Raw genomic sequence first — 110977 nt, 5'->3', positions numbered from 1 at the left:
CCGCGACGGTCGCCGACAATGCGCTGCTGCTCGAAGTGCTCGCCGGCGACGACGGCTACGATCCTCGCATCAAGGCTCCGAAGGTCGAGGAATACACCAAGGCGCTCGGCCAGGGCGTCAAGGGCATGAAGATCGGCATCGTCAAGGAAGGATTCGAGCAGCCGGGCGCCGAGGCTGCGGTGAATGAAAGCGTGCGCGAGGCGGCAAAGCGCTTCAAGGATCTCGGGGCCAGCGTCGAGACGGTGTCGATCCCGATGCACCTCCTGGGCGGCGCGATCTGGACCCCGATCGGCACCGAAGGCCTGACCCAGACCATGATGTTCGGCGACGGCTACGGCCTCAGCCGCGGCGACCTCTATTCGACTTCGCTGATGGATTTCCATCGCGGCTGGCGCCGGCAGGCCGATTCGCTGTCGGAGACCACGAAGCTGTTCATGATGCTCGGCACCTACATCAACAACAATTTCGGTCCACGCTTCTACGGCAAGGCACTCAACATCTCGCGCCGCCTGACCGCGGCCTACGACAAGGCGTTTGGGGATTACGATCTCCTGCTGATGCCGACCACGCCGATGAAGGCGACCAAGCTGCCGGAGCCCAATGCCAGCCGCGAGGAGTACGTCGCCCGCGCGCTCGAGATGATCTCCAACACTGCGCCGTTCGACATCACGCATCATCCCGCGATGTCGCTGCCTTGCGGCATGGTCGATGGCCTGCCGGCCGGCCTGATGCTGGTCGGCCGCATGTTCGAGGAGACGACCATCTACCGCGCCGCCCATGCCTTCGAGCAGATCGGCGACTGGAAGAAGATGTGAACGAGGTGTTGATGCGGGTGGGCGGAACGCCAGGGCGTTTTCGCGCGAACTGGACCCCGGTTCGCGTCAGGAAAATGCGTCAAATCTGGATTCTAGAGGCCCGTTCCGATTTCATCGGAACGGGAAAGGCTCCGGCGCATGGCTAATGCGTTCGTCGCGACGTTCGAGATCCTGAGCTTCGGGGCGATCATCGTTCTGATCGTGCTGGGGCTCGGGATCATCGCCAGCATGATGGGCATCTTCAACTTCGCGCAAGGCGAGTTCGTCCTGCTCGGCGCCTACATCACTTATCTCGCCTATGCCAGGGGCCTGCCGATCTGGGCCGGCATGGTCGCGGCGCCCTTCGTCGTCGGCGCGCTCGGCTTCGTGCTGGAGGCGCTGATCATCCGCCGCTTCTACGCCGCTCCGATCGTCGCCATGCTCGGCACCTATGCGCTCGGCCTGATCATCCGCGAATCCGTGCGCGGCCTGATCGGCGGCTTCTATCTCACCGTGCCGGAGCCGATCGGCGGCTCGATCGACATCGGCTCCGTCCACATCTCGGCCTGGCGGTTCACCATCATCGTCATCACGCTGCTGGTGATGGCCGGCTGCTACCTGCTGCTCTCGCGCACCAGCTTCGGTTTGCGCATGCGCGCCACGCTGGAGAACCCCTCGCTGGCGCGCGCCTCCGGCATTTCCACGCCCTTGATGTACGGCGCCAGCTTCGCGTTCGGCTCCGCGCTCGCCGGGCTTGCCGGCGCGCTGATCGTGCCGGTGTTCAGCCTCTACGCCGATCTCGGGCTGCGCTTCCTGATCCAGGGCTTTGTCGCGGTCATGGTCGGCGGCGTCGGCTCCTTCATCGGTCCGGTCGCCGGCGCCGGCGTCATCGGCACCCTCAGCGCCGCCCTGCCCTGGGTGATGGCGCCCGTCGTCGCCGATGTCCTCGTCTTCGTGCTCGCCATTGTCTTCATCAAATTCCGCCCGCAGGGCCTCATCGCTGGAAAAGGGGTTTAATCACATGCTCGATCGTACTCAGCTCACGCGACGTCGTTTCCTCTCCAATTTCGCCTTTGCGTCCGGCGCGGTCGCAACCGGTGTCGGCAGCTGGGTGATCCCGGCGCCCTGGGCCAATGCGGCCGAGGGCCCGATCAAGGTCGGCATCGCCACCGACCTCACCGGCCCCATCGCCTATGCCGGCAACGCCGACGCCAACGTCGCGAAAATGGTGATCAAGGAGATCAACGCGGCCGGCGGCCTGCTCGGCCGTCCGCTCGAGCTCTACATCGAGGACACCGCGTCCAACGAATCCGTCGCCGTCGGCAACGTGCGAAAGCTGATCCAACGCGACAAGGTCGACATGGTGCTCGGCGGCATCACCTCCTCGATGCGCAATGCGATCAAGGATCCGATCGTCGCCCGCGGCAAGACGCTCTACATCTATCCGCAGCTCTACGAAGGCAAGGAGTGCACGCCCTACCTGTTCTGCACCGGCCCGACGCCGGCGCAGCAGTGCGACGAGTTCATCCCCTGGCTGATCAAGAACGGCGGCAAGAAGTTCGCGCTGCCCAGCGCCAACTATGTCTGGCCGCACACGCTCAACGTCTACGCCCGCAAGGTGATCGAATCGAACGGCGGCGAGGTCGTGTTCGAGGAATATTACCCGCTCGACCAGGTCGACTTCTCCTCGACCGTCAACCGCATCATCTCCAACAAGGTCGATGTCGTCTTCAACACCGTCATTCCGCCGGGCGTCGGCCCGTTCTTCAAGCAGCTCTATGAAGCGGGCTTCCTCAAAAGCGGCGGGCGGCTCGCCTGCGTCTACTATGACGAAAACACGCTCAACATCAACCAGGCCGCGGAGATCGAGGGCCTCGCAAGCTGCCTCGACTATTTCAAGGTGCTGACCAAGGAGAACCCGTTCGACGCCAAGATCCAGGCCGCGTACGAGAAGGATTTCCCCGGCAACTTCCTGTTCGCCGCCGGCAGTGCCGCCACCGGCACCTATCGCGGCCTCAAGCTGTGGGAAGCCGCCGTCAAGGAAGCCGGCAAGATCGATCGCGAGTCGGTCGCCGCCGCGCTCGACCACGCCAAGATCGCGGAAGGTCCGGGCGGGCCGGCCGAGATGGTTCCGGGCAAGCGGCACTGCAAGATGAAGATGTACACCGCGGTCGCCAAGGGCGGAAACTACGAGATCGTCGCCCGCAGCAACGGCCTCGTCGATCCCAAGGAATGCTGACGGCAAATGCGGGTCATCGTAAGTTTGGCTTGCATCTGCACCAGCCGAGAGGCTCTCTCTTCACCTCTCCCCGTTGGGGAGAGGTGACACACGACAAGGCGGACTGATCCCACGATGTCGAATGCGAAATGCTGAAGTCCATGGGTGCGGCTAAACAGGCTGTCCACGCCAACGTTGGCAGCGAAGCGGACGTTCCGGTGGCCAAGAGCACATCGTCAGGGCGAAAAATCCTGCCGATCGTGGAGGGCGTCGTGCTGGTCGCAGCGCTGCTCGCGCCGCTGGTGCTGCAGGACTATCTCACGGTGTTCGCGACGCGGGTGATCATTCTGGCGCTGTTCGCGCTGTCGTTCGACCTGGTCTGGGGCTATGCCGGCATCATGAGCTTCGGCCAGGCCTTGTTCTTCGGCTCGGCCGGCTACGGCGTCGCGCTGCTCGCGCGCGACCTCGACATCACCAACATCCTCCTGGTGCTGCCGGCGGGGACCATCATCGGACTTACCTCCGCGCTCCTGCTCGGCGGCTTCCTGCTGCTGGGACGGCATCCCTCGAGCGTGATCTTCGTGTCGCTGGGCACGCTCACCGGCTCCTATGCCGCCGATCGCCTCGCACGCGGCTGGTACTATCTCGGCGGCCAGAACGGCATCCCCTCGATCGCGCCGATGTCGCTCGGCGGCTACGAGTTCACGGAAGGTCCGGCCTTCTACTATCTCGTGCTCGGCATCCTCGTCGCGGTCTACCTGCTCTGCCGCTTCCTGGTGCGTTCGCAGTTCGGCCTGGCGCTTGCGGGCCTGCGCGAAAACGAGCAGCGCATCGCCTTCTTCGGCTACAAGGCGCAGCACCTGAAAGCCATCATCTTCACCATCGGCGGCGCCATTGCGGGCCTGGCCGGCAGCCTCTACGCCTTCCACGAGGGCTTCGTCTGGCCCAACATGGTCGGCGTCGTGGTCTCGACCCAGGTCGTGCTCTACGTGCTGTTCGGCGGCTCGGGGACGCTGATCGGCGCCGTCATCGGCACCGTCATCGTCGAGGGCGTCAGCTTCTGGCTGTCGGACAATTACCGCGACGTCTGGCCGATCATCCTGGGCCTCCTGCTGCTGCTCGTGATCCTGTTCCGGCCGCTCGGCCTGATCAGCTTCGTGCTCGGCGAGCGCGAGCGGGTCGGCAGCTTCGGTGCGAAACCAAAGGAGAAGCGCAATGCCGCTCCTTGAGGCCGCCGACATCAAGAAGGTCTTCGGCAAGCTCACGGCGCTCGACGGCGCAGCGCTCACCGTCGGCGAGAACGAATTCCACGGCCTGATCGGCCCGAACGGCTCCGGCAAGAGCACGCTGATGAAGTGCATCGCCGGCGCCGAGGTGCCGACGGAGGGCAAGGTGAGCTTCGTCAACACCGACATCACCGCGTTCACGCCGACCGAGCGGGCGCGGGCCGGCATGAGCCTGAAATTCCAGATCACCAGCGTGCTGCCGACGCTGACGCTCTACGACAACATCCTGCTCGCGCTGCAGGCGCAGTGCTCGCTGCTCGACCTCGTGTTCTCGCGCACGCGCGGTCTCCTGCACGACCAGGTCATGACCATGCTGACGCAGTTCCGCCTCGCCGAGCGCGCCTTCGATGCGGCCGCGGCGCTGTCGCACGGCCAGCAGCAATGGCTGGAGATTGCGATGGCGCTCGCCGGCAAGCCGAAGCTGCTGCTGCTCGACGAGCCCACCGGCGGCATGAGCCTGGAGGAGCGCCGCGTCACCGGCGAATTGCTGCAGCCGATCAAGCAGCATTGCTCGCTCGTCATCGTCGAGCACGACCTCGATTTCATCCGTGACATCTGCGACCGCCTCACCGTGCTCGACCAGGGCAAGGTGCTGGCGTCGGGCACGGTGTCCGAGATCCAGGCCAACAAGGCCGTCCAGGAGATCTATCTGCGCCGTGCCTGAATTTTTGGACATCAAGAATCTCGACGCCGGCTATGGCCGCAGCCAGGTCCTGTTCGACGTCAGCCTCGGCATTCCCTGGCGCGGCGGCGTCGCCGTGCTCGGCCGCAACGGCGCCGGCAAGACCACGCTGATGAAGACCATCGTCGGCGAGCTGCCGGCGTGGAGGGGCGAGATCGGCTTCGACGGCCGCGACATCAGCCGCCGCGCCACCCAGGAGCGCGTCCGCGCCGGCATCGGCTACGTGCCGCAGGAGCATTCGGTGTTCGCGCGCCTGTCGGTGCGCGACAATCTCGCGGTCGGCTCGCTCGCGAGCAAGAAGGCCGACGCGGTCGATCACGTGCTGACCATCTTCCCAAAACTCGGCCAGCGCCTCGACCAGCCCGCCGGCACCCTCTCCGGCGGCGAGCGCAAGATGCTCGCGATCGGCCGCGCCATGCTGGGCGATCCGAAGCTGCTGCTGCTGGACGAGCCGACCGAGGGCGTCTGGATCGGGGTGATCGAGGAGATTACCGAACGCCTGATCGAGCTTGCGAAGGAGATCGCCGTCATCATCGTCGAGCAGCATCTCGACCTGGCGCTACGCGTAGCCGACTACGCCTACGTCCTCGACCGTGGCAGGGTCGCACTGCAAGGCGAGGCGGGCGAGGTCAGGGACAATCCGGAGCTGGTGCGGTATCTGGCGCCGTAGGATCACGCTGCTCGCCTGTGGATGAGGCGCGACACCGTCACCTGCGATTAACTGCCATTCTCGCCTTCGCAGGGAATGACAGTGTCAGGCTGGGATAGGGTGGAGAACGCCGCCCCTACTTCACCGCCCCAAAGCGGCTGTCGAACGAATTCGACTGCACCACTGGTGCGGCGCCCATGATCTGCGTCGCTTCGCCCGCGCCATCCGAGAGCGAGGGCTTCAGCGCCGGACGCGTCGCGGCAAGGCGCGTGTCCGGCTTCGCCGGTTCGGCGGGCTTGGCAGCGACGGCAGAAGGCTTCGGCGCATCCTTGGCCGTGTCCTTGGACTTGTCATGCCCCGGCACGAAGCGGGTCACTGCGGCCTTGAGCCTCGATGCTGCCGTGGGCGGCGTCACGGAGGTCTGGGCCGGCGCCACCGACGCCGTGGCCTGCGGCGGAGGCGTGGTCGCCGTGGTATCGGCGGTGCCGAGGCCCATCTTGCGGCCGAGGTTCGAGAAGAAGCCGCCGCCTTGTGTTTTCTCGGCTTGCGATTTCTCAGCCTGGGGCTTCTCCGCCGGCGCAACTGCGGCGACGCGCGTGGTTGCGGGCGCGCTGACGGCCGTGACCGGCTCTTCCTGCGGCGCAGGCGCGGACGCGACCGCGTCGAGATTCGGCTTGGGCGGATTGACGTGGCCGGGGATCGTGCCCGGCGCCTTCGCCATCGCCAGCATCTGCAGCGTGGTGCCTTCGGCGCCCTCAGAGAGGCCGGTCGAGCCTTCCGGAATCTTGGCGGCGAACACCTTGTTCATGCCGCCGTCGATGCCGGTGTTCATGCGCGCCACCGGCGTGCCCTTGGCGACGAGCCTGGCATATTCCGTTTCGTCCCTGGCCTGCTTCCCGCGCACGGCCTCGGCGATCTCCTCGGGGATCACATAGGCCGGGCATTTCGCCGAGGCGTCGAACACCGGATCGCGCTTGGCGTCCGCCGGCTTCGCTGCGTCGAACACGTATTTCTTCTCGCAGAAATCGACCTTCGGCTCCTGCCGCGTCACCTCGAAATGATCATAGCCTTCCTTGATCATCTTCCAGAACGGCATGTTCGGATTGTTCCGGTGCCTCGCCATGTTCACCGGCGTCATCTTGAACGGATAGGCCTGCAGCTGGAACGCCTTCTGGCCGCCGAAGAAGGATTCGCGCCCGAGCGAATAGATCTCCGCGATCTGCTCGTCCGTCATCGCGTAGCAACCGCGCGATGAGCAATCGCCATGCACCATCAGCTGCGAGCCGGTGCGCCCCAAAGCCTTGTCGAACGCGTTCGGATAGCCCGTGTTGAAGGACAGGTAATAGGCCGATTGCGGATTCATCTGGCTCGGGTTGATCGAGTAGAATCCCTCCGGCGCCTGGCGGTCGCCTTCGCGCACCTTGGGGCCGAGGTCGCCGGACCAGCGGCAGATCGGATAGGTCTTGAGCAGCGCGAACTTGCCTGACCGGGTCTGCTTCCAGACCTCGAGCTCGGCCTCCTGCTTGAACAGGCGGACCAGGATCGGCGATTGCAGGTCCATGTCCTTCTCGGCCATCGCAGCGATCAGCTTCGGCGGCACCGGCTGGTTGGCCTTGGCGTTGGTCGCGAGCGAGATCTGGTCGCTGTTGCAGCCAGACAGCAGGACGCCGGCCGTCATCAGCGCAACCGAAGCCAAGAGCGCGCGAGCAAACGAACGAGAAATCAAGATGGACCCCACACCGTGCCGGGCTTTGAAGCGCGAACCCCAATTCTTCTGGAGCATGATCCGACCGGCGAACCGGACCCGTCATGACGGGCTTTTTCAGCTCACGCCCCAGCGCTTGTGCCCTGAAGCCATTGATTAAAATTCTAACCTCTGGGTCATGTGGTCGCAACCCGAGCGGGGATCACGAGGGCGTTGGCCCAAAGCTGTGGTCAACAGAGACTTAAACTGGGCCGGAACTTGGACCGCGCGGCCACACCGCCACTGAGATCGCCGATTTGGGCAAAAAAAGGGTTAATGCGGGGTTACCGTCTCGCTCTTCACCTCCCCCGCTTGCGGGGGAGGCCGGGAGGGGGCTCGCGCCGCATTGGGAATGTCGCGAGAGGAGACACCCTCTCCCCAACCCTCCCCCGCAGGCGGGGGGAGGGAGCGCACCGCCGTTGCGGCGCTAAAACGGGCGAATCAGCCCAGTTTCCGGCCGATCTCGAGGAATTTCTGCCGCCGCTGCTTGCGGATGGCGTCGGCGTCGAGGTCCCGGAGCTCGTCGAAGGCCTTGGCGATGGCTTCGCCCGTGGTGGCGATCATGGCCGCGGGGTCGCGATGGGCGCCGCCGACCGGCTCCTTCAGGATCTGGTCGATCACGCCGAAGCGGAGCATGTCCTGGGCGGTGATCTTCATGTTGTTGGCGGCTTCCTGCGCCTTGGTGCCGTCGCGCCAGAGGATGGAGGACGCCGCCTCCGGCGAGATCACGCTGTAGATCGCGTGCTCCAGCATCAGGACCTTGTTGGCGGTGGTGATGGCGATGGCGCCGCCCGACATGCCCTCGCCGGTGATGATGGCGACGTTCGGCACGGTCAGCGCCAGGCAGGCGTCGGTCGAGCGTGCGATCGCCTCGGCCTGGCCGCGCTCCTCGGCGCCGATGCCGGGATAGGCGCCCGCGGAATCGGCGAGCGACAGCACGGGCAGGCCGAAGCGCTCGGCCATCTCCATCAGCCGCACGCATTTGCGATAGCCTTCGGGCCGCGCCATGCCGAAATTGTGCCTGATACGGCTGTCGGTGGAATCGCCCTTCTCCTGGCCCATCACGCAGATCGGCTCGCCGCGGAAGCGGCCGAAGCCGGCGACCAGCGCCTCGTCCTCGCCGAACTTGCGGTCGCCGGCGAGCGGGGTGAATTCGGTGATCAGGCCCTTGATGAAGTCGTTGAAATGCGGCCGCTGCGGATGCCGCGCGACCAGCGTCTTCTGCCACGGCGTCAGGTTCTGATAGAGGTCGGCCAGCGCCTGCGCCGCCTTGTCCTCGATCCGCCCGATCTCGTCGCTGATGTCGGTGCCGGACGCCGCGAGCGCCCGCAATTCATCGACCTTGGAGTCGAGCTCGGCGACGGGCTTTTCGAAGTCGAGATAGCTGCGCATCTGGTCTTGCATCAACTCAATATAGGGGGACGGGGCCTTGGAGCGAAGCGAGCTTAGGGTTGCGAAAGGAAGTGTAGCGTCTTCAATGGTTTGGCTTGTGCGCTCGTGTGGCGCCAGCCAAATCAATCGGTGAGGCCCCGGCTCTTTCTGCGGAGATGCGGCCGAAGTCAAGGCGGTTCATGGGGTCGCCGTAGCCCGGATGAGCGAAGCGATATCCGGGGCAGGTCGTGCCTTGGGCACAATCCCGGATGTCGCTTCGCTCATCCGGGCTACGACAGCCCCGTCCGGGGCACGAGACCCGTCTACTTCTCCGCCAGCGGGTGCAGGTCGCGCACCAGGCTCTTCAGCCGTTCCTCGACCACATGGGTGTAGATCTGCGTGGTGGAGATGTCGGTATGGCCGAGCAGCGTCTGCACGATGCGCAGATCGGCGCCGTTGTGCAGGAGGTGGCTGGCAAAGGCGTGGCGCAGCACGTGCGGGGAGACCAGCCGGGCCTGCAGGCCGGAGGCGACCGCGAGCTCCTTCAGATCGCGGGCGAAATGCTGCCGCGTCAGATGTCCGCTCTCGCCGAAGGAAGGAAACAGCCATTTCGAGGCGGCGAGGCTGTCTTTCTTCTTCTCGGTCTTCGCGGCCTCCGTCGCGGCAAGGTAATCCGCCATCGCCTGCCGCGAGGCCTCGTTGAGCGGCACCAGGCGCTCCTTGTTGCCCTTGCCGCGCACCACGATCATGCGGGCGTCGCGCTTGGCCGCCGAGCGCGGCAGCGCCACCAGTTCGGAGACGCGCAGGCCCGTGGCGTAGAGCACCTCGAGCAGGCAATAGAGCCTGAGAGCGCGCAGCCGTTTCGCCGGCGAGGCCTCTTCCGCCTCGCTCAACTCCTTGGCGCGGCGGAGCATGCGGTCGACATCCGCGATCGACAGCACCTTGGGCAGGCCGCGGCCGCGCTTGGGGCCGGACAGGATCGCGGCCGGATCATCACCGCGGATGCGCTCGTTGAGGAGGAAGCGGTAGAGATGCCGCATCGCCGACAGGCGGCGGGCGACGCTGGTGGATTTGAAGCCGCGGATGTCGAGATCGGCGAGATAGTCGCGCAGCGTCTGCGTTTCCGCGTCCACAAAATTGTGGCCGACGCGGCCTAGGAAATCCGAGAAATCGGTGAGGTCGCGGCGATAGGCATCGAGCGTATTGGGCCCCGCGCCCTGTTCCGCCGCGAGCATGTCGAGGAACAGGCCGATGAGCTTGGCGTCTGAGGGCTTGGTGGGCATGCCTCTGAGGCTAGCGCCTATTTCTTGAGAAATTTATCCGGCGGGATCGTCACCGTCATTTCCCGTGGCTTGGGATTGACGAAGTTCGCCAGCGCGAACACCACGCCATAGACGATGCCGGCGATCACGGCGACGACCGTCAGGAAGCGGAACAGGCTGGGCATCGTTCTGGGGTCTCGGGCAGAGGACTTGGATAGGGGTCTTGAGTAGGGCTCTTGGTAGGTCTTGGCAGCCAAATTAACCAATGGAATCATCCAACATGTTCGCCGTTTCGTGGCAAGAGTCCTCTGGCGAGGGCCCCCATGGGATCGTATAGGTGGCCAAAGCCTGCCGCCCCCGGCGGCAGTTCGAGCGAGATCCAATCGAGCGAGACAATGTCCGACGCCGCGGTGCCAGCACAAGCGACCCCTGAGGCCGACATCCTGTCGGCCCTCGGCGCGCGCTCGATCGTGCTGGTCGGCATGATGGGGGTGGGCAAGTCCACCATCGGCCGGCGGTTGGCGGCGCGGCTTGGCCTGCGATTTCTCGATGCCGATGTCGAAATAGAGGTGGCCCACGCGGGCATGACCATCCCGGAAATCTTTGCGACCCATGGCGAGCCCTATTTTCGCGACGGCGAGGCCCGCGTGATCGCGCGCCTGCTCGAGGGCGGGCCGATCGTGCTGGCGACCGGTGGCGGCGCTTTCATGCGCGAGGAGACGCGCGCGCGCATCGCGGCGAAGGCCATCTCGATCTGGCTGAAGGCGGACCATGACGTCATCATGCGCCGCGTGCGGCGCCGTGCCGACCGTCCGCTGCTTCAGACCGCCGATCCCGAAGGAACCGTGACGCGCCTTCTCGCCCAGCGCGAGCCGGTCTATGCCAATGCCGACCTCACCATCGCCTCGCGCGACGTGCCGCACGACCGGATCGTCGAGGAGTGCATCGAGGCGCTGCACGCCCATCTCTGCGGCGGACAGGCCGCCCAACCACCTGCCGACGTTGCGAGTGCCGTACGATGACTGCGCCGTTGAAACATTCCGATCCAGTCAAGGTCGACGTCGCGCTCGGCGACCGCGCCTATGACATCGTCATCGGCCGCGGCGTGCTGTCTTCGCTTGGGGAACGGGTCGCAGCCTTGCGGCCGGGCGTGCGCACGGCCATCGTGACCGACCGCACCGTCGCGAAATACTGGTTCGAGGCGGCCGAAGCATCGCTTGCCGCAAGCAACATTCTGACCTCGCGGATCGTCGTCGAGGAAGGCGAAATCTCCAAGACCTATGCGGGCCTCGAAAAGGTCAGCGAAGCCCTGATCGCCGCCAGAATCGAGCGCAACGATCTCGTCATCGCACTCGGCGGCGGCGTCGTCGGCGATCTCGCCGGCTTTGCCGCGGCGATCCTGCGCCGCGGCGTCGATTTCGTGCAGGTGCCGACCTCGCTTCTCGCGCAGGTCGATTCATCCGTCGGCGGCAAGACCGGCATCAACTCGCCGCAGGGCAAGAACCTGTTAGGGGCCTTCCACCAGCCGGTGCTGGTCATCGCCGACACCGCCGTGCTCGACACGCTGTCGCCGCGCCAGTTCCGCGCCGGCTATGCCGAGGTCGCCAAATATGGCGTGCTCGGCGACGAGGCCTTCTTCACCTGGCTGGAAAAGAACCATTCCGACATCTTCAAGGGCGGCTCCGCGCGCGAGCACGCGATCGCGACCTCGTGCCGCGCCAAGGCGGGCGTCGTCTCCCGCGACGAGCGCGAGACCGGCGAGCGCGCGCTGCTCAATCTCGGCCACACCTTCGGTCATGCGCTGGAAGCGGCGACCGGCTTCTCCGACCGTCTGTTCCACGGCGAGGGCGTCGCGATCGGCATGACGCTGGCGGCGCAGTTCTCGGCCAGGCTCGGCATGATCGGCGAGGCCGATGCGATGCGCGTCGAACGGCACCTGATCGAGGCCGGCCTGCCGACGCGCCTGCAGGACATCGCCGGTTTCGCGCAGGAAGGACTTGCCGATGCCGATGCGCTGATGGCGCTGATGGCGCAGGACAAGAAGGTCAAGCGCGGCAAGCTCACGTTCATCCTGCTGGAGGCCGTGGGACGCGCGGTGATCGCCAAGGACGTCGAGCCGACCTTGGTGCGCGATTTCCTGCAGTCGAAACTGTCGCAGTGATGGCGGGACCGTTCAGGCCGGCCGTCCGCGAAACGGCCGGGAATGCCGAGGCGGTCGCGAGGCAAACATGAGTTCGATCTCGATCAATCTGCTGCTGGCGGTCCTCCTGCTCGCCGCCAATGCGTTTTACGTGGCTGCGGAATTCGCGCTGGTGAAGAGCCGCGGCTTTCGCGTCAAGGCCATGGTCGAGCAGAATCGCTTCGGCGCCCGCCTGCTGCAGACGATGATGGGAAACATCGAATCCTATCTCGCCTGCTGCCAGCTCGGCATCACCATGGCCTCGCTCGGTCTCGGCTGGATCGGTGAGCCGACCGTGTCGGCGCTGCTGAGTCCGATCCTCCAGCCGCTCGGTCTGTCGGAGGCCACGCTGCACTTCGTCTCGTTCGTGGCGGGTTTTCTGGTTTTCTCCTCGCTGCACATCATCATCGGCGAGCAGGTGCCGAAAACGCTTGCGATCAGGGAGCCGATGCCGGTGTCGCAGTGGATCGCCTATCCGCTGCATGTCTCCTACCTGGTGTTCTATCCGTTGAGCTGGTGTCTCAACGCGGCTTCGAGCGGGATCCTGCGTCTGATCGGGGTCCAGGAGTTTTCGCAGCACGAGATCCTGACGGATTCCGAGATCGAGGGCCTGGTCGAGGAATCGGCCGTGCACGGCAAGATCGAGAGCGGCGAGGCCGAATACATTCACAACGTCTTCCGCCTTGGCGAGCTGACCGTGTCTGACGTGATGGTTCATCGCACCGCTATGGTGATGATCAATGCCGATCTGCCGCCGGACGAGCTGGTGCGCGAGGTGCTGGCCACCGAATACACCCGCATTCCGCTGTGGCGCGACAAGTCGGAGAACATCATCGGCATCCTGCACGCCAAGGATCTGTTGCGGGCCATCCGCGCGTCGGAGGGCGATACCTCGCGCATCGACGTCACCACCATCATGCTGCCGCCCTGGTTCGTGCCGGAAATGCGGCCGATATCCCAGCAGCTCAAAGCGTTCCGCCGTCGCAAGACCCATTTCGCTCTCGTCGTCGACGAGTATGGCGAGGTCGAAGGCCTCGTGACGCTGGAAGACATTCTGGAGGAGATCGTCGGCGATATCTCCGACGAGCACGACGTGGTGGTCGCCGGCGTCCGCCGTCAGCCCGACGGCTCCGTCGTGGTCGACGGCTCCGTGCCGATCCGCGATCTCAACCGCGCGCTGGACTGGCACCTGCCCGATGAAGAGGCAACGACGGTCGCCGGCCTCGTCATTCACGAAGCACGCTCGATCCCCGACCGCGGCCAGAGTTTTACCTTCCACGGCTTCCGCTTCCGCGTCCTCCGCCGCGAGCGCAACCGCATCACCGCGCTCCGTATTTCGCCGGTGGCACGCGAGGGTGAGCTGGAGGAGACCAAGCCGAGACGGGCCGGAACGTCGTTTTAGTTTTGCTCACGTTGCACCAGCATCGTCATTCCGGGGCGATGCGGAGCATCGAACCCGGAATCTCGAGATTCCGGGTTCGGCTCTTTGAGCCGCCCCGGAATGACGGAGCTAGCCTTCCCCCGGCGCCTGCGCCTGGATCGCGAGCGCGTGCACGCCGCCGGAGAGTTCCGCGGCGAGCGCCGAATTTATCATGCGATGGCGGTCGACCCGGCTCTTCCCTTTGAAGGCGGCAGACACGATATACACCCGAAAGTGCGTCTCGCCGCCCGGCTGATGGCCGGCGTGGCCCTCATGCAAGTGTGACTCGTCGACGACCCGCAGGCTTTCCGGCGTGAAAGCTTCCTGCAACTTGTTGCTGATAGTGTCTTTCATGACCATGAGTGCCATTAAGGGACGCGACCGCGACCCGTCAACTCCCGGGCCTCACGCTAATTGCAATGTCAAGACTTGAAGGTTTTTGCATTGCGTAGTCAAAGTCAGCCATGCCGATCGATTCATCAAAGTTCTTCGACTCCATCCGCGTCAAGCCGCGCGGCAAGCAGGCGGAAGCGAAGCCGCGCGACAGCGTGGTCGCCTGCGAATGGACCGGCTGCCAGAACAAGGGCAGCCACCGCGCGCCGAAGGGCCGTGAGAACCAGCGCGAATACTGGCACTTCTGCCTCGACCACGTGCGCGAGTACAACCAGAACTACAATTTCTTTTCCGGCATGAACGCCGACGCCGTCGCGCGCTACCAGAAGGATGCGCTGACCGGTCACCGGCCGACCTGGAAGATGGGCGCCAATGGCGGCAAGAAGGGTGCGGAAGCCGAGATCGACATGGCGTCTGACCCGTTCAGCATGTTCAGCGAGATCAACGGCCGCGCGAGCTGGCGGAAGGGCCCGGACGCCCAGCCGAAGGCCGAGACGCGCAAGGTGATGAACGCCGAGCGCAAGGCGCTCCAGGTCATGGGCCTCGGCCCCAGCGCGACGCTCGCCGACGTCAAGACCAAGTACAAGGCGCTGGTCAAGCAGCACCACCCCGATGCCAATGGCGGCGACCGCTCCACCGAAGATCGCCTGATCGAGATCATCAAGGCGTATAATTATCTGAAGACGGTCGTGCGGGAGGCGTAGGGCCTCCGCGCCTGGTTTGGATGCCGCCCGCCCGGAAGCGGACGGCACCTTCGTCGTTACCTTGTCCGACAGACACGGACGCGCTTGACGACGCGGCGTCCATGATAGCCGCGCGTGACCACGGTGCGTACGGTGCAGACCCTTCTCGGAACGTAATGATAGCGTGCGTTCACGACGTCCCCCGGCACTGAAGCGTTTGGGATGGGATGCGCCGGCAGCGCATGGGCTGGCACCGCGAGTGACGACAGAGCGAACAGCGTTCCGGCAGCGAGGGCGTAGGAGAGCTTCTTCATTACCATTCCTTTTCGTGACTGCCCCTGAAGACATTCGTAGGGGCGAGCATGAATGCGCGGCCAGCGTCTTTGTTCCCGCTGGCCGCTGAGTCCTTCCGTCGCGTGCTCGAAAAGGCCCGGAGAAAATCAACTCTGACGAGCCCGGATATCGTGCTTGCGTCTAATCTGCAGGCATCGCCCCCACGTAGGACGAACTCGGCCGGATCAACCGTCCCGTCCGCTGCTGCTCGCGCGCGTGTGCGGTCCACCCCGCGGCGCGTGCCACCGCGAAGATCGGCGTGAAGGCCTGCCTTGGAATCGCGAGCGCGTCGAGCAGGATCGCAGTGAAGAACTCCACATTCGTCTCCAGCGGTCGCTCCGGATTCTTCCTGCGGAGCGCGCTGCGGATATAGGCCTCGACCTCGCCGGCGAAGGGCAGGTCGGCGCCGTTGGACGCCAGCGCCTCGATCGCGGTCTTCAGGACGTCGGCGCGCGGGTCGCGCACGCGATAGACGCCGGTGACCGAAGCCCATCATCCGCTCGCCGCGCGAAAGCGCCGCGTCGACCCACGGCTTGATCCGTTCACGCGAGCCGATCGCATCCAGCATTTCCAGCACCGGCTCCGGTGCGCCGCCATGCAGGGGACCGGTGAGCGCGCAATAGCCCGCGGTCACGGCGGCGAACAGATCGGCTTGCGTCGAGGCCACCACGCGCGTCGTGAAGGTCGAGGCATTCATGCCGTGGTCGCAAACGGTGACGAGATACGCATCGAGCGCGGTGACCTCGCGCGTTGCGGGCGCGCGCCCGTGCAGCATGCGCAACGTGTCGGCAGCGTGGCTCACGCCGGGATCGGGCGCGACCGGCTCGAGCCCCTTGGCGCGGCGGACCAGCGCGCCCGCGATCACCGGGAACGCGCCGACGATGGTCGCTTCATGTTCGAGCCCGTGCTCGGCGCGAAGCGCGGCGACGGCTGCGCGAAACCCGTCGACTGTGCCCATGCCGCGCGTCGCCGGCAAAAGGTCGGGCAGCCGCGCGAAGGCGCGCTCGCGCGCAGTGCCGAGGCTTGCCCGCACATTGGCTTCGCTGAGCGTGGTCTTGCTGGCGCCGTTCCAGAGCCGGGCGGTGACGCCTTCGAAACTCGATTTGGCGGCGAGGCTGCCGACATGCTCGCCGGCGATGATCAGCTCGCCGCGCTCGCCATCGACATGGCTCAGCACGGTTTCGGCCGCGGGGACGCCGTCCAGCCCGATCTGGCTCTTGGTCAGATGAATGTTCATGGCCTGTCTCCTTTCATTTCACGCCGGCAAGGTCGGGCCACTCGACAGATTGATCAATCTTGATTACGTAAATCAATATGAAAAATTCCGATGGGCTGTACCTCTCCGCCCGGGAAGCCGCCGCCGAGCTCGCGATCTCTCCGGCCACCCTCTACGCGTATGTCAGCCGTGGCCTGATCCGATCCGAGCCGACGCCGGATTCGCGCAAGAACCGCTACCGCGCCGAGGATGTCCGGGCGCTGAAGGAGCGCCGCGTACCGTCGCCGGAGCCGCGCGGGCTGCGCAGCTTCGATGCCGACCTGCCGGTGATGGACACGGAGATCTCGACCATCACCGAGGAGGGCGCGATCTATCGCGGCGTCAATTGCGTCGATCTTTCCGAGAGCGACACGCTGGAGCACACGGCGACGCTGCTCTGGGATGTCTCCGGCGTCGATCCGTTCGATCCGGACAATCAGCCGGAGATATCCGAGGAGATGCGCGCGATCGCGGCGGCCGCGCGTCGGGCGGCGCCGATCGACCGCGCCATCGCCGTGCTGGCGCTGGCCGCGAGCGCCGATCCCCGCGCCTTCACCCGCGCGCCCGATGGCCGCGCCATGGTCGGCGCGCGCATCGTCCGCCTGCTGGTCGGGACCATGCTCAACGCCGAGCCGTCGGCCGAGCCGTTGCACCAGCAGATCGCCAAGGCCTGGGCGGCGGACAACAAGCATGCGCCGGATCTGATCCGCCGCGCGCTGGTTCTGCTCGCCGATCACGAGCTGAACGCCTCGACCTTCACCGCGCGTTGCGCTGCCTCGACCGGTCTCAATCTCTACGATTCCGTCATCGCCGGGCTCGCGGCGCTGAAAGGGCCGAAGCATGGCGGGGCCGGCGTGCTGGCCTCGCAGCTTGTGAAAGCGCTGGTCGACCGCGACGTCGAGCCGATGGTGCGCGAGCGCGTCGCGCTCGGCGAGCGTTTTGCCGGCTTCGGCCACGGCGTCTACAAGCGCGGCGATCCCCGCGCGCAATCGCTGCTGAACGCATTGTCGCGCGCCGGCGCGCCGCGCAAATTCACCCGCGAGGTGCCGGAGCGCATCGCGGAAGCCACCGGCGAGTTCGTCAACATCGACTATGCGCTCGCAGTCCTCGTGCACGCGCTGCGCCTGCCCGCCGGCAGCGAGCTCGCTCTGTTCGCCATGGCCCGCAGCGTCGGCTGGATCGCGCACGCGAGCGAGCAGTTGCAGTTCGGCAAGCTGATCAGGCCGCGGGCTAGGTATGTCGGGCCTGCGCCGGGACGGAGGGCGGGGAGTTCGTGATCGCTTCCATTTGCGATCCGGTTCACGGCGGCAGCAGAAGCGCTTAATTGCTTTCCGTCCCGTCCACCTCCGGGCACGCTTGCAGCACCTTCGATCTTCTCGGGAGCCATTTGTGTTGCAAGCCGCCGCCCTAACTCGCCGCCCCCTTCGCACCTCGGCCGAACTGAGTTCGGCGATCGCAATGGCATACGAGCGCATCGAACGCGACCGACACCGCAATTGCTGGATCCATGTGAAGCCCATGGAAGAGGCGCTGGCGGAGGTCGAGGCTCTCGCACGGCGCGGCGCGCAGGGCGAATTGCTGCCTCTGCTCGGTGTGCCTTTCGGCGTGAAGGACAACATCGACGTCGAGGGCATGCCGACCTCGGCGGCCTGTCCGCCCTTCGCCTATGTTGCGGAGCGATCGGCCCGGTGCGTCGAGCGCCTCGCCGCGGCCGGCGCAATCTGTCTCGGCAAGACCAATCTGGATCAATTCGCAACCGGGCTGTCTGGCGCCCGGTCACCTCACGGCGTCTGCCCAAGCGCCGCCGATGATCGCTATATCTCGGGCGGATCGAGCTCGGGCTCGGCCGTCGCCGTGGCGGCCGGACACGTTGCCTTTTCACTTGGCACCGACACCGGCGGCTCAGGCCGGGTGCCGGCAGGTTTCAACGGCATCGTCGGAATCAAACCGACGATCGGGCTTGTCTCATCCCGCGGGCTCGTTCCGAACTGCCCCACGCTCGATTGTCCGTCGATCTTCTGCAATTCCGTAACCGAGGGCAAATTGCTGCTGGAGCTCATCGAGGGCTTCGACGAAGAGGATCCCTACAGCCGCGAAGCGCGCGGCCCGTCATCCGCCATCCCGAACGAATTCCGCTTCGGACGCATTTCCGCCCCGCAGCTCAATTCATTCGGGCTGCCCGAATGCGACGCGCTCTACGAACAGGCTTGCGGGAGACTGGCGGGACTGGGAGGCGAGGCCCTCGAGATAGACTTCACACCTTTCGCCGAGGCCGGCGAAATGCTCTTCTCGGGACCGTGGATCGCCGAACGATACGCGGCGGTCAGCAGGCTTTTTGACGTCGATCATGGAGATTTGCTGGAGGTGACGCGCAAAGTCCTGCATTCTGCGGCGCAATTTTCGGCGGCTGACGCATTTGCGGCGCAACATCGTCTCGCGAAGTTGCGGCGGCAGGTCCAGCTTCTGTTCAAGCAGATCGACGTCCTGGTCGTGCCGACTGCACCGCGACCTTTCACCATTGCGGAAATGCTGACAGACCCCATCGCGCTCAATACGCGTCTTGGTCACTACTCCTATTCCGCCAATCTGCTGGATCTGTGTGCGGTGGCGCTTCCCAATGCGACGCTCACCAGCGGCATGCCGATGGGCGTCACCCTGCTGGCACCCGCATGGCACGACCACGCCCTCCTGGACTTCGCCTCGCGATGGCAGCGGGGCGATGGCGACGCCCTGTTCGGGCTGAACGTCTATTCGCGCACCGCCGGTTAGAGCGCGATGAAATGAGGATTGATCGCTGCGACGACGGAGGTGCGCTCCCTCTCCCGCTTGCGGGAGAGGGTTGGGGAGAGGGTGCTTCGGCAATAGGACAATCCCCAAGAGGAGAAAGCCCTCACCCGGCGCTTCGCGCCGACCTCTCCCGCAAGCGGGAGAGGTGACATCGCGCCTTAGACGATTTCGAGGTCGAGCGCGCGCAAATTCAGAATGACGATCAGGCCCCTGTCGTAGCGGATGATGCCTCTCGCCTGCATGCGAGAGAGCTGCACCGTCACCCATTGTCGTGTCGCTCCGATCAGGTTGGCGAGATCGCCATGGGTGAAAGGAATGCCGAGCACGATCTCGCGACCGTGCTGCGAGCCGTAGATATTCGAGAGAAAGATCAAGAGACGCTGCAACCGCTCGGTCACCGATCGTGTGCCGAGCATTTGCGCCATGGCCGAGTAGCACCTTGCCTTGAAGGCCAGCGCATCCAGCAGCGCCACCGCGATGGTCGCCGACTGAAGCGCAAGCCCGCGCAGCGCGGGGCCAGGCAGAAACAGGAGCCGGCTGCGCTCGATGGCAACCGAAGACCACATATGCGCTCCGGTGCCGAAGAGGTCGGGGCCGCCGACGAAATTGCCGGCGAACCAGTAGGCGAGCGTCACCTCACGCCCCGAAGGTGCTGCGTAATAGCTGCGGATCCGGCCGGACTCGATCAGGTATATGCCGTTCTGCGTGTCTCCCTGGCGCCAGATGTGCTTGCCGGTGTCCAGGACCTCGTGGCGACCGATTGCCAGCACACGGTGCCGGTCGGCCTCGCTCAGAGGGTCGAGCAAGCCTGGCAGCGATCTGACCAGAGCATCCGACTCCGCCAGCATGATCCCGGCTGTCGTCTTGAGAGTTGCCGCTGACATCTGTCCGCTCCCTCGTGGCTGGAGCAGATCCATTCAAGAGCTATGCCAGCCTTCGCTGCGGCTAAAAGCGCGATGAATTTTGGTTGAGCCGACACGCGCCCAGAGCTCGAATCACCTCTCCCCGCTGAGGCAAGGTAATCGCATATCAGCCTTCACCAGAGGTCGTCATGGCCGGGACAAGCCCGGCCATGACGATGTGGAGACTATCGTGCCCAAAAATGTACTGCTCATATGCAATAGCCCCGCCGCCGGGGAGAGGTGACCCGCGGACGGCCAGCCGAACCTAGTCTCATCGCACGTTAAGTCACCGCTTCCATTTGCTCGAACGCCTTGCGGCCTTCGGTCCGGATCAGGTCGAGGCAATCCCGCTTGAGCGCGAGATAGGCGGGGTCGGTCAGAATAGCGCTGGAACGCGGGCGCGGCAGGCCCACGGAAAGATCCCGCAGGATGCGGCCCGGCCCGGCGCTCATGATCAGCACGCGATCCGACAGGAGGATGGCCTCGTCAATGTCATGCGTGACGAAAACGATCGTGGCGTTGATCCGGTCGCGCAGTTCGAGCAGGTTATCCTGCATCACGGCCCGGGTCTGCGCGTCCAAAGCACCGAAGGGTTCGTCCATGAGCAGCACACGCGGCTGGTTCGCGAGGGCGCGAGCAATCGCCACCCGCTGCTGCATGCCGCCTGAAAGCGTATGCGGATAGGCGTTCGCGAATTTTGTCAGCCCGATCATGTCGATCAGGTCGTCGGCGATCCGAAGCGCCTCCGTTTTCGACTTGCCGAGCGCGCGCGGTCCGTGAGCGATGTTACGGCGCACCGATTTCCAGGGGAACAGATGCGGTTGCTGGAAGACCATCCCGATATCCGGGCGAGGTGACAGCATCGGCTTGCCGGCCACCATGACCTCGCCTTCGAACGGCCGTTCGAGGCCCGCCATCGCATTCAAGAGTGTAGACTTGCCGCAGCCCGACGGGCCAACCAGCGAGACGAATTCACCCGGCATCACGGCCAGCGACACCCGGTCCACCGCAATGACCTCGCCGCGCGGCACATCGAAGACGATGCTCAAATCCTCGACCCGGATGATCGCTTCCGGCGCTGTCGATGAAGGCTCCGGCGCAGCATCCACGAGCCGGAGCGGCGGTGTCGGTCGAAGCGGGTTGTACATCATCGCCACCATACGGCACGCTCGGCAATGGCCGCGAAGGAACGATCGGCGACGAAGGAGAGCAGTCCGAGCGCCGCCAAGCCTCCCATGACCTGTCCGGTTTGCATGTTCTGTTGCGCAATCTCGATCCGGTAGACGATGCCGGCGAACGCGCCCGCCAGCTCGGCGGCCACGAGCGTGTAAAAGGAGATGCTGACGGCGGTGCGCAGGCCGACAACGATGTAGGGAAGCGCCCCCAGCAGGATGATCTCCGAGAGCATCTGCCGACGTGGCGTGCCGAGCATCAGCGCGGCGCGAACGAGGCCGCGGTCGACCTTCTGAACGCCGATATGGGTCGCGAGCCATACCGTGAAGAACACCCCCCAGACGACCAGAAAGAGTTTGCCGGCCTCCGACAAGCCAAACCAGAGGATCACGATGGGCACGAAGGCGATCGGGGGGATCGGGCGAAGGATATGAAACAACGGCGAGAGCAGGCTCGAGACCAGCCGGAACCGGCCCGTCAGCACGCCGAGCATGATCCCGCCCGCCGTCCCGATCAGGAAACCCACGGTGACGCGGAATAGGCTCGCCGAAAGGTCGCCGAAAAACTGGCCGCTGTGGATCCAGTCGAGCACGGCGACAGCGACCGTCGACGGCGGCGGGAAGAGCACCGCGTTGACGATCCGCGAGCGCGCGATCAATTCCCATACGCCGACGAAAGCCGGCACGGAGAGCGCGCCGACAAGCACGCTCAGGCGTCCGGCCGTCGTCGCACGGTTGTGCCCGCCGGTGCTCATGGATTGGCCGACAGTGTCACACGTGCGGGATCAAGCGCTTTCAGCGGCGCCGCCGCAATGACCTTCGAGAAATCCGGCATTCCCGCTCCCGGCGGGTGATTGCCGGTCGCGAGCCGCCAAGCCGCGTGCGTCTTCAGCGTCTCGAGTAGCTTGTCGTCGAGGCGAACGTGATAGACGTAATCCGACCAGATCGGCGCCAGCTCGTCGCGCTTCATGCCGGTTGCGGCAGCGACGATGTCGATCGCTTCGTTCGGATGAGCCTTGACCCAGCCTTCCGCTTCGATGAGAGCAGCCAGGAATTTGCTGACGATTGCCGGGTTTGCCTCGAGATAGGGCCGCGTCACGACGATGTTGAAGGTCTCCGAGTAGAGACCCTTGGTATCGAGCAGGACGGCCCCCTCGCCGAGCGCCTTCTTTGCATTGGCCACGTGCGGCTCCCAGGTGTCGAACGCGTCGATGCTTCCCGCCGCCAGTGCGGGAAGCATCTCCTGGGGGCGAAGGTTGACGAGCGTGACGTCCTTGGCGGTCAATCCCGCCGCCTTCAGCAGAACCGAGGTGTAGACCTCGCTCCCCGTGCCGGCTGTGAAGCCGATGCGTTTGCCGCGCAGATCCGCTTTGGTCCTGATTGCGGCGGACGCGGCCGTCATCGTCTTCAGATCCGAGTACTCCATGCCGGCGACGAACGCGATCGGCTGCTGGGCCATCGCGGCCGCCGTTACCGGAGCTTCGGCGGTCGTCGCGATATCCGCTCCTCCTCCCATTACCGTGTCGAGGCACTGCTTTCCGCTGGTGAAATTCGAGACCGAGATATCGAGTCCCTGCTTGCCGAAGAGGCCGTTCGCCTTGGCGACAATCGCAAGGCCCGAGATCGGTGCGAGGTTCTGCGCAAGCCGTGCCTTCAGGACCTCTTCGGCTTTGGCCTGGGAAGCCGGATTCAAGATGCCCGCACAGGCCGAGATCGCAAACGAGACCATGCGAAGAGCTATTTTCGAGCGCATGCAACCACCTCCGGTCATGTCGGCGGCCACAACGGCCAGCCCGTGATGGGAGGAGGGTCATCCGAAGGCAATGCGTCGTGAAGCAATTAATCGACAACGTGTCCCGCTGACGAGCATTTGCGCATCGCGGATCCGCAGCGGATCGCAATTTGGGCAACGGAGAGCCCTGTTTGCCCGCCTCTTGTGCGCCGTGCGGTCCAAAGCCTGGAATACTTTGCCGGTCGTGCTAGCTCAGGCTTCCGGCGAACCGTTCGGCGAGCCTGTTTTTCTTGAATGCGTCGGCAACCCAGTCCACGAAGGCTCTCGTCTTCGCGGGCACAAGCTTGCGCGATGCGTGGTAAATCGAGATTGCGCCTGCGTCACAGTACCAGCGTGGCACCAGGCGCAGCAGCGACCCGTTTTCGAGCGCGGGAAGAATGTCGGCGGTGGCAAGCATGGCAACGCCCAGGCCCAACAGTGCCGCCTCGCGCATCGCAGCGGGATCGTTGACCACGATCGACTCGGATAGTGGGGCTTGAACCTCCCGCCCCGAAACATCGCGCATCGACCAGTGCCGGATGCGTCCCGTCTGCAGCGAGCGCATGACGATGCCATCCAGTGCGGCCAGTTCGTCCGGCTTGGTCGGTGATGTTCGCTCGGACATGTAGACCGGAGACGCCACGGCGATGATGTGTGCTGGCGCAAGGGTGCGACTGACAAGACCGGGCAACAATTCAAACCCACCTCCGATCGCCGCGTCATAGCCTTCACCGACCAGATCGACCTGACGGTTCTCGAAGTGCCACTCAGGGCGGACCTGCGGGTAACGGGCCAGGAAGCCCGGAAGCAACGGCAGGATATGGGCTGTGCCGAATGTCGGCGGCAGGCTTATCTTGAGAACGCCCGCCGGCTCCTCGCGTCCGGTCGATGCTCCGGCGATTGCGGCCTGCAATCCCTCAAGATGACCGGCGATGGCTGTGCGAAACGTCTCCCCGGCCTCGGTGAGCGTCAATCTCCGTGTTGAACGATGAAATAATCGCACGCCGAGATTGCGCTCCAGCATGGCGACGTTGCGGCTGACGGCTGCCGGAGTCAGCGAAAGACGTCGGCCAGCCTCCGAGAAGCTGCCGCACTCAGCGCTGCGAATGAATGATTCCAGGTTGGCCAGCGTTTCCATGGGCTCATTTGCAAGTGATCGTTGAAAATCTTACGAGCAATACCGTCCTAATCAAAGGGCAATGTTTGGATCATCTCTGGGCCACCGATCAGCTCGCCTGATCCTAAACAGCTCGGAGCATCTCAATGTCCACCATCGGCATCATCGGCGCAGGCAATATTGGCCGCGCAATTGCCCAGGCGCTGGCGCGCAACGGCATCGCCGTGACCCTGTCCAACAGCCGCGGCCCGGACAGTCTTAGGACGACCGTGGCCGAGATCGGTCCGCTCGTGATCGCCGGCACCCGCGAGGAAGCCGCCGCTAAGGATATCGTGTTCGTCGCGGTCAATTGGTCGAAGCTGCCTGATGCCCTTGCCGGCCTGCCGCCATTCGCCGGGCGCATCGTCGTCGACGCCAACAACCCGATCGAGGCGCCGCTGTTCAAGCCGGCAGAGCTCCGTGGTCGCGCCTCGTCCGAAGTTTTCGCCGATCTGGTGCCCGGCGCGCGGGTGGTGAAGGCGTTCAATCATCTCTTGGCGCAGCTTCTCGCAACAGACCCGGCGAGCGACGGCGGCAAGCGCGTGCTGTTCTACTCAGGCGACGACGCTGATGCGAAGGCAAGTGTCGGCGCGCTGATCGACCGGCTCGGATTCTTTGGCATCGATCTCGGTTCGCTCGCGGTCGGAGCCAGGCTGACCCAGTTTCCGGGCGGTCCGCTTCCGGCGCTGAACCTGGTCAAGTTCGGCTGATGGTTCGACGAGGATATTCTCCAACGAGATGAGGAAGGCTGCGAGATGACCACCAATGATATCGATTTCGACCAACTTCTACGGGCCAATTTGGAGCGCGTGAGCGGGACGAGGACAAGCGGCGGACCGCCATTGCCGAGTTGTTCGTTGAAGAGCCCGTGATGTACGAGCCGACGAAGATCGTTCGGGGACGCCTAGAGATATCGCGCGTCGCCGGAGAGCTTCTGGAGCAGTTCGGGCCAACATTCAGGTTCGTACCCGATGGGGTCGCGGTCGGGCATCATGGCTTGGCGCGTTTGGCCTGGCACGCAGGACCCGAGCAGGGGCCCGTCGCCGTGACCGGAGCCGACATTGCCGAAGTCCAAGACGGTAAAATCTCGCGGCTGTGGGTGTTGCTCAATCCGCAGTGAGAGAAGTGGCGCTGCCGAACTAGGCCTGCGGCTTCGACCGTTCGACATTGCCGCCCTTCCGCCTGCGATGGATCCATACCGCCAAGCCCAGCACGATCGCGACGCCAACCACGGTCAAGATCCAGATGTGCTTGCCGACATGTTCATGATGATGCAGCCCGGCATATTCGTGCAGGGCCGACACCGCCAGCACGCCGGGCAGCACATGCGCAGGTGCCCAGGCCAGGATCGCCGGGATGTTCACCGCGTAGAATTTGGCCGGCGCCATGCCAAGCGCACCGGCGGTCACGGGGACGAAGGCCCGGACCGGCGGCACGAAGCGGGCGAAGAACACGGCCCAGGTACCGAAGCGGTTGAAGAAGCTCTCGCTCTCGGCGACCACGCGGGGGTAGTTGGTCAGCGGCCAGGTGCTGAGGATCTCGCGCTGGCGCCGGTGCCCGATCCAGTAGGCCGAACCGTCTCCGAGCACGGCGCCGAGTGCGGCCGCCAGCAACACCCATTGCAGCTTGAGTTCGCCGCCCGGGACCAGGGCGCTCAGCGCCAGAATGATGGTCGAGCCGGGAATCACCGATCCCACCACCGGCACGGCTTCGAGCAGCGCCGCCAGGAACAGGATCAGATAGCCCAGCCATGCATGGGCCGAGACGAAGGAGATGAGGGGATCGAGGAAGGACGTCACTTCGTCTCTGTGGCGGGCTGGAGCATTTGGAGTTCGGACCCTACCTAAGTAAGCACGTGCGGCAAAAGTGCCATTTGGGCAGGCAGAGGCGTTACCCCGCCCGAAATTCGAGCGTGATTCGCAAGGCAGCCCTCCAAAAACTGCGTTCCTTGCCTATCTAAATGAAAAGACGACGGAACTTTGATTGGAGGGCGGGCTTCTGCCGGCCCCGTGTCTCTGATAGGTTGCTTTTCAGCACCCAGCCGCAGCCAACGTGCGAATAACCGGTTTCGGGACCGCCCGGGACCTCGGAGGATTGATGACGACCGCCGCCCTGTCCAAAGTTGAGGAAGTTTCCGGTCTGCCCGACATGAAAGTGTCGGTTCGCCAGGTGTTCGGGATCGATAGCGATCTCGAAGTCCCGGCCTATTCCGAAGTCGATCCTCACGTGCCCGAAGTCGACGCCGATTACCGCTTCGACCGTGCCACCACGCTCGCCATTCTCGCGGGCTTTGCGCGCAACCGCCGCGTCATGGTGACCGGCTATCACGGCACCGGCAAATCCACCCATATCGAGCAGGTCGCCGCCCGCCTGAACTGGCCCTGCGTGCGCGTCAACCTCGACAGCCACATCAGCCGCATCGATCTCGTCGGCAAGGACTCGATCGTGGTCCGCGACGGCAAGCAGGTCACCGAATTCCGCGACGGCATCCTGCCCTGGGCGCTGCAGCACAACGTGGCGCTGGTGTTCGACGAATACGACGCCGGCCGTCCGGACGTGATGTTCGTGATCCAGCGCGTGCTGGAGGTCTCGGGACGCCTGACGCTGCTCGACCAGAACAAGGTGATCAAGCCGCACCCGGCGTTCCGGCTTTTCGCCACGGCGAATACGGTGGGCCTCGGCGACACCTCGGGCCTCTATCACGGCACCCAGCAGATCAACCAGGGCCAGATGGACCGCTGGTCGATCGTCACCACGCTGAACTATCTCAGCCACGACGAGGAAGTGGAGATCGTGCTGGCCAAGGCCAAGCACTATCGCACCCAGGAAGGCCGCGACATCGTCAACAAGATGGTCCGCCTCGCCGACCTGACCCGCAACGCCTTCGCCAACGGCGACCTGTCGACGGTGATGAGCCCGCGCACGGTGATCACCTGGGCGGAAAACGCCGACATCTTCGGCGATATCGGCTTTGCCTTCCGCGTCACCTTCCTCAACAAGTGTGACGAGCTCGAGCGCCCCCTGGTCGCCGAGTTCTATCAGCGCTGCTTCAACGCGGAGCTGCCGGAATCGGCGGTGAACGTGGCGCTGAGCTGAAGTTCTCTCGGTGTGTCGTCCCGGACAAGCGAAGCGCAGATCCGGGACCCATACCCACAGGGAGTGGTTTTGCGAAGACTCGGAGTTACCAGCTTCGCCCACAACCTCTCCCCGTGGCTATGGGTCCCCGCGTTCGCGGGGACGACGGATCAAGCTGAGCCCGGGACGACGGTGAGATCGAGATGAGCACCACCTCCAACTCCAAATTCCGCAGCAACAAGGAAGCGCCGACCGAGCCGTTCAAGCGCTCGGTCGCCTCCTGCCTCAAGGCGATCGCCAAGACGCCGGAGCTCGACGTCAGCTTCGCGGCCGAGCGGCCTGGCCTTGCGCCGGGCAAGGCGCGGCTGCCCGAGCCCGCGCGGAAGATGACCAGGCGCGATGCCGCGATCGTGCGCGGCCATGCCGATTCCATCGCGCTCAAGCTCGCCTGTCACGATCCCAAGGTTCATCGCAAGCTGATGCCCGGCAATCCGCAGGCGCGCGGCGTGTTCGAGGCGGTCGAGCAGGCCCGCGTCGAGGCGATCGGCGCGCGCCGCATGGCCGGCGTTGCCAAGAACCTCACCGCGATGCTCGACGATCATTTTCATCGCGGCAAGTTCGACGAGATCACCGACCGCGCCGATGCGCCGCTCGCCGATGCGCTGGCGATGCTGGTGCGCGAGCGCCTGACCGGCCTCGCGCCGCCGGCGGCGGCGAAGAAGATGGTCGACCTCTGGCGGCCCATCCTCGAAGACAAGATCGGCAAGCGGCTCGACCGGCTCGACGGCGTGGTCGAGGACCAGACCAGGTTCGGCGACGCCGTGCATGATCTGCTGTCGGCGCTCGAGCTCGGCGACGAGCGCAACGCCGACAGCGAAGACAATGACGAGAACGACGAGAACCGGGACGGCGACAACGACCAGTCCGGCGCCGAAGGCTCGCCCGATTCCGACGCCGCGCAGGAGATGAGCGCCGACCAGGCGCAGGCGAGCTCGGAGGAGATGAGCGAGAGCGCGATGGAGAGCGCGCAGGCCTCGACCTCGGATACGTTCGACGACGGCGAGCTCGGCGACGACGAGACGCCCGGCGAGGCGACGCGCCCGAACGCGCACGGCAAGAACGAGCCGCGCGGGCCGGAATATCACGCCTTCGCGCCCAAGTTCGACGAGGTGATCGCGGCCGAGGACCTCTGCGACCATGACGAGCTGGAGCGGCTGCGCGCCTATCTCGACAAGCAGCTCGCGCATCTGCAGGGCATCGTCGCCCGCCTCGCCAACCGGCTGCAGCGCAAGCTGATGGCGCAGCAGAACCGCGCCTGGGAGTTCGATCTCGAAGAGGGCATCCTCGATCCCGCGCGGCTGTCGCGCGTCGTCACCGATCCCTATCACCCGCTGTCCTTCATGCACGAGAAGGAGGCGACGTTCCGCGACACCGTGGTGACGCTGCTGCTCGACAATTCCGGCTCGATGCGCGGCCGCCCGATCACGGTCGCTGCGACCTGCGCCGACATTCTCGCGCGCACGCTGGAGCGTTGCGGCGTCAAGGTCGAGATTCTGGGATTTACCACGCGTGCCTGGAAAGGTGGCCAGTCCCGCGAGGCGTGGCTTGCTGCCGGCAAGCCGGCCAATCCCGGCCGCCTCAACGATCTCCGCCACATCATCTACAAGTCGGCGGATGCCCCCTGGCGCCGTGCACGAAAAAATCTCGGCCTGATGATGCGCGAGGGCCTCCTCAAGGAGAATATCGACGGCGAGGCGCTGGACTGGGCGCACAAGCGCCTGCTCGGCCGGCCCGAGCAGCGCAAGATCCTGATGATGATCTCGGACGGCGCGCCGGTCGACGATTCCACGCTGTCGGTCAATCCCGGCAACTATCTCGAGCGGCACCTGCGCCACATCATCGAGGAGATCGAGACCCGCTCGCCGGTCGAGCTGATCGCGATCGGCATCGGCCATGACGTGACGCGCTACTATCGCCGCGCGGTGACGATCGTGGACGCCGAGGAGCTCGGCGGCGCCATCACCGAGAAACTCGCCGAACTCTTCAGCGAGACCGCCGCGGCGCCCACGCAGGCACCCGGTCGCCCGCGACGCAAATTGCATTCGTGAGCACGCGTTCATCCCGCCGCAGCTTTCTTGGCCACGCGGCGGCGGGATTTTCCACTCTCGCAGTCTCCCGCCTCGCGCAGGCGCAAGCAACGGCCGAGCCGCCTCCGCGCGCGCTCCAGGTCGAGCATGCCGTCGCGGAGCCCGTCAGCGTCGAAGTCAACGCGCGCAGCATTCCCAATTTCGAGCCGCGCGACCGCTCGCGCACGCGCTTCGGCTCGCTGGACTATCGCAGCGGCCTGGTGCTGACCTCGCCCTATCGCGGCTTCGGCGGCCTGTCCGGTCTCCGCTTCCTCGACGGCAAGGGCGAGCGCTTCCTCGCGATCTCCGACCAGGGCGGCTGGTTCACCGGCGCCATCCGCTATGCCGGCCGCGAGATGACGGGCCTTGCGGACGTCGAGGCCGCGCCGGTGCTGGGCGCCGACGGCCGGCCGATCACCGAGAAGAAGCTTTGGTACGACACCGAGTCGCTCGCGCGCGACGGCAACCTCGTCTATGTCGGGCTCGAGCGCGTCAACCAGATCCTGCGCTACGATTTTGCCAAGGGCGGCACGCGCGCCCGCGGTGAGGTGATCAGCGTGCCGCCGGCCCTGCGCAAGCTGCCCTACAACAAGGGGCTGGAGGCGATGGTCGTCGTGCCCAAGGGCCAGGGGCAGCCGCTCGCGGGCAGCCTGATCGCCTTCTCCGAGCGTGGGCTCGACGCCGACGGCAACCTCGTCGCCTTCCTGATCGGCGGCCCCACGCCCGGCCAGTTCAGCGTGCGGCGGACCGAGAAATACGACATCAGCGATGCCGTGCTGCTGCCCTCCGGCGAGCTGCTCATCCTCGAACGCAAATTCTCCTGGTTCACCGGCGTCAACATTCGCATGCGCTCGATCCCCCTGAAGTCGATCGTACCAGGTGCGCTGGTCGATGGCCCCGCGCTGTTCGCCGCCGATCTCGGCCACGAGATCGACAACATGGAAGCCATCGACGCCCACGTCACGAGCGAAGGCGAGACGGTGCTGACGCTGATCTCCGACGACAATTTCTCGATGCTGCAGCGGACCTTGCTGCTGCAGTTCACGCTGGCGGAATAGGACGGGCGTCGTTCGGCAGACTCCGTTGTGCGTCTCGAGTCTCACCTGTCGCCCCGGATCTGCGCTGACGCTTGTCCGGGATGACAGCGGAATGTGTGGCGTCATCTCGCGCCGGACCGCGATTGCGGAAATGCACGCCGGGGCTACCCGCCATTCCCCCGCGCGCCTAGCAATCCGCGCGTCCCCCATTACACTCCCCCCTGCATTGCCCCTCCCACCTTCCGGAACTCCCCGCATGAGCGTCCTGTTTTCCCCGATCAAGCTGCGCGGCCTGACGTTGAAGAACCGCATCGTGGTGTCGCCGATGTGCCAGTATTCGGCCGATGACGGCGTCGCCACCGACTGGCACTTCACCCACATCAACAATCTCAGCCTGTCGGGCGCGGCGATGTTCTGCATCGAGGCGACGCATGTGGAGGCGATCGGCCGCATCACGCCGGGCTGCCTCGGGCTCTACAGCGATGCCTGCGAGGCCGCGCTGAAGCCGATCCTCAATTCGGTGCGCAGATATTCCTCTACGGCGATCGCGATGCAGCTCGCCCATGCCGGCCGCAAGGCCTCGAGCGCGCGGCCCTGGGATGGCGGCCAGCTGATTCCGGTCAGCGACGGCGGCTGGCAGACGGTCGGCCCGAGCGCGGTGCCGCACAAGGAGGGCGAGGCCGCCCCGCTGGCGCTGGATGCTTCGGGCCTGAAGCGCATCCGCGAGGCCTTCGTCGACAGCGCAAAGCGCGCCGCGCGGCTCGGCATCGACGCCATCGAGGTGCACGGCGCGCACGGCTATCTCCTGCATCAATTCCTGTCGCCGATCTCCAACAGGCGCACCGACGAATATGGCGGCAGCCTCGAGAACCGCATGCGCTATCCGCTAGAGGTGTTCGACGCCGTCCGTGCCGCATTTCCCGCCGACAGGCCGGTCGGCATGCGGGTGTCGTCGACCGACTGGGTCGAGGGCGGCTGGGACCTGGCGCAGACCATCGAATTTGCGCGAGCGCTGAAGGCGCGCGGTGTCGACTGGATCGATGCCTCCTCCGGCGGCGTCTCGCCGCTGCAGAAGATCGCGCTCGGCCCCGGCTATCAGGTGCAGTTCGCGGACGCCATCAAGCGCGAGACCGGCCTGCCCACCATCGCGGTCGGCCTGATCACGGAGGCAAGGCAGGCCGAGGAGATCGTCGCATCCGGCAAGGCCGACATGGTCGCGCTCGCCCGCGGCATGCTCTACGATCCGCGCTGGGCCTGGCACGCCGCCGCCGAGCTCGGCGGCGAGGTCGAAGCGCCCCCGCAATATTGGCGCTCGCAGCCCTCGACGCAGAAATTGCTGTTCGGCAAGACCACGTTCGGCGCCAGGTGAGGGGCGAATGGTGCGATGACGGCGCGATAATCTCCGCTGTCGTCCCGGATCGGCGTGTGCTTTTAGGCGCGCTTGTCCGGGACGACAGCGGGGTGTTGGAGGCGCCGTCCTACCTCACCTCCGTAACTGTCCCCACCTTCCACGCCCCCCGAAACTGGCCTAACCTTCCGCGCAGGCGAGGCAATGGAGGGCTGTCCATGCGTTATCCTGTCCGCAAAGCGGCTCATATCTTCGAGCGCGTCGGCCTTGCGATGGCCGGTGCATCGTGCGGGCTGTTCGTCGGCGCCTATGTCGGATCGGCGATTCCCGTGCTCACCACGCAGGGCTTCCTGCTGCTGATGATGGTGCTCGGCGGCATCGGCTTCTATCTCGGCATCGACACGCCGCAGCTGCCGTTCGACGATGCGCACAGCCAGATCGACGCCGCCGAATTCATGAGCTCCGCCGGCACGCTGCTTGCCACGCTCACCGCCTTCATCTCCGTCTTCGTCATCGTGCTGCGGATCGACCCGCACATGCTCTGGACCTGGCTGGTCCTCGCCGGCTGGCTCGCCGGCGTCGTCATGCAGATCGTCGCGGGCGCCAAGGCGAGGATGCGGAAGTAACTTTCTGACCCTCCCCTCCAGGGCAGGCTATCGCATTTGAGAAACTTTCCCTGCGGCCATCCTTCGAGACGCCCGCCTTTGGCGGGCCCTCAGGATGAGGACCGAGTGCCTGACAGCAGTTTCCGCAAGCAAAGATGCCGCTCAGCCTCATCCTAAGGAGACCGCAAAGCGGTCGTCTCGAAGGACGAGGCGCTCGCTCAGGCGTCGCCAGGAACTCACATGCGATGGCCCTGCCCTCCCGTGGAGAGTCAGCAGCAGCACGGCTCAGAACACCACGCCCACGCGCGTGCCGCGCTTCCAGGCGATGCGGCAGCGCTTCTTGGTGTTGACGTGCAGCAGCTCGAAGCGATCGGGGATCGTCACCTGGCCGCCGAGATCGACGCAGGCCCCGCCGGGCGAATAGTCGATCAGCGTGCAGGGGATCACCGGCGCGCGCGGGTCGGTGATGATCTTGGCCTGGCGCGACACCAGCCCTGCGGGCTTGACGCGGACATGGCGGCGCGGATGCATTGGCACTCTCCTCCAATTCCGCATCTAGCGGCGGGTTCGGGTGACGATAATGCCGGGGAGTTGATGCGAAGCAGCTAAGGCCGGCAGGAGAATTTTAACGAAAAGTGCCGGCGAAGGCTGCAAGCGGCATGCGGATTCTACCCCTGCGTCTGCTTCTTGCCGAAACGGTTCTTCAGACAATTGGCCGACGAACAATACTTTCGGTGCTTTGCGAAAGCCGATCCGTCCATAGCGCAACTGCCGGAGGGACATTGTCCGTTGTCAGTGCTCATCTTGGCTGTCACGGCATGCGTCGAGAACCACCAGCCGCAACTTTGTCGCGGGCTCGATGGCGATCAGCACCCGATCCAGCGACAATGCTTCGTCATAGATGTCGGTGTCGCGTTCGAGAGCGGCATCGATCGGAACGAGATAGTTGACCCCATCGACCTCGATGCCATGACTCGCATAGTAGACGACCGCAACCTCGGCATCGCGGGACCGTTCGATGAAATCGCGCAGCGCCCACCGCGCCCGCCCGCAGAGCGAAGCTCGCCCGTGGGGCGCGTGTGTGGGGCGGGTGATGTCCCGGCAGGGGCCGTGCTCAACGCAAGGGACCGTCATCCCATCCCGTCATACGGGCCCCTCTGACACCTGGCGCCTATGATCCGTCGCGGCATGCGCTCGCGATGTAGATGCCCAGCTCGTTGGTCTTGATGAGCGCGTACGGATCGGCCACTCCTTCTTCCCGCAGCCATTCAATCTGCAATTCGTAGGCCTGGCGTTCGTAGGCAGCAATACAGGGAAGGACGATGTTGTTTGCCCTCTGCACGTGGTGCACCACTTCGTGCAGCAGAGTGCTTTTCTGTCGCAGATCATCGGGTCGCCAGCCCTGAGGCAGGTAGATCGCCCCCTCGTCGCGATTGTAGAGCGCGTGCAACTCCAGCCCGCGGTCCTCCGGCGAGCCATGTCGCATTGCCATGTCCGCCGCTGTCACGAAATGGATCCGCGGATGATCAGGAGCCGACAAGCCGGTCTTGGCAACGATCCATGCGATGTAGATTGCGATCAGATTTTCCAAGGAAACGGCTTCCTGCAGTAAGATGCGCAGCGCGGCCTGCTGGTGACGAGGATTTTCGAGTTTCCTATTCTGCTAGGTTGGCCCCGCGGCGGATTGCCTGGGATGCGCGATCAGATGTGCGTACTGACGCAGGATCCGATCAGCCTGAAGGCGTCGCGAGCTTCGCAGCGCCGACGCGATGGAAGCAAGGAAGCGCCGCCCTTCATTCGCGATTGGAAACGACGCAGAAGTCGGCAGTGCGGACGAAGGCTGCGAAGTGTTTTTCATGATCAGGACGCCAGGGTCGGTTGATGACGTGGAGCGCTGTCAGCGCGATATCTGGAACCGTTGGCATCGACGGCTGGCCGCGCGACGGCGGCGGTTGCAGGGGCGCAATCCAGCATCGCCGGGCGCTTCAGCGTGATCGGTTGCCAGAAAAAGCGACGCGCCTCGGCATGCGCTTCGAACGCGTCGACGCCGATATCGCGTAGAAACTCGGATCTGTCCCTGATATCCGCGCGCAGCTCTGACCGGAAGCAGGCGCGCTCCCACCATGTGAAAGGCAGTCGCGCAAGCGGATGGTCGGCGTGGCCGCGTTCAATCATGTAGATCTGCAGGAAAACCTCCCGAGGCAGTGTGGTCCGCGATGACGTTTCTGAAAGGAAAGCGCGTGGAAATTCACCGCTCGATGCTCGCTTTTGCAGCGGAGCGGCGCATGACGGGATGGTGAAAGAGCCGGGAAGCCATTCGGTTCTCGGTTCGCTCTCCGGCGGGCCTCCCAATGTCATTACGGTGGGAGGACCCGCTTCCCGACAACCGTGCCGACTATCGCGCCGATTGATGGGTCTGAGAACTACCTGGAAAGGTGGTTCGTTGTGCTTTATGGATACACGCGCGGTCGGCGGCCTGCACACGCTTCGGGAATGACATGCATCTCTCCACGGGTCCTGTCGATCCGCAAAACCAAGAAATCTATGCACTCTGGGATCAGCTGGCCGACTTCTCGGTCTCCGACGGTGACGCCGCGCTGACGCACCTGCTGTCCGCACTGCGGACCATGTTGTCGGCACGCAATGTTCTGTGGGGGGCGGTCGTGCGATTGCCGTCACGCAAGCGGACCGATCCCCTGCTTGGCTGGCGTCCGCGCCTTGTCCGGGTGCTGGACCCGATACCCGCCGTGGCGGCATCCGTGCAGAAGCAGTACGATACGCTCTGGTCCGCCAACGTCGACCTGTCTCAGATTCTGTCCATGTCGGGAGATGAGCCGTTCCGCGTCCGCCTGTTGTTCGAAACGCTGCCGCCGGAATGGTTCGAGGGCGAGCATTATCGCCGGCACTATCTGGATGTCGGATTCGCCGACAGCATTTCAGTGCGCATTGCGCTCAATGAGGACGTGAGAATCCGCCTGTTCGTATTTCGCGATGCGCAGGCACCCCGCTTCTCGGCGCAGGACGGCCAGCTTCTGGGCTTCACGATGCGGGGGTTGAGATGGTTTCACCGCCAACAGCTGCTCAGTCACGGTCTGCTCATCGCCAACGCGGCCCTGACAGCCGCCGAGCGCAGGGTCTTGCTCTCGCTGCTCGACGGTCACGCGGAAAAGGAGATTGCGCAGAAGCTTGGCCAAAGTCCGAACACCACGCACTTCCACGTCAAGTCGATCTACGCCAAGTTCGGCGTGCGCAACCGCGCGGCGCTCGCCGCGCTCTGGCTCGGCAAGCTGCGATGATGCGTTGAGCCCGAGCGTCAGCCATACGTCAATCTCGGCGCAAGGCGCACGCCAGGGACTCTGCGCAGGGCGCACGCCAAGGACAAGCTGTCCCCTCCGGAACTGACGCTCGCTCGCAGCCGCCGGGTGGCAGCGTCACGCCCGAGGTGCAGGACCTCCACCGTGCCCCGGCAAGCTGACGTTGATGTTTCCGCGCCCTAGTCCGTCGTCGGCACTCCGGGCGCCGGCGAAGCCGCGCCCTCCGTCCCTCCGGCCGTCTCCGCCCGTCCCGGCTCCGCCGGCATCGGCACCGTCACGTAGTCCTTCGGCATGTTCACCGGCCGGTAGTCGGGCTCCACCGCCATCCGCTTCAGCACGCTCTCGTGCACATGCGCGCCTCCGGGGATGACGCGCGGCTCGCAATCGGGAATGTAGAAGCCGAAATAGACCTTCCGCGCCGGCCATTCCTTGTACCTGGCGTTCTTCGGCAAATACTCCAGCACGCGCCAGGCCGGCGTCATCGAATCGTGCAATTGGCCCGTCTTGCCGGTGTAGGCCGGCGCGACATAGTGGAACGGCGAGTTCTTGCGCTGGACGCCCCAGGCGAGCTGGTTCACCGTGCGCGGGTTGAAGTTCAGCCCGGCCTTCGCGGCTTCCTCGATCATCCAGATCAGCGGGTATTTCGACTCCCCGCTCTCGACTTCCGGATAACCGCCGCCGACGTCGCAATGCACGCCGGCGAACCACACCTGCAGAATGTCCTGCGGCACCTTCTTCTCGTCGGGCACATAGCGGTTGCTCCAGAAGTCCTGCGGCTCCTCGTATCTGTTCAGCCGGAACATGCGCCGCCGCTCGTCGATCGCGATCGCCTGCCGGAAGATCCTGACGCTGGGATCGCGCCGCGTGAAGGCGAGCTCCTCCAGGCTCGGCCAGAACAGCCGGTCGGGGCGCGGCACGATCACGCTCGCCACCGTGTCCCACACGCCGACGAAGTGGATCGTCGGCCAGCGCGTCGAGGTGATGCGCGCGAACTGCGCGGCGAGGTCGAATTCGTCCTTCGGCAGCGGCCCGCTCTCGTCGGTCGCGATGCCCTCGACGTCTTCGATCGCGTTGCCGCGCCCGGTGCCGGAATATTGCTTGTAGGCGATGAGGCCCGAGCCCGCGAGGTTCGCCTGCTCCGGCGAGATCAGGCCAATCTTGTGAATGAGCCCCGCCAGCACCCGCACGGTATAGGCCCCGCGCGAGAAGCCGAACAAATAGATCCTGTCGCCCGGCGCGTAATGCTGAACCAGGAAGCAATAGGCCGACAGCACGTTGTCATCGAGCCCGTAGCCGGTGGCGAGCCCCAGCACCAGGTTGATGTTGGTCTTCCAGCGGTGCCAGGTCGAAGGCTCCGTGACCGTGCCGACCCCGGGATCATAGTACACCATCTGCCGCGGCGACGTCCTGTCCGTCTTGCGCAGGCAGCGATAGAGCTTCAGGACGTTGGAGATGTTCTCCGAGATCTCGTTGCCGGTCCCGTCACAGCAGATGACGAGGTGTTTGGGCTCGGGCTTGCGATCGGGAGTTGCTGCCTGATCCACGGGATGCGCCTCCGGGTGATGCTACCGGGGCGAGTATAGCGGGAAATTGCCCAGGAAGCGTGACGATCGACGGGCTGCGAGATGATTCCTTGCGACCGGCACGTCAGGCGGCCCTGTCGAGTTCTTTCTCGTAGCTCTTCAAGCCAGCCCTCAGGGTCTCTTCGAGCCTCGGCGTACGCGATCGGATCGCCTCGTTGGCCGCTCTCACCGCGGCGGCGGCCATCGCTTCGTCGCGGCTGAGCTTGTCGTGATGAAACAGCCATATTGCTACCGCCGCCCAATCCCAGAGCGGGCTGTCGGACGTCACGCGGGCGACTGGCGGCGGAAAATCCCTGGCTCGCTGTCCCTTCGAATATTGCGTCATCGCCGCGCGCGTCAGTCCGGTTCGCGCGGCGATGTCGGAGAGGCTGACGAGCGGGTCGGGTTCGATGCGATCGACGCGGGCGCCGGCCGTCTGCACGTCGCGCACTGCGGTGACGATGGCCTCACTGACGGACTTCGCCTCCCGCGTGAAGTCGACGATGATGTGGCCCTTCTGGAACGCGATCGCCGCGTCGTTGCAGCCGGCATCATAGAAGCGCTGCTCGAAATCCTCCGCCTCCGGGTCCAGGCCCGATGCGATGATGCTGAATTCGAACTTCTTCACGCGCCGTCCTCCGTTCCGTGCGGGCAGCGCGCTATCGCGCGCATCACCTGCCGGGCGTGGTCTTCCGGGTTCTTCGGCGTCCCGTTCACGCCAACCTGGCAGCCGTCCCGTCCGGCATGCGGGCAGAACAGCCGCCCCCAATGCCCCATCTTGCGCCAGCGCCAACCCTTCCGCTCAGCGTCGGCGACAACGGCCTCGATCTCCTTGTGCGGATGCCGCGGGCGATCAGCCATGCCGTTACCAGATGATAGCGTGAGTGTTAACAAATGTCAACAAATTGGAGCGCGATGTAGCGTCCGTCTGGCGCAGGCAGCGATGGAGCTTCAGGATGTTGGAGATGTTTTCAGAGATTTCGTTGCCTGCGCCGTCACAGCAGATGACGAGGTGTTTGGGCTCGGGCTTGCGGTCGGGAGTGGCTGCCTGATCCATGGGATACGCCTCGGGGTGATGCTACCGGCCGAGTATAGTTAGACCGTATAAAGAACGCCAATAATCTCGCGAGCGCAAATAAATCGAGGTGCGTCGCTCTCCTCATCCGATTCAACCAACGACACGATCACTGACGAGCCAAGACCCCCCACACTTTCAAATTGCCACAGCCGGCCACCCGTGCCTGGCACGGGTTTGCCTATCCGCTTGAAAACATTATTTCCGTCATCGAGCCCCAACGCGATCAGCGTGCCTTCCAAACCACTCAGTTCGTCTTTCAATACGGCGCGACCGCCTAGAACGATCTGGCCCGGAAGCGCCAATGGAATACCGCTTTCTTCTCGGACGCGATAAGCAGCTCTAATCTGCGCTAGACTGGCTGCCTCCGAAAGCAGCGTTGCTTCGCCGCCCCCTATCGGGGGCACAGGCTGTTCGGTCAGCATTCCGACGATTCGATGTAATGTGATGCTCCCGACATCGAAAAAAAGAGTTGGTTTGGATCCTCTGGGATCGGGGGCTTCAGCAGCCAGCGCAAGCTGATCTATTCTAGTCGGACGAAAAAGACGCCGCGCGAGCAAATGTCCGCGTTGACGTGCAATAACCAAATTATGGTCTCTGCCTGCATACGGAGAGCTCTCAGCAATTGCTATGCAGCCCTCCGGTATAGAAAATCCGAGATTGTTTGTCCGGACGAGAAACAGCGATTTGTCATCAAACCACGAATGGTCAAGCTCCTCTGCCTCAGCCTGACTAGATACGGAAGCAGAACTTGCAGTGAACGCCGCTAAGTCTGGATAGGTAGGAACTCGGAAAGGCCGAACAGTAGAGGGATTGAAGGGGACAACATTCGTTGGAACCGATTGAGCCTGTATCGGCTCGTGCCAGCGCCAATGACGAAATTCGCTGTGCATCCTCTCAGCCAGTTTACGAACAGCGATAAGATCATTGACGACGGAAAATACGTCGCCCGCGCTCAAAGATGCGCGATCGTGATGGGATGTATTCAATATTCTAAGGCAATCTGCTCCTTGGCTTAGCGCGCGGCAAGCAGCAAACTCTTTAGTGGCAGGTGCCTTGAATAGAGCGTTCGGAGGAGTGCTGACGAGTCCGCGGAGGCGACCCAGATAGTCCGAGAATGTCGGAGAATTCGATGGAAATCCGTAAGCAGGATAAGCAGGGTCGTCGAATAGGTCGGCTAGACGTGCTTCAAGAAATACCCGGACCTCGTTTGCGTAATCTTGCGCGAGAGACGCATTGTCTTTGTCTTGTTCGTAAGAGATCCGCTTCCGATCGAGCTCTTCGACGGCTTGGGCGGTCTCTAGGCGCCTCCGTGATGGATTCACAGGATGGACGCTACGATGTTCAACATCAGCGTGCTCTCGGGCTGCTGCCACAGCAGCGCGCGCAAAGTGTCGGTCGTAGGTCGCAACAAACAGTTGCCCGCCTTGCTGCACCAATTCCGGCAATAAACGAGCCAGCTTTTGCTTGTTGTCGTGATCGAGAAGTTCCTGAGGGTCGTCGAAAACAAGAAGAGATAAGCCGCCGCGGGTATTGAGGACGTGCTCCCAAAAAGCCAAGTAGAAGCCCATCAGGCTCGCTCGTAGTGCAGACGCGTTTGAAATATGCTCTGCGGGCGCAGTCGCCTTTTCGAACCCAACACTAATGTCGAGCACGCCCTTCACGTCCATGGAGGTGGTGCGCAGCTGGTGGCCAGCCATCGGGAATGAGTTGTGGTAGCAGCGATCACGCCAATAGATTGCGCGAGTATGTAAGAGTTTGCGGAGCGCTTCGACTTGCTTTTGAGCGAGTTCGCCAAGCTCTACGATGCTTTCGAGCGCAGTCGCCGTTCGCTTATAGAGATCTATACGCTGCTCCTTCGCGCGGCGCGCTGCGAGATGGGTTGACATGCGTTCGCGTAGTTTAAGGGCCGAGTTGATTGGGGCAACGCCCTTTACTATCGATGATAGCTCATCAAGTTTGCGACCAATCGGCGTGAGTTCGTTGATCGGTGAGTTTGGGGCGTTATCTTGTTGCAGTATCGCCTTTGTTATCGCCGCGACTTCCGACTTGTAAGTTTCTCGCCATTGCGCAAATGCGCGTGCGCGTGCGAGCCGTTTAAGGCTCACGAGTAGTGGGGACGTTGCGTTGGTCAGTGCCGGGGGAAACGACGGAATGAACCGCCCCGGGTTTGCCGGAGGCCATTTGGTTTAAGTTATGCCGCCATGGCCGGTTGTTCCAGCATGGCGTAGTAGCGTTGCTCGGCTTCGGCCGGCGGGATGTTGCCGATGGGCTCCAGGAGCCGCCGGTTGTTGAACCAGTCCACCCATTCCAGCGTCGCGAACTCGACGGCCTCGAAGCTGCGCCATGGTCCGCGCCGATGGATCACCTCGGCCTTGTAGAGACCGTTGATGGTTTCGGCGAGAGCGTTGTCATAGGAATCTCCGACGCTGCCGACAGAAGGCTCGACGCCAGCTTCAGCCAGGCGTTCGGTGTATTTGATAGAGACGTATTGGCTGCCCCTATCGCTATGATGCACGAGCCCGCCGCGATGGACCGGTCGGCGATCGTGCAGGGCCTGCTCCAGCGCATCGAGCACGAAGCCTGCGTGCGCCGTGCGGGAGGCCCGCCAGCCCACGATCCTGCGGGCATAGGCGTCGATCACAAAGGCGACGTAGACGAAGCCGGTCCAGGTCGCGACATAGGTGAAGTCGGAGAGCCAGAGGACGTTCGGCCTTGGTGCCTTGAACTGGCGATTGACGTGATCCATCGGGCATGGCGCGGCCTTGTCGCTGATCGTGGTCTTGACGGATTTGCCGCGGATGACCCCTTGCAAACCCATGTCCCGCATCAGTCGCGACACCGTGCAACGGGCAACATCGAAGCCTTCGCGCTTGAGCTGCCGCCAGACCTTGCGCACGCCGTAGACGGAGAAGTTTTGATCGAAGACGCGCCGAACCTCGATCTTCAGCGCGGCGTCCAGCCTGGCGCGCGCCGACCGCGTGGCCGGATCGCGCCGCTTCGCGACATGGGCGTGGTAGGTCGAGGGGGCAATCGGCAACACCTTGCAGATCGGCTCGACCCCATGCGCCCCACGATGATCGTCAATGAAGGCGATCATGGCTTGGACCGGCGGTCGAGCTCCGCCATCGCAAAATAGGCGCTTGCCTTGCGCAGGATCTCGTTGGCCTGCCGAAGCTCGCGGTTCTCCCGTTCGAGCGCCTTCAGCTTCTCGGCCGTATCGGTCGGAACGCCGGTCCGCTGCCCGCTATCGACCTCGGCCTTCTTGACCCAGTCATGCAGCGTCTGCGGCGTGCAGCCGATCTTGGCCGCGATTGACGTCACTGCCGCCCAGCGCGACGGGTGCTCGCCGGCGTGATCCAGAACCATCCGAACCGCTCGGGTCCGGACCTCGGGTGAAAACTTGTTCGTTGTCTTGCTCGTCATGGCTCCATCCTCTCAGGAGTTGGAGCCTCCGGCAAACCCGGGGCGGTTCAGAATTTCCGGCTCTGCAAAGGCGGGAAGTTCGGGGAGCCGCTGGTTACACAATTCGCTCAGGCCACTCTTGAGCGGTGCAAGTGCTGACGAAAACGCGTCCGTCTCGAAGAGGTCCTGAACCAAGGCTGTACGAATAAGCTCATACGGATGTGCGGGTAAATCACGCTGCAGTTCTGGCTGAAGCGCCGTCGGGCAGTTCGCGGCGAGTCGACCGACCCAGCCGTCTACCCAGGCCTTTTGAGTTAGGGACAGAAGCTGCTGATCTGCTTCGTTCATCTCTAGTATGTGGTCGGAAACGGGACGGTTTGTTGCCGGATCGAGGATGCCGCTAAGTGTCTGTCCGGGAACATCTTGAATCATCGGAATCATTTGTGATTCAAGGGTGGCGGTCCGATTCGAAGGGGCGCCCATGTGGACGAAGGAGAACCGCGGTCGTTACGACCGAAGCCGGCTACGCTATCCAAGCGATTTGACTGATGAGGAATGGGCGTTGGTGGAGCCGCTGATTGCGCCAGCCAAGCGAGGCGGCAACAAGCGCACGGTCGATGTGCGCGAGGTGATCAATGGCCTGATGTATGTGCTGAGCACCGGTTGCCAATGGCGAGCGATCCCGAAGGACCTGCCGCCACGCAGCACGGTGCACGACTATTTTGACTTGTGGGCTTGGAACGGCACGCTCGATCGCATCCATCACGCGCTCTATGTACAATGTCGAGAATTGGCCAACCGAGAACCCAGCCCGAGCGCCGCCATCATCGACAGTCAAAGCGTCAAGAGCGCGGAAAAAGGGGGGCGTGGATCGACCCGCATGGCTACGATGCGGGCAAGAAGATCAAGGGCAAGAAGCGCCACATCCTAGTCGATACTCAAGGCTTGCTGCTCCACGCCCTCGTGCATTCGGCGGACATCCAGGATCGTGACGGTGGGGTGCTGGTGATGGCCACGCTGTTTGGCCTGCATCCATTCCTGCTGAAGCTTTATGCTGACGGCGGCTATCAGGGGCCGATCTTTCAGTCCGCCGTTCGCAAAATCCTCCGGCAAATCGACGTCGAGATCGTCAAGCGCTCCGATACAGCAAAGAGTTTTGCGATCTTGCCCAAGCGATGGATCGTCGAACGCACCATCGCCTGGCTCAACCGCTGCCGCCGTTTGGCCAAGGATTGGGAGTGCCTCAACCGAAAGGCATTGGCGTTCTTGCGCCTCGCCTCAATCCGCCTCATGCTGCGAAAGCTCTGCCAAAAAACAGCATGATCCCGGACAGACTCTAAGCGGGCGGCTACATATTGCGCACGAAGAACTGTCGTGGTCACTATACTCGTGCAGCCAACTTGCTACGCGAGCATATAGCTGTCGGCGCTTTCCTAGGTCAGGAGTTGCAGATAGTTCAGCGAGTACGGTAGCTTCATTCCGAATTTTGGCACTTAAGTCGTCGATGAGCTTCCAATCAGCTTCGCTTAGTGCGGACAGTTCACGTGAACGCCTGACACTTGGAAGTTGTTGCATAGACTTCAGCTGTCCTAGGGCCGGTCCAATGCTTGCCTCAAGGTTGTTTCGCGCGTCTTCTTCATTGGGATCAAAGTTCATTCCCAAGGTCGATTGAGCGGCGGTGAGCGCGTTTGCCTTTAGCGTGTTGAAATGAGCTTCGAGCCTTGAGAGTTTCATCTCCAAAGCACGATCATTCGATGGACCGGGCAAGTCATCCAACGGCTTCATTGCGGGATACGCGTCAATTTGCTTTTGAAGATCGTTTCTCGCTTCAACGAATTGCCTGTCGACTTCATCAATCTCCTGCTCGCGCTTCTTTTGCAATTCACTTGAGAGGCGCTCGCGGGCCTTAGCAGCGTGCTTTGCAAGGCTGGAGACCTCAGAAAGGCCTGTCAGCCGCGCTGCGGCGAGCCCAAGATCAGACGTGGCACCAATTCTTAGAAATTGCAGCATGGCGGGCATTATTGTCCCGATTCTCAGGGAAATCGGATCAATGTTGAGCGCATCGATGCCGGAAGTTACCTCAGATATTTTGCCCTTGGATGTACGCATCTGCGTTCGCCGGACAGCCAATTCATTGCCATCCTGATCCCTGAAGGTGATCTCGACCCAACTATCTAACGGTACGGGTTGATTGATCGGTGGCACGTAGGTTGCGGGATCGGGAAGAGGAGTAACTGGAGTGAGGGCATGCAGAGTAACTTCATCGTCCCCGTTCTCCGATGACCTGCTAAATGACCCGCTAAACTCCAGTTGCCCGGCCTCTGGTTGGCGTTGGGGCCGCAGGACCTGTCCCGTCAAACACCAGATGATAGTATTTAGAAGCGAGGTTTTGCCCGCACCGTTCCATCCTTCGAACAGGGTAATCGGTGCCCGGGGCTCAAAAACGAAGTCGGATGGGGGCTCGTCAGCAGTCCCATATGCATGAACACCGGCGAAGCGGTGAGCCACGATCTTTACTATAGCTAGTCGTCTGCGCGCTTGTTGCGCATTCACCGCCGGGATCGGCAGTTGTGGAGGCGAGGTTGCCATGGCCGATACCATGGCTTCCACATCCGCCGCCATGACGTTTCCCGCCCATTTTGGTTGGTTCAAGCGGTACCAATTGAGAAGAGAGCGGCTGTCCGGATTGTTGAACCGGAACTCGTTCTCGTTTTCACCGACTAGGACACCAGAGCCGCCGATCAATTCGGCAAAGAGGCTTTCCACGGTCTGCAGATGTAAGGGGCGAGAACTAATCGGTGAATTGGTCATGCCTGGCTCCGAAACTATGCAATCGCAAGTTATCCGAGTCGCAAACGCAAGTTGCGTAGGGCGATACCGATTCAGTTCTATTTGCAGTAGAAGTTAGTCTGAGGTCTCTGCGTCGCGCCGATCCGCCAAAAACAAAAACGGCCGGATCTTCCGATCCGGCCGCAACGCAAACTCTTACTGGCTAAGCCTACGCCACGCGACGCAACCTAGCCCCCGCCCAATTTCCGAAAACTCAGCTCGCCTGCTTGGCCGGCTGCGCGTCGCCGACCTTCTTCTGGATGGCGCGCTTCAGCTCGAGGGCGCGCGGCGACAGGTTGTCGGCGTTGGCCTTGAGCAGGAAGGGGTCGAGGCCGCCATTGTGGTCGACGCTCTTGACCGCGTTGGTGGAGACGCGCAGGCGCACGTTGCGGCCCAGCGCTTCCGAGATGAACGTCACGTTGACGAGGTTCGGCAGGAAGCGGCGCTTGGTCTTGATGTTGGAGTGGCTGACCTTGTGGCCGACGAGGGGGCCCTTGGCCGTCAGTTCGCAGCGGCGAGACATGGCAAAAATCCTTATCCTGAACCCCCAACGATCTGCGGCCGCCATTCGGGGCGCCACGGGGGCAAATTCTTTTGTCCTTGCAGGGAGCGGGCGGACGTATAGGGGGGAAGGGGCGGGACGTCAAGTTTTTGGGCGGCTTTTTAGGCCGCTCGGGAGGTGCGCTCCCTCTCCCGCTTGCGGGAGAGGGGTGGGGAGAGGGCTCTCTCCTCTTGGGGGCCCGGACGTCATTGCGGATGGTGCCCCCAAGAGGAGAAAACCCTCACCCGCGCTTCGCGCGACCTCTCCCGCAAGCGGGAGAGGTGTCGGAGCCCGCGGTTACCGCCCGATCACCAAAACGGCAATGATTATCGCGCCTTACCATCACATAAAGGGCGTATTCGCCGCCGAAATATCAGGGGGAGTTCCGGGGCGGATACGTCCGGACACATTGTTTGCCGCGGTTTTTGGTTTAAGTAACAGCGCATCGCGCCCCGATTGGATAGCTTCGTGCTTGCAACGTCCCATTTTGCGCAGGATTTGCGCTCAGCCCGGCCGCGCCTGGCCGGCTGGCTGATGGCGCTTTGCGCGCTGGCCCTGGCGTGGGGCGCGGTGCCGGCCGCGGCGCAAGGCAAGCTCGAGGCGCAGTATGAGGCCTCGCTGGCGGGCATTCCCGTCGGCAAGGGCGCCTGGAACATCGACATCCAGGACGACGTGTTCTCGGCGGCGGCCGCCGGCGGCACCACGGGGCTGCTGAAGTCCTTCACGGGCGGCTCCGGCACCGGCGCCAGCCAGGGGCGCGTCGTCAACGGCGCGCTGGTGGCGACCGGCTACCAGGCCTCCACCACCACCCAGAAGAAGACCGAAGAGATCCGCATCACCCTCGACAAGGGCAATGTGAAGGATTTTGCGATCCTCCCGGAGCCGCCGGTCGACCCTGATCGTATCGTCGTCACCGAGGCGCATCGCCGCGGCGTCTGGGACCCCATGACGGCCTCGCTGCTGCGCGTGCCCGGCACCGGCGATCCCGTTTCGCCGGACGCCTGCCATAACGGCGCGCCGGTGTTCGACGGCCGCATGCGCTACGACCTCAAGCTCGATTTCAAGCGCATGGAGACCGTGAAGGCGGAGAAGGGCTACAAGGGCCCGGTCGTCGTGTGCTCGCTCTATTTCGTGCCGGTCGCCGGCTACATCCCCGATCGTCCCGTGATCAAATACCTCGCCGCCCAGCGCAACATCGAGATCGCCTTCGCCCCGGTCGCCGGCACGCGCATCCTGGTCCCGTTCTGGCTGAAGGTGCCGACGCCGCTCGGGCCCGCCATGCTGGAAGCCACCAGCTTCATCACCTCGGCCCAGCCGCCGCGCGTCGCCAAGACGCAGTAGGCGAGGACGGAGTCCCTTCTCTCTCCGCCGTCATTCCGGAGCGCGCCGTAGGCGCGAGTCCGGAATCCATCGCGAGACAGTCGCTGCGGCCCGATGGATTCCGGGCTCGCGCCAAGGGGCGCGCCCCGGAATGACGAAAGAATTCGGGTCCAAAAACAGACCTCAATTATTTCAATCACTTACCTACTGTGCATGGGGTTGTTTTCGCGAAAAAGGGCGTCCGCCCCCAGCACCAGCGTCATGGCCGGGCTTGTCCCGGCCATCCACGTCCTTGCTGCGCGGGGTCGAGAACGTGGATGCCCGGGACGAGCCCGGGCATGACAGCAGAGCGAGACAACGGGAATCCATTTGACTCCTCTCCGATTCTGATTCGACACCGCGCCGTCCCCAGCTTTAACCGATACGGTCGCTTGTGCGACCGCGCAAAACTCCATCTAGTGCACAACCAACGCGAGTCCCGCGACATGTTGCGAGAACGGAACGGGACTCAACGGGGAGTCAGCGATTCGGCCGCGATTCGTTCTAGAGTCGTTCCGAAGCTTAAGGCGAACGGGAAAAGCGTCGCAAAGTGAAACAGTTGCGGAGGATTCGGCGAGGGCGTTCCCGCACCCACGGTGTCATCGCCCGGCTTGACCGGGCGATCCAGTACGCCGAGGCGGTTGTGGTCGAGCGGAGAGGCCGCGCCGTACTGGATGCCCCGGTCGAGCCGGGGCATGACAGTGGAGCGTGGTTGCCGCGCAGCGTTCGGAGACATGGCGGACACCCAGCCCCCCGCCCGCCTCATCCACCACTGACATTCGCCCCAATCGCCACTACCTAATCCCCAGACATGGCTTTTTCCTCCTCCCCCTTCGCCTCCGAGCGCGCACCGTCCGATCGCGTGCCTGGCGCCGGCGTCACTGCGGTGCTCGGACCGACCAACACCGGCAAGACCCATCTCGCCATCGAGCGGATGCTCGCGCATCCCTCCGGCATGATCGGCCTGCCGCTGCGCCTGCTCGCGCGCGAGGTCTACAACAAGATCGCCGCCAGGGCCGGCGAGGCCAGCGTCGCGCTCGTCACCGGCGAGGAGAAGATCAAGCCGAAGAACCCGCGCTATTGGGTCTCCACCGTCGAGGCGATGCCGCGCGACCTCGACGTCTCCTTCCTCGCCGTCGACGAGGTCCAGATCGCCGCCGATCTCGAGCGCGGCCACGTCTTCACCGATCGCATCCTCAACCGCCGCGGCCGCGACGAGACGCTGCTGCTCGGGGCTGCGACGATGCGCCCGATCATCGAGCGCCTGTTGCCGGGCGTGTCCATGATCACGCGTCCCAGGCTGTCGCAGCTCGAATTCGCCGGCGACCGCAAGATCACGCGCCAGCCGCGCCGCACCGCCATCGTCGCGTTCTCCGCCGATGAAGTCTACGCCATCGCCGAGCTGATCCGCCGCCAGCACGGCGGCGCCGCCGTGGTGCTGGGATCGCTGTCGCCCCGCACCAGAAACGCGCAGGTGGCGATGTTCCAGAACGGCGATGTCGACTATCTCGTCGCCACCGACGCCGTCGGCATGGGCCTCAATCTCGACGTCGACCATGTCGCCTTCGCCTCCGACCGCAAGTTCGACGGCTACCAGTTCCGCCGCCTGACGCCGGCCGAGTTCGCGCAAGTCGCCGGCCGTGCCGGCCGCGCCACCCGCAACGGCACCTTCGGCACCACGGGCCGCTGCGCGCCGTTCGAGCCCGAGCTCGTCAACGCGCTGCAGAACCACACCTTCGATCCGGTGAAGGTGCTGCAATGGCGCAATTCGAAGCTGGATTTCTCCTCGCTCGGCGCGCTCCAGGTGTCGCTGAACCTCGCCCCCGGCCACGAGGCGCTGACGCGCGCGCCCATCGCCGAGGACATGCGCGTGCTCGACCACGCCGCCCGCGACGGCGAGGTGCGCGATATCGCGCATGGCAAGGCCGCCGTGGAACGGCTCTGGGAAACCTGCCAGGTCCCGGACTACAGAAAGCTGTCGCCGGCCGCCCATGCCGAGCTGGTGACGACGCTGTACGGCTTCCTGATGCGGAAGGGCTGCATTCCCGATTCCTGGTTCGAGTCCCAGGTCACCCAGGCCGACCGCATCGACGGCGATATCGACACGCTGTCGGCCCGAATCGCGCAAATCCGCACCTGGACCTTCGTCGCCAACCGCCCGGACTGGCTGAGAGACCCCGAACGCTGGCAGGGGATCGCGCGGGAGGTCGAAAATAAATTATCGGATGCGCTCCATGAACGCTTGACTGAGCGTTTCGTTGATCGCCGGACCAGTGTATTGATGCGCCGCCTGCGGGAGAACACGAGCTTGAATACTGAAATCGGCAAGACCGGCGAAGTCATCGTCGAAGGCCATGTCATCGGCCGCCTCGACGGCTTCACCTTTGCACCGGATGCTGCGGAAGCGGGCTCCGATGCGAAAGCCTTGCAGGCCGCAGCGCAAGCGGTGCTCGCCGGCGAGATCAACGCGCGCGCCGAGAAGCTCGGCAACGCGCCGGACGAGCAGTTCGTGCTGACCTCCGAAGGCATCATCCGCTGGACCGGCGATGCCGTGGCGCGGCTGTCTGCCGCAGACGACGCGCTGCATCCGCGCATCCGCATCATCTCCGACGAGCGCCTGACCGGCGGTCCCCGCGACAAGGTGCAGGCGCGGCTCGAGCTCTGGGTCAAGACGCATATCGAGAAGCTGCTCGGGCCGATGTTCGAGCTGTCGAAGGCCGAGGACGTCACCGGCATTGCCCGCGGCATCGCCTATCAGCTGGTCGAGGCGCTCGGCGTGCTTGAGCGCCCGAAGATCGCCAGCGAGCTGAAGGATCTCGACCAGTCCTCGCGCGCGACCTTGCGGAAATACGGCGTCCGCTTCGGCGCCTACCACATCTATTTCCCCGGCCTGCTCAAGCCCGCCGCGCGTGCACTCGCCGCGCTGCTCTGGGCGCTGAAGCAGGACAATGTCGATCTCTCCGCGCTCTCGGGCGCGCAGCATCTGGCGTCGTCGGGCCGCACCTCGTTCCCGGTCGACAAGCAGCTGCCGCGCGATGCCTATCGCGTGCTCGGCTACAAGCAGGCCGGCGAACGCGCCGTGCGCGTCGACATCCTGGAACGCCTCGCCGACCTGATCCGCCCGGCGCTGGCCTGGCGCGAGAATTCGCCCGGCGAAAAGCCCGCCGGCGCATTCGACGGCCGCAGCTTCGTGGTCACGCAGGCGATGACCTCGCTGACGGGATCGGCCGGCGAAGACTTTGCCTCCGTGCTGCGCGCGCTCGGCTATCGCATGGAGAAGCGTCCGCCGCTGCCGCCAAAGCCGGTCGTCGTCGAAACGGTTGCGGCCGAAACGGTCGCGGCCGAAACGCCGCCCGCCGAGGGCAGCGCAGAGACCTCGACCGAGACTTCGACCGAGACCGCGGCGGAGGCCGTTGCCGGCCTGCCGGCGGAGACGACCGCCTCCACCGAAGCCGCTGACCAGGCCGTCACGGTCGAAGACGCGCCCGGCATGGAGCCGCACGACGAGCCCGCTCATGAGGAGCCGGCGCTCGAAGCATCTCCCGAGATCCCCGTCACGCCCGAAGATGCTCCCGGCATTGCGCCGCCGGCAGAAGAGGCTGTGACGTCCCCCGATGCTGCGACGTCCCCCGAGGCTGAGGGGCTCGAAGCCACTCCGGCCGAGACCGCCGCCATCGAAGCCGCTGCCTCGCCCGATGCTGCTGCGCCGGTCGAGGCCGCGGCGACAGCCGCCGAGCTCGTGCTTGTCGAGGTCTGGCGCCCGGCCGGCCGTCACGAGGATCGCAAGCCGCGCCACGAGCGCCATCGCCACCAGCGTCACCACAATCAGCGTTCGCGGCCCGGCGCTGAGGCTGGCGCTGCGCCCGATGCAGCGAGCGCCGCGCCCGGCGAAGCAGCCGACGGCGCGAAGCCGGGCCATCGTCACGGCGGCGGTCGCCGCGATGGCGGCAGGGACTTCCGCAAGGCGCGCGAAGGCGCAGCGGACGGCACGCCGCGTCCCGAGGGCCGCGACGACAGGAATCGTCGTTTCGAGGGCAAGGGCGGCGACAAGGATCGCAACCGCGACAAGGGCAAGTTCGGTGGAGACCGCGACAAGGGCCGCGACAACCGTGGCCGTGACCGCGACAAGGGCCGCGACCGCCAGGGTGGACCGTCGCTCCGTCCCTACGCCTCGAGCGCAGGCCCCCGCGAGCGCGACCGCCCGGCCGATCCGAACTCGCCCTTCGCCAAGCTTGCCGCGCTGAAGGAGCAGCTGTCCGGCCGGAAGGAGTAACGTCGCGTTTTCAGGCGAAGTGCGGAGCTGTTCGCGTGAAGACAATGCGTCGGAAGGAGCAAGGAGTAGAGTCACGACGACCGAGCGGCAGCGCCTCGACAAATGGCTGTGGCATGCGCGGGTGGTGAAGGCGCGCACCTCCGCCGCCGAGCTCGTCGTCACCGGCCATGTCCGCATCAACGGCGCGCGCGAGACCTCGCCGGGGCATGCCGTCAAGATCGGCGACGTGCTCACCGTCGCGCTCGATCGCACGGTGCGCGTCCTGAAGGTGACGGGCTTCAACGAACGCCGCGGCGATGCTGCCTCGGCACGGGTGCTCTATGAGGAGCTCGGGACGCGCAATTAATTGCGCTATGTATTCATTTCTTGGTCGATCAAACGGCGCAAAGCCGTCATGATCGGCCTTCCCGATCTTGCAGCGCCGGGCCATCCGCGCTACGCAAGCCACGACTTTTAAAAGAGCTTTTCGGAGCGTTGGATGACTTACGTCGTCACTGAAAACTGCATCAAGTGCAAGTACACCGACTGCGTCGAGGTCTGCCCGGTCGACTGCTTCTACGAAGGCGACAACATGCTGGTCATCCACCCCGACGAGTGCATCGATTGCGGCGTGTGCGAGCCGGAATGCCCCGCCGACGCCATTAAGCCGGACACGGAACCGGGCCTGGAAAAGTGGCTCCAGGTCAACGCCGACTACGCCAAGAGCTGGCCCAACATCACCCAGAAGAAAGAATCGCCCGCCGACGCCAAGGAATTCGACGGCTTGGAAGGCAAGTTCGAGAAATATTTTTCTCCGAACCCGGGCTCGGGGGACTAATTCGCGCCCAAACTTAACCCTAATAGCGCCGCTGCCGCCGAAAACCAGCCCTCAAGACCCCTAAATCATTGATTTTTGCGGGAAATGTGCTATATTGAGCACATTAAGCCGAACCCCGTCAGCCCGTTTGGCCCCTCAGGGTTCCCGTGAAACCAAATGTCGAACAGGGGCGTGGCAGTTTCCGCGCGCAGGCTGTGTCACAGAAAACGCGTAAAAAGAGTACTTCAGCGAGGGCTTCCCATAAGGAGGCCAAAAAAGTCGCCGCGGCCAGCCGTAGCGCATCCAAGGGTCGGACCGCGACGAAGGCGCCGGCTGCAAAGTCCTCGAAGAACAAAAGAAGCGCAATGCCTAACAAGACTGCCAAACCGGCCGCGAAAGCGACCGCTGCCAAGCCTTCTGCCGCCAAGCCTGTGACTGCAAAGCCGGTAACTGCCAAGGCTCCCGCTGCCGCTGCCAAGCCCGTGACGAAGGCTCCTGTTGCTGCTGCGCCTGCCAAGGCTCCCGCCGTCACAAAGCCGGCTGCCAAGCCCGCTGCTGCGCCGAAGGTCGAGGAAAAGAAGGTCGTGACCCAGCGTCAGGGCTTCAAGGCCAACGAGTTCGTCGTCTATCCCGCTCACGGCGTCGGCCAGATCCTGGCCATCGAGGAGCAGGAGATCGCCGGTGCGAAGCTCGAGCTGTTCGTCATCAACTTCATCAAGGACAAGATGACGCTGCGCGTGCCCACCGCCAAGGTCGCCAATGTCGGGATGCGCAAGCTGTCCGATCCGGCGCTGGTCAAGAAGGCGCTGGAGACGCTCAAGGGCCGCGCCCGCGTCAAGCGCACCATGTGGTCGCGCCGCGCCCAGGAATACGAAGCGAAGATCAATTCGGGCGACATCGTCGCGATCGCGGAAGTCGTGCGCGACCTCTATCGCTCGGAGTCGCAGCCGGAGCAGTCCTACAGCGAACGTCAGCTCTATGAAGCGGCGCTCGACCGTCTCTCCCGCGAGATCGCGGTGGTGCAGCACTCGACCGAGACCGAAGCGGTCAAGGAGATCGAAGCCCAGCTCGCCAAGAGCCCGCGCCGCAACGCCAAGGCGGAAGCCGCCGAGGGCGAAGCCGACGCGGATGCCGAGGGTGAGACGGACGATACCGATGGCGACGACACCACCGTCGCCGACGAGGCGGCGTAAGCCCCGCGTCGAACGCAAGAGATCAGAAGCCCGGCCGTTCGGCCGGGCTTTTTGTTTGGGGACCGTCATCTGGAACGACCGGAGCTTTGCGCAAAGGCATCTCAACAAATTCGATGTCGTCCCGGCGAACGCCGGAACCCATAACCCCAGGGAGAAATTTGACGAAGATTAGTCGTTCGGTACGCCTACCGATCGCAACGATAGATTCCGCGGTATGGGTCCCGGCGTTCGCCGGGACGACGAGAGGAGAGAGTCTTCGTCAAACGACGCGCGACGCTTTCATCACTTCACCGGCCGCTTCTCGAGCTTCCTTGCCAGCGTCCGCCGGTGCATGCCCAGCCGTCGTGCCGCTTCCGAGATGTTGAACTCGGTCTCGATCAGGGTCTGGTGGATGCGCTCCCATTCCAGCGTCTTGATCGAGGTCGGCCGTGCGTCGAGTGCGACCTCGGCGTTCCCTTCGGCCTTGGTGAAGGCGGCTTCGATGTCATCGGTGTTCGACGGCTTTGCCAGATAGTGGCATGCGCCCAGCTTGATCGCTTCGACGGCGGTGGAGATGCTGGCAAAGCCGGTCAGCACCACGATCAGCATGTCCGGATCATGCGTGTGCAAGAGCTCGACGCAGGCAAGGCCCGAGGCGCCGCCGAGCTTGAGGTCGACCACGGCGTGGCCGAATGAGCGTTGCTCCAGCACCTGGCGCACCTCCTCGATCGTGGCGGCGAGAACGACCTCGTAGCCGCGGCGCTCGAACGAGCGCTTCAGCGTGCGCGCGAAGCCGGCGTCGTCCTCGACGACGATGAGCGAGCGGTCAGGCGTCAAAATTCCCTCCGATCGCGAGCGTTGCGAGCGGCAACGTCAGACGCACCGTGGCGCCGCGCTTCCTGTGGTTCTCGGCAGTCACGGTGCCCCCCAATTTGCGTACGACGTTCACCACCAGGAACAGGCCGAGCCCGCCGCCGGCGCGCCCCTTGCTCGAGTGGTAGGGCTTGCCGAGCTGCGCCAGCATCTCCGGCGCAAAACCCGGGCCACGGTCACTGATCGACAGCACCAGATTGTCGCCTTCGCGCTCGGCCACGAGCTCGACCCAGTCGCGCGAGACCTCATAGGCATTGTCGAGCACGTTGAAGATCACCTGCTTCAACGCGACGTCGGAGACGATCGCTACGTCCTCGCCGAACGTATTGACGAAGTAGAGCGTGCGGGCCGAGCGCGCGTTGCGCCACTCTTCGACCAGTGCCGTGACGAAGGCCGTCACCGTCGTCGGCGAGGAGCCTTCGCCGCGCGCTTCGCCCGCCGACACCAGGATCCCCGTGACGATCGATTTGCAGCGTTGCAGCGAGGTTTCCATCTCCGCGAGGTCCTCGGCGAGCTCCTGATCGGCGGCGAGATCCGGCATGCGACGCCAGTCGCTGAGGATCACCGAGAGCGAGGCCAGCGGCGTGCCGAGCTCATGTGCCGCGCCGGAGGCGAGCAGGCCCATGCGCACGATGTGGTCCTGCTCGGCGGCATTCTGACGCAGCGCCGCCAGGTGCGCATCGCGCTCACGCAGATTCCTGTTGATGCGGGTGACGAACACCACCAGCAGCACGGCGTTGAGCACGAAGCCGAGCAGCATGCCTGTTACGGTGAGGGTATAGGTCTCGCTCAGCGGATTGGGCGGCAGGTCGAGCGGCCGGTGGGCCAATGTCAGCCAGACGAAGCTCGCGCAGCTCAGTGCGACCAGCGACCAGGTCGAGCGGGCATCGAGCAGCACCGCGCCCAGCGTCACCTGGAGCAGGAACAGCGAGGTGAAGGGATTGGTGGCGCCGCCTGAGAGATAGAGCTGCGCGGTCAGCGCGGCGACGTCCAGCATCAGGGCGACCAGGAGCTCGTTATTGGTGATCGCGGCGCGATGGCGCACCCAGACCAGGCTGGACACGTTGAGCAGCACCAGCGCGCCGATGACCGCACCCATCCGCTCCAATGGCAGGGGGATGCCGAGACCAAAATGCACGGCGCCGATGGTCACGATCTGGCCGACCACCGCGGTCCAGCGCAGCTGGATCAACAGCGCCATGTTCTTGCGGTTGGTCTCGTCGTCGGTCGGAGCGGTGCCGATCAGCTCGCTGCGCGCATCGGCCTGCGACTGCAGCGTGACGGCGAGCCCGTCACGCGCAAGCGTCTGGGAAAGCGTTTTCCCGTCGTCAGGTCGGCTCGACGATCGTTCCAGCATCTGATCCCGTCCTGCGGGCGACGGCGTCCGAGCCGCCGGCCCTTTCGTGGACGAAGCGCTTGCGGCGGAACAGCCCGCCGCCGAACGTGACGAAGAGTTTACCGGCCAGCATGAAAGCCAGGGCAAACCACGTCAGCGCGTAGATCAGGTGGTTATTGGGAAAGCGGATCACGGTCAATCCGCCGATCGGACCGCCGGCGATTTGTGATCCGGCGTCGGCATCGACGAAGAAGGGCGCGACGTCGTGAAGGCCGCGTGCCGCCGCAATCGCGGCGACGTCGCGTGAGTACCAGCGGTTGTGCTGGGGTGCGTTGTCCCGGAGAAATCCGCCCTCCGGCTCCGTCATGCGGATCAGGCCGGTGATCTCGACCTGGCCGTCGGGATTGCCGTCCCTGCGCGTCGATGCGTCGCGCCGCTCGGACGGCACGAAGCCGCGATTGATCAGCACCAGCGTGCCGTCGCTGCGCTTCAGCGGCGTCAGCACCCAATAGCCCGGACCTTCCTCGGTGACAGCCTGAACCAGAGTCTCGCGGTCATGCAGGAAGCGGCCGCTGACGCGGACGTGCCTGTATTCGTCGTTCGCGGCGCTGATGGTGGGCCATGACGCGGGCGAGGGAACCGGCTGCGCCGGGGCATGAACGCGCTGCTCGACGCGGTCGATCAGCGCAAGCTTCCAGGCCCGGCGTTCGATCTGCCAAACTCCGAGCGCGACGAGAATTGCAAAGGCGATGAGCAAGAGGGCCGTGAGCCACAAGGAGGGGGCGCGCACAGCCTCGCTGCGCTCTCCCCCTGGCTTGCTCGTCACGGTCCCGGTCTTGCTCACCTCGGAGCCTCGCTCAGTTCATTCCCGGCATCTGGTGCACCGGCATCATGTTGCTGTTGAGGTGGCTCATCACCCACAGCGAACCGGACAGCGCGATCACCACCATCACGATGGTGAAGATCAGCGCCATCATGCTCCAGCCGTTCTCGGAGGTCGTGTTCATGTGCAGGAAGTAGATCATGTGCACGACGATCTGAACGACCGCGAAGGCCATGATGACCAGCGCGGTGATCTGCTTGCTCGGAAGCGCCCCGCTCATCACCAGCCAGAACGGGATCGCGGTGAGCACCACCGAGAGCACGAAGCCGAGCAGATAGGTCGAGAACGTGCCGTGGGCGTGGCCGTCGCCATGGTGATGATGGTCCGCGTGGGCGGCGTGGGTATCGGTGTTCATCGCAGAACTCCCAGGAGATAGACGAAGGTGAAGACGCCGATCCAGACCACGTCGAGGAAGTGCCAGAACATCGACAGGCACATCAGGCGGCGGCGGTTGGCCTCGATCAGGCCGAACTTCTGGACCTGCACCATCAGCGTCACGAGCCAGATCAGGCCGCACGAAACGTGCAGGCCGTGGGTGCCGACCAAGGTGAAGAAGGCCGACAGGAAGGCACTGCGCTGCGGCGTGGCACCCTCGTGGATCATGTGGGCGAACTCGAAGAGCTCGATGCCGATGAAGGCGAGGCCGAACAGGCCGGTGATCGCCAGCCAGACTTGCGTCTGCGCGACCTTGTTCTGCTGCATCGTCAGCATCGCAAAGCCGTAGGTGATCGACGACAGCAGCAGCATCGAGGTGTTCACCGCGACCAGGTTCAGGTCGAACAGGTCCTTCGGGGCGGGGCCGGCGGCATAATTGCCGCCGAGCACGCCGTAGGTGGCGAACAGGATCGCGAAGATGAGACAGTCGCTCATCAGGTAGATCCAGAAGCCGAGCGCGGTGCTCCAGCCTTCCGGATGCGGATGTTCGTCGGCGAGATAGAAGAGCGGCTCGCCGGTTTGCGAGGGATTGACAGCGACAGTCATTTACTTGGCTCCGGCGAGCAGTTTGGTGCGCGAATCCTCCGTCCGGATGATGTCTTCAGCCGGAATGTCGAAGTCGCGGTGATAGTTGAAGGTATGGCCGATCCCGACGGCGAGCATCGCGATGAAGCTCGCGGCCGCCAGCCACCACATGTACCAGATCAGGCCGAAACCCATCGCAGTGGCAAGGCCGGCGAGGATGATGCCGGTGCCGGTGCTGCTGGGCATGTGGATCGGCTTGAACCCGGTGAGCGGACGCTGATAACCGCGCTTCTTCATGTCCCACCACGCGTCATTGTCGTGAACGACCGGGGTGAAGGCGAAGTTGTAGTCCGGCGGGGGCGAGGAGGTCGCCCATTCCAGCGTACGCGCGTCCCAGGGATCGCCGGTGACGTCCTTGAGCTGCTCGCGCTTGAGCAGACTGACCGCGAACTGCATCAGCATGGAGAGGATGCCGATGAAGATGAAGAGGGCACCGATCGCGGCGATGACGAACCAGATCTGAAGCGAGGGATCTTCGAACACGCGCAGGCGGCGGGTCACGCCCATCAGTCCGAGCACGTAGAGCGGCATGAAGGCGAGATAGAAGCCGGTGACCCAGAACCAGAACGACATCTTGCCCCAGAACGGATCGAGCTTGAAGCCGAACGCCTTCGGGAACCAGTAGTTGATACCGGCGAACGCGCCGAACACCACGCCGCCGATGATCACGTTGTGGAAGTGCGCGATCAGGAACAGGCTGTTGTGCAGGACGAAGTCGGCCGGCGGCACCGCGAGCAGAACGCCGGTCATGCCGCCGATCACGAAGGTCAGCATGAAGGCGATCGTCCACATCATCGGCAGTTCGTAGCGGATGCGGCCGCGATACATCGTGAACAGCCAGTTGAACATCTTCGCGCCCGTCGGGATCGAGATGATCATCGTGGTGATGCCGAAGAACGAATTGACGCTGGCGCCCGAACCCATCGTGAAGAAATGGTGCAGCCACACCAGGTACGACAGGATGGTGATGACGACCGTGGCGTAGACCATCGAGGTGTAGCCGAACAGCCGCTTGCCCGAGAAGGTCGAGGTGACCTCGGAGAAGATGCCGAACGCCGGGAGAACCAGGATGTAGACCTCGGGGTGGCCCCAGATCCAGATCAGGTTCACGTACATCATCGGGCTGCCGCCGAAATCGTTCGTGAAGAAGTTGGTGCCGACGTAGCGGTCGAGCGAGAGCAGCGCGAGCACGACGGTCAGGACCGGGAAGGAGGCGACGATCAGGACGTTGGTGCAGAGCGAGGTCCAGGTGAACACCGGCATCTTCATCATCGTCATGCCGGGGCACCGCAGCTTGACGATGGTACAGATCAGGTTGATGCCGGATAGCGTCGTTCCGACGCCGGCGACCTGCAGCGCCCAGATGTAATAGTCGACGCCGACATCGGGACTGTAGCCGATGTTCGAGAGCGGCGGATACGCCAGCCAGCCGGTGCGGGCGAATTCGCCGATGAACAGCGAGGCCATCACCAGCACCGCGCCGCCGACCGTCATCCAGAAGCTGAAATTGTTCAGGAACGGGAACGACACGTCGCGTGCGCCGATCTGGAGCGGCACGACATAGTTCATCAGGCCCGTGACCAGCGGCATCGCCACGAAGAAGATCATGATCACGCCGTGGGCGGTGAAGACCTGGTCGTAGTGATGGGCGTTGAGATAGCCTTCGGAGCCGCCAAAGGCGAGCATCTGCTGGCCGCGCATCATCAGCGCGTCGGCAAAGCCGCGCAGCAGCATCACGATGCCGAGGATCATGTACATGATGCCGATGCGCTTGTGGTCCACCGTGGTGAACCACTCGCGCCAGAGATAGCCCCAGAGACGGAAATAGGTGAGGCCGCCGAGCAGCGCGGCGCCGCCGAGCGCGACCACCACGAAAGTGCCGACGACGATCGGCTCGTGCAGCGGCAGTGACTCGAAGGTGAGCCGGCCGAAGATGAGCCGGCCGAAGATGAGCTTGAGAAAATCAGGAGACATGCTGGATCTCTGCTAGGAGTCTGACTTCGGACGCTGTCCGAGGAAGAAGGACGAGGACTTGAGCGGCGTGAACGACGGCCGCTTCAGGCCGGCGCCGATGAGCGGCATGGTGTCGGTCGGGGCCGCGATCGAGGCGGTGGTCTTGCCCTGCGGCGCATCCGGCGTGCAGGTGCCGGCGACGAAGCTCGGCTCCGGCCCAAACGCGGTGCCGCGGCGGGCGTATTTGTCGTAGGCCAGGGGCAGCGTGTTGTTCAGGCCCTGATGGCCGGCGCCGCCCTTGGCGTCGATCGCCATCATCTCGCTCTGGCACATCTTGCCGGTCTCGACGCACATATTGAGGATCAGGCGGTAGAGATCGGCATCGACGGTGCCCCAGCGCCGCACCGGCTCGTTCTGACTGGGCTTTTCGAGCTGGAGATATTCGGCGCGTCCGAGCGAGCCGCCGGCCGACTTGGCGCTGGCGATCCAGGCGTCAAAGCCCTTGTCGTCGAGGCCCTGGAAGTTGAAGTGCATGCCGGAGAAGCCGGCGCCGCTGTAATTCGCCGAGAACCCCTTGTAGGTGCCGGGGTGGTTGACGACGGCGTGGAGCTTGGTCTCCATGCCCGGCATTGCGTAGATCTGGCCGGCGAGCGCGGGGATGTAGAACGAGTTCATCACCGAGGAGGCGGTGATGCGGAAGTTGATCCGACGATCGACGGGCGCGGCCAACTCGTTGACGGTCGCAATGCCGTAGCCCGGATAGATGAAGAGCCACTTCCAGTCGAGCGCGACGACATCGACCTCGAGCGGGGCCTTGGACTGGTCCACGGCGCGGTCGGCATGAATGCGGCCGAGCGTGCGGTACGGATCGAGCAGATGCGTGCCCATCCAGGTCAGCGCGCCCAGGCAGACGATGATCAGCAGCGGCGCCGACCAGATCACCAGCTCAAGCTTGGTCGAGTGGTCCCATTCCGGCTCGTAGCGAGCGGCCGTGTTGGACTGGCGGTAGCGCCAGGCGAACAGCGCCGTCAGCGCCATCACGGGGAGGACGATCAGGAGCATCAGGACGGTGGAGATGATGACGAGGTCGCGCTGCTGGGCAGCGATGTCGCCGGCTGGCGCCAGCACGACGTAGTTGCAGCCGCTGAGTGCAACTGCCAGGGGTAGTAGCGCCAGGATCTTGAGACGAGACACGGGCCGAGCCTTTGAGAATGAGTTTCCTTTGCGGGGGCAACGGGTAGCTGCGATGCAACAATCCGGACATTGGACAATTTGTCCAATGTTGCAGTGCGGAATGTTGGGACAGACAGAACCGGATTGCCTGGCCTTCAGCCGGGCGGTCGGCTTTGGTTTTCAGGACGTTAAGGGCGCACGAATGGCGACGGCACAGACCCCCGCAATGGCAGACCTCCACACGGGCGAGCATGGCCACGACCAGGCCAGTCCAGGCGAGATCGCTATCGGCGTCATCATCGGCCGCACCTCGGAATTCTTCGACTTCTTCGTCTTCGCGATCGCCTCGGTGATCGTGTTCCCGCGCCTGGTGTTTCCGTTCGCGAGCGAACTGACCGGCACGCTTTATTCGTTCATGATCTTCGCGCTGGCCTTCATGGCCCGGCCGATCGGCACCGTCATTTTCATGACGATCGACCGGGAATACGGCAAGACGGCCAAGCTGATCTCGGCGCTGTTCCTGCTCGGCACCGCCACCGTCGCGCTCGCGTTCCTGCCCGGCTATCACGAGATCGGCGTTGCCGCGATCTGGCTGCTGGCGCTGGCGCGCATCGCGCAGGGTCTGGCCTGGGGCGGCGCCTGGGACGGCATGGCTTCGCTGCTGGCGCTGAATGCACCGGCTTCCCAGCGCGGCTGGTACGCGATGGTGCCGCAGCTCGGCGCACCGCTGGGCCTGATCGTGGCGAGCGCGCTGTTCGCCTATTTCGCCGGCCTCCTCTCGGCCGATGATTTCTTCGACTGGGGCTGGCGCTACCCGTTCTTCGTCGCCTTCGCCATCAACGTCGTGGCGCTGTTCGCGCGCCTGCGCATGGTGACGACGGAAGAATACGCCTCGCTGTTCGAGAGCCGCGAATTGCAGCCCTCGCGCATCTCCGAGACGGTCGCGCGCGAAGGCCAGAACATCATGCTCGGGGCCTTCGCGCCGCTGGCGAGCTTTGCGCTGTTCCACATGGTCACGGTGTTTCCGCTGTCCTGGGTGTTCCTGTTCACCCGCGAGAGCCCGGTGCGCTTCCTGATCATCGAGATCGTCGCCGCCATGTTCGGTGTCGCCGCGATCGTGATCTCCGGGATCATCGCCGACCGCGTCGGCCGCAAATCGCTGCTGATGGGATCGGCGATCGCGATCGCTATCTATAGCGGCTTTGCCCCGCAGCTGCTTGATGCCGGCGCGTTCGGAGAGACCATCTACATGGTGATCGGCTTCATCCTGCTCGGCCTCTCCTTTGGCCAGTCCTCCGGTGCAATCGCCTCGAACTTCCGGCAGACGTACCGCTACACGGCTTCGGCATTGACCTCCGACATGGCCTGGCTGTTCGGCGCCGGCTTTGCCCCGCTGGTGGCGCTGCTGCTCGCCACCAATCTCGGCGTCATCGCTTCGGGTGCGTATCTGCTCTCGGGCGCGTTCTGGACCCTGCTCGCGCTCTGGCTCAGCGGCCAGCGTGAGGCCGGCGACATGGACGCGGGGCGCTGATTGGCGCGCAGACGGCTTCCTCCTACTCAAGTCGTCGTCCCGGACAAGCGCAGCTCCAGACAACGCGCAGCGTTGTCTGGAGCGGAGCGCCGATCCGGGACCCATAATCCCGGCGAGGGGTTATGGAGCTGGTTGAGCACTCCGAAGTCTTCGCCAAATCAAATCCCGTGGCCATGGGTCCCGGATCTGCGCTGACGCTTGTCCGGGACGACAGCGGAATGTGTTGCTCCAGATCCCGGGTTCGCGCCAAGCGCGCCCCGGGATGACGTGCGCTTAGCGCACGTCAATCCGCCACGATCTTCACGCGATCGCGCACCTTCACCTGGGCGGTGCGATCGAGGCCGTTCAGCACGCGGAAGCGCTCGGCGGGATGATCGACGCCGGCCATGCGGTGGGAGAGCGATTCCACGGTATCGCCGGGCTGCACGGTGATGACCTTGATGCGCAGCGGGCGCGCAGCCTGGATCTCTTCGAGTGTCAGGCGACGGAACGAGTTGACAGTCTCGCGCGCGTTGCGATCGCTCTCGGTCGACCTCTGCCGTGTCGCGAAGATGAAGCGGTAGACGTCGCTGCCGAAGCGCAGCGCATAGACCTTGAACTGCCACTGATCGCCCTTGGCGGTCGCGGACGCTGCCGGAAACCCGTTGATCGTGATATCCTCGGTCGACGCCTTCTCGACGCCTTCCATCCAGCCCGAATTCAGGTAATCGCCGAGCGACTGTTCGGCCGGCACGCGCACCACGTCGAAGCGCATCGCCTGCGCGCCGCCCTCGCGCACGCCGATCACGGCCTGCGCGGTATTGTCGAGCGTGAAATTGTCCGGCGCCTGGAAGGTGAAGCCGAGCTTCGGATGCAGGAAACGCCGGCCGCGGACGAAACCTTCGCTGGGATCTTCGCCATAGACGAGGTTGTCGATCGCGGCGAGATAGCTTTCGCGGTCGCGCTCGGCGCCCTCCGGCGCCGTGTATTGCCGCGCGATATTCTGCGCGTTCTGCACGCGCTCCGGGGTTGCCGGGTGCGACGAGGTGAAATCCTGCGCGCGCGGATCGAGCGAGCTCTTGCCGGCCTTCAGCTCGGCATTGCGCTCCATCGCCGAGAGGAAGCGCGCCGCGCCATAGGGATCGAAATGGGCCTTGGCGGAAATGCCGACCCCGATGCCGTCGGCCTCGATCTCCTGCTTGCGCGAGAAGCTCGCCATGGTGAGCTTGGTCTTGGCCAGCGCCAGCGCGGTAAGATCCGGATCGTTGCTCATGTCGGTGACGACGCGGGTGACGATCGCGGCCTGGCGGGCCTGGTCCTCGCGCATCGCCGCGTGCTTGGACAGCACATGCGCCATCTCGTGGCTGAGCACGGAAGACAATTCGGAGGTGTCGCTGGCGAGCGCGAGCAGGCCGCGCGTGACATAGAGCTGGCCGTTCGGCAGTGCGAACGCGTTCACCGCGCCGGAATTGAGGATGGTGACCTTGTAGCCCTGGTCGGGGCGGTCGGAAGCCGCGACCAGCCGGTCGACGGTCTTGCTGACCAGCGCCTCGAGCTTGGGATCGTCATAGGTGCCGCCATAGCTCGCCAGGATGCGCTCGTGCTCCTTCTCGGTGGCGGGGGTTTGAGCCACGGCGGGCTTCGGCTTCGGCAGCACGACGGTCGCCGGGGCCGCTGCGGTCTGGAACCGGCCCATATCGCCACAACCGGCGAGAGCAGCCGTGCCCAGAACAAGGCACAGCGCGGCCGGCGCCGCCCGCAGGCGGCGGCGTTCAACCCGTACGTGCCGTTCTAGCACCCCATCCACGTCGCTTAACCCGTGCCTGGCCTGACCTTAAGGCCTTACCCCTGTCGGCTCGTTTGCGCCCAGCAACTCGACCTGCCCCACGAGGCGCACATCGATGCGCGGCCCCGTACTCCCCTCAACCCAGCCCCGAACTCGAATACGCCTATTCTCCAGGGACTTAAGGCTGATACCGGCACCTTCGAACGCCGGCAGCGTGCGCTTTGAAATAGTCACGGCAAAGCCACGTGTCCAGTTCCGTCCGAAGTTGAGGTAGGTCGTTGCCCCAGCTTGCCGGACCGACAGGACCTTGCCCTCGACCACCGTAAAACGCCCGATCTCCGCCAAAATATCGTCCGGACTTTCCGCGTTTTTTATGGCCGACGGGTCAGCCCAGCTGCCAATTTTTTGGCGCCGTGCCGCGGCTTCTGACGCCATCAGGGAGGCCGCGCAGTCCTTCTCCGCGATCTCGGCCGAGACCATGGCGTCGCCCCGGGCGAGCAGCGTCGCCTGCACCGGGGTGTCGCTTCCGCCGACGAAGACCAGCACGCCCTGGCGGCCATAGCGATCGGGCGTGTCGTCAGCGCTTCGCAGCGTCACGTCGCGGCCGGAGAGCAGCGAGGCCAGCGCCTGCTTCGTCGCCGCTGTCGGCTCGATCCCGCTAAGGCGAATTTCGCGGCCGTCGTCGAGACGCACGCTGCGCGCATCGACGATCGCGGCAACGCGGCCTTCGTCCTGGGATTCGAACTGGCACGGATTGGCGAGCGCGGTGCTTCTCGCGACGAGAAGACATGTGACGATGAGATGAAGCAGTCGCGTCACGTGACCCGGAGAGGTTGCGTTGCAGGCAGATCATAACTCAAGCGCCGTGGGCCGCGAAGAGTCTTCCTCGCAGTGACGGCGCGGAGGCTCCGCATCTCACCATTCCGCTTTGCGGAAAACGCGCGCGGCAATCGTGTGCTCTCAACACCCGCATGCGTGCTGCGCTGTTGCGCATGCGGCAGGATTGCGGCAATAGCGAGAGCGAACAGCTATAGCCATGAGCTATAGCCAAGAGCAATAACCAAGCCGCCATCAGAGTACGGCGCGATAAAGGGAGATCGTTTTCGATGAAGAGACTTTTGCCCAGCATTTTTGCCGCCGCTTTTGCATTGAGTGCAAGCGCGGCGCAGGCTCAGGACAAGCCGCCGCTGAAGATCGGCGGCATCCTCGACATGTCGAGCCTGTATGCCGACATCACCGGTCCCGGCAGCGAGACTGCGGCCAAAATGGCCGTCGAGGATTTTGGAGGCGAGGTGCTGGGGCGCAAGATCCAGGTGCTGGCGGCCGACCATCTCAACAAGGCGGATCTCTCCGCCAACATCGCCCGCGACATGCTCGACAACCAGGGCGTCGAGATGATCTACGACGTCGCGGCCTCCGCGACCGCGCTTGCCGCCGGCGAGATCGCGAAAGCGCGCAACAAGATCATCATGTTCAACGGCCCGGGCTCGATCCGCCTCACCAACGAGGCCTGCGGTCCCTACACCGTGCACTACGTGTTCGACACCTACGGCCAGGCCAACGTGACCGGCCTTGCGGCTGTGAAGTCGGGTCTCGACACCTGGTTCTTCCTCACCGCCGACTACGCCTTCGGCCAGGACCTGGAGAAGGACACCGGCAGCGTCGTGACCAAGACCGGCGGCAAGGTGCTCGGCAGCGTGCGCCATCCGCTCAACACGTCGGATTTCTCCTCGTTCCTGCTGCAGGCCCAGGCTTCCAAAGCCAAAGTCATCGGGCTTGCCAATGCCGGCGGCGACACCGTCAACGCGATCAAGCAGGCGGCCGAGTTCGGCATCACCAAGGGCGGTCAGAAGGTCTCGCCGCTGCTCGCCTTCGTCTCCGATATCGATTCGATCGGGCTCGAGACCGCGCAGGGCCTGTTGCTGGCCGAGGCGTTCTACTGGGACCTCAACGACGACACGCGCGCCTTCTCGAAGCGCTTCATGGAGCGCACCAAGCGGGTGCCGACCTCGGCGCAGGCCGGTGTCTATTCCTCCGTCACACACTACCTGAAGGCCGTGAAGGCGGCCGGCACGACTGACGCTGCGGCGGTGATGAAGGTGATGAAGGAAACGCCGATCAACGACTTCTTCGCCAAGAATGGCAAGATCCGCGAGGACGGCCGCATGATCCACGACATGTATCTGTTCGAGGTGAAGAAGCCGTCAGAGTCCAAGGGCCGCTGGGACGACTACAAGCTGCTCGCCACCGTCCCCGGCAACGAGGCGTTCCAGTCACTGGAGCAGTCGCGCTGCCCGCTGGTGAAGAAGTGACGGCGTGACGTAAGTCACGACGTCATCCCGGGGCTCGCGTAGCGAGAACCCGGGATCCATCGGGCGGCATCGACGGTTGAGAAATGGATTCCGGGTTCGCGACTTCGTCGCGCCCCGGAATGACGGAGCCGAATAACAACAAGGGAGACGCCGCATGAGCAACGACATGGTCCTGCAGAAGCTCGAAGGTGGGCTGCTCACCATCACGATGAACCGCCCGGAGCGGAAGAACGCGCTCAACCCCGAGATGGTCGCCGGGCTGGTCGAAGCGGCGCGGCGCGCGGCTGATGATCCGGAGGTGCGGGCGGTGCTGTTCAAGGGCGCGGGCGGCTCCTTCTGCGTCGGCGGCGACGTCAAGTCGATGGCAGCAGGGCGCGCGCCGCTGCCGTTCGAGCAGAAGCTCGCAAACCTCCGCCGCGGCATGGAGGTCTCGCGCATCCTGCACCAGATGCCCAAGCCCGTGGTGGCGCAGCTCGATGGCGCCGCGGCCGGCGCGGGCCTGTCGATGGCGCTGTCCTGCGACCTGCGCATCGCCTCCGAATCCTGCAAGATCACGACGGCTTTCGCCAAGGTCGGATTCTCCGGTGACTACGGCGGCACCTATTTTCTCACCCAGCTGCTCGGCAGCGCGCGGGCACGCGAGCTCTATCTGATGTCGCCGGTGCTCACCGCGAAGGAGGCACATGCGATCGGTATGGTGACCAGGGTCGTGCCCGACGCCGAGATCGACGCGGCCGCGCACGAGCTCGCGCTGTCGCTGGCGCAGGGCCCGTCAATCGCGCTCGGCTTCATCAAGCGCAACATCAACAATGCCGAGCATCTGGCGCTGGAGGATTGCTTCGACGGCGAGGCGATCCATCACACCCGTTGCGGCGACACCGAGGACCATAAGGAGGCCGCCAAGGCCTTTGTCGAGAAGCGCAAGCCGACCTTCAAGGGCGCATGACGATGGCGCCCTATGTCCGGCTGCGCCAGATCTGCCTGGTCGCGCCGCAGCTCGAGCCCGTCATCACGGATATCGGTCGGATCATGGGCCTCGCCGTCTGCTATCGGGACGGAAATGTCGCGAAATACGGCCTGGAGAACGCGCTGCTCCCGGTCGATACGATTCTGCTGGAGGTGGTTGCGCCGTTCAAGGAGGGCACTACGGCCGGCCGCTTCATCGAGAAGACCGGCGGCCGCGGCGGCTACATGGCGATCTTCTGCTGCAACGATCCGGACGAGCGCGGCCGCAACGCCAACGCGCTCGGCGTGCGCACCGCCAACGTCATCGACCATGCGCCCTATCACGGCGTGCAGCTTCACCCCCGCGACTGCCGCGCCGCCTTCATCGAGTTCAACCACACCGAAGGCAGCGACGACATTCTTGGCGCCTACCCGCCGGCGGGACCCGACTGGCAAAAATTCATCCGCAAGGATGTGACGCAGGCGCTGACGGCGGTGGAGATGCAGAGCCCGGACCCGCAAGGGCTGGCGGAGCATTGGGGCAAGATCATCGGGATTGCGCCGAATGATGAGGCTGAATTGAAGCTGCCCAACGCGACCTTCCGCTTCGTGAAGGGCGCCAGCGAGATCATGAGCGCGCTGGAATTTCGTGTGACCGACGTGGCGCAGGTGCTGCATACCGCCAAGGCAAAGGGGCTCGCGGTCGGGGGCAACGAGTTTCTGCTCAGCGGGGTGACGTTTCGGCTTGGGGCTTGAGCGGTTGCCACACACACCGGTGTCGTCCCGGACAAGCGAAGCGCAGATCCGGGACCCATAGCCACGGGGAGAGGTTATGACGGAATGAAAATTCCGGGTCTTCGCCAAACTCCTCCCTGTGGTTATGGGTCCCTGCTTTCGCAGGGACGACAGGGGAGGTTGTGGCGATGTCAAAGTGATACGGCGAACGCCGCCGCAATCACCGCCCTTTGAAATTCGCGACCCGCCGCTCTTCCGTCGCCTTCACGCCTTCCTTGAAGTCTTCCGTCGCCCGCAACCTGGTCTGTTCGGCGAGCTCGTGATTGGTCGCGGCCATGACGCGGTCGGCGAGGCCGGCGCGCATCGTGGCGCGGGTGGAGAGCAGGCCGAGCGGGGAGCATTCGGCGATCTCGCCGGCGAGCTTCATCGCGGCCGGTTTCACCTGGTCCTGCGGCACCAGCTCATTGGCGAGGCCCCATTTGTAGGCTTCCTCGCCGGTGACGCGGCGGCTGGTGTAGAACATCAGTTCGGCGTTGTTCTTGCCGATCAGCTCCGGCAGCGTCACGGTCAGGCCGAAGCCGGGATGGAAGCCGAGCTTGGTGAAGTTCGCGGAGAAGCGCGCCTCGGGGCAGGTGACGCGGAAATCGGCGGAGACCGCGAGCCCGAGTCCGCCGCCGATGGCCGCGCCCTGAACGGCGGCAACGATCGGCTTCTTGGCGCGGAAGATGCGCACCGCCTGGATGTAGAGATGGTTGATCGGGCCGAGGCTGTCGGCGGGGTCGCCTTTCTTGTTAGCCTCGCGCGCCTCCTGTTCCTGCCGGGCCGGATCGCCGAAATTCGCGCCGGCGCAGAACGCCTTGCCCTGCGCGGAAAGAACGGAAGCACGGATCTCGATGTCGCGGTCGAACTCCTCGAGCGCATCCGCGATCTGGTTGATCAGCGAGATGTCGAAGAAGTTGAGCGGCGGCCGGCGGATCTCGATGTTGCCGACATGCCCGACCTTCTCGACGCCGATATCTTTATAGGTGCTCATGATGATCCTCGATTGAATTAGCGCAAGCCAGATCCGCGCGATTAGCGCAAGCCAAGGCCGCGGGCGATGATGCCGCGCAGCACCTCGGTGGTGCCGCCCTGGATGGTGAGTTTCGGCGCGGTCTTGATCGCGAAGTCGAGCTGCCGCTCCAGCGTCTCGCGGTTGCTCGCGGTCTCCTCGACGAAGGCGGCGAGGTCGCGCACGCGGTGAGGAAGCTGCTGCTCCCAGACCGTGCCGATGTCCTTGACGATGGACGCTTCGACCACCGGCTCCTTGCCGGCCTCCAGCATGCCGGCAACCGAGACCGACATGCGCCGCATGGTGTGGAGTTGCGCCACCAGCCGGCCGATGCCCTCGGCGCTGCGCGTGTCCGGATTGGGACCGACTGCGCGGACGAGCTCGGTCAGTACGTAATAGGTTTCGAGGAAGCGCTCGGGGCCTGAGCGCTCGTAGGCGAGCTCCGAGGTCGCCTGCTTCCAGGCTCCGTCGACCTCGCCGAGCACGTGATCATCAGGGATGAAATGGTCGGTGAAGACGACCTCGTTGAACTCGTACTGGCCGGTGATCTGGCCGATCGGGTTCACCTTGATGCCGGGCTGCTTCATCTTGACCAGGAACTGCGTCAGGCCGTGGCGGCGGTTTTCCTTGGTCGGCGGCGAGGTCCGGAAGATCGCGATCATGTAGTCTGCGATGTGTGCCGATGAGGTCCAGATCTTGGTGCCGTTGATGAGATAGCCGCCGTCGGTCCTGGTCGCGCGCGTCTTCGCCGCAAACAGGTCGGAGCCGGAGTTCGGCTCGCTCATGCCGATGGCAAAGCAGACCTCGCCGCGGCAGATGCGCGGCAGGATCTCCATCTTGATGTTTTCAGGGGCGTATTTCAGCAGCACCGGCCCGCTCTGGCGGTCGGCGACGAAAAAGCGCCGCGTCGGCGCATTGGCGACGCGCATCTCCTCGGTCACCACGTAGCGCTCGAGGAAGGAGCGTTCCTGGCCGCCATACTTTTTCGGCCAGGTCATGCCGAGCCAGCCCTTGGCGCCGACCCGGCGGGAAAATTCCGGCGCGTCGGCATCCTCGCGGTTGGGCTTGTGCGGATCGAAGGTGCCGGCGGCGATTTCCTCGGCGAGGAAGGCGCGCACTTCCTTTCGCAGCTGTTCGCACTTCTCCGGCAGGCGGATCGGATCGAAACGGAGGGCAGCGGTCATTGTGTCTCGTCTCCTGATCAGCGCGACGCCACGAGCGGCCACAATTCGTCGGCGCCGCGGTTTGCGACCAGCCTGCCGAGCTCGACGGCCCAGTAGCTTTCCGAGCCGAAATCGTCGCGCCAGGCCAGCGCCCGCAGCGAATAGCGGTGCAGGATATGCTCCATGGTGAAGCCGATCGCGCCGTGGACCTGATGCGCGATGCCGCCGCCTTTCTCGGCTGCTTCCGCGCAGCGGATCTTGGCGGAGGCGGCTTCGAGATAGACCTCGTCGTTGAAGGATCTTGCGTTGGCGATCGCGTCGGCGGCCGACGTTGCCGCTGCAAGCGCCGCGGCGGACTCGCCGGCAAGGCGCGCGAGATTGTGTTGCACGGCCTGGAATTTCGAGATCTTCTTCTCGAAGGCGACGCGCTCGTTGGAATAGCGCACGGAGATATCGAGCATCGATTCCAATGCACCGGCGATCTGAAGGCTGCGTGCGACGCCGCCCATCAGCATCAGCGTGCTCTGGTCGCAGCCCTTCGGCGCGGGTTTGATGATGATGGGCTGGACCTTGTCGAGCGTCACGGTATCGCTGTGGTCGTAGCCGACATTGAGCCCGGCCTCGATCCGCGTCCTGGCCGCATCGACCAGCGCGATGGAAACACCGTCCTTGCCGTGCGCCAGCACCGCGAAGTGCCTCGCTGTCTTCGCGAACGGCACGCCGCGGGCACGTCCGGAGAGCGCGCCATCGGCATCGAGGCTGATGCGGTCCTTCGGCGAAGCCGGCAGCACCGTCATCTCGCCTTCGGGCGATGAGATCCTGGCCTGCGCCAGCAGCCACCCCGCCAGCATGGTCTCGGCCAGAGGCACCGCGACCGCGAAGCGGCCGGCGGCGTTCAGCAGCGCAAAGCCATCGGCGAGGCTCGCGCCGGAGCCGCCGAGATCATCGGGCACCCAGGACAATGGAAGGCCCGCCTCGCCCAGCGCCCGCCACAGCGGCGCCTGCCACGAATCCTTCTTGTCGTTGTTGATGGTTTGCGGATCGGCGAGATCGGCGAAGATTTTCTCCGCAGTCTCGACGACGATATTGTCACTCTCCGCCACAGCGTTCCCCGTGTCTTGCCATTGGCGCATCCCGTTCCGTAGGCGGGTGCGCGGTCTCTTCTTGCGCCCGATGATCGGAAAAAGCCATGGCCCTGACAAGCGTTGACCGCAGGTCAACCTGCGGCGCGGGCATGGGCGCAAGGGCCAACAGGAGGCTAATTCCGCTTAGCGGAGTTTGCTCGATTTGCAGGGCGCGGCAAACTCGCTAAAGAAGACGCCAACGTCAGAACAGGGGAAGGAATTCGGGATGGCAGAGGACAGTCTGTGCGCAATCGTGACAGGATCGGCATCCGGCCTCGGCGCGGCGACCGCGGAGATTTTCGCGCGGAGCGGGGCGCGGCTCGTCATCAACTATTCGTCGAGCCAGAAGGACGCCGAGGCCACGGCCGAACTCTGCCGCAAGGCCGGCGCGGCGGAGGTCCTTGTCGTGCAGGGCGACGTCTCAAAGGATGATGATTGCCGCAGGATCGTAGCTGCCGCTGCGCCCTGGGGCCGGCTCGACGTGCTCGTCAACAATGCCGGTACCACCAAGCATGTCGCTCACGCCGATCTCGACGGATTGTCGGCGGAGGATTTCCAGCGGGTCTACGGCGTCAACACCATCGGCCCGTTCCAGATGGTGCGCGCGGCGCGCAGCCTGCTCGAGGCGGGCGCGAAGGCTTCGGGGCGTCCGTCCGCGGTGGTCAACGTGTCCTCGGTCGCCGGCATCAGCGGTGTCGGCTCGTCGATCGCGTACGCCGCGAGCAAGGGCGCACTCAACACCATGACGTTGTCGCTGTCGCGTGCGCTGGCGCCGCTGATCCGCGTCAACACGGTATGCCCCGGCTATATCGACACGCCCTGGTTCACCAAGGGTCGCGGCGAGGCAGGGGCCAAGCAGGTGCGCGATAGCGTTGTCGCAAAGGTGCCGCTGAAGGTCGCCTCGCGCGCAGAAGACATCGCGCAACTCGTCTGTTTCCTGGCGATGCCGGCCTCCAGCAACATGACCGGCGAGGTCGTGCGCATGGATGCGGGGATGCACTTGATCGCGTGATTGGGTGTCTTGTCGCTGTGACGCTCCAATGGTGCGGCCAACACGGGTGTCATCCCCGCGAACGCGGGGATCCATAACCACGGGGAGGAGTTGCTGCGCGACTCTGATCACTCCGAGTCTTCGCCAAACTGCTCCCTGTGGCTATGGGTCCCGGATCGGCGCGCGCTTAGGGCGCGCTTGTCCGGGACGACACCGAGTGTGATCACCCCTTGATCACGCCGCTCGCCACCAGCCGGTGCCAGATGAACAGCACCACCACCGCGCCGATCGTGGCCATGATGAAGCCGGCGCCCTGGTCGGGGCTGTAATGGCCGATGGCCTGGCCGATGAAAGTCGCCAGAAATGCGCCCGCGATGCCGAGGATGGTTGTGAGGATGAAGCCGCTCGGGTTGTTCGGTCCCGGCGCCAGCCAGCGCGCGATGAGACCGGCGACGAAGCCGACGACGATGATCCACAACAGGCCGCCCATGCTCATGAGTGTGCTCCCCTTCCCGAGAACGCTTCGAGCATGATCCGGAGAAGTGTGTCGCGGTTCTCCGAATAGATCATGCTCAGACCAAGAAGTTCAGATTCGGCCCGAGATTTCGTTCTCGGTCGGCAGCCGTCCGTCCGGCGTCAGATGGTCGATCACCTGCGGCAGATATTGGCTGAGGCCGGAGAGCAGTTCCTCGCGTGACAGGCCGCTCTGGGCGGATAGGCTGTCGATCTGGTCGGCGCCGAGCGCGCTGGCGAGATCGCCCGGTGCGATCGGCTTGTTCTCGCCCCTGCCGACCCAGGAATTCGCGGCTTCGCCCTGGCCGCCCTGCTGGAGCTGGTTGAGGAGATCGCCGAGCCCACCGCTGAGCACGGTGCCGGCCGCGCCGCCCGCGAGCAGGCCGCCGAGGCCACCTTTGAGCAAATCGCCGAGACCGCCGCCGGGGCCGCCCGCATTTGCCTGCGTCGGAGGCGGTAGCGGCGACCGCGGTTGCGGGGCAGGCGCCGCACCGGGCTGCTGGCCTGCCGTCAAATGCTTGAATGCCTTCCAGGCGAGCAGGCCGAGCAGCGCCATGGTCATCGGCGACATGCCGCCGGAGGATTTCTCGGAGCTCGGTGTGCTCGGGCCGCGCGGGCCGTTCTGCATGCCATTGAGGACGTCGAGTAGACCCATGGTGCTCTCCTTTGGCCTCTGGTTCGGCGAGCGCTCGCCGCTGACTGCCCCCGGAGCGAAAACATATGGGGCACGCATGACCGTTACAAGTCGGATGCACCGCGATTGGTTGCCGGCCTGGCCTCTGCTATCGAAGGCGGGCCGTTCAGGTTGAGCAAGGCGAGTTATGACAAATCGACCGATCGTAGTCGCCGGCGCGGGCGCCATCGGCTGTTTCGTCGGCGGCATGCTGGCGGCCGCCGACCGCCGCGTCGCGCTGCTGGTGCGGCCGCGGGTGAAGACCGAGATCGAACGGTTCGGCCTGCTTCTGACCGATTTCGACGGCTCCGAGAAGAGGCTCGGTGCGGGGCAACTGGCGCTGTCGGAGGATCCCTCGATCTTCCACAGCGCCGGCATCGTGCTGGTGACGGTGAAGAGCGCCGACACCGCCGCTGTCGCCGAGCAGATCGCGCAGCATGCGCCTGAGGATGCCGTCATCGTCTCGCTTCAGAACGGCGTCGGCAATGTCGCTGTGCTGCGCGAGCGGCTCGGCGGCCGCCGCGTGCTGGCCGGCATGGTGCCGTTCAACGTGATCGCGATGGGCGGGGGCCGCTTCCACCGCTCGACCTCCGGCGACATTCATATTGGGGAGGATGCGGAGAACACGGCCGGAAAGCTCTCGGTCGCCGGCCTCACGATGCGCGCGAGCGGCGACATCACCGGGGTGCAATGGGGCAAGCTGATCATCAATTTGAACAATGCGCTCAGCGCGTTGTCGGACTTGCCGCTCGCCGCGCAACTGGCGAACCGCGACTGGCGCAGATTGTTCGCCGACCAGATGGCCGAGGGGCTCGCCGCGCTGAAGGCGGCCGGCATCGCGCCGGTCTCGGCGACGCCGATCCCGATGAGCTGGTCTCCGGCCTTGCTGCGGCTGCCCGATGCGATCTTCAATGCGATCCTGGGACGCACGATGAAGATCGATCCCGAGGCGCGCTCCTCGATGTGGCAGGATCTGAAGCAGGGCCGCAGGACCGAGATCGACTATCTCCAGGGCGCGGTCATCGCGCTCGCCGAGCGGAACAATGTCAGCGTGCCGCTGATGCGCCGCATTGTTGCGCTGATCAAGGAAGCTGAGGCGGCCGGCAACGGCCCGCTGCGGCTGACGCCGCAGCAGATTCGCGGGTCGGCGTGAGTGCGAAGGAGGAATGCAATGAAGCGTGGCTTGATGATCGGGCTTGCACTGGCCGCGCTTTGCGCCGCATCGACGTTCGCCTACGCCAGGCCGCCGACGGTCATGAACTCGCCCGGCTATGACAGGCGGTTGCAGGAGAGCAGGTCGCAGTTGGGTGGTTCGCCGACGGTAACGGAGCCTGCGAGTACGCCGGTGGCCAAACCGAAGCAGGGCAAGAAGAAGCGCACGAACTGACGCTGCATTCTCCGCTGTCGTCCCGGATCTGCGCTTACGCTTGTCCGGGACGACAGCGGAGTGTTTGGCCCCAGTTCAGCCCTTCTTCGCGGGCTTGCTCGGGGTCGGGTTGAACAGCTTCTTCAGATCGTTCAAGCTTTCCGATAGCCGCGGCCATTCGCAGGAGAACGAGCCCTTGGTGCAGGGCGCGCCCTTCGGCCTCGGGCCTGCTGCCTGCTGGACCTTCGGCCGCTCGACCGGAATAGGCACGCGCTCGACTTCGGTTCGCAGTGCAACCTGCTGAAGCTGCTGCACCAATTGCTCTTGCTGCTCGCGCTGCTGGCGAGCGGTGGCCTGGGCCGCTTCATTGCTGCGGCGCTGGCTGGCGAGATAGGCGGTGTAGGCTTCGTCGATCTTCTTCTGTTCCTCCGGCGTCGGATTGGGGCCGGCGATGTCGAAGGTGCGATCCTGAAGGAAGTCGTAATAGGAATAGCCGCCGCCCGGCTTGCGGCGGCCGGCAAACTTGGCGTTGCAATCGGCAAGCGCGGCAGTCTTCTCGGATTTGGTTGCGGCCTTCTCGGCGGCGTCGGCGCATTCCTCGAAATCGACCGGCGCGCGTTTCCACCATTGCGCCTCGGCGTGCGCATGCGTCAGCAGGAGAGACCCTGCTGCGGTCACAAGAAACAGCGCCGCACGACGCGATGTAGCCACGGCCGACATTCTACGAGAGCATTCCTTGCAAGACTCAACCCGAACTGAGTCGAGACGGATTTTTGCCCCTTTATCGCCGCCTTGTCACCCATGGAACTCGGAAATTTCATGGCTGCAATGCTGACATTTTGTGCTTGACGTGGCGCCGGAGTCACCGCGCCCTGCCGGCAGACTGTTACACTCATGCCGTGAGCGCCTCACTCCCGAGGCGTCGCCAAGAAGACGAAGTGGAAACGCCTGATGCTGCTGCCCCTGTCCGACGTGCCGCGCTGGTACGCTGAACGCAAACCGCATGGCACGATCGCCATCCGTCACGGGCAGGACACGCTGACCTGGGACGAGCTCGAGCGTGGCGCCAACCGGCGCGCCCGGGCGTTCGCGGCCAGGGGCGTCAAGCCCGGCGATTTCGTGGCGATCGGCTTGCCGAACGGCAACACGTTCTTCGAGACCTCCTTTGCGGTATGGAAGTGCGGGGCGACGCCGACTTCGCTGTCATGGCGGCTGCCGCGCGGCGAAGCCGCCGCGGTGCTCGATATTCTGAAGCCGACGCTTGTGGTCGGCGGCGAGGCCGACTGGAATGCGCCGAACCGGCTGGCTGCGGACTTCGTGCCGGAAGGTTTCTCGGACGAGCCGCTCAATGCGCCGGTGGCGCGCTACTGGAAAGCGATGACCTCAGGCGGCTCGACCGGCCGTCCCAAGGTGATCCTCGACCATCAGCCGGCGGTGACCGACACGGTCGCCGCGCCGCCGCTCAACATCCCCTTCGGGGTTTCGCTGCTCAATCCCGGCCCGCTCTACCACAATGCACCGTTCATCGTGTCGCATTACGCCCTGTTCGTCGGCGGCAAGCTCACCGGCCTTACCAAGTTCGATGCCGAGGAGACGCTGCGCCAGATCGAACGCGAGCGCGTGCAATGGGTCAATTTCGTGCCGACCATGATGCACCGGATCTGGGCGCTGCCGGATAACGTGCGCAACGCCTACGATGTGTCGAGCCTGCAGACGGTCTTCCACATGGCCGCGCCGATGCCGCCCTGGCTGAAGGAGAACTGGATCGCCTGGCTCGGGCCCGAGCGGATCTGGGAGCTCTATGGCGGCACCGAGCGCCAGGGCGCCTGCATCATCTCCGGCACGGAATGGCTGACGCACAAGGGCTCGGTCGGCAAGATCGGCGACATGGCGAAGCTTCGCATCATCGGCGAGGACGGCAACGATGTTGCGCCCGGGGAAACCGGCGAGATCTACTTCCTCAACAATGACGGCAAGGACGCCACCTATCACTATCTCGGTGCCGAGCCGAAACGTCGTGCCGACGGCTGGGAGTCGCTCGGCGATATCGGCCGGCTGGATGCGGAAGGCTATCTCTATCTCGGCGACCGCCTCGCCGACATGGTCTTGCGCGGCGGCGCCAACATCTATCCGGCCGAGGTCGAGGCCGCGGTCTCTGCCTGCCCCGGCGTGCGCTCCTGCGTCGTGGTGGGCTTGCCCGATCCGGAATTGGGCCAGCGTGTCCACGCCATCATCGAGCCGGAGCCCGATGCCGACGGCCAGGCCATCGCCGACGGCATGGCCGGCTTCCTGAAGGACAGGCTGAGCCGCTACAAGCATCCGGAAAGTTTCGAGTTCGTCGGCGCTCCGCCGCGCGATGATTCCGGTAAAGTCCGCCGCACGCTGTTGCGCGATGAGCGCGCGGCGTGGATGAAGGAGGGGCGCACCTTCCGGATCTTGCCTTCGAAGGCGCGGGCGCAGGTCGAGTAAGACAAACACGGAAGGACTGACATGACGATCACCATTGCGGCGAGCAGCGTGCCGAAGCCGCCGGCCGATATCATCGAAGGTTTCAGGGGCGCGTCGACGTCGGTGATCTCGGACAATCTCGCCCGGCTGCCGGGCGCGGTGGGCGTGAAGCCCTATCACCGCGGCGGCAAGCTGGTGGGGACCGCCTTCACCGTGCGCACGCGCCCCGGCGACAATCTCGCCATCCACCGCGCGCTCGACCTGGTCGGCCCGGGTGACGTCATCGTGGTCGACGGCGGCGGCGACGAGACGCGGGCGCTGGTCGGCGAGATCATGAAGAACATCGCGCAGTGGCGCAAAGCCGAAGGCTATGTGATCGACGGCGCGATCCGCGACGTCGCGGCTTTCGCGGCCGACGACTTTCCCTGCTTTGCGCGCGCGGTGATCCATCGCGGTCCCTACAAGAACGGCCCCGGCGAGATCAACGTGCCTGTCACCATCGGCGGCAGCGTGATTTCGCCCGGCGACATCGTCGTCGGCGACGAGGACGGCGTGGTCTCGTTTCCCGCCGCCGGTGCCGCCGCGCTGCTGGACGCGGTGCGCGCCCAGGTCGCCCGCGAGGAGGAGACGCTGAAGGCGATCCGCGAGGGCCGCTACCAGGGTTCTTATGGCAAAGCCTGATCAGACACGCGTGAAGGGGAGGGTGGTGTGAGCCAGAAGGACGAATTCCACAACGTCGACGATGCCAGCGATGGGCTGTTCCGCGAGCTCGCAAGCGGAGTGACCACGCGCATCTTCTCCGGCGAGCAGGCGATGCTCTCGGTGGTGACGCTGGCGCCGCATGCGCAGGGCACGCTGCATCACCATCCCGAGGAGCAATGGGGCGTGCTGCTCGACGGCTCGGCCATCCGCGTCCAGGGCGACGAGGAGATCCCGGTGAAGAAGGGCGATTTCTGGCGCACGCCGGGCAACGTGCCGCACACCATGCGCGCCGGCCCCGACGGCGCCCGGGTGCTGGACATCTTCAGTCCGCCTCGGCCAGAATACAGAAAACCAGGGTCGGGTTTCGGAACGACCTGAAGCGCCAAAGAGCAAAAGCCGGGCGCGGAGACACAAGGGAGGGGACGATGACGATCACAAGACGGGCGCTGCTGACAGCGCCCGCTATTCTCGCAATCGCGCCAGCGGCGGCGCAGGCCGGCAAGATTACACTGGTGGTGCCGTTCCCGCCGGGCGGCTCGACCGACGCGATGGCGCGGCTGCTGCAGAGCAATCTGCAAACCAAGCTCAACCGCATCGTCGTGGTCGAGAATAAATCGGGCGCAGCCGGCGCGCTCGGCGCGGCGCAGGTCGCCAAGAGCCCGGCGGACGGCTCGACCTTCCTGGTCACGTTCGATTCCCATGCGGTGATCCCGGCCATCCTCGACAAGCCGCCGGTCGATGTCGAGCGCGAGCTGATGCCGGTGCTGCTGATCGGCACCGCGCCTTACGTGATTGCCGCGGGCGCCGGCCGTCCCTACAAGAGTTTTGCCGACGTGGTCGCGGCCTGCAAGGCGACGCCGGGCGCGGTGAAATATGCCTCGGTCGGCATCGGCACGCTCGGCCATCTCGCCATGACCGTGCTCGGCAGCAAGGCCGGGGTCGAGATCATGCACGTGCCCTATCGCGGCGGTGGCCCTGCGATGAACGACGTGCTCGGCGGCCATGTCGACCTGATCGCGGGATCGGCCGCGCTGGTCGCCGCCCAGCTCGGCACCAACATGCTGCGTCCGATCCTGCAGCTCGGCCGCGAGCGGCTGCCGGCGCTGCCTGATACTCAGACCGCGATCGAGGCCGGCTTTCCCGACTTCGAGACGCTCGCCTGGTGGGGCATCTTCGCCCCCACGGGCACGCCGCCGGATGTCGTCGCGGCCTTCGCGGCAGCGTCCAAGGAGGTCCTGAGCGAGCCCGCGACCGCTGCCCAGCTCAAGGACACCCAGCACATGACGCTGCTGCTCCAGGACGGCGCGGCCTTCAAGACCTTCTTCGACAAACAGGTCGCCACTTGGAGCAAGGTGGTGAAGGACAACAATATCAGAGCATGAGATGCCGCTGCCCGGGATTGCCATCCCGGGTCCGATGTCAGGTCCGGTGCGCTCGCGCGGGCCTGAGCCTCAGAGCATCCTGCCAACGATCTTTGTCATATCCGCTGCCGAAAACGCGCGCAGCGTTTCGGTGCGGACGTTGCCGAGTGCGCTGATACTAAGGCTGAGCGACATCGCGGCAGCCTCATCTGGAGCCTCGAGAACGGTCACAACGTCATATCGTCCCTGCGTCCAGACGATCTCTTTCACAGTCACGCCGAACGTTTTGGCCATCTCCTTGAAGGCGTCGGCCCGCTTCGGCGAGTCCTTGACGTTGCGGGCTCCCTGATCCGTGAAGTTTCCCAGCACAACATAGGTTACCATGGTCGTCCTCCCTGGTTAGAGCATGAGGAAACCGCGCGGAGCTTGCCACGGCGGCTGAGACAGCGCTAGCTGCGCGTTGGAACGTCAGCAGATGCGACTTATTCGGTCAGGACAACGGCCGTGCGAAACTGAGCTCATGGCCGTCGGGGTCGGTGAGATGGAAGTAGCGCTCACCCCATTCGGCATCACGGGGCGTGGTCGACGGCTGCCATCCCGCAGCGCGCGCCTGCTGATAGGTCGCGTCCACGTCGGCGACATGGAAGATGACGCGGCCCCACCAGGACCAGCGCTTGTCGTCCGGCTGCGCCGTCAGGTTGAGATAGCCGCTGCCGGCGCGAAAGCTCGTGAATGCCGCGGCCTCGCCGCCATAGAGAAGCTCGAACCCGAGCGAGCGGTAGAAGTGCACGGCGCACGCCATGTCATGGGTGCCGAGCGTGATGGCGCTGATGCTCTCGATCATGTGGGCTGCTCCGCCGAGAGGGACCTGGAGGCGATTGTATAGCCGCCCTGTTCAGGTTGACGATGGCTTGGCCCGCCTGACGGCTGGCGAACCGCATTTTGCTCTGCTATGAGGGGGCCGAACCCGCTCCTCCGGGTTCCGCGGTCCCGTAGCTCAGCCGGATAGAGCGACGGTTTCCTAAACCGTAGGTCGGAAGTTCGAGTCTTCCCGGGATCGCCATTCTCATTTTTCCCTCGTATCGCGTATCAGGCCGGGATCCGCGCAAAGCGCTTGCGATACTCGGCGGGCGTCACGCCGACATGGCGGGCGAACGCGCGGCGCAGCGTGTCCGCGTCGGCAAAGCCGCAATGCAGGGCCACTTGCTTGGGCGCTTCGTTTCCGAGCTCCAGCAGGCGTCTCGCGGCGTTGACGCGGGCCTCCTCGACCCAGGTTGCGGGGGTGATTCCGACTTCGGCACGGAATAGCCGCGCAAAGTGACGCGGGCTGATGTCCATGCGCGCCGCGAGGCTCGCGACGCTGTGGTCCAGTCCAGGATTGGCGGCAACCCAGCGCTGTAGTTCCTGCAGTGCGGCACGGCCAGCGGGGACGGTCTCGCCCTTGCGGCTGAACTGCATCTGTCCGCCCGGGCGCTTGAAGAACATGACCAGCTGGCTCGCAACCTTCATCGCCGTCTCGCGCCCGAGATCCTCCTCGACGAGAGCGAGCGCGAGATCGAGCCCCGCAGTGACGCCGGCAGCCGTGCGAAGCTTGCCGTCGGTGACGTAGATCGCGTCCCTGTCCACGGTGACTGACGGGTATTTTTCGGCAAGTCGGTCGGCGACTGCCCAGTGTGTCGTGACTCGTCTGCCGTCGAGGAGGCCCGCCGCTGCAAGGAAGAAGGCGCCGCTGCAAACCGATCCGAAGCGCCGGGTCCTGGTCGCCCGCCGGCGGAGCCAATCGGTCATCACGCCGCCTGCCGGCACGTCGGCGGCGTGCGGGCATCCCGCGATCAGCAACGTGTCGATGCTCTCCTGGAAACCGCGATCGATGATCCGGTCCGGCATCAGTCGCACGCCTGAAGAGCTGTGGATCGGGCCGGGCGCCGCCCCCGCCACCAAAAGCACATAGGCCTGATGGCCGGCCTGCACGTTGGCCTCGGCGAAAACGTCGAGCGGCCCCGCCACGTCGAGAAGCTGCACCCCGGGCAACGCTACGATCACAACTGTCCTCGGTTTCGGCTTCCCGCTCATGTCCGCCTCGGTCGGTATTTGTCCGCTTTAGACGTATTACGTCAATTGAAGACAGAATAGCGCGGATTTAGCTTGCGGGCGACCAGAGATTTTCAGGAGACCCTCATGCCGCAGATTGCCAAAGCCGCCGCCATTCCCGACAGCAAGCTCGCGCGCGCCATCACCGACTACATCCGTGACACCGAGACGGACCTGCTCTTCAATCATTCCAGCCGCGTCTATCATTTCGGCGCGCTGGCCGGCATTCGCCGCGGGCTGAAATTCGACCGCGAGCTGCTCTACGCAGGTGCGATGTTCCACGACATCGGCCTGATGCCGGGCCATGGCAGCAAGCACGAACGGTTCGAAGTGGACGGCGCGCACGCCGCTCGTGACTTCCTGCGCAGCCATGGCATCTCCGAAGCCGACGCCTACACGGTCTGGACCGCGATCGCGTTGCACACGACGCCGGGCGTGCCGCAGTATATGCATCCCGTCGTCGCTCTGGTGACCGCCGGCGTCGAGATGGACGTTCTCGGCCTCAGCTACGAGGATTATTCCAACGACGAACGCGAGGCGGTGGTGAAGGCGTTTCCGCGAACGCCGCACTTCAAGGAGGACATCATCCAGGCGTTCTACGACGGCATCAAGCACAGGCCGGAAACCACCTTCGGCAACGTCAAGGCCGACGTCATCGCCGACAAGGAGCCGCATTTCCATCGCGGCAATTTCTGCAGCGTCATCCGCGGCTCGCATTGGCACGGTTGAGCCGGCGCTCGGCGCTGCCGCGCGGCCCCACCGCCTCTTTCTCCAAATCACCGATCGGGAATCATCACATGAGCGACAAGCCACCCCATCTCACGCACGCGACCGGCGCTCCCGTCAGCGACAACCTGAACATCATGACCGCGGGCCGTCGTGGCCCCGCTCTTCTCCAGGACATCTGGCTGATCGAGAAGCTGGCTCATTTCGACCGCGAAGTGATCCCCGAGCGGCGGATGCATGCCAAGGGATCGGGTGCCTTCGGCAGCTTCACCGTAACCCATGACATCACCCGCTACACCAAGGCGAAGATCTTCTCGAAAGTCGGCAAGCAGACGCCGATGTTCGCGCGGTTCTCGACCGTCGCCGGCGAGCGCGGCGCGGCCGACGCCGAGCGCGACATCCGTGGCTTTGCGTTGAAATTCTACACCGAGGAAGGCAACTGGGACATGGTGGGCAACAACACCCCCGTATTCTTCTTCCGCGATCCCTTGCGCTTCCCCGATCTCAATCACGCAATCAAGCGCGACCCGCGGACGGGGATGCGCAGCGCCGACAACAACTGGGATTTCTGGACGTTGCTGCCGGAGGCGCTGCATCAAGTCACCATCGTCATGAGCGAGCGCGGCATTCCCAAGAGCTATCGTCACATGCACGGGTTCGGCAGCCATACCTACAGTTTCCTCAACGCTGCCAATGAGCGGACCTGGGTGAAGTTTCATTTCCGCACGCAGCAGGGCATCGAGAACCTGACGGACGCCGAGGCCGAGGCGCTCGTCGGCAAAGACCGCGAGTCTCATCAACGCGACCTGTTCGGGAGCATAGAACGTGGCGATTTTCCGCGCTGGACTATGTTCGTGCAGGTCATGACCGATGACCAAGCCAAAGCGCTTCCGTTCAACCCGTTCGATCTGACCAAGGTCTGGCCCAAGCCGGACTTTCCGCTGATCGAGGTCGGATATTTCGAGTTGAACCGGAATCCGGAAAACGTCTTCGCCGAGGTCGAGCAGGCGTCCTTCTCGCCGGCCCATGTCGTTCCCGGCATCGGCTTCTCGCCCGACAAGATGCTGCAGGCTCGTCTGTTCTCCTATGGAGACGCGGCGCGCTATCGCCTCGGCGTCAACCATCACCTTATTCCGGTCAATGCCCCAAATTGTCCGTATCACAGCTACCATCGCGACGGCGCAATGCGGACGGACGGCAATCTGGGGAGAACGCCGACCTATTTCCCCAACAGTCACGGCGAGTGGACCGATCAGCCCGATCTCAACGAGCCTCCGCTGGAGATCGACGGCGCCACCGCCCACTGGGATCATCGGGTCGACGACGACCACTATCAGCAGCCCGGAGACCTGTTCCGCAAGATGAACGCGGCGCAGCGGCAGGTCCTGTTCGACAACACGGCACGCGCCGTCGGCAGTGCAGCCGTCCACATCCAGGAGCGCCACATCGCGAACTGCACGAAAGCCGATCCGGCATATGGCGCCGGCGTCCGCAACGCGCTGATGCGTCTTGCCACAGTTCGCTCTGAATAGGTGCATCGACAGCATCCCCGGGGCTGCTGATTTGTCATGGGTCTCGTCTCGATTTGCCAAGGGACTTCGGCGCAAAAATTGCTAGAGGTGTGGGGATTCCTTCCTCTCGGCTGACCAGTCGGCCGTCCCTTAGCTACATCCGGAGACCACGATGCCTTTCGACTTGATCCTGCGCGGGGGGCGGGTGATCGACCCGTCCCAGAAGCTCGATGCCGTGACCGACGTCGCCTTTGCCGGCGGCAAGGTCGCTGCGATCGGCAGTGGGCTCGAGGCGGATCCGGGCACCGAGGTGCGCGACGTCTCACAGTTCATCGTGACGCCGGGGCTGATCGATCTGCACACCCATGTCTATTGGGGCGGCACCTCGCTCGGCATCGATGCCGAGGAGTTCTGCCGTCTCTCCGGCGTCACCACGGCGGTCGATACCGGCAGCGCCGGTCCGGGCAATTTCGCCGGCTTCCGCAAGCACGTGATCGAGCCGAGCCAGGTTCGCATCCTCGCTTATCTGCACGTATCGCATGCCGGCATCTTCGGCTTCTCGCACCGGATCATGGTCGGCGAGAGCGAGGAGCTGCGGCTGATGAATCCGATCGAGGCGGCCAGGGTCGCCGATGCCAACCGCGATCGCATCGTCGGCATCAAGGTGCGCGTCGGCCTGCACTCATCGGGCACGTCGGGGGCTGTGCCGCTCGATATCGCGCTGGAGGTTGCGAACGAGGTCGGCATGCCGCTGATGGCGCATATCGATCATCCGCCGCCGAGCTACGAGGAGGTGCTGGCCCGCCTGCGGCCCGGCGACGTGCTGACCCACGCGTTCCGCCCTTTCCCGAACACGCCCGCGACGGCCCAGGGCACGGTGAAGAAGGCGGTGCTGGAAGCGCGCGAGCGCGGCGTGCTGTTCGACATCGGCCACGGCAAGGGCTCGTTCGCGTTCAAGACCGCGCGCGCGATGCTCGCCAACGGCTTCTATCCCGACACCATCTCCTCCGACATCCACCAGCTCTGCATCGACGGCCCGGCCTACGACCAGGTCACGACCATGTCGAAGTTCCTGTGCATGGGCATGGAGCTGTCCGACGTGATCGCGGCCTCGACCGTGAACGCGGCGATGGCGCTGCGCCGCCCGGGGCTCGGCAGCCTCAAGCCGGGCAGCGTCGGCGACGCCACGCTGATCTCAGTCAGGCAGGGCCAGTTCGACTATGAGGACGTCGTCGGCGAGCACCTGGTCGGCGATCGCAAGATCGTCTCCGAGGGCGTCGTCATCGGCGGCCGCTGGTGGCATCCGAATTGAGCGCCCAGGGATCGAGAGGTGCATCAGGGCGCGCTGTCAGTCGCGTCCCGCCTCCATGATCGCCTTGGCGAGCCGTGCCGGATCGGAGAAGCACAGCTCATGGCTTCCCGGCACCTGCACCAGGCGGAACAGGCCGAGCTTTTCCGACAGCCGCGGATGCCAGGGATGGCTGTGCAGCATCGCGACGTCCTCGGTGCAGTTGATGTAGGATTTGGCCAGCGGCATCTCCGCCGGATTGGCCTTGAGCGCGATCTTGTCGGTGAACGTCGCGAGCGGATGCGGGTTGAGGACGTCGTAGGCGCGCTGTGCCGTCTCCAGATCGGCATCGTTGATGAACGCCTCGCGCCAGATCGGGAACGGCAAGACCACCGAGCCGTCGCCGCGCTCGGCCGCGATCGCGTCGAACAGCCCGATATAGTGCGGTGGCACCATGTCGTTGAGGCATTCGCCATTGTTGGGCACGAAGGCATTCCAGTAGACCAGACGGCGGATGCGCTCCGGCGCGATATCGGCGACGCCGGTGATGATCATGCCGCCATAGGAATGGCCGAGCAGGATGACGTCCTTGAGATTGTTCTCGGCGAGATAGTCGGCGATCGACTGGATCGCCTCCTTCAGCCCGGTCGTCTTGGCATCGCCCGGGCGGTTGCCCTTGATCGTCGGCGTATAGACCTGATGGCCGGCCGCACGGATCGGTGCGGCGACGGGCTCGAACTCGGCACCGGTGTGCCAGGCGCCATGGACGAGAACATAGGTCGACATGTTGTGACTCCTCCCGAGGGTGTGATTAGATCGGCGCATAATGGCCTTGGCTGGGCAGCGTGGCCGCGCGGCAAATCTGGACCGGTCACGAATTCGTTGCTTGGCTGGGAGTGAACCGGATTGGTCTCGGAGTGAACCGATGCAGCAGATCGAGCGCGCCATTCCGTCACGCCAATCCGCCTGGAATACTGCGGGTGTGCGGCCGACCGAGCAATTCGCGTATTATCGCGAGGCGATCTGCCAGGCCTTCATGAATCTGACGCCGGAGCCGGCGGCCGCAGCCGGCTTTCCGGCCAGCGTCGAGCACGTCCGCCTCGGCGATGCCGCGATCAACCGCGTCAGCTTTCCCGAGCACGTGGTGCGGCGCTCTGCGGCCGACATCGCGGCATCCGACCGCAGCTGCTTCTATCTCAACCTGAAGCTGGGGGGCCGCTGTCGCATCCAGCAAGATGATCGCGAGATCAGCCTTTCGTCGGGACAGGTTGGCATCTTCGACAGCGATCGGCAGTTCGCGCTTCTGCACGACCGCGGACCACAATTGCGCGTTGCCTCGTTCTGGGTGCCGGCAGAAGCCTTGCGCGAGCGCCTGCCGGCCTCCTTCGACGTCGGAGCAGCGCGCGTCTCCGACGATCCCTTCGTCGGCCATCTCATCGTCGAGACCGCGCGCACGCTCAGCGAGGGGGCGCTGCGCATGAGCGAAGACGAGGGCGTGCGGCTGTTCCGGGTTCTGATTGAGCTGGTCGCCGTGAGCCTGTCGCGGCGCAGCCGGGCAGGCGCTGCGGAGTCCGAGAGTCTTGCCGATGCAACCACGCTGGCGCTGAAGCGCGCCATCCACCGGCGGCTCCGCGAGCCCGGCCTTGCGGTTGCCGATGTCGCCGAGGCCGTCGGCATCAGCGAACGCTACGTCCACAAGCTGCTGGCGCGATCAGGCTCCAGCTTCACCGACTACGTCATTGACCACCGGCTCGACGGCGCGGCCAGGGATCTCGGGGATCCCGCGATGGCGGATCGTGCGATCGGCGCCATCGCGTTCGACTGGGGCTTCTCGGACCTCTCCCACTTCACCCGCCGCTTCAAGCAGCGCTTCGGCTGCCGGCCGCGCGACTGGCGCGCGCGGTGAGGAAGTTCGCGTGCGGGCCGCTCATGGCAACGCCGCAGCCCCGATCTCCGCTCGTCGTCCCGGATCGGCGCTCCGCTTCGCTTGTCCGGGACGACGCGTTGGGATTGCCGTGCAAGCGTGCGTGCCTCTCCCCGACAGCAATCTGATTACAGCGATCTCGCGATCAAGAGCTTCATGATCTCGTTGGTGCCGCCATAGATCTTCTGGATGCGGGAATCGATGAAGATGCGCGAGATCGGGTATTCCTGCATGTAGCCGTAGCCGCCGAACAGCTGCAGGCATTCGTCGGCGGTCTCGACCTGCTTCTCCGAGCACCAGTATTTCGCCATCGACGCCGTCACCGTGTCGAGATCCCCGGCGACCAGCCGCTCGATGCACCAGTCGACGAAGACGCGCGCGATCATCGCTTCGGTCTTGCGCTCGGCCAGCGTGAAGGCGGTGTTCTGGAAGTCCATCAGCGGTTTGCCGAACGCCTTCCGCTCTTTGGTGTACTCCGTCGTGAGCTTGACTGCCCGCTCCATCGAGGCGACGGCGCCGACCGCGAGCGCGAGCCGTTCCTGCGGCAATTGCTGCATCAGCTGGACGAAGCCCTGACCTTCCTCCTTGCCGAGCAGGTTGTCCGGCGGAACGGTCACGTTGTCGAAAAACAGCTCCGACGTATCGGACGCATGCAGGCCGATCTTGTCGAGGTTGCGCCCGCGCTTGTAGCCGTCCGCGCCCGCGGTCTCGACCACGATCAGCGAGATGCCCTTGGCACCGGCGTCGCCGGTGCGCGCGACCACGATGACGAGGTCGGCGGCCTGGCCGTTGGTGATGAACGTCTTCTGGCCGTTGATGACGTAGGAATTGCCCTGCTTCTTCGCCGTGGTCTTCACGGCCTGCAGGTCCGAGCCGGTACCGGGCTCGGTCATGGCGATGGCGCCGACCATCTCGCCGGAGGCCATCTTCGGCAGCCAGCGCGTCTTCTGCTCCTCCGAGCCGTAGTTGAGGATGTAATGCGCGACGATGGCGCTGTGCACGGAGACGCCGGTGGTCAGTTCCGGCACCGTGCTTTCGAGATCGTCCAGTACGGCCGCGTCATAGGCGAAGGTGGCACCCAGGCCGCCATATTCCTCCGGCACGCTCGCCAGCAGCGCGCCCATCTCACCGAGCCCGCGCCAGGCGAAGCGGTCGACCATCTTCTGCTCGCGCCATTTCTCGGCGTGCGGCGCCAGGTCCTTGGCGAGATATTTCCGGAACTGGTCGCGGAACGTGTCCAGCTCTTCGGTCATCCACGACGATCGGTATTGCATCGGCGCCTCGCTCTCAGACAATCAGGCCGCCGCCGGCGACGACCACCTGGCCGCTGATATAATTGGATTCCGGGCTGCAGAACAGATAGACGGCGTCGGCCGCCTCTTCCGGCGTGCCGCCGCGGCCGAGCGGGATCATGCGCGACATGGCCTCCAGCATGTGCGGCTGCACGCCCACCTTGATGTCGCGGCCCGCGACGTCGATGGTCTTCTGCTGTGCCTCGATCGGCTGGGTCAGGCGGGTATTGATCAGGCCGAAGGCGACGCAATTGACGTTGACCTTGTAGCGGCCCCACTCCTTGCACATGGTTCGGGTCAATCCGATCAGCGAGGCCTTGGCCGAGGAATAGCTGGCCTGACCGGCATTGCCGTAGAGGCCTGCGATCGAGGAGATGTTCACGACCTTGCGGAATACCTCGCGTCCTTCCTCGGCTTCCTTTCTGGCAAAAACGCGGATCGGCTCGGCGGCCGCACGCAGGATCCGAAACGGGGCGACCAGATGGACGTCGAGCATGGCTTGAAACTGCTCGTCCGTCATCTTCTGGATGGTGGAGTCCCAAGTGTAGCCGGCATTGTTGACGACGATGTCGAGCCCGCCGAACTTGTCCAGCGCGGCGCCGACGAAGCGGTCGGCGAAACCCGCTTCCGCGACGCTGCCGTTCACGGCAACGGCGTCGCCGCCGAGCGCCTTGATCTCCGCCACAACGGCGTCGCCCGGTTCGGCATCGAGGTCGTTGACGACGACCCTGGCGCCTTCGCGCGCGAGCTTGAGTGCGATCGCACGTCCGATACCGCGGCCCGAGCCGGTGACGAGCGCGACCTTTCCTTGTAGCTTTGCCATGTGGTCTCCCTGGATTCTGTTACAGCGCGATGACGGCGCTGCCGTCGAGCTTGACCTCGCCGCGTTCGTCCCTGGTGGTGAGCGCGAGCCTTGCGCGCCGCTCGCCGGCTTCGGCGAAGAGCTCGGTCACGGTGCCTTCGCAAGTCAGCCTGGCGCCGAGCTGAGTTATCGAGACGAAGCGGGTCGCAAAGCTGCGGAGCTTCGGCGGCGGGACCGCATCCGTGAGCGCCTGTCCGAGATAGGCCATGACCAGCATGCCGTGGGCGAACACGTCAGGAAATCCGGCCGCCTTGGCAAAGTCGATATCGACGTGGATCGGGTTGTGATCGCCCGATGCGCCGCAATAGAGCGCGAGCGTGTGGCGGGTGATCGGCGGAAAGACCTTGTGGACGATGCGGTCGCCTTCCTTGATGTCTCCGGATGCCGTCATGACGCCACCTCGTTGCGGACGACGATGGTGCGCGCGGTATCGGCGACGTGCACGCCGTCCTGGTTGGTCACCTCGCATCGGATGCCGATCAGCGTCATCGCACCGCCCTTCTTCTCCGTCACGCTGGTCACGCGTGGCCGAAACGTCAGGGTATCGCCGACCAGAACCGGCGCGTGATAGACGAAGCTCTGCTCGCCATGCAGCACGCGGGCGAGATCGATGCCGAGCGCGCTGAACATTTCGAAGGGGTGGTCGACGTCCATCATCTCCAGGCAGAACAAATAGGTCGGCGGCACCGGCATGCCGGTGAACCCGGCCGACCGGGCAGCATTCGCATCGCGGTAGACCGGATTCTTTTCACCCAGCGTGTTGAGGAAGTAGCGAAGACGGCCAGGCTCCACGCGCGCGGTGACGGGCGTGAAGCTGCGCCCTACGGCGGACTGATCGACCATGCGGATATCAATGCCGCTTGTAGAGCGTGACGACGCAGGCGCCGCCAAGGCCCAGATTGTGCTGAAGCGCGACCTTGGCACCCTCGACCTGCGTGGCGCCGGCCGTGCCACGCAGCTGCCGCGTCAGCTCGTAGCACTGCGCAAGCCCGGTGGCGCCGAGCGGATGTCCCTTCGACAGCAATCCGCCGGACGGATTGGTCACGATCCGGCCGCCATAGGTGTTGTCGCCGTCATTGATGAACTTGCCGGCCTCGCCCTCGCCGCAGAGGCCGAGCGCCTCGTAGGTGATGAGCTCGTTGTGGGCAAAGCAGTCGTGCAGCTCGACGACATCGAGATCGTCCGGCCCGATGCCGGCGCTTTCATAAACCCGGCCTGCCGCTTCTTTCGCCATGTCGTAGCCGACCAGCTGCATCATGTCGCCGGCCTTGAAGGTCGAGGGCGTGTCGGTGGTCATGGCCTGCGCCGCGATGCGCACCTCCTTCCCGATGTCGTGCTTGTCCGCGAACCGCTCCGACACCAGCACGGCCGCGGCGCCGCCGCAGGTCGGCGGGCATGCCATCAGGCGCGTCATCACGCCCGGCCAGATCACCTGGTCGCTCATCACGTCGTCGGCGGTGACTTCCTTGCGGAAGAGTGCGAGCGGATTGTTCCTGGCATGGCGGCTCGCCTTGGCGCGCACCTTGGCGAAGGCGTCGAGCGGCGTGCCGTATTTCTTCATGTGGCTGAGGCCGGCGCCGCCAAAATAGCGCAGCGCCAGCGGAATACCGGGAGCATCGATCAGCTGGTCCGCAGCCGCGTCGAATTCCTCGAACGCGCTCGGGCGATCGGTATAGACGCTGCCGAGCGCGCCGGGCTTCATCTGCTCGAAGCCGACCGCCAGCACGCAGTCGAGTGCGCCGCTCGCGATCGTCTGCCGCGCCATGAACAGCGCGGTCGAGCCGGTCGAGCAGTTGTTGTTGACGTTGATGATGGGGATGCCGGTCATCCCGACAGGATAGAGCGCGCGCTGCCCGCAGGTGGAATCGCCGTAGACGTAGCCGGCATAGGCCTGCTGCACCTTGTCGTAGCCGAGGCCGGCATCGGCGAGCGCCAGCTTGACCGCTTCCGTCCCCATCTCGTGATAGGGCGCGCTGGCGCCCGGCTTGGCGAAGGGGATCATGCCGACCCCTGCGACGATCACGTCAGACATGGCTTCCTCCAGAAAATTACCCATTGGACTTTTTCTTACCCGTGGGTAACATATCGGTCGATGCCCACGAGAGTCAACCGACCGAGCATGGATTCAGCGCCGCCCGCTCCGCCCTCATCGCCGCCGCCGTCGCCCTGGCTGCCGTTCGAGAGCCGCCGCCGCGCCCGGGACGAGAAGCGCGAGGCGGTGCTGCGCGCCGCCGTGCAGCTGTTCCTGGAGCAGGGCTATCATCGCGTGACGCTGAACGAGGTCGCTGAGCGGCTGAACATCACCAAGCCCGCGCTCTATAATTATTTCCGGGGCAAGGACGAGATCCTGTTCGAATGCTGGTCGATGGGCGCCGAGCTCGTCGACAGCGTCATCACGGAGATCAACGCCGGCGGTGGTTCGGGCCTCGCCAAGCTGCGCAAGCTGGTGCACGCCTATGCCGGGCTGATGGCGACCGATTTCGGCGCGAGCTTGGTGCGTTTCGATCTGCGCGACCTGACCGAGCGGAACGCCGGTGTCGCGCGCGCCGCCAAGAAGCGCATCGACGCCACGTTCCGGAAGTATATCTCCGGAGGCATCGACGACGGCTCGATCAGGCCTTGCGACCCCAAGCTTGCAGCGTTCGCGATCGCGGGCGCGCTCAACTGGATCGGCCATTGGTATCGCCGTGACGGCGGGCTGTCGCCGAACGAAATCGCCGACGAATTCACGGTTCGGCTGACGGAAGGCCTGGCGACCGAGGGCCGGCAGCAGATGACAAAGAAGACGCCGAGAGCGCCGCAACAGCGCAACTCAACGCGCGGGACGATAGGGAAGAAGCGTACAGGAGGAGGAACGCGATGAACATCACGCACGGGCTGCGGCGCGCGCTGCAGATCAACCCGCACGGGCTAGCCACCGTCTATGGCCCGCGGCGCCGCAGCTGGGGCGAGCTCGGCGAGCGCGTCGCGAAGCTGGCCGGCGGCCTGCGCTCGCGCGGCGTCCGCGATGGCGATCGCGTCGCCGTACTGTCCTTCAACTCGGACCGCTATCTCGAGCTCTATCTGGCGACGGGCTGGGCCGGCGGCGTGATCGTGCCGCTCAACATCCGCTGGAGCGCCCTTGAAAACGAAGATGCACTGCGCGACTGCCGCGCCTCCGTGCTGCTGGTCGACAAGGCCTTCGCGCAGGTCGGCGCGCAACTCGCCGGCGCCATTCCGGGGCTGCAGCTGGTCTATGCCGACGACGGCGAGGTGCCGGCCGGAATGGAAAGCTATGAGGATCTGGTCGCGGGCAACGCTCCGGTCGCCGATGCTATGCGCAAGGGCGAGGATCTCGCCGGCATCTTCTACACCGGCGGCACCACCGGGCGTTCCAAGGGCGTGATGCTCAGCCACCAGAACCTGATGGCCAACGCGCTCAATGCTCTCGGCGAAGGACTGTTTCCGGCGAGCACGACCTATCTGCATGCTGCGCCGATGTTTCACCTCGCCAACGGTGCGGCGATGTATTCGCTGCTGCTCTCCGGCGGCTCAAACGTGATCGTTCAGGGCTTCACCCCTGAAGGGGTGATGGCCGCGATGCAAAACGAGCGCGTGACCGACGTGCTGCTGGTGCCCACGATGATCCAGATGTTCGTCGATCACCCCGCGATCGGCAACTACGATCTGTCTTCGCTCAAGCACATCATCTACGGGGCCTCGCCGATCAGCGAGGCGGTGCTCGACCGTGCCGCGCGCGCACTGCCGCATGTGCGTTTCACCCAGGCTTATGGCATGACCGAATTGTCGCCGATCGCGACGCTGCTGCACGCCGGTGAGCATGTCGGGGAGGGGCGCCGAAAGGGACGTCATCGCGGTGCCGGCCGTGCCACGCTCGGTTGCGAGGTCCGGATCGTCGACGAGAACGACCGGCCGGTGCCGGCAGGGGCCGTCGGCGAGATCGTGGTGCGCGGCGACACCGTGATGATGGGCTATTGGGAGCGGCCGGAGGAGACCGCGCGTGCCGTCGTCGATGGCTGGATGCACACGGGCGATGGCGGCTACATGGACGAGGACGGGTTCATCTATGTCGTCGACCGCGTGAAGGACATGATCATCTCGGGCGGCGAGAATGTGTACTCGGTCGAGGTCGAGAACGCGCTGGCGCAGCATCCGTCGGTGCTGCAATGCGCCGTCATCGGGATTCCCAATGAGCAATGGGGAGAGCAGGTCCATGCCGTCGTGGTCAGACGCAGCGGCGTGGAAGTTTCGGCCGGCGAGCTCATCGAGTTCTCGAAGACGTTGATTGCCGGCTACAAATGTCCCCGCAGTATCGAGATCACGGAGACACCGCTGCCGCTGTCGGGCGCGGGCAAGGTGCTGAAGCGCGAGCTGCGCCGGCCGTTCTGGGAGGGGAGGGAACGGCGGGTCAGCTGACGGCTTCCGCGCGTTACGGCATGCGCGTCGAGGACGCGTGAAGATTGATGTTTCCAGATCGCGGTCGCGCGAGTATCTCTTGCAGGACTCATCGGGAACGTCCAATCTTGATCCAGAGGCGAGAGCTCAAGCTCGACATCGAGCGCATCGGTACGGTCTCGGCGATCCTGACTCAGCCGGGCCGTGCCCGCGCCTGTTACGTGCTGGCGCACGGTGCGGGCGCCGATATGCGGCACTCCTTCATGGAGAAGGTCGCAGAAGGCCTCGCGAGCCGCGGCATCGCGACCTTCCGCTTCAATTTCCCGTACATGGAAAAGAAGCAGGGGCGCCCGGACCAGCCCGCGGTCGCACACGCCGCCATCCGCGCCGCGGTCGAGGAGGCGACGCGGCGCTGTCCTGGATTGAAGCTCGTTGCCGGCGGCAAGTCGTTCGGCGGGCGCATGACCTCGCAGGCGCAGTCGAAGGCACCGCTGCCCGGTGTCAAAGGGCTCGCCTTCCTCGGCTTTCCCCTGCATGCCGACAAGAAGCCGTCCAGCGAGCGCGCAGAGCACCTCGCCGGCATCGCAATCCCCATGCTGTTCCTGCAAGGTACGCGCGACGGGCTTGCCGATCTCGGCCATCTCAGGCCCGTGATCAAGACGCTCGGCGCGAGGGCGACGCTGCATGAAGTCGAAGGCGGCGATCACTCCTTCGCGGTCCTGAGAAAGTCGGGCCGCAGCAACGACGAAGCGCTGACGGAAGTGCTGGATGCGCTCGCGACCTGGATCGACGAGCTCGCCTGAGCTTCACGCCGCATAAAGCCCCTTGTCGCGCGCCTTCTGGATCGCCAGCGCGGCGATCAGGTCGAGCGTCGGCGTCGACAAGCCGGCGGTACGCGCGAAGGCCTGGGGCGCCTTCACCAGCACGTCGATCTCCATGGCGCGGCCAAGCTCGTAGTCCTGGAGCAGCGACGGCTTGTGATTGGGGGCGGGGCCGCTGCGGGTCACGCGCTTGACCTCGGGAATGAAGTGCTGGGCGATCTCGTTGGCCTCGCTCAGCATGCGTGGAATCACCTCCGCAAAGGCGGGGTCGTCGCGCACGCCGCGCGCGGTCTGGCCGGTGAGCAGGCACAGCACCGAGAGCGACATGTTGGTCAGCAGCTTTGACCAGATCGCTTCGCGTATCTCGGCCACCGGCGGCGATTCCAGCCTGGCATCGTTGAGGACGTTGCGGAGCCTCGTGATGCGCTCGCAATTGCGATCGTCGCATTCGCCGATCAAGACGCGATTGCGGTCCGGCGTCAGGTTCTGCACCACGCCCGGCGCGGTCACTTCGTTCGAGGAGAAGATCACGCCGCCGATGATCCGCTCTTTCGGGATGCAGGCGCGCAAGCGTCCGCCGGGATCGAGGAAGGAAATGTCCGGCGGCGTCGGGTGCCGCGGCGGCAGGCCGATGCCGTACCACCAGGGAATGCCGTTCTGCGCGAACACGATCGCGGTGTCGTCCTGGAGCAACGGCTTGATGCTGCCGACCAGCCCCGGAAGCGCGGTGGCCTTCAGTGTCGAGATCACGACGTCCTGCGGGCCGAGCTGGGCCGGGTCGCCCGAGGCGTTCACCCTGGCGCCGACCTCGGAATCGCCGACGCGTAGCTTGAGCCCGCCTGCGCGAGCCGCCTCCAGATGCGCCCCTCGCATGACGCACGAGACCTCGTGGCCCGCGCGCGCCAGCCGCACCGCAATGTGGCTGCCGACGGCGCCCGCGCCGAAAATGCAGATGCGCATGATGAGTCCTGTCCCTTGATGCCGCCCCGCGCCAGCATGACACAAGCCGCCATGCGATGGACGCGACCGCCCTACGCTGGAAAGCTATGGATCAAGCGACGCGGCCTCGGCCATAGTGCGGGGCAAACAAACGACCGGAGGGACCGCCGATGACCGCCAACCCGGTGCTGTGGAGCCTCGATGAACGCGGGGTTGCGACCGTCACGTTGAACCGGCCGGAGGTCAACAACGCCTATGACGGCGCGCTGATCGCCGGCGTGCTCGCGGCCATGGATGATCTCGGCAGAAAGCCGAACCTGCGCGTCGTCGTGCTCAGGGGCAACGGCAGGCATTTCCAGGCCGGCGCCGATCTCAAATGGATCAACGGCGTGCGGCCGCAATCGGCTGAAGCGAACGAGGCGGCGTCGCGGGCCACCTTTGAGGCGGTGCAGCGGCTCAACACGCTGCCAATCCCGACCGTCGCGCTGGTGCAGGGCGGCTGCTTTGGCGGCGGTACCGGCGTGATCGCGGCCTGCGATGTCGTGATCGCCGCGGACAACGCCCTGTTCTCGATCACCGAAGTGCGCTGGGGCCTGACCGCGGCGATCATCATCCCGCAGCTCTGCGACGCCATCGGCGTCCGGCAGGTGCGCCGCTACGCGCTGACCGGCGAGCGCTTCGGTGCCGAGGACGCCCGTCGCATCGGCCTCGTCCACGATGTAGTGCCGCTCGCCGAACTCGACGCCGCCGGCAGCAAGGTGGTCGAGCAATTGCTCGCCAACGGGCCCGAGGCGATGGCTGAGACCAAGAAGCTCGCGCTGGAAAGCTCGTTCGGCGGTATGGCCGTGGACGATGCCGCTTACACCCGGCTCGTGCGGCTACATTCGCTCAAGCGCCAGAGCGCCGAGGCGGCGGAAGGGCTGGCCTCATTCGCGGAGAAGCGGGCGGCGAACTGGGGCGGCTAGGCCGCCCGCTCTTTCGTCCGCAGCGATTGACGAGTTTTCATGAGCGCAAAACCCAGCAGATTGAGCCCGGGCCAAGCATGCGGGTCTCCGGCTCGCTTGTCGTCGGCGGCAAGACCGATTCCCCAAATGCTGTCGACGGGACTGGCTTCCACAAGGACGGTCTCGCCGGTCGCGAGCAGCCAGTCTCTGAGCTCGGGATTTTGACCGAACTTTGCCAGATTGCCGCGCACTGCCACATCGAAGCGATGAGCGATCCAGCGCTCATCGTCGTAGTTTTTCACCAATCGACCGAGCTTTTTCGCCTGCGATGGAGCAGGTGCAGCAAGGATGGCGTCGAGGGTGTCTCGATCCCCAAAGAGTTCGGCTTTCTGCGCCATCATGTAGTGTTCGGCCGTTGCATAGGCCTGGCCATCAATGATGAACGTCGCTGGCCACCACTGGCTGAGCACGTGCTTGTCGACCCTGTGATCCTTGGGCGTGTGTCCCCAGAAGAAAAGAAACTCCGCAACCCATCCAGAGCTGACGGCACTCTTCAGTGCGTCCAACCCGTCGATTTGCATCCAGCCTCTCCTCCCATCACGATGGTCCGCTCAGCAGCCGCGGCAGATGTTGTTGATGCTGCGATAAACTGCGTCGTCGTTCTGCCGCAGCTGGCGCATCGTTTCGAGTGTCTTGCTCTCGTCCGCCGCAGGTGCAGGTTTGCGCTTTGTAGCCAGCTCTTCCTCCTGACGCTTGTAGCAGGCCTCGCGATCAGGCTTGGCCTGGATGAAGCGGCAGTTCTGCTCGAGGGCTGCGGCGGGCGTGGTTGAGAGCGCGAGGACGACGACGGCGGGCAGGGCATGTTTCAAGAGCATCGAATCCCTTCGTTGAGATGAGCGCGGCACATGTAGCCCGGATGAGCGAAGCGACATCCGGGAATGCAGCGGGCGGTCCCGCATATCGCTTCGCTCATGCGGGCTACGGCCTCCGCCTACATGGTGTACCTTCTCTCAGGTCCATTCTGCGAGAGCAACCGCCATCTTGTGACACCTTCGCGACGCAGCCTACAGCGACCGCGCCAGTAACGTTTTCAGCAGGGTGAGCAGCGCCTGCACCGCGGCGGCATTGCGCCGCCGCTCGGGAATCGCGGCCTTCACCCACAATTCGGGAATCGGAAAGTCGCGCAGCACCGGCTTGAGCGTGCCGTCGCGTAATGAGTCCGCGACGAGATAATGCGAGAGCAGCGCGATCCCGTTGCCAGCGATGGCGCTGCGCGCCAATACATGGCCCTCGTTGGACGACAGCAGCGGGCTGACCTGGACGCTGATGCGGCCGCGCGGTCCGTCGAAGACCCATTCGGGGCCGGTCGGCATGAAACTGAGGCAGCGATGCTCGACGAGGTCGCGCGGATGTTTTGGTGTGCCGTGCTTCTTCAGGTAAGCCGGCGAGGCGCAGAGCAGCCGCTTCAGCGGGCACAATGGCTCGTCGATGACGCCGCCGAAGGAATGCGGGAAGGCGCCGATGGCGATGTCAAAACCTTCGGCCACAGGATCGACCGGACGATCGATCAGCACGATCTCGAGTTTTAGCCGCGGGTTCTGGGTCTGGAAGGCGCTGAAGGCATCGGCGAGGCGCGCCACGGTCAGCGAGGTCGGCGCCTTGATGCGCAGGTGATCGACGAGGTCGTGGCCCTTCTCGCCCATGCGCGAGAGCAGGTCGGTGGCGTCGGCCACGACGCCACGCGCGCGATGCACATAGCGCTGCCCGGCTTCGGTGAGCCGCAATTGCCGCGTCGAACGATGAAACAGCGGCGTGCCGATTCGGGCCTCCAGTTGCGTGACGCGCTTGGCGACGACCGAGGTCGAAACATTGAGCTTTCGTGCAGCGGCGGAGAAGCCGGCCGCATCCGCGGTGGCGAGGAAGGCCTGAAGGTTCACCAGGATGTCCATATCCACCTTTCTCGATTCGCGAAAGCTGATCGCGTATTTTGGTAGATTGTAGCTTGCTGCGCGTTAATTCATAGTCGCCCTCAAGCAAGAGATTTCGGGAGCGGACGCGCCATGCGGGCCACGATGATCGAAGAGCCGGCACGACAAGTGCCGCTCTATGGCGAATACGAAGTTGTCGTGCTCGGCGGCGGACCGGCCGGCATCGTGGCGGCAGCGTCAGCGGCGCGCGCGGGACGGAAGACGCTGCTGATCGAGCGTTACGGCTTCCTCGGCGGCATGGGCACCGCGGCCGGCGTCACCAATTTCTGCGGCCTGCATGGCAATGTCCATGGCGAGCACCGGCGGCTGGTGCAGGGCATGGCGTCGGATCTGTTGGCGCGGATTGATCGGCTGAACGGCCTCAACACGCCGCATCTGATCCTCGGCAAGGTCTTCGCGCAGGCCTATGACACCGCCGCGTACAAGATCGCCGCTGACCAGCTTCTCGCCAGTCACAAGGTGCACATCCTCTTTCATGCGCTCGGTGCCGGCGTCGTGATGGGCGATGACCGCCGCGTTGACGCTCTGCTGGTGGAGACCAAGGGCGGCCGGCAGGCGGTGCGATCAGAAATCTTCATCGACTGCTCGGGCGATGGCTATCTCGCCGTGTGGGCCGGCGCGCCGTTCGAGATCGGCGACGAGCAGGGGCATCCGCTCTATCCCTCGATGATGCTCCGCCTCAACGGCATCGATCCCGGGAAGGCGGGCGAGGCCTGGCGGACCATCCCGCAACTGATGGAGAAGGCGGTCGCGGCCGGCACGCACACATTCCCGCGCAAGAGCGCCATCGTGCGGCCGCAAAAATCCGGCATCGAATGGCGCGTGAACTTTACGCAGGTTGCGCGCGAGGATGGCCACGCCATCAACGGCATCGAGCCCGACGATCTCACCCGCGGTGAGATCGAGGGCCGCAAGCAGGCGCTCGCCGCGTTCGAATTCCTGCGCAGCACCGTACCGGGCTTTGAAAAATCCTACATCGTCGACCTGCCGCCGCAGCTCGGCATCCGCGAGACCCGCCGCATCGAGGGCGGTTATCAGCTCAGCGGCGAGGACGTGCTCGGCTGCGCCTCGTTCGAGGATTCGATTGGCGTTAACGGCTGGCCGATCGAGGCCCATGTTCCCGGCGACGTCGTCTTCACATTTCCGCCAATTCCGGAATCGCGCGGCTACAACGAGCTGCCCTACCGGATGCTGGTGCCCCAGGGCGTCGACAATCTCCTGGTCGCCGGCCGTTGTGCCTCGATGACACATGAAGGCCAGTCGGCGGCGCGTGTCTCCGGTGCCTGTTTCGTGATGGGCGAGGCTGCCGGTTCCGCCGCCGCGCTGGCGCTCTCCGGAAACCGAATCCCGCGTGACATCCCCATTGAAAAGCTGCAGGAAACGTTGAAGCAACAGGGCGCCTTCATCGGGCGGGACCAGGCCGTCCCCGAAGGGCTGTAGCGGACTGCAGGACAGCGACGGCGGAGGAAATTGAATGATCGGGATGGCGCGGCTCGCGATAGCGGGCCTGGTGGCGATCATGGCGATGGGCACGGCGCGGGCCGAGGATGTGCTGAAGGCCAGGATCGGCGTGCTCCGCCTGTCCTCCTCCGCGCCCGTTTTCATCGCGCAGGACAAGGGCTATTTCCGCGACGCCGGCCTGGAGGTCGAGCTGAAATTCTTCGACGCGGCGCAGCCGATCGCGGTAGCGACGACCTCGGGCGATGTCGATTTCGGCGTCACCGCCTTCACCGCGGGCCTCTACAATCTCGCCGGCAAGGGCGTGCTGAAGGTGATCGGCGGCATGAGCCGTGAGAAGCCCGGCTATCCCCTGATCGGCTATTTCGCCAGCAACAACGCCTATGCCGCCGGGCTGAAGACGCCGAAGGACCTCGCCGGCAAGCGCGTGGCGGTGACGCAGGTCGGATCGAGCTTTCACTATTCGCTCGGCCTGCTCGCCGATAAATACGGCTTCAAGCTCTCTGAGGTGAAGATCGTTCCGCTGCAGTCGCTCTCGAATGCGGCGGCTGCGCTGAAGGGCGAGACTGTCGACGCCGCGCTGCTTCCGATCTCCACGGCGCGAAAGCTGATGGACGAGGGCGGCGCGAAGTTCTTAGGCTGGGTCGGCGACGAGACGCCGTGGCAGCTGGGGGCGGTGTTCGCCTCGCCGAAGACGCTGGCCAGCAAGACGCTGGTGACGAAGCTGCTCGGCGCGCTCGCCAAGGCCGATCGCGAATATCACGATGTCATCCTTGCCGCGATGAAGGACGGTGTCGCCCCGATCAACGAGCAGACAAAGCCGCTGCTGGAGATCATCGCCAAGTACACCAATTTGCCGGTCGAGCAGGTGGTCGGCAATTGCGCCTATGTCGATCCCGACGGCAAGCTGGACGTCAAGAATGTCGACAACCAGATCAAATGGCTCCAGGAGCAGGGCTTTGCCGACAAGGGTTTTGACGTGAATGCGATCATCGCCAAGGACTATGTGAGGGCGGATTGATCGATGCGAGCACGTCTCTCTCCCCGTCATCCTGAGGTGCGAGCAGCGCAGTGCATCGGCTCGACTTGCGGCGCGCCGCAAGTCGAGCACCTCAGGATGACGGAGATAGAGTGAGAGGACGCAGCTCATGGACCTGATTGCCAACCACATCTCCCATCGCTTCGGCGATCTCGCCGTGCTCGACGACGTCTCCTTCACCGTCAGCGCCGGCGAGGTGGTGGCGATCGTGGGGCCATCGGGGTGCGGCAAGAGCACGCTGCTGTCGATCCTGGGCGGCCTCTTGCTGCCGACCTCCGGCGCGGCGGAGCTGCGCGGGGCGCCGCCGGCGGACAGTCTCAATCCGCTGACCTTCGTGTTCCAGGATTTTGCGCTGCTGCCCTGGGCCACGGTGGAGGAGAACGTCGAATTCCCGCTGCTGCATGCCCAGCTTGGCGCTGCGCAACGCCGTGCGCTGGTCGAGGACGCGCTGCGCCGCACCGGCCTGACCGATTTCCGCACCACCTATCCAAAGCAGCTCTCCGGCGGCATGCGCCAGCGCGTCGGCATCTCACGCGCGCTTGCGGTGAGACCTGCGATCCTGCTGATGGACGAGCCGCTCTCGGCGCTGGATTCGCAGACCCGCGAGCTCCTGATGGAAGACTTTGTCCGCCTGCTCGCCGATGGCGGCATGGGCGCGGTCTACGTCACCCACAATCTCGAGGAAGCCGCACGGCTTGCCGACCGCATCGTGGTGCTGTCGCGGCGGCCGGGACGCATCCGCGAGGTCGTAACCGTGCCGATGACGCGCGCGGCCCGCGGCGAAATTGCTGCGCGTGAACAGCTGCTCGCGCTTCAGAACCAGATCTGGTCGCTGATCCGCAACGAGGCGATCGATGCCGAGCGCGAGGTCCAGCATGCTTGACCGCGCGCCGGCGGAGATTGCGAAGGACACTGCGACGCGCCGCGTCCGCTTCCGCGGCGCGGGCTTCGTGCCGGACTCGAGCCGCCACGGCGGTTGGATCGCGCTCGCCCTCGTCATCGCGATCTGGCAGGTCGCGGGCAGCGCCGGCCTCGTCAATCCGTTGTTTCTGCCGCCGCCTTCCGCCATCGCCCGCGCGATCTACCAACTCGCGGTGTCGGGCGCGCTCTGGCAGCACGTCTCGGCCTCGCTGCTGCGCATCGGCGTCGGCTGGCTGCTCGGCACTGCGGCTGGTGTCGTCGTCGGCTTTGCCATCGGCCTGTCGCGGCTGGCGCGCAGCGTCGGCATCACCTTCATCTCGGCGCTGTTCCCGATTCCGAAGATCGCGCTGCTGCCGCTGTTGATCCTCTGGCTCGGCATCGGCGAAGAGCCGAAGATCGCTACGATTGCGCTAGGGGTGTTTTTCTCGACGGCGATCTCGGTCTATAGCGGCGTCGATGCGGTGCCGCGCAACCTCATCCGCATGGCGCAGAGCTTCAACGTTCCGTTTGCCAGCATCGTGCGCAAGGTGATCTGGCCGGGCGCGCTGCCCGCGATCCTCGCCGGCTTCCGCATCACCGCCTCCGTGGCGCTGCTGCTCGTCGTCAGCGCCGAGATGATCGGCGCGCAATACGGCATCGGCGCCTTCGTGCTGCAGGCCGGAAATCTGATGCAGACCGATCAGCTGCTCGCGGGCGTGGTGATCCTGTCGGTGTTCGGGCTCGCAGTCGGCAAGGTGATCGGCTGGCTGGAGACGCGGCTGTTGCACTGGCGATAGCTACCGTCACAACCGTCGTCCCGGGCAAGCGCAAGCGCAGACCCGGGACCCATAACCACAGGCAATCGTGATTAAGGGGACTCGGAGTTATTCGCTTGGCGCCCTCATTACTCCCTGTGGCTATGGATCCCGGATCGGCGCGCGCTTAGGGCGCGCTTGTCCGGGACGACACCGGGTATTGCTCAATACCCGCCTCACGCGTTCCCGCGATCTTCCCTGAACAAATCCAGCTTCTGCTGCACGGGCCGGTCCGAGAAGCTGAACAGCACGGCGTCGTCGTCGGCCTCGTGCGTCACCCAGTGCCAGCTCGGCACCACGAACAGATCGCGCGGGCCCCACTCGAAAACGGCATCGCCGATCCGGCTGCAGCCCTTGCCTTCGATCGGGCAGAACACCGTCGCGTCGGTCGCGCGATAGCGCGCGGTCTTGAATCCCCTGGGCAACAGCTGAATGAAGGTGCCGATGGTCGGCATGGCGAAATCGCCGGTCTCGGGGTTGCTGAACTTCAGCTTGAGCCCGTGACAGGCGTCCCACTCCTGGCTCGCGCGGGCCTTCTCCAGCGCCTCGCGGGTGTAGGCATAGGGATAGCTGAAGATCGGCGAGGTCTTCGAGCTCCGCTTCAAATCGACCGGCAAGAGGTTGTGGCCGTAGCGCGCAAAGCTGTCGCCGGCAGGTTTCGTGATCTTCTGCTGGTCTTCCTTCGATCCTTCCGCGAAGGAGCAGTCGAAGAACTGCACCAAGGGGATATCGAGGCCGTCGAGCCAGAACATCGGCTGGTCGGTCTCGTTGGAATGATCGTGCCAGGTCATGGACGGCGTGATGATGAAATCGCCGGGCTCCATCGCGGTGCGTTCGCCATCGACGGCGGTGTGGGCGCCCTTGCCTTCGAGCACGAAGCGCAGCGCGGACTGGCTGTGCCGGTGCGCAGGGGCGACGTCGCCGGGCACCACCATCTGCACCCCCGCGTAGAGCGAGGTCGTGATCTTGGATTGGCCGCGCAACCCCGGGTTCTCCAGCACCAGCACGCGCCGCTCGGCTTCCTTGGCGGTGATGAGCTTGCCGGCCTCCGTCATGTAATCGCGGATGACGTCGAACTTCCAAAGGTGCGGCCGGCAGGCGCTCTTCGGCTCCGGCGTGATCAGGTCGCTCATCACCGTCCACAGCGCGGTGAGATTCTCGCCGTCGATCTTCTTGTAGAACGCCTCGCGTTCCGGCGTCTTGGTCACGGCTTCCATGGTTGCTGCTCCCGATCGTTTGTTGATTGACAGTATACTGACGATCTGGCTAGCGTCAACGTGGCTAAGGGCCTACAAGGTCGCTGTCATTCCGGGGCGACGCGCCAGCGTCGAGCCCGGAATCCATAACCGCGATCGGGAGTATGGATTCCGGGCTCTCGCTTCGCGAGCCCCGGAATGACAGAAAATCACGAGGGAGGGTCTCGATGAAGCTGCACGGCTATTTCCGCTCCAGCGCCGCCTATCGGGTGCGGATCGCGCTGAACCTCAAGGGGCTCGGCGCCGAGCATCTGCCGCATCATCTTCGCAAGGGCGAACAATGCGCGCCCGCTTATCTGGCCATCAACCCGCAGGGCCTGGTGCCGGCGCTGGAGGATGATGCGGGTACGGTGCTGACCCAATCGGTCGCCATCATCGAATGGCTCGACGAGACCCACCCCAATCCGCCGCTGCTGCCGAAGGATCCGCTTCGCCGCGCCAAGGTGAGGGCATTCGCGCTGGCAATCGCCTGTGACACCCATCCGGTGCAGAATTTGAAGGTGCTGGCGCGGCTGCGCGAGCTCGGGCTGCCCGAGGAGAAGGTCCAGGAGTGGGCGGCCTGGGTCAATCGCGAGGGCCTGTCAGCCTGCGAGACCCTGATCCGAGACGAGAAGGGGCCGTTCTGCTTCGGAAATGCGCCGACGCTGGCCGATCTCTGCCTCGTACCGCAGCTTACCAATGCGCGCCGCTTCGGCGTCGACGTCCCCGCCTATCCGCGCCTGCTCGAAGCCGAGGCTGCCGCCAAGGCGCTGCCCGCCTTCGCCGACGCCGCACCGGAGAAGCAGCCCGATGCCGAGTAAGCCTGCCGCTCCGATCACCATGGACGCGGTCTATGCCGCGCCGGGCTATCTGTTCCGGCGCATGCAGCAGATCGCGGTCTCGATCTTCATGGAGGAGTGCAAGGCGTTCGATCTCACCCCGGTGCAATATGCCGCTTTGGTCGCGATCCATACCCATCCCGGCATCGACGCGACGCGGCTGTCGGCGGTGATCGCCTTCGACCGCTCTACGCTCGGCAGCGTGATCGAGCGGCTTCAAGCCAAGGGCTATATCGAGCGCAAGCCGGCGCCGGAAGACAGGCGGATCAAGTTGCTCCACCTGACAAAATCGGGCGGCGCGATCCTGCGCGACATCATCCCCGCCGTCGAACGCGCCCAGGCGCGGATGCTGGAGCCGCTGAAGCCCGCCGACCGCAAGGCGCTGATGGGGCTGTTGGTGCAGCTCGTCGATCTCAACAACGAGGCCTCGCGCGTGCCGCTGCGGGCGGAGGATGCACTGGAGCATCTGGGGAAGAGCGGCTGAGGGGATGTGAGTGAGCGGGTCTCCGCTCGCGCCTCATTCATCGCCGTCGTCCCGGACAAGCGGAGCGCAGATCCGGGACCCATTACCACAGGAAGGAGTTGGGCGCGAGCAGATAACTCCGCGTCCCCGTAACCACGTTCGCCTGTGGCTATGGGTCCCGGATCGGCGCGCGCTTAAGGCGCGCTTGTCCGGGACGACACCGAATGTGGGCAGCATCCTCGCCTCAGATCCGCAGCAATGCCTGCCGGTCGATCTTGCCCGTGCCCGTCTTCGGCAACTCGTCGATGAAGATCACCTCGCGCGGATATTTGTAGGGCAAGAGCTTGCCCTTCACATAGTCCTGCAGCCTGCGCGTCGCCTCACCCTGGTCGACGGCGCGGTTGTTCATCACCACGACTGCCTTCAGCGTCATGCGCCGGTCCGGCAGTTCGGCAGCGAACACCGCGCATTCGCGAATGTCGGGGTGGTCGGCCAGACACAGCTCGACTTCGAGCGGATAGACCCACTGGCCTGAGATCTTGATGAGATCGTCGGCGCGGCCGCGGAAGAAGTGGAAGCCGTCGGCATCGCGGATGAAGCGGTCGCCGGTATAGATCCAGCCGCCCTCGCGAATCGTTTCCGCGGACTTGTCCGGCCGGTTCCAGTACAGCGGCGTGTTGGAATCGCCGCGCACCCACAGGATGCCTTCCTCGCCGTCGCCGACCTCGTTCCCGTCCTTGTCGCGCAGGGCAACCTCGTAGCCGGGCACGCGCAGGCCGGCGGCGCCGAGCTTCTTCTGCTCGGGCCTGTTGGAGAGATAGATGTGCAGCACCTCGGTCGAGCCGAGGCCTTCGACGATTTCGAGCCCCGTGAGCGTCTTCCAGCCGTTGAAGACCTCCGCCGAGAGCACCTCGGCGGCGGAGAGCGCCATGCGCAGCGACGAGAAGTCCGTCCTGTCCGCGCCGTCGGCCTTGGTCAGCGATGTATAAAGCGTCGGCAGGCCGAAGAAGAGCGTCGGCTTGTATCGCGCGATCGCCGCGAAGATCGACGCAGGCTTGGGTTGGCCCGGCAACAGCAGCGTCGCGGCGCCGGCCGAGAACGGGAAGGTGACGGAGTTGCCGAAGCCGTAGGCAAAGAAGATCTTCGGCACCGAGAAGCAGATGTCGTCAGGCGTCAGCTTCAGCACGTTCTGCGCAAAGGCGGCATCGCTATAGGCCATGTCGTGCTGCAGATGCACGATGCCCTTGGGCCTGCCGGTCGAGCCGGAGGAGTACATCCAGAACGCCATCTCGTTGCGATGCGTGTCGGCTTCGGCGAGATCAGCCGGGAATTGCGCGAGCCAGTCCGCTGCCGCCAGCGCCGCAGGCGCGGCATGCTCGCCCGCTGCCCCATTGACGACGATCAGCGTATGGAGCGTCGTATCCTTGCACGCCTCCGCGTTGAAGCGCGCCGCGAACTCGGCATCCGCGACCGCGACAGCCGCGCCGGAATCGGCCAGATAGAATTGCAGGAGGTCCGGCGGCGTCAACGTGTTGATCAGGAGCGGCACGAAGCCGGCCCGCACCGCGCCGAAGAAGGCGGCCGGGTAGGCCGGCGTGTCGTCGAGGAACAGGAGCACGCGATCGCCGCGCTTCAGGCCAAGCGAGGCAAGACCGTTGCCCCAGCGGCAGGCTTCGCCGCACAGCTCGGCATAGGTCCGCGTGCCTGCCGGGCCCATGAGCGCGATCTTGTCGCCGCGGCCCTTGCCGAGATTGTCGAACAGCACGCGGCTGGCATTGTAGATTTCAGGAACGGCAAAGCCGATCTCGCGTGCCCCCGGGCCGTCCGCGGAAACCTGGTCGTGGATTTCGTTGCTCATGCGGCGTCTCCGCCGTTCTTGGCCGCCTCGTAGCGGGCCATGAAGGCCGGCGACATCGCGCGCAGCCGCGAATCGTCGATGCGGCCGGAGCGGGTGATATAGCTGTAGGCGAAGTCCATCAGGGGAAGCTTCATGTGCTCGGCGAAGTGCTCGTACCAGAACGCGCTCGTGCGCGCGGCATCGACGAGCTTCTGCACGATGGGCTTGCGAACGGCCTGATAGCGATGCAGCGCGGTCGCAAGATGCGCATCCGACTCCAGCGCCTTGACCAGCGCGATCGCGTCCTCGATCGCGAGCCGCGTGCCCGAGCCGATCGAGAAATGTGCCGAATGCAGGGCGTCGCCGAGCAGCACCATGTTCTTGAACGACCAGTGCTCGTTCCAGACCCAGGGGAAGTTGCGCCAGACCGATTTGTTCGAGACGAGGCAGTGGCCGCCAAGCGTGTCGGCGAAGACCTCCTCGCAGACACCCTTGGACTGCTCGACGTCCTTGTAGGCGAAGCCATAGGCCTGCCAGGTTGCGTGGTCGCATTCGACCAGGAACGTGCTCATGCCCGGCGAATAGCGGTAGTGATGGGCGTTGAAGGCGCCGCGGTCGGTCTTCACGAAGGTCTGCGACAGCGTGTCGAAGCGTTTCGAGGTGCCGTACCAGACGAACTTGTTGGAGGAGTAGGACAGCGACGTCCCGAAATCGCCTTCGAAGGCGCGGCGGACCAGCGAGTTCAGGCCATCAGCGGCGACGATCAGATCGTGGCCGTTGAGCTGGTCGATCGCCTGGATCGGCGTGTCGAAGCGCGGCGTGGCGCCGACATCGAGCGCACGCTGCTGCAGGAACCTGAGCAGCTCGAGGCGCCCGATCGAAGAGAAGCCGACCCCGTCGATGGCGACGCTGTCGCCGTGCAGGTTCAGCGTGATGTTCTCCCAGCTCTCCATATGCGGGGCGATCGCATCGACCGTCTCGGGGTCGTCGGCTCGCAGGAATTCCAGCGCCTGGTCGGAGAACACGACGCCAAAGCCCCAGGTCGCGTCGGCCGGGTTCTGCTCGAACAGGTCGACCTGATCCTCGGGATGACGCTTCTTCCAAAGATAGGCGAAGTAGAGGCCACCGGGCCCCCCGCCAATCACGGCGATCCGCAACGTCTGCCTCCCTGATTGACAGTATACTTACTATCTAGGGATAGACTAATGTGCTCCGGCGCCCGGCGCCAGCGGAATTATCGGCAAGGCCGGCACGCCAAAGCGCCTTCGAACACCCGTTTCGCCGGTGTCCGAAACCTCAGGTGCGAACCATAGCCAAACCGGGGCGAATTGGCCACCGGGGGCGTCAGACGCAGCGCTTCACATAGACGCCGTTCACCAGCACCCTGGTGCAACGGACCGCGGGCACGGGCTTGCGGACCACGACGGCCGCGTTCGGACCGGCGCAGCCGGCGCGATACACGCCGCGGGCGCACACCACCGCATTGGCATCGGTAGCCTCGAACGTCATGGTCGCGGCGAAGGCGAAGAGAGCAGAACCAACGAGCAGCAATGAACGCATGTTGTCCTCCCGAGCTTGTCGTTATCGAAATGATGCTTGCAAAAGGCTTGTCGTTGCAGGCGTGCAGCAGCTCATTTTCGCACGCCGACCATCATCGCCGCGCGGCGCGCTCCTCATCGTGCCGCGAACGGGGCGAGCACGTCCTTGCACGCGGGCGACAGCGAGGCGGCCCTGTTGGAAATGCATTGTATGATGCGGCCGCCGCCGGGCGCGACACCGGCGCAGAGCGTGCGGATGTCGGCGCCGCAGGCCGACCTCACGATGAACAGCTCCTCTCGCGGCAGCAAGGGGCGCAAGACGATGACGGCTGGCGCGGTCGCTGCCGCAGCCGCCGGCGCTGCGCCCGCAGGCGCTGCCGTTGCTGCTGCGCCGCCGCCGGTTGCAGCGCTCACGGCCTTCTCGCATGCCGGCGAGACCTTGGCCTTGTTCTTCTCCAGGCATTCGAGCGCCGCCGCGCCGCCCGGCGTCACGCTGGCGCAGACCCTGGGATAGTCGGCGCGGCACGCGCTCTTGACGGCCGCAACCTGCGCGCTGCTCGGCTGCTTGGCGGCAGTGGCCTTCGGTGTCGGTGCAGCGCCGGGCTGCGCTGCGGGCGCGGGCTCAGCCTTGGACGCAGCGGACGGCGGCGCTTCCACCTTGGGAGCGGCTTCCTTGGGCGCAGCCTCGGTCTTCGGCGCGGCGGGCGCGGCTTCGGTCTTCGGAGCCGCAGCGGGCTCGACGGCGCGAACCGCGGTCTGGCATCCCGATGACAGGCTGGACATGTTATTCGCCAGGCATTGAAACGCTTCCGTGCCGCCAGGCGTCACGCTCGCGCAGTGCGCGATGAAATCCGAGCGGCAAGCGGAGCGAATGGCGCTCTTCTGGGCCTCGGTCGGCGCTTGCGCGGCTGCCGATGTCGCGGCTGCAAAGAGTGCCGCCGCCAGCAGCGCCTTGCGCCGCGATGCATGCTTCAACGTGTTGAACATCTGAATGATTTCCTGCCCGTCGGGTGAGCCGAGGATTCTTGAAATGTAATGTAATCGCAATCGTCGCGAGTAACGCCTCGCAAGGCAGCATCATTCGCCGCTTTGACCTCACCCGCAAGTCAATTGTGCCAGCGCCGATGGCGTCTCAGAGCCTGACCATGCGCTTGCCGCGGTTCTCGCCCGCGAGCAGCCCGATCAGCGCCTTCGGTGTGTTCTCGAAGCCGTCGATGATGTCCTCCTGCACCCTCAGCTTGCCGGACTTGACCCACGTCTGGAGGTCGGCGAGCGCACGCTGGCTCTCCTTCATGTAGTCCATCACGATGAAGCCCTGCATGACGAGCCGCTTCACCACGATCAGCCCGGGCACGCCGCGCGGGCCGTGCGCGGCAGGAGCGCCGTCATACTGCGAGATCGCCCCGCAGCAGGCGATGCGGCCGTAATTGTTCATCTGTGGCAGGCAGGCTTCGAGGATGTCGCCGCCGACATTGTCGAAATAGACGTCGATGCCCTTCGGCGCCGCTGCGCGCAGCGCCTTGAACACCGCGCCGTCCTTGTAGTCCACCGCGGCATCGAAGCCGAGCTCGGAGGTCAGCCATCTGCACTTGTCCGCGCCGCCGGCGATGCCGATGACGCGGCATCCCTTGATCTTCGCGATCTGCCCGACGATCGAGCCGACCGAGCCCGCAGCGGCGGAGACCACGACCGTCTCGCCCTCCCTGGGCTTGCCGATCTCCAGCAGGCCGAAATAAGCGGTGAGGCCGGCGATGCCGAACACGCTGAGCAGGTGCGTCATCGGTTCGAGCTTGGGCATCTTGGTGAGATGCTTGGCCGGCACCGCGGCAAATTCCTGCCAGCCGGTGTCGCCGAACACGATGTCGCCGGGCGCAAGCTCTGGCGCCTTTGAGCTGACGACCTCGGCGATGGCGCCGCCGGCCATCACGCTGTTGGCTTCGACCGCGGAACGATAGGTCGCGCCGTGCATCCAGGCGCGGTTGGCGGCATCGAGCGAGATGTAGCGCACGCGCAGCAACGCCTCGCCGTCCTTCGGCTCCGGCATTGTGCCCTCGACCATCTTGAAATGCTCGGGGCCGAGCTTGCCGCTGGGCTTTTCCACCAGCAGAATCTGGCGATTGACGTTGCCGTTCATGGCGTTCCCCTCTTTGATTCTTTGATGCTATCGGCGCGAACAAGACCCGCAGGCCGCATTTGCTGTGCGCGGCCACAAGGCTAGAGCGCTGCGTTCCATTTCACAACTGGAACATCCGCTCATCCTCCCCGAACACCCGGTCCAGCGCCGCGTCATATGTTGCCTGCACCAATTCCGGATGCAGCTTGCCCAGCGCTTCCATCATCACGCCGGAATTGATCTCGAGCACTTTCCATTCGCCGTCGACACGCACCACGTCGATCGACGCGAAGACGATGCCGATGGCGCTGCCGGCATCGGCCGCGAGCTTCACGCAAGCCGTTCGAACCTCGCCGTCCTCCAGCAGCACGGGTTTTGCGGTGGCATCGAGATTGTGCCGCCAATCCGAGCCACGCTGCTTGCTGTAGACGACGAGGGGCAGATCGCCGAGTTGCACGACACGGACCTCGTCCTCGATCGCCAGATAGGGCGAGATCGCAAGTCCGGCGCTCATCGAGAAAACGTCGTCAACCGCGTGATCGAGTTCCGCCTCGGTCGACACCCTGAACACCGACCGTCCCGACGTTCCCTCGTTCGGCTTCACCACCACGCCTTGCGGATGGTCGCGAAGCAGTTCGAGCATGGCCTCTCGCCAACTGGGGCCAACGACATTCCTGCCGAGTCTTGGGTTGAGGAACAGCCGATGGGAAACGCATGGCACACCGGCTATCTCCAGCGCCTCGGCGGTGGCCGATTTGTCGTTGGCGAGGCGGTGGGCGATGGCGCTGTTGAGGCCGATGTCATAGCCGAAGGCGAGGTGGCGCCTTTCGTCCCGGCGCATCGCGATCAGCCAGCCGCCGGGGCGGACATCGACCGTGATCCCGTGCTGGGCGCAATAGCGCCTGATCGCCTGGACGAAGATCCGCTCGCCGTCTGCCATCTGCTCCCGTCGCTCTTCAGTCGCTCCTGGCGCCAAAAGCCGCAAGAATGCGGGAAGCGGCGCCACACCGGGGTAAAAATCAGAGCTATTCTTAATGAAATTCTCGCGAGCGCGACGGAAATTAAGTGCTGCCATCGAGCCCCACAGGGAAAAGAAATTGCCTGCCTCCCGCCGCCGGCAGCAGATTCATTGATGATCTGACCAGTTCTGCTGCAAATGCCGGTTTGACCGGCATCAATTGCATCCGAAACGAGGTTGATTATTGGTCTCAATGGCGTAGATCACACACGCCAAATCCTCCGCCATGGCAGATGGTGCCCGCCCAGCGTCAGGGGCCGGGCAGTGCTTTTGCCCTAAAACCGCAGTTATTCGGAATATCGAAAATCATGAGCGCGTTTTACCGAGAGAAGGTTCTTTCCGTCCACCACTGGACCGACACGCTGTTCAGCTTCCGCGCCACCCGCGATACCGGCTTCCGCTTCCAGAACGGCCAGTTCGCCATGATCGGCCTCGAGGTCGACGGCCGT

111 protein-coding genes, 1 tRNA gene, 3 pseudogenes and 1 other annotated feature (2 of these 116 running past the window's edge) are annotated in these 110977 nt (G+C 64.7%); of the genes and pseudogenes, 53 read left to right on the top strand and 62 right to left on the bottom strand.

Going from position 1 to position 110977, the window contains the following annotated elements; translation table 11 throughout:
• The 6 genes from IVB23_RS19065 to IVB23_RS19040 all read left to right on the top strand — a co-directional run.
• Positions 1-815, top strand: partial view of an amidase gene (locus IVB23_RS19065; protein ID WP_061882644.1) — the 3' portion only. Its footprint begins 700 nt before the window's first position; only the last 815 of its 1515 coding nucleotides appear in the window; its start codon lies off the left edge, out of view; it ends in the stop codon at positions 813-815.
• 138 nt (positions 816-953) lie between these two features.
• Complete coding sequence (locus tag IVB23_RS19060; protein ID WP_247804683.1) at positions 954-1811, top strand: branched-chain amino acid ABC transporter permease; 858 nt, start codon at positions 954-956, stop codon at positions 1809-1811.
• Between the two features lie 4 nt (positions 1812-1815).
• Positions 1816-3033: a substrate-binding protein gene (locus tag IVB23_RS19055; RefSeq protein WP_247804681.1), complete on the top strand. Its 1218-nt coding sequence runs from the start codon at positions 1816-1818 to the stop codon at positions 3031-3033.
• A gap of 128 nt (positions 3034-3161) precedes the next feature.
• Positions 3162-4241: a branched-chain amino acid ABC transporter permease gene (locus tag IVB23_RS19050; protein WP_247804679.1), complete on the top strand. Its 1080-nt coding sequence runs from the start codon at positions 3162-3164 to the stop codon at positions 4239-4241.
• Positions 4228-4962, top strand: a complete 735-nt coding sequence (locus IVB23_RS19045; RefSeq protein ID WP_247804678.1) for an ABC transporter ATP-binding protein — start codon at positions 4228-4230, stop codon at positions 4960-4962. Before IVB23_RS19050 ends, IVB23_RS19045 begins: the two co-directional genes overlap by 14 nt.
• Positions 4955-5650 (top strand): ABC transporter ATP-binding protein, encoded by a 696-nt coding sequence (locus IVB23_RS19040; RefSeq protein ID WP_247804676.1) that lies wholly within the window; start codon positions 4955-4957, stop codon positions 5648-5650. The genes IVB23_RS19045 and IVB23_RS19040 overlap by 8 nt, the downstream gene beginning before the upstream one ends.
• A gap of 115 nt (positions 5651-5765) precedes the next feature.
• Here the strand turns inward: IVB23_RS19040 and IVB23_RS19035 are convergent, their stop codons facing one another.
• The 4 genes from IVB23_RS19035 to IVB23_RS19020 form a co-directional block, all read right to left on the bottom strand.
• Complete coding sequence (locus IVB23_RS19035) at positions 5766-7307, bottom strand: murein L,D-transpeptidase family protein (RefSeq protein WP_247804675.1); 1542 nt, start codon at positions 7305-7307, stop codon at positions 5766-5768.
• Between the two features lie 507 nt (positions 7308-7814).
• Entirely contained in the window at positions 7815-8777 is a 963-nt protein-coding gene (locus tag IVB23_RS19030) for an acetyl-CoA carboxylase carboxyltransferase subunit alpha (protein WP_247804673.1), read from the bottom strand.
• A 290-nt stretch (positions 8778-9067) separates the two neighbouring features.
• Positions 9068-10027, bottom strand: coding sequence for a site-specific tyrosine recombinase XerD (xerD, locus tag IVB23_RS19025; RefSeq protein ID WP_247804672.1), 960 nt, complete (start codon positions 10025-10027; stop codon positions 9068-9070).
• Positions 10028-10044: 17 nt separating this feature from the next.
• Entirely contained in the window at positions 10045-10191 is a 147-nt protein-coding gene (locus IVB23_RS19020) for a hypothetical protein (RefSeq protein ID WP_035669499.1), read from the bottom strand.
• A 210-nt stretch (positions 10192-10401) separates the two neighbouring features.
• Here IVB23_RS19020 and IVB23_RS19015 point away from each other — a divergent pair, with 210 nt between their 5' ends.
• The 3 genes from IVB23_RS19015 (at position 10402) to IVB23_RS19005 (ending at position 13587) form a co-directional block, all read left to right on the top strand.
• Entirely contained in the window at positions 10402-11028 is a 627-nt protein-coding gene (locus IVB23_RS19015) for a shikimate kinase (RefSeq protein WP_061882636.1), read from the top strand.
• On the top strand, positions 11025-12167 hold the full coding sequence (aroB, locus tag IVB23_RS19010; protein ID WP_247804670.1) for a 3-dehydroquinate synthase: 1143 nt from the start codon (positions 11025-11027) through the stop codon (positions 12165-12167). Before IVB23_RS19015 ends, aroB begins: the two co-directional genes overlap by 4 nt.
• 67 nt (positions 12168-12234) lie before the next feature.
• Positions 12235-13587: a hemolysin family protein gene (locus IVB23_RS19005; protein WP_197969529.1), complete on the top strand. Its 1353-nt coding sequence runs from the start codon at positions 12235-12237 to the stop codon at positions 13585-13587.
• 108 nt (positions 13588-13695) lie between these two features.
• On the opposite strand, the gene IVB23_RS19000 is transcribed toward IVB23_RS19005, so the two are convergent.
• Positions 13696-13965, bottom strand: a complete 270-nt coding sequence (locus tag IVB23_RS19000; RefSeq protein WP_061882723.1) for a BolA family protein — start codon at positions 13963-13965, stop codon at positions 13696-13698.
• 104 nt (positions 13966-14069) lie between these two features.
• Between IVB23_RS19000 and IVB23_RS18995 the strand changes: the two genes are divergently transcribed.
• Complete coding sequence (locus IVB23_RS18995; protein ID WP_061882633.1) at positions 14070-14702, top strand: DnaJ domain-containing protein; 633 nt, start codon at positions 14070-14072, stop codon at positions 14700-14702.
• A 56-nt stretch (positions 14703-14758) separates the two neighbouring features.
• Here IVB23_RS18995 and IVB23_RS18990 read toward each other — a convergent pair whose 3' ends face one another.
• Positions 14759-14995, bottom strand: a complete 237-nt coding sequence (locus tag IVB23_RS18990; RefSeq protein WP_061882632.1) for a hypothetical protein — start codon at positions 14993-14995, stop codon at positions 14759-14761.
• Between the two features lie 160 nt (positions 14996-15155).
• Positions 15156-16251, bottom strand: a pseudogene (locus tag IVB23_RS18985) (citrate synthase/methylcitrate synthase).
• 77 nt (positions 16252-16328) lie between these two features.
• On the opposite strand from IVB23_RS18985, the gene IVB23_RS18980 reads away from it, so the two are divergent.
• Positions 16329-17546: a citrate synthase family protein gene (locus IVB23_RS18980; protein WP_247804669.1), complete on the top strand. Its 1218-nt coding sequence runs from the start codon at positions 16329-16331 to the stop codon at positions 17544-17546.
• A 112-nt stretch (positions 17547-17658) separates the two neighbouring features.
• On the top strand, positions 17659-19038 hold the full coding sequence (gene atzF, locus IVB23_RS18975) for an allophanate hydrolase (RefSeq protein WP_247804668.1): 1380 nt from the start codon (positions 17659-17661) through the stop codon (positions 19036-19038).
• Between the two features lie 176 nt (positions 19039-19214).
• On the opposite strand, the gene IVB23_RS18970 is transcribed toward atzF, so the two are convergent.
• From IVB23_RS18970 to IVB23_RS18950, 5 genes are all read right to left on the bottom strand, one after another.
• Positions 19215-19940 (bottom strand): Crp/Fnr family transcriptional regulator, encoded by a 726-nt coding sequence (locus tag IVB23_RS18970; protein ID WP_247804667.1) that lies wholly within the window; start codon positions 19938-19940, stop codon positions 19215-19217.
• Positions 19941-20239: 299 nt separating this feature from the next.
• Complete coding sequence (locus IVB23_RS18965) at positions 20240-21118, bottom strand: ABC transporter ATP-binding protein (protein ID WP_082822244.1); 879 nt, start codon at positions 21116-21118, stop codon at positions 20240-20242.
• Positions 21106-21885, bottom strand: coding sequence for an ABC transporter permease (locus IVB23_RS18960; RefSeq protein ID WP_061882627.1), 780 nt, complete (start codon positions 21883-21885; stop codon positions 21106-21108). Before IVB23_RS18960 ends, IVB23_RS18965 begins: the two co-directional genes overlap by 13 nt.
• Positions 21882-22883, bottom strand: coding sequence for an NrtA/SsuA/CpmA family ABC transporter substrate-binding protein (locus IVB23_RS18955; protein ID WP_247804662.1), 1002 nt, complete (start codon positions 22881-22883; stop codon positions 21882-21884). Before IVB23_RS18955 ends, IVB23_RS18960 begins: the two co-directional genes overlap by 4 nt.
• A gap of 226 nt (positions 22884-23109) precedes the next feature.
• Positions 23110-24039 (bottom strand): LysR family transcriptional regulator, encoded by a 930-nt coding sequence (locus IVB23_RS18950; RefSeq protein ID WP_247804660.1) that lies wholly within the window; start codon positions 24037-24039, stop codon positions 23110-23112.
• Between the two features lie 125 nt (positions 24040-24164).
• On the opposite strand from IVB23_RS18950, the gene IVB23_RS18945 reads away from it, so the two are divergent.
• Both IVB23_RS18945 and IVB23_RS18940 read left to right on the top strand, forming a co-directional pair.
• Entirely contained in the window at positions 24165-24767 is a 603-nt protein-coding gene (locus tag IVB23_RS18945) for an NAD(P)-binding domain-containing protein (RefSeq protein ID WP_247804659.1), read from the top strand.
• Positions 24768-24928: 161 nt separating this feature from the next.
• Positions 24929-25177, top strand: a complete 249-nt coding sequence (locus IVB23_RS18940; protein WP_247804657.1) for a nuclear transport factor 2 family protein — start codon at positions 24929-24931, stop codon at positions 25175-25177.
• 19 nt (positions 25178-25196) lie between these two features.
• On the opposite strand, the gene IVB23_RS18935 is transcribed toward IVB23_RS18940, so the two are convergent.
• Positions 25197-25856: a DedA family protein gene (locus IVB23_RS18935; RefSeq protein ID WP_247804656.1), complete on the bottom strand. Its 660-nt coding sequence runs from the start codon at positions 25854-25856 to the stop codon at positions 25197-25199.
• A gap of 298 nt (positions 25857-26154) precedes the next feature.
• On the opposite strand from IVB23_RS18935, the gene cobS reads away from it, so the two are divergent.
• The 5 genes from cobS to IVB23_RS18910 all read left to right on the top strand — a co-directional run bounded on the left by cobS (position 26155) and on the right by IVB23_RS18910 (position 32269).
• Positions 26155-27153 carry a cobaltochelatase subunit CobS gene (cobS, locus tag IVB23_RS18930; protein WP_061882621.1) on the top strand — a complete coding sequence of 333 codons (999 nt, stop codon included), beginning with the start codon at positions 26155-26157 and terminating at the stop codon, positions 27151-27153.
• Positions 27154-27335: 182 nt separating this feature from the next.
• Complete coding sequence (gene cobT, locus IVB23_RS18925) at positions 27336-29240, top strand: cobaltochelatase subunit CobT (protein ID WP_061882620.1); 1905 nt, start codon at positions 27336-27338, stop codon at positions 29238-29240.
• Positions 29237-30316 carry an esterase-like activity of phytase family protein gene (locus IVB23_RS18920; RefSeq protein ID WP_247804654.1) on the top strand — a complete coding sequence of 360 codons (1080 nt, stop codon included), beginning with the start codon at positions 29237-29239 and terminating at the stop codon, positions 30314-30316. Before cobT ends, IVB23_RS18920 begins: the two co-directional genes overlap by 4 nt.
• 235 nt (positions 30317-30551) lie before the next feature.
• Positions 30552-31664, top strand: a complete 1113-nt coding sequence (locus tag IVB23_RS18915) for an NADH:flavin oxidoreductase/NADH oxidase (RefSeq protein ID WP_247804652.1) — start codon at positions 30552-30554, stop codon at positions 31662-31664.
• A gap of 197 nt (positions 31665-31861) precedes the next feature.
• Entirely contained in the window at positions 31862-32269 is a 408-nt protein-coding gene (locus tag IVB23_RS18910) for a hypothetical protein (protein ID WP_247804650.1), read from the top strand.
• Positions 32270-32533: 264 nt separating this feature from the next.
• Here IVB23_RS18910 and IVB23_RS18905 read toward each other — a convergent pair whose 3' ends face one another.
• From IVB23_RS18905 to IVB23_RS18890, 4 genes and pseudogenes are all read right to left on the bottom strand, one after another.
• Positions 32534-32779, bottom strand: coding sequence for a PilZ domain-containing protein (locus IVB23_RS18905; RefSeq protein ID WP_165936267.1), 246 nt, complete (start codon positions 32777-32779; stop codon positions 32534-32536).
• A gap of 276 nt (positions 32780-33055) precedes the next feature.
• Positions 33056-33289 (bottom strand): annotated as a pseudogene (locus IVB23_RS18900) (caspase family protein); the annotation flags it as partial.
• Positions 33290-33419: 130 nt separating this feature from the next.
• Positions 33420-33839 (bottom strand): DUF6647 family protein, encoded by a 420-nt coding sequence (locus tag IVB23_RS18895; RefSeq protein WP_247804648.1) that lies wholly within the window; start codon positions 33837-33839, stop codon positions 33420-33422.
• Between the two features lie 269 nt (positions 33840-34108).
• Positions 34109-34423, bottom strand: coding sequence for a hypothetical protein (locus IVB23_RS18890; protein WP_131872640.1), 315 nt, complete (start codon positions 34421-34423; stop codon positions 34109-34111).
• A 323-nt stretch (positions 34424-34746) separates the two neighbouring features.
• On the opposite strand from IVB23_RS18890, the gene IVB23_RS18885 reads away from it, so the two are divergent.
• Positions 34747-35544: a helix-turn-helix transcriptional regulator gene (locus IVB23_RS18885; protein ID WP_197969304.1), complete on the top strand. Its 798-nt coding sequence runs from the start codon at positions 34747-34749 to the stop codon at positions 35542-35544.
• Between the two features lie 197 nt (positions 35545-35741).
• Here the strand turns inward: IVB23_RS18885 and IVB23_RS18880 are convergent, their stop codons facing one another.
• From IVB23_RS18880 to IVB23_RS18850, 7 genes and pseudogenes are all read right to left on the bottom strand, one after another.
• Positions 35742-37106 (bottom strand): DUF2235 domain-containing protein, encoded by a 1365-nt coding sequence (locus IVB23_RS18880; protein WP_247804646.1) that lies wholly within the window; start codon positions 37104-37106, stop codon positions 35742-35744.
• A gap of 103 nt (positions 37107-37209) precedes the next feature.
• The gene (locus IVB23_RS18875; protein WP_061882612.1) at positions 37210-37752 is read right to left on the bottom strand and encodes a hypothetical protein; all 543 of its coding nucleotides are present in this window, start codon (positions 37750-37752) and stop codon (positions 37210-37212) included.
• Positions 37749-37985 carry a hypothetical protein gene (locus IVB23_RS18870; RefSeq protein ID WP_061882611.1) on the bottom strand — a complete coding sequence of 79 codons (237 nt, stop codon included), beginning with the start codon at positions 37983-37985 and terminating at the stop codon, positions 37749-37751. The genes IVB23_RS18875 and IVB23_RS18870 overlap by 4 nt, the downstream gene beginning before the upstream one ends.
• 55 nt (positions 37986-38040) lie before the next feature.
• A pseudogene (locus tag IVB23_RS18865) lies at positions 38041-38181 on the bottom strand (DUF2235 domain-containing protein); the annotation flags it as partial.
• 38 nt (positions 38182-38219) lie between these two features.
• Positions 38220-40088: a hypothetical protein gene (locus IVB23_RS18860; RefSeq protein ID WP_247804641.1), complete on the bottom strand. Its 1869-nt coding sequence runs from the start codon at positions 40086-40088 to the stop codon at positions 38220-38222.
• 305 nt (positions 40089-40393) lie between these two features.
• A protein-coding gene (locus IVB23_RS18855; protein ID WP_247800019.1) for an IS3 family transposase occupies positions 40394-41625 on the bottom strand; the annotation gives its coding sequence in 2 pieces (ribosomal slippage) (positions 40394-41334 and positions 41334-41625; 1233 coding nt in all).
• Positions 41225-41341: a sequence feature (AL1L pseudoknot), on the bottom strand. Its footprint overlaps the gene before it by 117 nt.
• Positions 41626-41637: 12 nt before the next feature.
• Positions 41638-42045, bottom strand: a complete 408-nt coding sequence (locus IVB23_RS18850; protein ID WP_247804639.1) for a hypothetical protein — start codon at positions 42043-42045, stop codon at positions 41638-41640.
• 40 nt (positions 42046-42085) lie between these two features.
• On the opposite strand from IVB23_RS18850, the gene IVB23_RS18845 reads away from it, so the two are divergent.
• A protein-coding gene (locus IVB23_RS18845) for an IS5 family transposase (RefSeq protein WP_247801096.1) occupies positions 42086-42927 on the top strand; the annotation gives its coding sequence in 2 pieces (ribosomal slippage) (positions 42086-42458 and positions 42458-42927; 843 coding nt in all).
• On the opposite strand, the gene IVB23_RS18840 is transcribed toward IVB23_RS18845, so the two are convergent.
• Together IVB23_RS18840 and rpmB are read right to left on the bottom strand one after the other, a co-directional pair.
• Positions 42883-44415: an ATP-binding protein gene (locus IVB23_RS18840; RefSeq protein ID WP_247804638.1), complete on the bottom strand. Its 1533-nt coding sequence runs from the start codon at positions 44413-44415 to the stop codon at positions 42883-42885. The genes IVB23_RS18845 and IVB23_RS18840 overlap by 45 nt on opposite strands.
• A 232-nt stretch (positions 44416-44647) precedes the next feature.
• Entirely contained in the window at positions 44648-44956 is a 309-nt protein-coding gene (gene rpmB, locus IVB23_RS18835; protein WP_061882608.1) for a 50S ribosomal protein L28, read from the bottom strand.
• Between the two features lie 552 nt (positions 44957-45508).
• Here rpmB and IVB23_RS18830 point away from each other — a divergent pair.
• Positions 45509-46315 carry a DUF3108 domain-containing protein gene (locus IVB23_RS18830; RefSeq protein ID WP_247804933.1) on the top strand — a complete coding sequence of 269 codons (807 nt, stop codon included), beginning with the start codon at positions 45509-45511 and terminating at the stop codon, positions 46313-46315.
• Between the two features lie 487 nt (positions 46316-46802).
• On the opposite strand, the gene IVB23_RS18825 is transcribed toward IVB23_RS18830, so the two are convergent.
• Positions 46803-47030, bottom strand: a complete 228-nt coding sequence (locus IVB23_RS18825; RefSeq protein ID WP_197969283.1) for a hypothetical protein — start codon at positions 47028-47030, stop codon at positions 46803-46805.
• Between the two features lie 114 nt (positions 47031-47144).
• On the opposite strand from IVB23_RS18825, the gene IVB23_RS18820 reads away from it, so the two are divergent.
• The 4 genes from IVB23_RS18820 (at position 47145) to IVB23_RS18805 (ending at position 52595) form a co-directional block, all read left to right on the top strand.
• On the top strand, positions 47145-50606 hold the full coding sequence (locus IVB23_RS18820) for a helicase-related protein (RefSeq protein ID WP_247804637.1): 3462 nt from the start codon (positions 47145-47147) through the stop codon (positions 50604-50606).
• A gap of 121 nt (positions 50607-50727) precedes the next feature.
• The gene (locus IVB23_RS18815; protein ID WP_061882605.1) at positions 50728-50952 is read left to right on the top strand and encodes a S4 domain-containing protein; all 225 of its coding nucleotides are present in this window, start codon (positions 50728-50730) and stop codon (positions 50950-50952) included.
• Positions 50953-51084: 132 nt separating this feature from the next.
• Positions 51085-51423 (top strand): ferredoxin FdxA, encoded by a 339-nt coding sequence (gene fdxA, locus IVB23_RS18810; protein WP_247804636.1) that lies wholly within the window; start codon positions 51085-51087, stop codon positions 51421-51423.
• Between the two features lie 344 nt (positions 51424-51767).
• The gene (locus IVB23_RS18805; RefSeq protein WP_247804635.1) at positions 51768-52595 is read left to right on the top strand and encodes a CarD family transcriptional regulator; all 828 of its coding nucleotides are present in this window, start codon (positions 51768-51770) and stop codon (positions 52593-52595) included.
• Positions 52596-52877: 282 nt separating this feature from the next.
• On the opposite strand, the gene IVB23_RS18800 is transcribed toward IVB23_RS18805, so the two are convergent.
• The 7 genes from IVB23_RS18800 to cyoA are packed head-to-tail and all read right to left on the bottom strand — an operon-like array spanning position 52878 to position 59833.
• Positions 52878-53411, bottom strand: coding sequence for a response regulator transcription factor (locus tag IVB23_RS18800; protein ID WP_061882604.1), 534 nt, complete (start codon positions 53409-53411; stop codon positions 52878-52880).
• Positions 53401-54804 (bottom strand): ATP-binding protein, encoded by a 1404-nt coding sequence (locus IVB23_RS18795; protein WP_197969286.1) that lies wholly within the window; start codon positions 54802-54804, stop codon positions 53401-53403. The genes IVB23_RS18800 and IVB23_RS18795 overlap by 11 nt, the downstream gene beginning before the upstream one ends.
• Positions 54776-55627, bottom strand: coding sequence for an SURF1 family protein (locus tag IVB23_RS18790; RefSeq protein WP_247804633.1), 852 nt, complete (start codon positions 55625-55627; stop codon positions 54776-54778). The genes IVB23_RS18795 and IVB23_RS18790 overlap by 29 nt, the downstream gene beginning before the upstream one ends.
• 13 nt (positions 55628-55640) lie before the next feature.
• The gene (gene cyoD / locus IVB23_RS18785; protein ID WP_131872609.1) at positions 55641-56021 is read right to left on the bottom strand and encodes a cytochrome o ubiquinol oxidase subunit IV; all 381 of its coding nucleotides are present in this window, start codon (positions 56019-56021) and stop codon (positions 55641-55643) included.
• Positions 56018-56647: a cytochrome o ubiquinol oxidase subunit III gene (gene cyoC, locus IVB23_RS18780; RefSeq protein ID WP_061882600.1), complete on the bottom strand. Its 630-nt coding sequence runs from the start codon at positions 56645-56647 to the stop codon at positions 56018-56020. The genes cyoD and cyoC overlap by 4 nt, the downstream gene beginning before the upstream one ends.
• Entirely contained in the window at positions 56648-58660 is a 2013-nt protein-coding gene (gene cyoB, locus IVB23_RS18775; protein ID WP_247804631.1) for a cytochrome o ubiquinol oxidase subunit I, read from the bottom strand.
• A 12-nt stretch (positions 58661-58672) separates the two neighbouring features.
• A complete protein-coding gene (gene cyoA, locus IVB23_RS18770) occupies positions 58673-59833 on the bottom strand; it encodes a ubiquinol oxidase subunit II (RefSeq protein WP_247804629.1) in 1161 nt (386 codons plus the stop codon).
• A gap of 181 nt (positions 59834-60014) precedes the next feature.
• Here cyoA and IVB23_RS18765 point away from each other — a divergent pair, with 181 nt between their 5' ends.
• Positions 60015-61343 (top strand): MFS transporter, encoded by a 1329-nt coding sequence (locus IVB23_RS18765; RefSeq protein ID WP_061882597.1) that lies wholly within the window; start codon positions 60015-60017, stop codon positions 61341-61343.
• Between the two features lie 283 nt (positions 61344-61626).
• Here IVB23_RS18765 and IVB23_RS18760 read toward each other — a convergent pair whose 3' ends face one another.
• Both IVB23_RS18760 and IVB23_RS18755 read right to left on the bottom strand, forming a co-directional pair.
• The gene (locus tag IVB23_RS18760) at positions 61627-63018 is read right to left on the bottom strand and encodes a M48 family metalloprotease (RefSeq protein WP_247804932.1); all 1392 of its coding nucleotides are present in this window, start codon (positions 63016-63018) and stop codon (positions 61627-61629) included.
• Between the two features lie 138 nt (positions 63019-63156).
• Positions 63157-63918: a thermonuclease family protein gene (locus IVB23_RS18755; protein WP_247804931.1), complete on the bottom strand. Its 762-nt coding sequence runs from the start codon at positions 63916-63918 to the stop codon at positions 63157-63159.
• 296 nt (positions 63919-64214) lie between these two features.
• Here IVB23_RS18755 and IVB23_RS18750 point away from each other — a divergent pair, with 296 nt between their 5' ends.
• The 3 genes from IVB23_RS18750 to IVB23_RS18740 all read left to right on the top strand — a co-directional run bounded on the left by IVB23_RS18750 (position 64215) and on the right by IVB23_RS18740 (position 67121).
• Positions 64215-65420, top strand: coding sequence for an ABC transporter substrate-binding protein (locus tag IVB23_RS18750; protein ID WP_197969292.1), 1206 nt, complete (start codon positions 64215-64217; stop codon positions 65418-65420).
• Between the two features lie 154 nt (positions 65421-65574).
• A complete protein-coding gene (locus IVB23_RS18745) occupies positions 65575-66366 on the top strand; it encodes an enoyl-CoA hydratase (RefSeq protein ID WP_247804627.1) in 792 nt (263 codons plus the stop codon).
• A 2-nt stretch (positions 66367-66368) separates the two neighbouring features.
• The gene (locus tag IVB23_RS18740; RefSeq protein ID WP_247804930.1) at positions 66369-67121 is read left to right on the top strand and encodes a hypothetical protein; all 753 of its coding nucleotides are present in this window, start codon (positions 66369-66371) and stop codon (positions 67119-67121) included.
• A 199-nt stretch (positions 67122-67320) separates the two neighbouring features.
• On the opposite strand, the gene IVB23_RS18735 is transcribed toward IVB23_RS18740, so the two are convergent.
• Genes IVB23_RS18735 through IVB23_RS18725 form a run of 3 tightly spaced genes read right to left on the bottom strand, consistent with a single transcriptional unit; the run spans position 67321 to position 70417 of the window.
• Entirely contained in the window at positions 67321-68133 is an 813-nt protein-coding gene (locus IVB23_RS18735; protein WP_247804625.1) for an enoyl-CoA hydratase/isomerase family protein, read from the bottom strand.
• A 41-nt stretch (positions 68134-68174) separates the two neighbouring features.
• Positions 68175-69335, bottom strand: a complete 1161-nt coding sequence (locus IVB23_RS18730; RefSeq protein WP_247804623.1) for an acyl-CoA dehydrogenase family protein — start codon at positions 69333-69335, stop codon at positions 68175-68177.
• 17 nt (positions 69336-69352) lie between these two features.
• A complete protein-coding gene (locus IVB23_RS18725; protein ID WP_247804621.1) occupies positions 69353-70417 on the bottom strand; it encodes an acyl-CoA dehydrogenase family protein in 1065 nt (354 codons plus the stop codon).
• Positions 70418-70664: 247 nt separating this feature from the next.
• Between IVB23_RS18725 and IVB23_RS18720 the strand changes: the two genes are divergently transcribed.
• Positions 70665-71450 (top strand): SDR family oxidoreductase, encoded by a 786-nt coding sequence (locus tag IVB23_RS18720; RefSeq protein WP_247804619.1) that lies wholly within the window; start codon positions 70665-70667, stop codon positions 71448-71450.
• A 202-nt stretch (positions 71451-71652) separates the two neighbouring features.
• On the opposite strand, the gene IVB23_RS18715 is transcribed toward IVB23_RS18720, so the two are convergent.
• Both IVB23_RS18715 and IVB23_RS18710 read right to left on the bottom strand, forming a co-directional pair.
• The gene (locus IVB23_RS18715) at positions 71653-71925 is read right to left on the bottom strand and encodes a GlsB/YeaQ/YmgE family stress response membrane protein (RefSeq protein ID WP_196236584.1); all 273 of its coding nucleotides are present in this window, start codon (positions 71923-71925) and stop codon (positions 71653-71655) included.
• Positions 71926-72015: 90 nt separating this feature from the next.
• A complete protein-coding gene (locus IVB23_RS18710) occupies positions 72016-72597 on the bottom strand; it encodes a YidB family protein (protein WP_197969298.1) in 582 nt (193 codons plus the stop codon).
• Positions 72598-72763: 166 nt separating this feature from the next.
• Between IVB23_RS18710 and IVB23_RS18705 the strand changes: the two genes are divergently transcribed.
• Both IVB23_RS18705 and IVB23_RS18700 read left to right on the top strand, forming a co-directional pair.
• Positions 72764-73768, top strand: coding sequence for a 2-dehydropantoate 2-reductase (locus IVB23_RS18705; RefSeq protein ID WP_247804617.1), 1005 nt, complete (start codon positions 72764-72766; stop codon positions 73766-73768).
• 18 nt (positions 73769-73786) lie between these two features.
• Positions 73787-74002, top strand: coding sequence for a hypothetical protein (locus tag IVB23_RS18700; RefSeq protein ID WP_247804615.1), 216 nt, complete (start codon positions 73787-73789; stop codon positions 74000-74002).
• Positions 74003-74077: 75 nt separating this feature from the next.
• On the opposite strand, the gene IVB23_RS18695 is transcribed toward IVB23_RS18700, so the two are convergent.
• Positions 74078-74701 (bottom strand): hypothetical protein, encoded by a 624-nt coding sequence (locus tag IVB23_RS18695; protein ID WP_197969300.1) that lies wholly within the window; start codon positions 74699-74701, stop codon positions 74078-74080.
• A 231-nt stretch (positions 74702-74932) separates the two neighbouring features.
• Here IVB23_RS18695 and IVB23_RS18690 point away from each other — a divergent pair, with 231 nt between their 5' ends.
• The 4 genes from IVB23_RS18690 to IVB23_RS18675 are packed head-to-tail and all read left to right on the top strand — an operon-like array spanning position 74933 to position 78513.
• Positions 74933-76450, top strand: coding sequence for an AMP-binding protein (locus IVB23_RS18690; protein WP_247804613.1), 1518 nt, complete (start codon positions 74933-74935; stop codon positions 76448-76450).
• A gap of 21 nt (positions 76451-76471) precedes the next feature.
• Complete coding sequence (locus IVB23_RS18685) at positions 76472-77110, top strand: RraA family protein (RefSeq protein ID WP_247804612.1); 639 nt, start codon at positions 76472-76474, stop codon at positions 77108-77110.
• A gap of 27 nt (positions 77111-77137) precedes the next feature.
• Positions 77138-77509 (top strand): cupin domain-containing protein, encoded by a 372-nt coding sequence (locus IVB23_RS18680; RefSeq protein WP_061882583.1) that lies wholly within the window; start codon positions 77138-77140, stop codon positions 77507-77509.
• A gap of 47 nt (positions 77510-77556) precedes the next feature.
• The gene (locus IVB23_RS18675; protein WP_247804610.1) at positions 77557-78513 is read left to right on the top strand and encodes a tripartite tricarboxylate transporter substrate-binding protein; all 957 of its coding nucleotides are present in this window, start codon (positions 77557-77559) and stop codon (positions 78511-78513) included.
• Positions 78514-78582: 69 nt separating this feature from the next.
• Here IVB23_RS18675 and IVB23_RS18670 read toward each other — a convergent pair whose 3' ends face one another.
• The gene (locus IVB23_RS18670; protein ID WP_197968994.1) at positions 78583-78876 is read right to left on the bottom strand and encodes a GYD domain-containing protein; all 294 of its coding nucleotides are present in this window, start codon (positions 78874-78876) and stop codon (positions 78583-78585) included.
• A gap of 106 nt (positions 78877-78982) precedes the next feature.
• Positions 78983-79336 (bottom strand): VOC family protein, encoded by a 354-nt coding sequence (locus IVB23_RS18665; RefSeq protein ID WP_061882580.1) that lies wholly within the window; start codon positions 79334-79336, stop codon positions 78983-78985.
• Positions 79337-79478: 142 nt separating this feature from the next.
• Between IVB23_RS18665 and IVB23_RS18660 the strand changes: the two genes are divergently transcribed.
• Positions 79479-79555: transfer RNA gene (locus tag IVB23_RS18660), tRNA-Arg, on the top strand.
• Positions 79556-79581: 26 nt separating this feature from the next.
• Here IVB23_RS18660 and IVB23_RS18655 read toward each other — a convergent pair.
• Positions 79582-80565, bottom strand: a complete 984-nt coding sequence (locus tag IVB23_RS18655) for a GlxA family transcriptional regulator (RefSeq protein ID WP_197968995.1) — start codon at positions 80563-80565, stop codon at positions 79582-79584.
• A gap of 105 nt (positions 80566-80670) precedes the next feature.
• Here IVB23_RS18655 and IVB23_RS18650 point away from each other — a divergent pair, with 105 nt between their 5' ends.
• The 3 genes from IVB23_RS18650 (at position 80671) to IVB23_RS18640 (ending at position 84132) form a co-directional block, all read left to right on the top strand.
• Positions 80671-81312 carry an HD domain-containing protein gene (locus IVB23_RS18650; protein ID WP_197968996.1) on the top strand — a complete coding sequence of 214 codons (642 nt, stop codon included), beginning with the start codon at positions 80671-80673 and terminating at the stop codon, positions 81310-81312.
• Positions 81313-81380: 68 nt separating this feature from the next.
• Positions 81381-82841 (top strand): catalase, encoded by a 1461-nt coding sequence (locus IVB23_RS18645; RefSeq protein WP_247804609.1) that lies wholly within the window; start codon positions 81381-81383, stop codon positions 82839-82841.
• Positions 82842-82992: 151 nt separating this feature from the next.
• Positions 82993-84132, top strand: coding sequence for an amidohydrolase/deacetylase family metallohydrolase (locus IVB23_RS18640; protein ID WP_247804607.1), 1140 nt, complete (start codon positions 82993-82995; stop codon positions 84130-84132).
• Between the two features lie 36 nt (positions 84133-84168).
• Here the strand turns inward: IVB23_RS18640 and IVB23_RS18635 are convergent, their stop codons facing one another.
• A complete protein-coding gene (locus IVB23_RS18635) occupies positions 84169-84894 on the bottom strand; it encodes an alpha/beta hydrolase (protein ID WP_247804606.1) in 726 nt (241 codons plus the stop codon).
• 139 nt (positions 84895-85033) lie between these two features.
• Here IVB23_RS18635 and IVB23_RS18630 point away from each other — a divergent pair, with 139 nt between their 5' ends.
• Positions 85034-86014 carry a helix-turn-helix domain-containing protein gene (locus tag IVB23_RS18630; protein WP_247804604.1) on the top strand — a complete coding sequence of 327 codons (981 nt, stop codon included), beginning with the start codon at positions 85034-85036 and terminating at the stop codon, positions 86012-86014.
• A gap of 146 nt (positions 86015-86160) precedes the next feature.
• On the opposite strand, the gene IVB23_RS18625 is transcribed toward IVB23_RS18630, so the two are convergent.
• The 5 genes from IVB23_RS18625 to IVB23_RS18605 are packed head-to-tail and all read right to left on the bottom strand — an operon-like array spanning position 86161 to position 90218.
• Positions 86161-87306, bottom strand: a complete 1146-nt coding sequence (locus IVB23_RS18625) for an acyl-CoA dehydrogenase family protein (protein ID WP_247804602.1) — start codon at positions 87304-87306, stop codon at positions 86161-86163.
• Positions 87307-87319: 13 nt separating this feature from the next.
• Positions 87320-88147, bottom strand: coding sequence for an SDR family oxidoreductase (locus IVB23_RS18620; RefSeq protein ID WP_247804601.1), 828 nt, complete (start codon positions 88145-88147; stop codon positions 87320-87322).
• Positions 88148-88166: 19 nt separating this feature from the next.
• Positions 88167-88577: a MaoC family dehydratase gene (locus IVB23_RS18615; protein WP_247804599.1), complete on the bottom strand. Its 411-nt coding sequence runs from the start codon at positions 88575-88577 to the stop codon at positions 88167-88169.
• Positions 88574-89029, bottom strand: a complete 456-nt coding sequence (locus IVB23_RS18610) for a MaoC family dehydratase N-terminal domain-containing protein (protein ID WP_247804598.1) — start codon at positions 89027-89029, stop codon at positions 88574-88576. The genes IVB23_RS18615 and IVB23_RS18610 overlap by 4 nt, the downstream gene beginning before the upstream one ends.
• Positions 89030-89036: 7 nt before the next feature.
• Positions 89037-90218: a lipid-transfer protein gene (locus IVB23_RS18605; protein ID WP_247804597.1), complete on the bottom strand. Its 1182-nt coding sequence runs from the start codon at positions 90216-90218 to the stop codon at positions 89037-89039.
• Between the two features lie 87 nt (positions 90219-90305).
• Here IVB23_RS18605 and IVB23_RS18600 point away from each other — a divergent pair, with 87 nt between their 5' ends.
• The 3 genes from IVB23_RS18600 (at position 90306) to IVB23_RS18590 (ending at position 93384) form a co-directional block, all read left to right on the top strand.
• Positions 90306-91049, top strand: a complete 744-nt coding sequence (locus tag IVB23_RS18600) for a TetR/AcrR family transcriptional regulator (protein ID WP_247804595.1) — start codon at positions 90306-90308, stop codon at positions 91047-91049.
• On the top strand, positions 91046-92602 hold the full coding sequence (locus IVB23_RS18595) for a long-chain fatty acid--CoA ligase (RefSeq protein WP_247804594.1): 1557 nt from the start codon (positions 91046-91048) through the stop codon (positions 92600-92602). The genes IVB23_RS18600 and IVB23_RS18595 overlap by 4 nt, the downstream gene beginning before the upstream one ends.
• 104 nt (positions 92603-92706) lie before the next feature.
• Positions 92707-93384, top strand: coding sequence for an alpha/beta family hydrolase (locus IVB23_RS18590; protein ID WP_247804929.1), 678 nt, complete (start codon positions 92707-92709; stop codon positions 93382-93384).
• A 3-nt stretch (positions 93385-93387) separates the two neighbouring features.
• Here the strand turns inward: IVB23_RS18590 and IVB23_RS18585 are convergent, their stop codons facing one another.
• A complete protein-coding gene (locus tag IVB23_RS18585; RefSeq protein WP_247804593.1) occupies positions 93388-94362 on the bottom strand; it encodes a ketopantoate reductase family protein in 975 nt (324 codons plus the stop codon).
• A gap of 149 nt (positions 94363-94511) precedes the next feature.
• Between IVB23_RS18585 and IVB23_RS18580 the strand changes: the two genes are divergently transcribed.
• The gene (locus tag IVB23_RS18580; RefSeq protein ID WP_247804591.1) at positions 94512-95306 is read left to right on the top strand and encodes an enoyl-CoA hydratase-related protein; all 795 of its coding nucleotides are present in this window, start codon (positions 94512-94514) and stop codon (positions 95304-95306) included.
• Here IVB23_RS18580 and IVB23_RS18575 read toward each other — a convergent pair.
• The 3 genes from IVB23_RS18575 to IVB23_RS18565 all read right to left on the bottom strand — a co-directional run bounded on the left by IVB23_RS18575 (position 95303) and on the right by IVB23_RS18565 (position 97234).
• The gene (locus tag IVB23_RS18575) at positions 95303-95866 is read right to left on the bottom strand and encodes an NADAR family protein (RefSeq protein WP_131872533.1); all 564 of its coding nucleotides are present in this window, start codon (positions 95864-95866) and stop codon (positions 95303-95305) included. The genes IVB23_RS18580 and IVB23_RS18575 overlap by 4 nt on opposite strands.
• 30 nt (positions 95867-95896) lie before the next feature.
• Positions 95897-96160: a hypothetical protein gene (locus tag IVB23_RS18570; RefSeq protein ID WP_247804589.1), complete on the bottom strand. Its 264-nt coding sequence runs from the start codon at positions 96158-96160 to the stop codon at positions 95897-95899.
• Positions 96161-96349: 189 nt separating this feature from the next.
• Entirely contained in the window at positions 96350-97234 is an 885-nt protein-coding gene (locus IVB23_RS18565) for a LysR family transcriptional regulator (RefSeq protein ID WP_197969008.1), read from the bottom strand.
• Positions 97235-97345: 111 nt separating this feature from the next.
• Between IVB23_RS18565 and IVB23_RS18560 the strand changes: the two genes are divergently transcribed.
• The 4 genes from IVB23_RS18560 to IVB23_RS18545 all read left to right on the top strand — a co-directional run bounded on the left by IVB23_RS18560 (position 97346) and on the right by IVB23_RS18545 (position 101467).
• Positions 97346-98713 carry an FAD-dependent oxidoreductase gene (locus tag IVB23_RS18560; RefSeq protein ID WP_247804588.1) on the top strand — a complete coding sequence of 456 codons (1368 nt, stop codon included), beginning with the start codon at positions 97346-97348 and terminating at the stop codon, positions 98711-98713.
• A 34-nt stretch (positions 98714-98747) separates the two neighbouring features.
• Positions 98748-99752: an ABC transporter substrate-binding protein gene (locus tag IVB23_RS18555; RefSeq protein ID WP_061882563.1), complete on the top strand. Its 1005-nt coding sequence runs from the start codon at positions 98748-98750 to the stop codon at positions 99750-99752.
• Positions 99753-99879: 127 nt separating this feature from the next.
• A complete protein-coding gene (locus IVB23_RS18550) occupies positions 99880-100653 on the top strand; it encodes an ABC transporter ATP-binding protein (protein ID WP_247804586.1) in 774 nt (257 codons plus the stop codon).
• On the top strand, positions 100646-101467 hold the full coding sequence (locus IVB23_RS18545; protein ID WP_247804584.1) for an ABC transporter permease: 822 nt from the start codon (positions 100646-100648) through the stop codon (positions 101465-101467). The genes IVB23_RS18550 and IVB23_RS18545 overlap by 8 nt, the downstream gene beginning before the upstream one ends.
• A 194-nt stretch (positions 101468-101661) precedes the next feature.
• Here the strand turns inward: IVB23_RS18545 and gtdA are convergent, their stop codons facing one another.
• Complete coding sequence (gtdA, locus tag IVB23_RS18540; protein ID WP_197969013.1) at positions 101662-102702, bottom strand: gentisate 1,2-dioxygenase; 1041 nt, start codon at positions 102700-102702, stop codon at positions 101662-101664.
• Positions 102703-102908: 206 nt separating this feature from the next.
• Between gtdA and maiA the strand changes: the two genes are divergently transcribed.
• Positions 102909-103541, top strand: a complete 633-nt coding sequence (maiA, locus tag IVB23_RS18535) for a maleylacetoacetate isomerase (protein WP_247804582.1) — start codon at positions 102909-102911, stop codon at positions 103539-103541.
• The gene (locus IVB23_RS18530; protein ID WP_197969014.1) at positions 103531-104043 is read left to right on the top strand and encodes a MarR family transcriptional regulator; all 513 of its coding nucleotides are present in this window, start codon (positions 103531-103533) and stop codon (positions 104041-104043) included. Before maiA ends, IVB23_RS18530 begins: the two co-directional genes overlap by 11 nt.
• A 223-nt stretch (positions 104044-104266) precedes the next feature.
• Here IVB23_RS18530 and IVB23_RS18525 read toward each other — a convergent pair whose 3' ends face one another.
• The 6 genes from IVB23_RS18525 to IVB23_RS18500 form a co-directional block, all read right to left on the bottom strand.
• On the bottom strand, positions 104267-105880 hold the full coding sequence (locus IVB23_RS18525; protein ID WP_247804580.1) for a benzoate-CoA ligase family protein: 1614 nt from the start codon (positions 105878-105880) through the stop codon (positions 104267-104269).
• A complete protein-coding gene (locus tag IVB23_RS18520; RefSeq protein WP_247804579.1) occupies positions 105877-107016 on the bottom strand; it encodes an FAD-dependent monooxygenase in 1140 nt (379 codons plus the stop codon). The genes IVB23_RS18525 and IVB23_RS18520 overlap by 4 nt, the downstream gene beginning before the upstream one ends.
• A gap of 187 nt (positions 107017-107203) precedes the next feature.
• Positions 107204-107419: a hypothetical protein gene (locus tag IVB23_RS18515; protein ID WP_131872512.1), complete on the bottom strand. Its 216-nt coding sequence runs from the start codon at positions 107417-107419 to the stop codon at positions 107204-107206.
• 113 nt (positions 107420-107532) lie between these two features.
• Entirely contained in the window at positions 107533-108384 is an 852-nt protein-coding gene (locus IVB23_RS18510; protein WP_247804578.1) for a cysteine rich repeat-containing protein, read from the bottom strand.
• A gap of 145 nt (positions 108385-108529) precedes the next feature.
• Positions 108530-109531, bottom strand: a complete 1002-nt coding sequence (locus IVB23_RS18505; RefSeq protein ID WP_247804576.1) for an NADP-dependent oxidoreductase — start codon at positions 109529-109531, stop codon at positions 108530-108532.
• Positions 109532-109631: 100 nt separating this feature from the next.
• Positions 109632-110450 carry a RimK-like protein gene (locus tag IVB23_RS18500; protein ID WP_247804574.1) on the bottom strand — a complete coding sequence of 273 codons (819 nt, stop codon included), beginning with the start codon at positions 110448-110450 and terminating at the stop codon, positions 109632-109634.
• A gap of 386 nt (positions 110451-110836) precedes the next feature.
• Here IVB23_RS18500 and IVB23_RS18495 point away from each other — a divergent pair, with 386 nt between their 5' ends.
• Positions 110837-110977 carry the 5' end (the start) of a ferredoxin--NADP reductase gene (locus IVB23_RS18495; protein WP_194391116.1) on the top strand. 633 nt of this gene lie beyond the right edge of the window, so 141 of the gene's 774 nt are visible here — the first part of the coding sequence; it begins with the start codon at positions 110837-110839; the stop codon falls past the right edge of the window.

Source organism: Bradyrhizobium sp. 191, from assembly GCF_023100985.1.
Taxonomy (GTDB): Bacteria; Pseudomonadota; Alphaproteobacteria; order Rhizobiales; family Xanthobacteraceae; genus Bradyrhizobium; species Bradyrhizobium diversitatis.
The sequence above is the reverse complement of the archived record's forward strand: the minus strand, read 5'-3'. Positions and strand labels throughout refer to the sequence as shown.

What these genes read in the sequence shown, in the direction of transcription:
- IVB23_RS19060 (WP_247804683.1), top strand. Translation starts at nt 954, where the DNA reads ATGGCTAATGCGTTCGTCGCGACGTTCGAGATCCTGAGCTTCGGGGCG.
- IVB23_RS19055 (WP_247804681.1), top strand. Translation starts at nt 1,816, where the DNA reads ATGCTCGATCGTACTCAGCTCACGCGACGTCGTTTCCTCTCCAATTTC.
- IVB23_RS19050 (WP_247804679.1), top strand. Translation starts at nt 3,162, where the DNA reads ATGCTGAAGTCCATGGGTGCGGCTAAACAGGCTGTCCACGCCAACGTT.
- IVB23_RS19045 (WP_247804678.1), top strand. Translation starts at nt 4,228, where the DNA reads ATGCCGCTCCTTGAGGCCGCCGACATCAAGAAGGTCTTCGGCAAGCTC.
- IVB23_RS19035 (WP_247804675.1), bottom strand. Translation starts at nt 7,307, where the DNA reads ATGACGGCCGGCGTCCTGCTGTCTGGCTGCAACAGCGACCAGATCTCG.
- IVB23_RS19030 (WP_247804673.1), bottom strand. Translation starts at nt 8,777, where the DNA reads ATGCAAGACCAGATGCGCAGCTATCTCGACTTCGAAAAGCCCGTCGCC.
- xerD (WP_247804672.1), bottom strand. Translation starts at nt 10,027, where the DNA reads ATGCCCACCAAGCCCTCAGACGCCAAGCTCATCGGCCTGTTCCTCGAC.
- IVB23_RS19020 (WP_035669499.1), bottom strand. Translation starts at nt 10,191, where the DNA reads ATGCCCAGCCTGTTCCGCTTCCTGACGGTCGTCGCCGTGATCGCCGGC.
- IVB23_RS19015 (WP_061882636.1), top strand. Translation starts at nt 10,402, where the DNA reads ATGTCCGACGCCGCGGTGCCAGCACAAGCGACCCCTGAGGCCGACATC.
- aroB (WP_247804670.1), top strand. Translation starts at nt 11,025, where the DNA reads ATGACTGCGCCGTTGAAACATTCCGATCCAGTCAAGGTCGACGTCGCG.
- IVB23_RS19005 (WP_197969529.1), top strand. Translation starts at nt 12,235, where the DNA reads ATGAGTTCGATCTCGATCAATCTGCTGCTGGCGGTCCTCCTGCTCGCC.
- IVB23_RS19000 (WP_061882723.1), bottom strand. Translation starts at nt 13,965, where the DNA reads ATGGTCATGAAAGACACTATCAGCAACAAGTTGCAGGAAGCTTTCACG.
- IVB23_RS18995 (WP_061882633.1), top strand. Translation starts at nt 14,070, where the DNA reads ATGCCGATCGATTCATCAAAGTTCTTCGACTCCATCCGCGTCAAGCCG.
- IVB23_RS18990 (WP_061882632.1), bottom strand. Translation starts at nt 14,995, where the DNA reads ATGAAGAAGCTCTCCTACGCCCTCGCTGCCGGAACGCTGTTCGCTCTG.
- IVB23_RS18980 (WP_247804669.1), top strand. Translation starts at nt 16,329, where the DNA reads ATGAAAAATTCCGATGGGCTGTACCTCTCCGCCCGGGAAGCCGCCGCC.
- IVB23_RS18970 (WP_247804667.1), bottom strand. Translation starts at nt 19,940, where the DNA reads ATGTCAGCGGCAACTCTCAAGACGACAGCCGGGATCATGCTGGCGGAG.
- IVB23_RS18965 (WP_082822244.1), bottom strand. Translation starts at nt 21,118, where the DNA reads ATGGTGGCGATGATGTACAACCCGCTTCGACCGACACCGCCGCTCCGG.
- IVB23_RS18960 (WP_061882627.1), bottom strand. Translation starts at nt 21,885, where the DNA reads ATGAGCACCGGCGGGCACAACCGTGCGACGACGGCCGGACGCCTGAGC.
- IVB23_RS18955 (WP_247804662.1), bottom strand. Translation starts at nt 22,883, where the DNA reads ATGCGCTCGAAAATAGCTCTTCGCATGGTCTCGTTTGCGATCTCGGCC.
- IVB23_RS18950 (WP_247804660.1), bottom strand. Translation starts at nt 24,039, where the DNA reads ATGGAAACGCTGGCCAACCTGGAATCATTCATTCGCAGCGCTGAGTGC.
- IVB23_RS18945 (WP_247804659.1), top strand. Translation starts at nt 24,165, where the DNA reads ATGTCCACCATCGGCATCATCGGCGCAGGCAATATTGGCCGCGCAATT.
- IVB23_RS18940 (WP_247804657.1), top strand. Translation starts at nt 24,929, where the DNA reads ATGTACGAGCCGACGAAGATCGTTCGGGGACGCCTAGAGATATCGCGC.
- cobS (WP_061882621.1), top strand. Translation starts at nt 26,155, where the DNA reads ATGACGACCGCCGCCCTGTCCAAAGTTGAGGAAGTTTCCGGTCTGCCC.
- cobT (WP_061882620.1), top strand. Translation starts at nt 27,336, where the DNA reads ATGAGCACCACCTCCAACTCCAAATTCCGCAGCAACAAGGAAGCGCCG.
- IVB23_RS18915 (WP_247804652.1), top strand. Translation starts at nt 30,552, where the DNA reads ATGAGCGTCCTGTTTTCCCCGATCAAGCTGCGCGGCCTGACGTTGAAG.
- IVB23_RS18910 (WP_247804650.1), top strand. Translation starts at nt 31,862, where the DNA reads ATGCGTTATCCTGTCCGCAAAGCGGCTCATATCTTCGAGCGCGTCGGC.
- IVB23_RS18905 (WP_165936267.1), bottom strand. Translation starts at nt 32,779, where the DNA reads ATGCATCCGCGCCGCCATGTCCGCGTCAAGCCCGCAGGGCTGGTGTCG.
- IVB23_RS18890 (WP_131872640.1), bottom strand. Translation starts at nt 34,423, where the DNA reads ATGATTGAACGCGGCCACGCCGACCATCCGCTTGCGCGACTGCCTTTC.
- IVB23_RS18885 (WP_197969304.1), top strand. Translation starts at nt 34,747, where the DNA reads ATGCATCTCTCCACGGGTCCTGTCGATCCGCAAAACCAAGAAATCTAT.
- IVB23_RS18870 (WP_061882611.1), bottom strand. Translation starts at nt 37,985, where the DNA reads ATGGCTGATCGCCCGCGGCATCCGCACAAGGAGATCGAGGCCGTTGTC.
- IVB23_RS18860 (WP_247804641.1), bottom strand. Translation starts at nt 40,088, where the DNA reads ATGTCAACCCATCTCGCAGCGCGCCGCGCGAAGGAGCAGCGTATAGAT.
- IVB23_RS18850 (WP_247804639.1), bottom strand. Translation starts at nt 42,045, where the DNA reads ATGATTCCGATGATTCAAGATGTTCCCGGACAGACACTTAGCGGCATC.
- IVB23_RS18840 (WP_247804638.1), bottom strand. Translation starts at nt 44,415, where the DNA reads ATGACCAATTCACCGATTAGTTCTCGCCCCTTACATCTGCAGACCGTG.
- rpmB (WP_061882608.1), bottom strand. Translation starts at nt 44,956, where the DNA reads ATGTCTCGCCGCTGCGAACTGACGGCCAAGGGCCCCCTCGTCGGCCAC.
- IVB23_RS18830 (WP_247804933.1), top strand. Translation starts at nt 45,509, where the DNA reads ATGGCGCTTTGCGCGCTGGCCCTGGCGTGGGGCGCGGTGCCGGCCGCG.
- IVB23_RS18825 (WP_197969283.1), bottom strand. Translation starts at nt 47,030, where the DNA reads ATGCCCCGGCTCGACCGGGGCATCCAGTACGGCGCGGCCTCTCCGCTC.
- IVB23_RS18820 (WP_247804637.1), top strand. Translation starts at nt 47,145, where the DNA reads ATGGCTTTTTCCTCCTCCCCCTTCGCCTCCGAGCGCGCACCGTCCGAT.
- fdxA (WP_247804636.1), top strand. Translation starts at nt 51,085, where the DNA reads ATGACTTACGTCGTCACTGAAAACTGCATCAAGTGCAAGTACACCGAC.
- IVB23_RS18805 (WP_247804635.1), top strand. Translation starts at nt 51,768, where the DNA reads ATGCCTAACAAGACTGCCAAACCGGCCGCGAAAGCGACCGCTGCCAAG.
- IVB23_RS18795 (WP_197969286.1), bottom strand. Translation starts at nt 54,804, where the DNA reads ATGCTGGAACGATCGTCGAGCCGACCTGACGACGGGAAAACGCTTTCC.
- cyoD (WP_131872609.1), bottom strand. Translation starts at nt 56,021, where the DNA reads ATGAACACCGATACCCACGCCGCCCACGCGGACCATCATCACCATGGC.
- cyoC (WP_061882600.1), bottom strand. Translation starts at nt 56,647, where the DNA reads ATGACTGTCGCTGTCAATCCCTCGCAAACCGGCGAGCCGCTCTTCTAT.
- cyoB (WP_247804631.1), bottom strand. Translation starts at nt 58,660, where the DNA reads ATGTCTCCTGATTTTCTCAAGCTCATCTTCGGCCGGCTCATCTTCGGC.
- IVB23_RS18765 (WP_061882597.1), top strand. Translation starts at nt 60,015, where the DNA reads ATGGCGACGGCACAGACCCCCGCAATGGCAGACCTCCACACGGGCGAG.
- IVB23_RS18760 (WP_247804932.1), bottom strand. Translation starts at nt 63,018, where the DNA reads ATGGGCCGGTTCCAGACCGCAGCGGCCCCGGCGACCGTCGTGCTGCCG.
- IVB23_RS18750 (WP_197969292.1), top strand. Translation starts at nt 64,215, where the DNA reads ATGAAGAGACTTTTGCCCAGCATTTTTGCCGCCGCTTTTGCATTGAGT.
- IVB23_RS18745 (WP_247804627.1), top strand. Translation starts at nt 65,575, where the DNA reads ATGAGCAACGACATGGTCCTGCAGAAGCTCGAAGGTGGGCTGCTCACC.
- IVB23_RS18740 (WP_247804930.1), top strand. Translation starts at nt 66,369, where the DNA reads ATGGCGCCCTATGTCCGGCTGCGCCAGATCTGCCTGGTCGCGCCGCAG.
- IVB23_RS18735 (WP_247804625.1), bottom strand. Translation starts at nt 68,133, where the DNA reads ATGAGCACCTATAAAGATATCGGCGTCGAGAAGGTCGGGCATGTCGGC.
- IVB23_RS18730 (WP_247804623.1), bottom strand. Translation starts at nt 69,335, where the DNA reads ATGACCGCTGCCCTCCGTTTCGATCCGATCCGCCTGCCGGAGAAGTGC.
- IVB23_RS18720 (WP_247804619.1), top strand. Translation starts at nt 70,665, where the DNA reads ATGGCAGAGGACAGTCTGTGCGCAATCGTGACAGGATCGGCATCCGGC.
- IVB23_RS18715 (WP_196236584.1), bottom strand. Translation starts at nt 71,925, where the DNA reads ATGAGCATGGGCGGCCTGTTGTGGATCATCGTCGTCGGCTTCGTCGCC.
- IVB23_RS18710 (WP_197969298.1), bottom strand. Translation starts at nt 72,597, where the DNA reads ATGGGTCTACTCGACGTCCTCAATGGCATGCAGAACGGCCCGCGCGGC.
- IVB23_RS18705 (WP_247804617.1), top strand. Translation starts at nt 72,764, where the DNA reads ATGACAAATCGACCGATCGTAGTCGCCGGCGCGGGCGCCATCGGCTGT.
- IVB23_RS18700 (WP_247804615.1), top strand. Translation starts at nt 73,787, where the DNA reads ATGAAGCGTGGCTTGATGATCGGGCTTGCACTGGCCGCGCTTTGCGCC.
- IVB23_RS18695 (WP_197969300.1), bottom strand. Translation starts at nt 74,701, where the DNA reads ATGTCGGCCGTGGCTACATCGCGTCGTGCGGCGCTGTTTCTTGTGACC.
- IVB23_RS18690 (WP_247804613.1), top strand. Translation starts at nt 74,933, where the DNA reads ATGCTGCTGCCCCTGTCCGACGTGCCGCGCTGGTACGCTGAACGCAAA.
- IVB23_RS18685 (WP_247804612.1), top strand. Translation starts at nt 76,472, where the DNA reads ATGACGATCACCATTGCGGCGAGCAGCGTGCCGAAGCCGCCGGCCGAT.
- IVB23_RS18675 (WP_247804610.1), top strand. Translation starts at nt 77,557, where the DNA reads ATGACGATCACAAGACGGGCGCTGCTGACAGCGCCCGCTATTCTCGCA.
- IVB23_RS18670 (WP_197968994.1), bottom strand. Translation starts at nt 78,876, where the DNA reads ATGGTAACCTATGTTGTGCTGGGAAACTTCACGGATCAGGGAGCCCGC.
- IVB23_RS18665 (WP_061882580.1), bottom strand. Translation starts at nt 79,336, where the DNA reads ATGATCGAGAGCATCAGCGCCATCACGCTCGGCACCCATGACATGGCG.
- IVB23_RS18655 (WP_197968995.1), bottom strand. Translation starts at nt 80,565, where the DNA reads ATGAGCGGGAAGCCGAAACCGAGGACAGTTGTGATCGTAGCGTTGCCC.
- IVB23_RS18650 (WP_197968996.1), top strand. Translation starts at nt 80,671, where the DNA reads ATGCCGCAGATTGCCAAAGCCGCCGCCATTCCCGACAGCAAGCTCGCG.
- IVB23_RS18645 (WP_247804609.1), top strand. Translation starts at nt 81,381, where the DNA reads ATGAGCGACAAGCCACCCCATCTCACGCACGCGACCGGCGCTCCCGTC.
- IVB23_RS18640 (WP_247804607.1), top strand. Translation starts at nt 82,993, where the DNA reads ATGCCTTTCGACTTGATCCTGCGCGGGGGGCGGGTGATCGACCCGTCC.
- IVB23_RS18635 (WP_247804606.1), bottom strand. Translation starts at nt 84,894, where the DNA reads ATGTCGACCTATGTTCTCGTCCATGGCGCCTGGCACACCGGTGCCGAG.
- IVB23_RS18630 (WP_247804604.1), top strand. Translation starts at nt 85,034, where the DNA reads ATGCAGCAGATCGAGCGCGCCATTCCGTCACGCCAATCCGCCTGGAAT.
- IVB23_RS18625 (WP_247804602.1), bottom strand. Translation starts at nt 87,306, where the DNA reads ATGCAATACCGATCGTCGTGGATGACCGAAGAGCTGGACACGTTCCGC.
- IVB23_RS18620 (WP_247804601.1), bottom strand. Translation starts at nt 88,147, where the DNA reads ATGGCAAAGCTACAAGGAAAGGTCGCGCTCGTCACCGGCTCGGGCCGC.
- IVB23_RS18615 (WP_247804599.1), bottom strand. Translation starts at nt 88,577, where the DNA reads ATGACGGCATCCGGAGACATCAAGGAAGGCGACCGCATCGTCCACAAG.
- IVB23_RS18610 (WP_247804598.1), bottom strand. Translation starts at nt 89,029, where the DNA reads ATGGTCGATCAGTCCGCCGTAGGGCGCAGCTTCACGCCCGTCACCGCG.
- IVB23_RS18605 (WP_247804597.1), bottom strand. Translation starts at nt 90,218, where the DNA reads ATGTCTGACGTGATCGTCGCAGGGGTCGGCATGATCCCCTTCGCCAAG.
- IVB23_RS18600 (WP_247804595.1), top strand. Translation starts at nt 90,306, where the DNA reads ATGGATTCAGCGCCGCCCGCTCCGCCCTCATCGCCGCCGCCGTCGCCC.
- IVB23_RS18595 (WP_247804594.1), top strand. Translation starts at nt 91,046, where the DNA reads ATGAACATCACGCACGGGCTGCGGCGCGCGCTGCAGATCAACCCGCAC.
- IVB23_RS18585 (WP_247804593.1), bottom strand. Translation starts at nt 94,362, where the DNA reads ATGCGCATCTGCATTTTCGGCGCGGGCGCCGTCGGCAGCCACATTGCG.
- IVB23_RS18580 (WP_247804591.1), top strand. Translation starts at nt 94,512, where the DNA reads ATGACCGCCAACCCGGTGCTGTGGAGCCTCGATGAACGCGGGGTTGCG.
- IVB23_RS18575 (WP_131872533.1), bottom strand. Translation starts at nt 95,866, where the DNA reads ATGCAAATCGACGGGTTGGACGCACTGAAGAGTGCCGTCAGCTCTGGA.
- IVB23_RS18570 (WP_247804589.1), bottom strand. Translation starts at nt 96,160, where the DNA reads ATGCTCTTGAAACATGCCCTGCCCGCCGTCGTCGTCCTCGCGCTCTCA.
- IVB23_RS18565 (WP_197969008.1), bottom strand. Translation starts at nt 97,234, where the DNA reads ATGGACATCCTGGTGAACCTTCAGGCCTTCCTCGCCACCGCGGATGCG.
- IVB23_RS18560 (WP_247804588.1), top strand. Translation starts at nt 97,346, where the DNA reads ATGCGGGCCACGATGATCGAAGAGCCGGCACGACAAGTGCCGCTCTAT.
- IVB23_RS18555 (WP_061882563.1), top strand. Translation starts at nt 98,748, where the DNA reads ATGATCGGGATGGCGCGGCTCGCGATAGCGGGCCTGGTGGCGATCATG.
- IVB23_RS18550 (WP_247804586.1), top strand. Translation starts at nt 99,880, where the DNA reads ATGGACCTGATTGCCAACCACATCTCCCATCGCTTCGGCGATCTCGCC.
- IVB23_RS18545 (WP_247804584.1), top strand. Translation starts at nt 100,646, where the DNA reads ATGCTTGACCGCGCGCCGGCGGAGATTGCGAAGGACACTGCGACGCGC.
- gtdA (WP_197969013.1), bottom strand. Translation starts at nt 102,702, where the DNA reads ATGGAAGCCGTGACCAAGACGCCGGAACGCGAGGCGTTCTACAAGAAG.
- maiA (WP_247804582.1), top strand. Translation starts at nt 102,909, where the DNA reads ATGAAGCTGCACGGCTATTTCCGCTCCAGCGCCGCCTATCGGGTGCGG.
- IVB23_RS18530 (WP_197969014.1), top strand. Translation starts at nt 103,531, where the DNA reads ATGCCGAGTAAGCCTGCCGCTCCGATCACCATGGACGCGGTCTATGCC.
- IVB23_RS18525 (WP_247804580.1), bottom strand. Translation starts at nt 105,880, where the DNA reads ATGAGCAACGAAATCCACGACCAGGTTTCCGCGGACGGCCCGGGGGCA.
- IVB23_RS18515 (WP_131872512.1), bottom strand. Translation starts at nt 107,419, where the DNA reads ATGCGTTCATTGCTGCTCGTTGGTTCTGCTCTCTTCGCCTTCGCCGCG.
- IVB23_RS18510 (WP_247804578.1), bottom strand. Translation starts at nt 108,384, where the DNA reads ATGTTCAACACGTTGAAGCATGCATCGCGGCGCAAGGCGCTGCTGGCG.
- IVB23_RS18505 (WP_247804576.1), bottom strand. Translation starts at nt 109,531, where the DNA reads ATGAACGGCAACGTCAATCGCCAGATTCTGCTGGTGGAAAAGCCCAGC.
- IVB23_RS18500 (WP_247804574.1), bottom strand. Translation starts at nt 110,450, where the DNA reads ATGGCAGACGGCGAGCGGATCTTCGTCCAGGCGATCAGGCGCTATTGC.